Here is a 113,746-nt window from a genome sequence, read left to right on the forward strand (position 1 = left end):
ACGCGGGCGGCAGGATATGCGCGATGGTTTCGGCCAGATCGCCCACCGCGTGATATGACTCCTCGAACAGCCACTCGGGCAAGCCGGCGCGCTCGCGCGCGATGTCGGTCAGCAAACGCGTCGGCACCAGTTGACGCGGTTTGCCGCCCGCGAGGAAATACGACGCCCATGCCGCGTCTTCAGGCTCGGCCACCGAGAAATAACTGGTCAGCGCCGCGAGCTTGTCGTGCGTCGACGTGGTCGCATCGAGCGCGGTGTAGAGGGCCGCGAAGCGTTTCATCGGGTATCCGTCATGATTCGCTCGCCGCCGGCGCTTCGTCGTCGCCGGCCGCATCGGCTTCGACGGTATCGTCGCCGTATTGCGTGTCGAACGCACTCGCCTGCAGGCCCTGCTCGTTGAGCCAGCGCACCATCGGTTCGATCGAGCCATGCGTGACGATCACGCGCGAGGCACCGCTTTCGCGGATCGCCGTTTGCAAACCCGGCCAGTCCGCGTGATCGGACAGCACGAAGCCGCGATCGACGCCGCGCCGGCGCCGCGCGCCGCGCAGGCGCATCCAGCCCGACGCGAATGCATCGCTGTAATCGCCGAAGCGCTTGAGCCACGCGCTGTTCTGCGCGGACGGCGGCGCGACGATCAGCGCCTGTCTGAACACGGCCTTGTCTTTCGCGGCGATCTCGCTGACGAGATTGACCGGCGGCAGACGCACGCCCGCGTCGCGATACGCGCGATTGAGCGGCTCGAGCGCGCCGTGGCAGAAGATCGGCCCGATCGCGGCATCGACGCTCGCGAGCACGCGTTGCGCCTTGCCGAACGAATAGCAGAACAGCACCGACGCGCGCCCTTCGGATGCGTTGTGACGCCACCATGAATCGATCGAATCGAACACGCTTTGCGGCGTATCCCAGCGATAGATCGGCAGACCGAACGTCGATTCGGTGATGAAGGTATCGCAATGCACCGGTTCGAACGCGGCGCAGGTCGGATCGGCTTCGAGCTTGTAGTCGCCCGATGCGACCCATACGCGGCCCGCGTGTTCGATGCGCACCTGCGCCGAGCCGAGCACGTGCCCGGCCGGATGCAGCGACACGCGCGCCGCGCCAACCATGAGCGGCTCGCCGTAGTCGAGCGTGTGCAGTGCGATGCCGGGCAGCCGCGCCAGCAGCACGCTCGCGCCCGCGCGCGTCGCCAGATAGCGCTGATGACCGAAGCGCGCATGGTCGGAATGCGCATGCGTGATCACCGCGCGTTCCACCGGCCGCCATGGGTCGATGTAAAAATCGCCGGCCGGGCAATACAGTCCCTCGGGCCGCGCGACCACCAGATCATTGGCTTGCGGCGCGGTGTTGTTCTGACGGGGCGGCTGATCCATCGGCTGTCCTCGGGAATGGCGGGCGATCTTTCGAACGCGGCCAAGCAAACTGTATGCCGCGCCATTGATGGCCCCGTTTCTGCTTACGGTATATAAAGCACACACGCGTGTCGAGAGCGGCTGCCATCCGGCAGCCCCCCGCGCGCACCGCGAGGCCTCATGCCGATCCTGCTCGACCACCATGCGCTGTTTATCGCCAGGCATCCCGGGCGCTTCCTGCTGCAAACGCTGAAAGCGTTTCGCGCGAACCAGGGGCTCCTACTCGCGGGCGCGGTCGCATACTACGCGTTGCTGTCCATCGTGCCGCTGCTGATCCTGGTCGTCATCGTGCTGTCGCGCGTGGTGCCGCAGCAGCTGGTGCTCGACGCGCTGTCGCATCTGTTGCGCTGGCTCGTGCCCGGGCAATCGGCCGCGCTCGTGCGTGAGCTGTCGAACTTTTTGCAGCATCGCGCGGTGATCGGCTGGGTGCTGCTGCTGACGATGCTGTTCTTCAGCTCGCTTGCTTTCACCGTGCTCGAAAACGCGATGTCGCTGATCTTCGTGCACCGCGTCGTCGTGAAGCGGCGCCACTTCCTGGTCTCGGCGTTGCTGCCCTACTGCTACATCATGTTTCTCGGCGTTGGCCTGCTGATCGTCACGTTCGTATCGAGCGCGCTCGACGCGATCGGCGCCGAAGGTCTGCAACTGTTCGGCCTGCATGTGTCGTTGCAGGGCTTCACGCGAGTGCTGCTGTATCTGCTCGGGCTCGCCGGTGAAATCTTCGTGCTGACTTCGGTGTATCTGGTGATGCCGGTCGGACGTCCGTCGCTCAAACACGCGCTGATCGGGGGCGTGGTGGCCGGCGTGTTGTGGGAGGTCACGCGGCACGTGCTGGTCTGGTATTTCGCCACGCTGTCGCAGGTGAGCCTCGTCTATGGCTCGCTGACGATGGCGATCGTGATCCTGCTGAGCTTCGAATGGCTCGCCACGCTGCTGCTGTTCGGCGCGCAGGTGATATCGCAGTACGAGCGCTTCGGCACCGAACCGCTCGACGCGCCGCAGCCGAAGATCAAGACCGGCTAGGCAAGCCCGTCGCAAGGAACAGCCCTTGCTCGTTCGATACCGACCAAAGCCGCCCATTCCACGCGGCGGCATCGACTGGATATCGAGGGAGCGACGATCATGGCTGAAACCGTTGGCGATTTCATCATCGGGCGGCTGCATGCATGGGGCGTGCGGCGTATCTATGGCTATCCGGGCGACGGCATCAACGGCGTATTCGGCGCGTTGAATCGCGCGCAGAGCGAAGCGAAAAAGCGCCATAGAGGCACGGATCAGCCGGGCCCGATCGAATTCATCCAGGTCCGCCACGAAGAAATGGCCGCGTTCATGGCCGCCGCGCATGCCAAGTTCACCGGCGAACTCGGCGTGTGCATCGCCACCTCGGGGCCCGGCGCTTCGCATCTGCTGACGGGCCTCTACGACGCGCGCATGGATCACATGCCGGTGCTGGCGATCGCCGGTCAGCAGGCGCGCGCGGCGATCGGCGGACACTATCAGCAGGAGCTGGATCTGCCGGCGATGTTCAAGGACGTGGCCGGCTCGTTCGTCGGCTTTGCGACGATGCCCGCGCAGGTGCGTCATCTGGTCGATCGGGCGGTGCGTATCGCGCTTGCCGAGCGCGCAGTGACCGCGCTGATACTGCCGAACGATCTGCAGGACATTCCGTATGAACCGCCGGGGCGCAAGCACGGCACGCTGCATTCGGGCATCGGTTACGCGCGCCCGCGCGTGGTGCCGGGCGACCAGCAGTTGCGCCAGGCCGCCGACGTGTTGAACGCCGGCCGCAGGGTCGCGATCCTGGTCGGCGCGGGCGCGCTGCACGCGACCGACGAAGTGATCGCGGTCGCCGAGAAAGTCGGCGCCGGCGTCGCCAAAGCGCTGCTCGGCAAGGCGGCGCTGCCCGACGATCTGCCTTGGGTGACCGGCTCGATCGGCCTGCTCGGTACGAAGCCGAGCTACGACATGATGACCCATTGCGATACGTTGCTGATGATCGGCTCCGGCTTCCCGTACTCGGAGTTTCTGCCGAAGGAAGGCGACGCGCGCGGCGTGCAGATCGACATCAAGGCCGACATGCTGAGCCTGCGTTATCCGATGGAAGTGAACCTCGTCGGCGATAGCGTCGAGACGCTGCGCGCGCTGCTGCCGCTCATCGAGCAGAAGCAGGATCGGCTGTGGCGTGAGCGCATCGAAGGCTGGGTGGCCGACTGGTGGAAGACGCTGGAAAAACGCGCGCACGAACCCGCGAAGGATGGCTTGAATCCGCAACTGTCGGTATGGGAGCTGTCGAAGCGCATTCCGTCGAACGCGGTCGTCACCAGCGATTCGGGTTCGGTCGCGAACTGGTACGCGCGTGATCTGCAGGTGCAGCGCGGCATGATGTGCTCGCTGTCGGGCGGCCTCGCGTCGATGGGCGCGGCCGTGCCGTATGCGATCGCCGCGAAGTTCGCGTACCCCGAGCGGCCCGTGATCGCGCTGGTCGGCGATGGCGCGATGCAGATGAACAACATGGCCGAGCTGATCACGGTCGCGAAGTACTGGCAAGGCTGGAGCGATCCGCGCTGGATCTGCATGGTGCTCAACAATGGCGATCTGAACCAGGTCACGTGGGAGCAACGCGTGATGGAAGGCGATCCGAAGTTCGAGGTGTCGCAGGAGATTCCTTCCGTGCCGTATCACCGCTTTGCGGAACTGATCGGTTTGAAGGGCATCTATGTCGACAACCCCGAGCAGATGGCGACCGCCTGGGACGACGCGCTCGCGTCGAATCGTCCCGTCGTGATCGAGGTGAAGTCCGATCCGAACGTGCCGCCGCTGCCGCCGCACGTCACGCTCGCGCAGGCCAAAGCGTTTGCCGAGACCTTGCTGAAGGGCGATCCCGATCAGGGCAACGTGGTGGTCGAGACGGCCAGGCAGGTGCTCGGTGCGGTGCTGCCGGGGCATCACGACAAATGATGCGGTAGCGGCTCGACGATGTGTGCGCGCGCCAACGGTTCGACAGAGGACGTGACTGGTAAAATGACGCGCGCTTCGTGCACGCGCTCATTGGGCCTGCTTCAGCGCAGCCCATCACGCCGCCCCTTATCTCATGCTCACACACGTCCTCGCCGTTTTCCCTGCGGCCCATTCTGCGTCATTCGCGCAGGTCGCATCGTTCGCATCATCCGGCATGGACGCCCTCGCCCATGCTTGACGAAACCCGCATCGCACGCGCATTGGCCGCGCGCGGCATCACGCCCGATCCGAGCCAGCGTGAGGCAATCAGCGCACTCGTCGCGTTGCTCGGCGCGCAGCAGCGGGCACGGCGTGCATGGTCCACCGCCGCGTTCGGGCCGCAAGGCGTCTACTGTCATGGCTTGCCGGGGCGCGGCAAGAGCCTCGTCGTCGATACGCTGTTCGAGCTCGCGCCATGCCGCAAACGGCGCCTGCATTTCCACGAGTTCCTGCGCGAGATGAACCGCCGGCTCGTCCAGGCGCCGCGTGGCGACGACCGGCTCGGCGACGTATCGCGGCAATGGCTCGACGGTATGGAGCTGCTGTGCTTCGACGAATTCCATGTGCACGATATCGCCGACGCGTTCCTGATGGGCCGCTTTCTCGACACCGCGATCAACCTCGGCACGCGGATCGTGCTGACGTCGAACTACGCACCGGACGATCTGCTGCCCGACCCCGAGTTTCACGAGCGCTTTGCGCCGACCATCGCGCAGATCAAACGCGCCTTCACGGTGATCCATTTCGACGGCGCGCGCGATTACCGCTTCGGCGGCGAAGCGGCTGAGGTGCCGCGCTTTTTCGCGCCGCTCGATGCGTCGAGCGAGGCCGCGTTGCGCGAGATCTTCACGAGCCATGAAAGCAGCGCTGTGATCGAACCGGTCAAGCTGAGCGCGGCGGGCCGCCCGCTCGAAGCGCGCGCGGCCGGCAGCGCGCTGCTGTGGGCGGACTTCGAGCAGCTATGTGTCGCGAGCCGCTCGCACCTCGACTACCTCGATCTCGCCGAGCAATGGCAAGGCTTGATCGTCGATCGTCTGCATACGGAAGCATTGAGGCAGTCGCATACGCTGCAGCGCCTCGTGTGGCTGATCGACATCTTCTACGACCGCAAGCGCGCGCTCTTCATCGCGTCCGATCAGCCGATCGAGAGCGCGTTGATCGGCCTCGAAGGCGCGCATGATCTGTCGCGTACGCTGAGCCGGCTCGCCGAGATGCAATCGCGCGCATATCGGAGCGCGCTCGAGCGGGGCGGCGAGGACCACGCGCAAGACGGGATCGACGCCGAAGCTTGAAAGCCGGGCATCCACCCTGCGCACTTCTGCAATTCTTGCAAGGCAGCGGTAAAGCGTGCCAACGCCCTTGCGCATCGACGCACGCGCGACGCCGCCGCACGCGGCGCCGGATCGACAACGAAGCCGCCCGCTGACCCGGCCCGCCGCTTGCGCGGGAATGGGTTCTGCTACCGCCGAGCGCAGACCCCCATTGTTCAGCGGATTACCGCCGCTCGCGCCCATCCATGCTCAGAACCGCTTCCGTAGCCGCCACATTGTGCGCGGCCTGCCTCACGTCCGCCTGCGTGCATATCGGGCCCTCGCGTCTGAAGGCCGATCAGGTCGACTATGCGCGGGCGCTCGGCGACGCTAAGAAACGCGCGATCCTCGCCGCCGTGATCGGTCTGCGCTACGGCGATGCGCCCGCGTTCCTGACCGTCAGCAGCATCATCGCCGCCTACACGTTCGACACCACCGGCGGCGCGACGCTCAACGCCGGCTCGGGCACCATGCCGAACTACGCGCAGGCGACCGGCAGCGTGTCGTACTCGAACCGGCCGACCTTCACGTTCACGCCGACCACCGGTGAAGCGTTCGCGTCCGCCTATATCCGGCCGCTCGCGCCGGCGCTCGTGTTGCCGCTCGCCGAGGGCGGCGTGCCGATCGATCTGCTGTTGCGCATCACCGCGCAATCGATCGGCGGTCTGCGCAACGGCGATGTGCTCGGCGGCAACAACAGCGCGGGCGCGCCGGGCTTCTTCGAATTGCTGCAGGCGTTGCGTCGTCTGCAACTGGCGGGCGAACTGAACGTCGAGACGCGGCAACTCGATGTGAAGGCCGATCTCAAAGACGGCCAAAGCCCCGCACTGGCCGTGTTCCTGTCGATCGGCGCGACCAGCAGCGGCGAGTCGCCGAGCACGGCCGCCGATGTCGCGCGCGTGCGCAGGCTGCTGCATCTGTCTACGAAGACACGTAGCTATGAGGTCGTGTACGGCCCATCGTCGACTTCCGCGAAGGGCGAGCGCATTACGATGGTCACGCGCTCGGTGCTCGGCATCCTCAGCGATCTCGGCGCGCAGGTGCAGGTGCCGCAGGAGCGCATCAGCGACGGTTCGACGAAGCCGACCGTCGGGTTGGTCGGCGGTGAAACCAGGCCGACGATCATCGTGCACTCGGGCAAGGCCGCGCCGGCCGATGCTTATGTGTCGATCGCATATGGGCCTTCGGTGTATTGGGTCGAGCGCAATGACTTCGACTCGAAATACGCGTTTACGGTCGTGCAGAATCTGATGGCGCTCGCGGAGTCGGATACGAGCAGTAAGGCGCCGGTGGTGACGATTCCGGCGAATTGACGAGCGAATGTAAGACGCTCACCCGCCGCTCTTTCGCGGCAAAGGAGAAGCCATGGAAAAGATCCCAGTTACCACCGCCTTATTCATCGCAGGCTTTGGCCCGATCGTGACCGAGGCCCAGCCAAGCCGCGATCTCTATGGCCGGGCCTTCGGTATCCCCTTCAAGGAAGAGAACGGCGGCTATCTCCATACGGAGAGTCTGAACGGCGCAAACTCTTTCGCGTTGTGGCCGCTCTCTCACGCCTCTCAGTCTTGCTTCGGCACCGAATCGTGGCCTCCCGACGTACCCATCCCGCAAGCCTGGATCGAGTTCGATGTCGACGACGTCGAAGCGGCAACGGCAGAACTTGAATCGCAAGGGTATCGAATGCTGGTCAGAAACCGGAATGAGCCATGGGGCCAGACTGTCAGCCGCTTTATCGGGCCGGAAGGATTGCTGATCGGAATCACGTATACGCCCTGGATGCGGGACAAGAAATGATGACGGCCGCCGCGCAGATCAGGGACGAGCGCGCATCGAATTGCCCGGTTAATTCCTGAAATCGATATTCACCATTGTGAATAATGCGCATAACTATCAGGCTTCGCTTTCCTAAACTTGGAGTCTCGCGATCCTGACGGAAACGTACGTGAGCATCGTTTGCGTCGATATCGCAATCCATTAAAGGAGAAGCGCTTCATGAACAAGGCAACCAGCACATTGATCGCGGCCGTCGCCGCACTGATGCTGTCGGGCGGCGTATATGCGCAAAGCAACAACACGCTGGCGACTCCGTCCACGAAGTCGCCGGCCGCTCCAACGAGTGGCTACGGCACGCCTGGTGCCACCGGCTCGGACAGCGGCTCGGCATCGCCGAACTCAGGCCAGCCGATGAGCACGATGAGCACGGACAGCAGTTCCACGTCCCGCCAGCCCGCTTACGGGGTCAACAACTCACTGGCGACCCCATCCACGAAGTCGCCAGTCGGCCAATAAGCGCAAGCGTGGCTGGCAACCCCGCGCGGTAAATCGAACATCGCGTCTGCCCCGGCATGCGGTCGTTCGATCCGCGAATGCGTGCACTCGCCGCGCGCGACTTCGGTGGACGCTGACCTAGAATAAAAGCATGGTCGCGACCCAACGAGGAGGCTGCCATGACACTCACGCTAACGTCGCAAGCCTTCCGACAGAGCGGCGAGATTCCGGTGCAGCATACCTGCGAGGGCGCCAATGTATCCCCGCCGCTCACGTGGTCCGGCGTGCCCGCGAACGCAAAAAGCCTGGCGCTGATCGTCGACGACCCCGACGCGCCGGACCCCGCCGCGCCGAGAATGACCTGGGTGCATTGGGTGCTCTACAACATCCCGCCGACAGCAACCGGGTTAGCCGATGGCGCTGATGCACAGGCTTTGCCGGGCGGCACGCTCGAAGGCACCAATGACTTCAAGCGTGCCGCTTACGGCGGCCCGTGTCCGCCCGTGGGACGCCACCGCTATTTTCACAAGCTGTATGCGCTCGACACCGTACTGCCCGATTTGAAAAGCCCCAGCAAGGCCGCTCTCGAGAAGGCCATGCACGGGCACGTACTCACGCAGGCCGAACTGATCGGCACCTATCAGAAGCGATGAGCGCTGGCATCAGTGCGACGACACATAAGCCGTATCAGCGAATACAGCCGGGATCGCGAAGCTCTCGCGCATCCGCTTAGCCTCCGCTGCCGGCGTCAAGCCAAACAGACGCCTGAATTCCCTGCTGAACTGGGACGGGCTCGCGTAACCCACAGCGTGTCCCGCCGCCTCCGCGGTCAGGTCCTGGCGCACCATTAACAGGCGAGCCTGATGAAGTCGCGTCGACTTCACGTATTGCATTGGCGACACCTGTGTAATGGCCTTGAAGTGGCTGTGGAAACTCGGAATGCTCATACCCGCTTCGTCGGCCAGTCGCCTTACGTCGAGAGGCTGCGCATAGCTTGCATGAATCACGCGGAGTGAGCGGCCTATCTGGCCGAACTGTCCTCGCATCGCCAAGGCCTCGCGCAACGAGCTTCCCTGGGCCCCGGTGAGCACCCGAAAATACAGCTCACGCAGCAGCCCGGCACCCAACACAGCAGCTTCGAGTGGCCGATGCATCGCCTCGAGAAAGCGCAGCACGGACGCTTGCATCGCGTCATCCATCGGCGTCGACATCATGCTCCGAGGTGCTGGTGTGCGCTCAGCCACCCCTTCGCGGTCGATCCGCTCCGCAAGTTCGGCGGCCAAGGCGAAATCGAGGTGCAGATACAGCGCGAGCAGTGGTCGCTCCTCGGTTGCGTCGGTCTCCATGCTGAATGGCACTGGCACGGATACGGCCAGATAGTGATGCTCGTCGTACAGGTACAGCTGGTCGCCGAAATAGCCTCGCTTACGGCCCTGGCAGACGATCACGATACCCGGGTCGTACAGAACGGGCGTGCGCGATAGCGCCCGGTTCGACCGCAAGATGCGGACGCTCGGCAGCGCCGTCAGGTTGTAGCCCTCGTCGGGCGCCAACGCGCACAGCAGCGCAACCATGCGTTTCTTGCTGCGCGAGGATAGAGCTGGGTGCTGGGTCGAAGCGCGTAGCGTGCTCATAGTTTTGTGCAAGAAACTCAGCGGAATTCGGCTTATTTTGCCTCGTTTGTCAGATTAGTATGCATTCTCCAATCGACTTTCGGGAGAAGCTTCAATGGCATTCAGCAAAACTCTGCTCATCACTGGCGTCAGCAGCGGTTTTGGCCGCGCGCTCGCACAGGAAGCGCTGGCGACGGGTCACAAGGTCGTCGGTACGGTGAGAACTGCCCAGGCAAAGCGCGAATTCGAGTCCCTGTCCGCGAACGGCGCTTGGGGACGTGTGCTCGACGTGACCGACTTCGACGCGATCGACGGCGTGGTGGCGGAAATCGAGGCCAGCGTCGGACCCATCGATGTGCTGGTCAACAATGCCGGCTACGGTCACGAGGGCATCATGGAGGAATCGCCGCTCCCGGAGATGCGCCGACAGTTCGATGTGAATGTATTTGGTGCGGTCGCGATGATGAAGGCCGTCCTGCCATTCATGCGTGGGCGCCGCCGCGGTCACATTGTGAATAGCACATCGATGGGCGGCTACATCACGATGCCGGGAATCACCTATTACTGCGGCAGCAAGTTTGCGTTGGAGGGCATCTCGGAGGCGCTCGGCAAAGAGGTCAAGCCCTTCGGTATTGCCGTGACGGCGGTGGCGCCGGGCTCGTTTCGCACAGACTGGGCGGGCCGCTCGATGACCCGAACGCCCCGCTCGATTCCGGATTACGACGATATTTTCGATCCCATCCGCCGTGCCCGCGAGGAGAAAAGCGGCAAGCAATTGGGAGATCCAAGGAAAGCGGCGCGCGCAATGCTGGCCGCCATCGCAGCGGAACATCCGCCCGCGCATCTTTTGCTCGGTAGCGACGCACTCGGTCTCGTCCGAGACAAGTTGTCGGCGTTGAACGCGGAAATCGGTGCGTGGGAGGCTATCACCGTTTCGACGGATGGCTGATGAACGCCGTCTTGTTGACGCGGTCGGGCGGCCTCACTGTCAGGCGGCGTCGATTGGGTAGTCCCGCCCAAGCACCTCGACGAGAAAGGCAGCGACGTGCCACATACGCTTTTTCGCAACTGCGACCCCGAACACCCACTTCGCTTTCTGACAACTAGCGCACTGGAACCCGGCCAGTCATACGTCATCGAGCTTTGAAGATCAGTTGCGCTCCGGACGCTTCGGTGGCATTGTCACTCTCGACGCTGGCCGAAGTTGCCGCCGAAGCAGGCACGGTGACAACCATTGGAGGTAATTCGCGAACGCTTTGAATGTGTGCGATAGCGCACCAAATCGTCCCGACATTCGGGGGGAGCATTGCGAGGCACCCTCTACCCACCGACCGGCGCCGCCGGTTGTGGGCACTCGCGTGTTGTTGTGGCGTTAGGCTCCTCACATAGCCCTGTGCAGGTTGCTACGGAATCGAAATTCAAATGCTGAACATCGATCTCAGGTCACAACTGCAGACGTATCTGCGAAACCTTCGCAGACCCGTCGAATTGATCGTGTCGCCGGGCGGTAGTCGAACATCGCACGAAATGCTGGCGATGCTGAACGAAATTGCGTCGTTGACCGACCTGGTCACGGTCGTCGAGGAGCAGCACGGCGATGAGCGCAAGCCATCGTTTTCAATCAGGCAGGTGGGAGCAGATGCCTGCATTCAGTTTGCCGCCACCCCAACAGGGCCTGAATTTTCGTCCCTTGTCCTTGCAATACTCCAGGTTGGAGGGCATCCCGTCGTAGCCGACAGCACGACCATCGAACGGATTCGAACACTGGAACGTGACTACTATTTCGAAACCTATATTTCGTTGTCGTGCGGAAGCTGTGTGGATGTTGTGCAAGCGCTGAACATGATGGCGGTGATCAATCCACGGATTCACAACGTTACGATCGACGGCGGAATTTTTCAAAGTGAGCTGTCCGCGCGTGAAATTAGCGTCGTGCCGACGATCTACATGAACGGCGAGGTCTTCGGCGAGGGGCGCAGCAGCTTCGTGGAGCTCGGCGCAAGACTTCTCGACATAGAAATGAGCATGAGAGCGGCACTGCGTGCGGCGAGCAAGTCGTAGCACCTGCCTGCGGGCCGCGAACGACACCACGCGCCAGTCGCAATGCTCAGCGGGCCGCGACACTCTGCCATCTACTACTGTGCCATGTAAGGACGAAAATCGTTGTCGGGCGAGCTTCTCGAATCGCCCGGGGACGACATCATGGCCAAGAAGTTTCCGATTCATCCGCTGCACCCGGAACGCGTGTGCTGGGGCTGCGACCACTACTGCCCGGCCAGCGATATGCGCTGCGGCAACGGGCAGAGCCGCGCGCAGTATCCGGCGGAATTGCTCGGCGATGACTGGAGCTTCGAGGAGCGCCGACGCAAGCACCGCTACCGCGATCCCGTGGATGCAAGCGCCATGACGCGAAGCACGGGCCGACCATCGACGTTCTTCAGCGGGAAGTAAGTGCGGTGTGTTGCGGGATCGACGCCGACGACATGGGCGTTGGGTCCTACCCTGCCCTCACCTGCTTTCGATACGGCAGACCCCGAGACGCGGAACATCGACACGATGCCGGCTTCGCCGGCCACGTAAAGCAGATGCGCGCCCGGATCGTAAGCGAGCACGTCGGGGCCGCCGCCGACGTCGAAAGTCTGAGTGACGCGCCTCGTCAGCAGGTCGAGCACGATCAGCTTGTCATTGTCTTCACACGCGATGAACGCGAGATGCAATTGAGGGACGATGGCGAGGCCGTGGTTGCCTTTCGCACCAGGCAGATCGATCCGGCTGATAATCGTGTCGGTCGACGGATCTATTTCGACGAGTTGCCGCCGCGTTTGCACATTGACGAAGACATGGTGCGAGTCGGGGTCGTACTGTGTGTTGCCCGCTTCGCCACCCAACTGGATAGTGCTCTTTCGCTGGTTGGCGTGCGTATCGATCACGGTTACCGTGCCGCCCGTCTCATCCGACACATAAAGTTTCTGGGAATTGGGCTCATATGCAATGCCGTCGGGGTAGACGCCGCCCGGCACACGCGCCACCACATGCATGCTGGCCTCGTCGATCGCGACGACCTCGTTGGTGCCGGTCGCCGATGCATACACCCGCCCGAGTTCCGGCACGGCCAGTACCCCATGTACTGACGCAATGGCGGCGACGCGGGACACAACGCTCGACTTGAGCGTATCGAACACCACGACTTCACTGTCCCCAAGATGAGCGATGAACAGCAGGTGCCGGTCAGCGTCATGGCTTACGTAGTCCAGACGCGTGGCGCGGCCCGGCAACGGGACGTCGGCGATGTGATCGAGCGGCAGGCGGGCCTCCGACTGCGCGGCGCTCGCTGGTGAAATGACGTGTACCAGAATGCCTGCCGCCGCCGACACTACGAGCAGGATGACGTACAGCGATATGGCTGGTGGCCCGCAGGGACGCGTGCGCGTCATGGCGACCCTCCTTCCGGTTCGATGTGGCGAAACGCTGCGAGCAGCGAAAGATCGTAGGCGATCTTGAGCACGCCGCAAGCGACAAGCGGAGCGCCCAGCCATCCGAGGCCAAGCAACGTACCCGACAGCACAGGCGCGAGCGCCGCCGCAAGACTTCGCGGGACGGCGGTGAAACTCGCGGCGGCAGGACGTTCCATGGGCGTCACCACAGACATCACATAGGCGCTGCGGGTCGGCACGTCCATCTGTGACAGGGCACTTCTCGCGAGAAGCAGCGCCAGAGTCAGTGACAGCGACGGCGAGAACGCGGCCGCGATCAGGCAGACGCTGGATGGCATATGCGTGAACACCATCGTGTTCAGCAGACCAATCCTTCGCGAAAGCGGCGCTGCGACGAGTTGGGACCCAGCGCTCAACATGCCTGCCCAGAAGAAGAACTGGCCCACTGCGCCGGGCGAAAGCCCGAACCGCTGGATCAGCCACAGCGCGAGCAGCGAGTTGACGAGAAGACCGCCCGCGAACGCGTCGACACTGAACAGCAGTGCGAGGCGAATCACGATCCCGCGTGACGGTCCGAGCGGCGCACGCACAACACGCGCCTGCGGCACGCGTGCGGGCAAGCGCAGGTAGAGAAGCCAGATGGCAAACCCCGTCAGCGCATAGACCACGAACATGGCTCGCGTCGCGGACAGTGACGAGACGGCCAGACCCGTAGCGATCCTGTCCGGCAGTGCGGCAGCGAGCGCGCCCACCGCCGCCGACAATGCGCCGATCAGGCTATAGCGTGCAAAGAGCGAAGTACGCGCGTCGCCACTAGCGGATTCCGCGAGCCGTGCATGTTCCAGTGGAAGGAACAGGCTTACGTCGCCGGAACCCGGATTCAGGGTTCCGATAAAAGCGACGACCAGCAGCGGCCACAGCGAAGAAAGGCTGGCGAACGCGAGACCTGTAGCTGTCATCAGCGCCGCGGCAAACAGCAGCAACAAGCGCAGGGCGACGCGATTGCCCACAAAGCCGATCAGAACCGTGGCGAGAGCAGAACCGAATAGCGTTGTGGTGCTGATCAACCCGACAGTCAGTTGGCCGAATCCAAGCCGGAGAAGATAGACAGGCAGCAGCACCGCGACGAATCCATCGCAGATACCCCGCAAACCGCGAGCCGCAAGCAGTGTCAACGCGCCACCTTCCACGCCGCCCGGCAGAACCAGACTGGAGAGCCGGGAGTGAAGCGTCGCCGATGAGACGTTGCATCGCATGACAGTGCTATGCGCGCGTCGCTGCCTTTAGCCGCGAAGCCGCGTTCCCAGTTGGTGATGTTGAAAAGCTGGCTGACGTACTGGCCATCTGACCACGCTTACAGCCGGGCACGTGTGCGCTCGTCGCGCTATGGGCGCCTTCCCGTATCGCTGTCTTTTTCACTGGCCGCGAAATGCGTGTACATCGCGTCGAGCACCAGGCTCATCGCGGCGAGCAACCGGTCGTCGTCAGCCGTGCGCTCGCGCGAGCCGGCCATGATCGCTTCGAACCCGATGGCTCAGCCATGCGCTCGCCACACGGTCGACCCACATGCGTCGCTGGGTCGCCCAACTCCGTCCTTGATAGATATATGCCGTCCCGAAGGACAGCGCAGCCATCGGCTTTCAGCGCACGCCAGTAACGCATCCGCGCGGTGGCGTTCTCTGTCGGAAGAGTCAGCACCAGTAGCAACCAGGTTGAAAGCGTGCTCATGTAGATTACGTTACGTCGCAGTAACGATTTCTACAAGCAAGCTTTTGGCTGCCTGCTGCGAGTTTGATCCGTCACCCCAGCAATGGTCTGTAAACTGTCCCTTCTGCTGCGAACATGAGGTTGAAGTTGTGAAATCAGGATACGCCGCGATATTCACCGCCTTGGCCGCTGCGGCGCTGTTCGGCGCCGCGACACCGCTGGCCAAGGCGCTGCTCGGCTCGGTCAGCCCATTCATGCTCGCAGGCCTGTTTTATCTCGGTAGCGGCCTGGGGCTTGGCGTCGGCATCGCGTGGCGCGCATTCCGATCCCGCGGGCATCAGTCCGGCGCGCACCACCGCATCACCAAAGGTGAGCTACCCTGGCTGATCGGGGCAATAGCGATGGGCGGCGTCGCCGGGCCCGCATTGCTGATGCTGGGCCTGTCCACCACACCAGCGGCAACGAGTTCGTTGTTGCTCAACCTCGAGGGCGTGTTGACCGCAGTGATTGCCTGGGTGGTCTTCCGGGAAAATGTCGACATTCAGGTTTTTCTCGGGATGGTGGCGATCGTTGCGGGCGGCGTGCTTCTGTCGTGGCATCCGGGCCAGACAGGCGTGCCGGTAGGTGCGTTACTGATCGTCGGCGCGTGTCTGTGCTGGGCAATCGACAACAATCTGACGCGCAAGGTCTCGGCGAACGACGCGATGGTGATCGCGTGTCTCAAAGGGTTGGTGGCCGGTCCCGTGAATCTCGGCATCGCGCTCGCGGCTGGCGCTTCGCTTCCTTCAGCAGGAACCATGGCGGCGGCGATGCTGACCGGGCTCAGCGGTTACGGCATCAGCCTCGTCTTGTTCGTTATCGCGCTTCGGCATCTCGGTACGGCGCGTACAGGCGCGTACTTTTCTGTAGCGCCGCTTTTCGGTGTGATCCTTTCGCTGATCATATGGCCCGCCCTACCCAACCCGTCTTTCTGGATTGCCGCAGGCCTGATGGCGCTGGGTATCTGGCTGCATGTGCGCGAGCGGCATGAGCATGAGCACACTCATGAGTTTCTCGAACACTCGCACCGGCATCGTCATGACGAGCATCATCAGCACGAGCATGATTTTCCTTATGCCGGTGACGAGCCGCACACACATCCTCACGTGCATTTGCCTGTTACCCATTCGCACGCACATTTCCCCGATATTCATCATCGGCATCCGCACTAGTTGTGCGCACGGCTGAAGACCGGATATGGCTCCCACGCCAGGTATCGGCAACCGGACGTTCAAGGTCGGATTGAGGCGGATGCTGTGGGGCTTGCTACGGCCAGGTAGGGTCATTCACTCGTACCGCCGGTCGGACATTCGGACAGCGGCTCAGAATCTGCAAACGGTCACTCGTCGCGCGCCCGATGATCTGTTGCATCGAACCGTCGATGTTCGCCTGCCCGGCGACCGCGCGGCAATTGGTGCTGTTCGCCTGTATGGGTAAACCGTCATATGCTTGCGCGAACGCGGGGGCAGAAAGGCTGACGTAGACGAGTAATGCCCCAAAGCCAAGTATCTTGTCCATGATGGACTCTTGCATGTATCGCCGACGTTTCGACGCGCGAAGTCGTCGGCGTCGCCCGGCACAACGGCGTGCTTCACAAATTCAAACCGCCACGAAAAAACGCGCGGCCGAGGACGTGGTTGCCTCACGATTAAACGATGCAGCAAGCTGGGTTATTCCGGAACGAAAATCTGTCCGGCAGGGTCAGTTTATCCAGGTGATTCAATAGTTGAAGCCATCAAGCGAACTTCCGCACCCGCCCCGCTCGGAACATTCGACCCGGAAGGCCGACTACCGCCGATGGCACAAATCCGGCGGGACATCGATCGGGCCTGCGGTCTGTGAACATCCTTTTTTCTCGTTGGGCTAAGAGCTAATGCCCCCCGCCGTACGCGGGTCGCCGAGCACCGACAGGGCATCGTCGGTCGGAGTGCGGCGAACTCCGGTCGTCGCTGCAAATATGATGGCGACGGTGCGAGTTAACACGGAGATGAGTCTGTACGTACTTGCCTACAGCATGAAGCGCGTTATTAAGCTCCTTGTTCACAACGGCTGATTGAGACGTTGCAAGGTAACGCCGCCAATTTGACGGCGCTGCGGTTCCTGGGGTGCCAATTTATTCAATCGGTCCTCCGTTCCCGAGAATAGGAGCCTTGAAAGCGATGAACGCCGCCATGACGGAGCCCCTTAGTGTTTTGACACAGTCTTTTATGGACACCGCCCGGCTTGCCGTCCCGCGCTGACGCGCGAATGTCTGCTCGAGTCATAGCGGCGCCACCCACGCTGTGGCTTAGGACATCGTTGTATTGACGGTTCATGACAGATCTTAAGCGTTGAATGTGATTGAGAAGTCGCCTACAAATCGAACCGGAAAGCCAAAAATGCAGCTCGAACCCCGAAAAGGCTCATTCGCGCGTGCGCTATGTGCAGAGCGTTACAGACGGATCTAATTGAAGGTAGAGCGGCTGTATAGCGCAGACATCCTCACGCGATCGACATTAATTATTTCGCTCTTCACTCTCCCGCGCAGGCGGCGTAGCACGCTGTGATTGACCCGGTGCGACCAACATCGACGTCAAGCGAAACCGGCTTTACTTCTGGCTGACCCGTCATGCTGAACCACGCTGACGTTGCGGACGCGCAAATTGCGCAGCCAAAAGCAAGACGCTGGAAGAAACAGTGACCGCCGACTGCATCCGGATCGGGACCTTTCGCGTATATCCCAATGCAGAAGGGGAAGGTCGATGTCGGGTTGGCGATTCGTACCGTTGGTAGCCGCGCTTGTTCTGCTCTCAGGCGAGAGTTGGGCGAAACCGTATGTACCCGAAAACGACGGCGTGGTGCTCGAACACCTTCCAGAAAAAAACGATCCGGCGCTTGCGCAACTGAAACGCATGCGCGCGACGCTAATGATGGACCCGCGCAATCTCAACCTGGCAATTCCCGTCGCGCGTCGCGCTCTCGAAGCGGGGCGGAGGATGGGCGATCCGCGCTTCTTCGGCCAGGCGCAGGCGGCGCTGGCGCCGTGGTGGGGCGCGGACGATGTGCCGCCGACCGCGTTATTGCTGCGCGCGACGCTCAAGCAAAGCCAGCATGATTTCGAAGGCTCGCTTGCCGACCTGGATAGGTTGCTGGCCGCGCATCCAGCGCTCGCGCAGGCGCGACTGACGCGCGCCACCGTTCTCAGCGTGCGCGGGCGCTACGCGGACGCGCGGCACGATTGCGAGCAACTGAAGGGACTGGTTGCACCCATCGTCGTCATGGGGTGCGATGCGACACCGGCGAGCCTGACCGGCAATGCAGCGAGCGCATACGGGGCGCTCGTGCAGGTGCTTGCGCAAGGTGCCGGCAGTCTCGATCTGCGCGAGTGGGCGTTGACGCTCGCCGCAGAAATTGCCGCTCGCCGCGACGACTTCGATGCGGCCGAGCGACATTTCCACGACGCACTTGCGCTCGACCCGCATGACGCTTATCTGCAGGGGGCGTACGCCGATTTTCTGCTGGATCGCGGTCGTCCGCGAGAGTTGTTGCCACTTTTGCGTGACGCTACAAAAAACGACATGCTGCTGCTTCGTTTAGTGCTGGCCGAGCAACAGCTGCCGGAATTGCGCGAGTCATTCGCTGCGCACCGTGAGGATCTCTCGGCGCGCTTTGATGCTGCGCGTCGCCGCGGGGATAGCGTGCATCGCAGGGAGGAGGCACGCTTTCGTCTCACAGTGGAACATGATGCCAAAGCGGCACTCATTCTCGCGCGCGAAAACTGGTTGGTCCAACGCGAGCCGTCCGACCTGCGGATTCTGATCGAAGCCGCGCGCGCGGCCGGCGATGCTGATGCCCTAAAGAACGCATCCGATTGGGTCGCCGCAATGCATCTCGAAGATGCGGCGATTATCACGCTGCTGCAGGTACGGCAATGAAACGGGTCCTCCTCGCCTTGATGCTCGCGTTGCTGATAGCGCCCGCGTTTGCGCATAAGGCAAGCGACGCCTACCTCACGCTTGAGCGCAGCGGGCAAGCGCTGCGCGGTCAGTGGGATATCGCGCTACGCGATCTCGACAACGCGCTTGGGCTCGATGAGAACGGCGACGGGGACATCACGTGGGGAGAAGTACGTGCACGAAAGCGCGATATCGCGGCATATGCGCTTGCACACCTCAAGGTGTCCTCTGATGGCAAGCTTTGTGCGCTCGAACCGACCGGGCAACTGATCGACTCGCACACTGATGGCACCTACGCGGTGCTGACGTTCACAGGACAATGTCCGCGGGCGAGCCCAACACTTTCTATTGACTACCGGCTGTTCGAAGGCCTTGATCCGCTGCATCGGGGACTTCTCAACTTCGTCGAGAATGGCCAGAGCCGAAGCGTCGTATTCAGCGCTGATGCGCCGCACCGCATTGTCGGTACCGATACCGGCGGCCCGTTGACGCAGTTCGCGATATATCTGAACGAAGGCGTCTGGCACATCTGGACGGGATACGATCACATCCTGTTCCTGCTCTCGCTACTGCTGCCTGCGGTGCTGATTCGTGAGGGGCGTGCATGGCAGCCGGGCGCATCGTTTCGCCAGGCACTCGTCGATGTCACCAAGGTTGTGACCGCATTTACCGTGGCGCACTCGATCACACTCACGCTCGCGGCGCTATCGATCGTCGTGCTGCCTTCGCGGCTCGTTGAATCGGGCATCGCCCTGTCGGTAGCGCTGGCGGCGCTGAATAACCTGTTTCCGCACGTGACGAACGGACGCTGGATGGCGGCGTTCGGTTTCGGGCTGCTGCACGGATTGGGCTTTGCAGGCGCGTTGCACGACCTCGGCTTGCCGGCAGGTTCGCTTGCGTTGTCGCTCGCCGGATTCAATCTTGGCGTCGAAGCAGGACAACTCGCCATCGTATTCGCTTATCTGCCACTGGCGTTCTCGTTGCGGGCAACCCGGACATACCGGCGCGTGGTACTTGCCGGCGGCTCAGCGGTGACCGCGACCATCGCCATGATCTGGCTAGTCGAGCGCGCACTTAACGTCGCCATATTTGGCTCGTTGGCCGCCCCGTTATAACCTTGAAGGAGAACACCATGAGATCTGTTGCCCGCATCATGGCAGCCGTCGCGCTTTGCGCCGCGGCGCTTTGGAGCAGTGGAACACTCGCTGCCAGTCACCGCGAGGCCCCCCTGATTGCGAACGACCCGACCGCCGACAACACCGACTTTTACATGTTCCGGAGTTGGACGAACCCTAACAACGTCGTTTTCATTTTGAACGTGATTCCCATGCAGGACCCTGACGCCGGGCCGAACTATTTCAATTTCGGCGATGACGTGATTTATCGCATCAACGTCGACACCAATGGCAACGGCAGGGCCGACGACCTGGTCTATGAAATCCGCTTCAAGACCGAATTGCGCGGGGATCTCGCGAACCAACAGCTGCCGCTGTCATATGCCGCGCTACCGCCGATCACTGCGCTCGACGGCCCGGGCTCGGACGGTCTGATCCTGCGCCAGAGCTACACGGTGACGCAGGTGCGTCACGGCGAGCGCACCAATCTGGGTACCCAGACGATGTTCGCGGTCCCGTCTAACGTGGGACCGCTAACGATGCCCAACTACGAAGCCCTGGCCGCACAGGGTATCTACTTGCTGGCGAACGGCGGCAAGGTCTTTGCCGGCCAGCGCGGCGAGACGTTCTACATCGACCTGGGCGCAGTATTCGACACGGTGAATCTGCGCCGCACGCCACCCGTGTTGACACCGGCGGAGGATGCCAACGATCACGTGAATCCTTTTGGCAATGACACGTTCTCCGGCTTCAACATCAGCACTATTGCGATCGAAGTGCCAATCAGCACGGTGACGTCCAGACCCAATGCCGTAATCGGCGCGTACGTGTCCACATTGCGGAGGGAAGGCCGCGGAATGGGCGACGATGAGGACAGAGCCGGACGTTGGGTGCAGGTGTCCCGCATGGCCAATCCACTCGTCAACGAATTGATCATTGGGACCGACACGAAAGACAAATGGAACGCGACCGATCCGGCCAACGAAGCGCAATTCCTGGGTTTCTATCTGAACTCCAGGCTGGCGACTGCACTCAACCTGCGGTTCGGCTTGACGATTCCCACGACTAACCGGACCGATCTGGTCAACGTGCTTCTCAAGTATCCGTCCCAACCGCAGACTGGGACGTGCGGCGCACGCGATTGCTCGGAACTTCTGCGGCTAAATCTGGGTGTTTCCCCGACACCACCTGCGCAGCAGCGTCGCCTCGCCGTTCTTGCTGGGGACAACGCCGGCTGGCCCAATGGGCGGCGCCCGAATGACGACGTGACCGATATCGCACTGAGGGTCATTGCGGGCCGGCTGACAGGCGCGCCGACGGGCAATCTGTTGCTGGGTGATGGCGTGAACTTCAACATCGGTGCCGAAGGCAGCAACTTGACCGCGAACGGCATCTACACGATTTTCCCCTACCTGCCGACACCGCACCAAGGGAGAAATCGCCGCCACATCGACTGCGGTGAAGCGGGTGCCAATCCCTGCTGAATGGTGATTGAGGTCCGCCGCGATCCGGCATAAGGTGTTCGCGGCGGTCGACAATTGCACAAAACATCACCAATACTTAAGCAGAGAGACCTGGCAGGCACTGTGATCTGGAAGATCGTGCGCGCGGCGAGTTCGCGCGGGCCGACAATTGACCGCGGCCGGGCAAGTCCACACCGGCCGTTCCAACGAGCGCCCGAGGAAGACGCTGGACTACGAAACCCCGGCTGAACGATTCCATCGAACTATTGCATCGACCGGTTGAATCCGCCCTTGAAAGCTGCCGTCGACTCGCGGTAGACCCAACGGCTGTAGAGGGTCGGCTTCGGGCGGTCACCTCGGGCGGCGCTCGGCCACGAGCGGCCCTTCGGCGCTCACTTCTGAATTCGTAAAGTCAAAGGTCCGGCGCTGACCCGCCACTGACCGGGCGGGAAATCGGACCGGCCAATCATTCGCATCCTGATCGTGTGCGCTATCTATTCCGCTGTCGAGGCGTCTGCCGGATGATGGTGCATCATGCCTGGATCGTGCCCTGCCATCGCGTCGTGGCCATGATCGGACAACTGGGCGTCGAACCATTCGTGTAGCGCCATGACGAGGCGAGGCTCGTCCGCGTGATATACGATTTCGCCTCCATCAGGCAAGTCGTGATAGTGGATCGTCAGTTCACCCTGCTTCGCGGCACGTAGTACGGCTAGGCCCGGCATGTCGTTGCCGTGGATCTGCACCGGCGCATTGAAATCTCCCTCCGAAAACTGCCGGGCGATCATGGCCAGGTGTCCGCGGATCATGGCGGCCTGCTTCGGATCATGATGCTTCGTGACGACCTGCTGGGTTCCGCCGTTGGCCGTCTTCGTAAAGATGTGTGTGGTGGCCGCAAGGGAGAACGGCATTACCTCCGTGCCGTATTGCTCAACTTCCCTCTGGCGTGGCGTAACGTCGGCGATGGCGGCCGACGAAAGAACAGCTATCCCGAGAAGGACCGCGGTTGAGACCGCGACAACAGCCGCCGACGGGCGCGACATGGTTTGCTCCAATCGAAAGAGAGAACGCATAGTCTAGCGTTCACTGTCCGTTTCCGGTATTGGCGAACGTCCCTTCAGGGTCGACTACGGGCGTACGCCTCGGTAGTCGTTCACCTCTTCCGCAACTGGATATGTCGGCAATGACTCGCCCGAAATAACGGAAAACGACCAGACTGCCGCGCAGCAAATGGAAATAACTGGACTGGCAACGCGAGCGGCAAGCGTTCGCCGAAGTCAACGGGACTATACTCAGGCGGGGTCGCCGTCGGAAACGCGACGGATGCCATGCAGGCCACTGTTGCCGTGCCCCTGAGAGAGAGACCGCGAGATGTCGGCCGCCTCTCGCGACGCATCCAGCGCGCCGGCATCATCGCCGACATCCATAAGGTGGGCCGACAAGTTGTTGAGGGTCCTAACAAGATCAGGTGCAAAGCGGTCTGGGTTCTCGTGTGCGAGACGCCTACGGATCTCCACCGCCTCGCGAATCGCATCCAGCGCACCCGCGCCATCGCCCGTGTCTTTGAGGCGGTCCGACAGATTGTGGAGGCTCTTGGCAAGATTGGGCGCAAAGCGGCCCGGATTCTCCTTTGCGAGCGAGCGATAGATGTTGACCGCTTCGGCTATCGCGGCAAGTGCTCCCGCGTTATCGTTCGCATTGTGGAGACAGCTCGCCAGGTTGTGGAATGTGGCGGCGAGATCGCGAGCGAAACGGCCCGGGTCATCTTTTGCGAGAGGACTATAGATTCTTACCGCCTGACGGATCGCGTCGAGTGCCCCCGCCCCGTCGCCGGCATCGCCAAGGCGGAGTGACAGATTGTTGAGACTCATGGCGAGAGCGGATGCGAAGCGGCCCGGGTCCTCTGTTGCGAGAGGACTATAGATATTCACCGCCTCACGGATCGCGTCCAGTGCCCCCGCGCCGTCGCCGGCATCGCCAAGGCGGACCGACAGATTGTTGAGGCTCATGGCGAGATCGGCTGCAAAGCGGTCCCGGTCATCCTGTACTAGCCGTCGCCGGAGCTTCACCGCCTCGCGTATTGCAGCCAATGCGCCCGGGCCATCGCCCTCAGTATCAAGACAGTTCGAAAGGGTTTGGAGGCTCGCGGCAAGAGCAGGTACGAAGCGGCCGGGGTTCTCCCGTGCGAGACGCCGCCGGATCTCAACTGATTCGTGGATCGCCGCCAGCGCGCCCGCTCCGTTGCCAGCATCCGTGAGGTGGAGCGACAGGTTGTAAAGGCTGGTGGCGAGGTCGGGCGCGAAACGGTCTGGATTCTCCTGTGCGAGATGCCACTGAATCTCCGCCGCCCCCCGGACCGCGGCCAGCGCGCCCGCACCATCCTTGGCATTACCGAGAAGGAGCGACAGGTCGTTAAGGCTCCCGGCTAGATCGGGAGCGAAGCGGCCCGGGTTCTCCTGCACTAGACGCCGCCGGATCTCCACCGCCTCGCGGATCGCGACCAGTGCGCCGGCGCCATCACCGGCATCCGCCAAGCGGCGCGACACGTTGTGGAGGCTGCTGGCGAGATCGGGTGAAAAGCGGTCTGGGTTCTCCTCTGCGAGAAAACGATGGATGTTCACTACCTCGCGCATCGCGATCAGTGCGCCGGCACTGTCGCCGGCATCGTCGAGGCGGAGCGACAAGTCGTTAAGGCTCACGCTTAGATCAGCAGCGAAGTACCTCGGGTTCTCCTGGGCGAGACGCCGCCGTATCTCCACCGCCTCGCGGATCGCGACCAGCGCGCCTACGCCATCACTGGCTTTGGCCAGGAGGAGCGACAGGTTGTGGAGGCTGCCGGCGAGCTCGCGCGAAAAGCGGTCCGGGTTCTCTTCCGCGAGAAAACGATAGATTTTCACCGCCTCGCGGATCGCGGCCAGTGCGGCGGCGCCATCGCCGGCATCGCCGACGGAGCGTGAAAGGTTGTTGAGGCTCATGGCGAGATCGGCTGCGAAGCGGCCAGGGTTCTCTTGTGCGAGACGCCGCCGGATCGTCACCGCCTCGCGGATCGCGGCCAGCGCGCCTGCGCCATCGCCAGCATCGTGAAGGCGGACTGACAGATTGTTGAGATTCATGGCGAGATCGGGTTCGAAGCGGCCCGGGTTCTCCTGCACGAGACGCCGCCGGATTTCTACCGCTTTGCGGATCGCGGCCAGTGCGCCTGCGCCATCACCGGCATTGTGAAGGCGGAGCGACAGGTTGTTAAGGCTCATGGCGAGATCGGGTGCAAAGCGGCCCGGGTTCTCCCGCATGAGACGCTGCCGGATCTCTACCGCCTGACGGATCGCGGCCAATGCGCCCACGTCATCGCCGACGTTGCCCAGGAAGGCAGAAAGATTATTGAGACTCATGGCGAGATCGGGTGCGAACTGACTTTCGTTCTCCTGCGCGACAGACTGAAAGATATCTACTGCCTCGCGGGCTAAAGCTACCGCGCCCGCGCGATCGCCTGCATCACTGAGACGGACGGACAGGTTGTTGAGGCTCGCAGCAAGACCGGGGGCAAACTGGCGCTGGTCCATCTCTACGAGACGCCGCCGGATTTCTACCGCTTCGCGGATCGCGGCTAGCCCGGGCCCGCCATCGCCGGCGTCGCCGAGGCGATTTGACAGATCGTTGAGAATTTCTGCGCGTTCGGCAGCTGGAAGATCAGCCATACCAAGCAGCGTCTGGCCAACTGCGATACCAACCGGACTTAGCCGGAAGCCCACTGCGTTGGCCTCAAGAAAGCCCCGCCATGCTTTTGCACGTTCAGGTTTCCCCGTGGCCGCTTCAACAAGCGAGTCACGCAATATCCGTTCAGCAGGTCCATGCAGAGTAACCATGTCGTGCATACGCCTGCTCAAGAATTCGATGTGATCCGCTCCGGTTTCAGACAGTGTCGCCCATACCCAGTCAGCGCGACGGTCCTGAGCATCGATGAGCACCTGTCGCAGCAGTTCGGCTGCAACGATGTCAGGCGCTGGCGATGGAAATCGATTGTCTCTGCTCCAGCCCAGGAGACGCACCCCATCGACCACATACTGAGGAGCCGGCAGCCCGATCCCGAGCTCAGGTGCAGCCAGTCGCCGCATCGTTGAAGCGTCAAGGCCGTCACGCAAAGCCGCGAGCCCGACCAACCGGGAGGCGGCATGCTCTCCCCACCCTGTATTGCGTCCGACTCGATCTAGCTGGGTGCGCTCACGATCGATCAGAGCGGCGACGATGTCTGGCGCTGTCAGGTCGAGCGTCTCGTCAGGCGAGTCCACGAAGTGGACGGCCGCGGCCGTGATCAGCAGGGGTAGTGCATAAAGCTCCGGGCTTTGGGAGAGCCAATTGTCGATTGCAGCACCATCGAGCTGTGGCTTGCTGTAGCCACGATGCTGGGCGAGTCGAGAGGCGACACGCTTGAACAAAACCGTCGCTGAGACTGTGGGAAGCGCGCGGATTGCCACCTCATGCCCGTCACAGACGTGTGAAGCACGGGCATCGAGGACGTCTTGTCTCCACTCGTCGAAAGGGCTACGGCTTAACAACAGAATCCGAACCGGCGCGGACGGCTTTTGCCGGTCTTCCCGACCTGCTTCACGAAGCAGACTCCTCACCTGCTCGCGCCATGCTTCGGGATAATCCAATATGACCAATAGCCCCTTGTCAGAAACAGGAAGGGACGCGCCTTGCTCAAGCGCAGAAAAGCCGGCATACCAGCCCTCCGCTTTCAGTCGTTCGGCAAGTTCGGCGGCCAGGCGAGACTTGCCACTGCCTCCAGCACCCACAAGAAACCTGATGCGCAAAGGTTGTCCCGATCGAGCCCAACTGAGGAGTTCGTCGAGTTCGGGACCCCGGCCGATCAGGTCGTCCGCAAGCCTGCACCGCCAGGAGAGTAGATTGAAAACTTCAAAAGGGTCGCCCTGGTTCGGCAAGCCCGATGCCCAGTCCACAATAGGCGGTGGTGATGGCTGTCGGCCGTCGTACACCTGATAAACAAGACCGGAATTCGAGCCGACGAAGACGTTCCCAACGATCTTTTCGGAGGACACCGCATAGCTGCCCCAACGAAACAGGCGGGGGAATTTCATTTGCGAATATCGTGAACCAGTTGAGCCGCCGCGATCAATGCGCCCACGATTCCGATCACCCACGCAACGCGGTCACCGTGCGGGGCAGTCCGGCTTGGACCTTCTTTACCCGATGGCGCGGCCATTTCCGAATAGGTTTGCGTCAGGTGGCCTGATTGGTTCCCGACAACGATGTTTCCCTGGACCTTACTTGCCTTCAGGACGTTCGAGCGCCTCCGTCTTGCAAGTGCAACGACAAAGAAAATCGCTGCAAGGCCGTAGACAAGGAATCGTTCGATAGCCATTGCCCGCTCCAAACGTGCGTCTTGTCGAGAATAGTCGATGGCTGGGTGTAATGCCAGCGTCCGCCCAGAGTTTGCCTCGCCCTCGACAATGCGAGCGTCTCACTCCTTTGTTGTGGAAACGATGTTAGGAAGCGCGACAAAATCCGTCAATTATGTGACATCGATAGGCATCATCCAAACCATGGATATTCGTCAGGTCGACCTGAATCTGCTGAAAGTGTTCGATGCGTTGCTGAAAAAGCGGCATGTGACGCAGGCGGGCGTGAGCATCGGGCTCAGCCAGCCGGCAATGAGCTATGCGTTATCGAAGCTGCGTGAGCTGTTCGAGGACCCGCTGTTCGTGCGCACCGGCCGCGGCATGGAGCCGACGCCGCGCGCGCAGGCGCTCGGCGATCCGGTTGCGCGGCTGCTGGATCTCGTGCAGACCGAAATCCTGCCGATGCCCGAATTCCGTCCGGCCGCGTCGTCGCGCAGCTTCGTGCTGTGTATGTCGGACATCGGCGAAATGGTGTTCCTGCCACGCTTGCAGAACTTTCTCGACAAGACCGCGCCGCACGTGACCATCAAAACGATCGCGCTCAGCATGCCGGAGCTGGAGGAAGGTCTGGCGAGCGGCGACGTCGATCTCGCGATCGGCTACTTTCCGGGTTTGAACAGCGAATCGCTGAAGCGCAAAGCGCTGTACCGGCATTCGTATGTGTGTATTGCGCGCGAAGATCATCCGGAAATCGGCGACACGCTGTCGCTCGATCAGTACCGCGCGGCCGCGCACGTGATGGTGCATCCCGAAGGCCGCGAGCAGGACGTGCTCGCTCGCACGCACGAACGCCTCGGGATTCGCATCAACGTGCGCTTCAGCGTGCCGCGTTTTATCGGCGTACCGTTCGTCGTCGCCGGCTCGGACATGATTGCAGCGGTGCCTCAGGCGGTCGGGCGGCGCTTCGCGGAGTTCGTGAACGTCAAGCTGCTGCCTTTGCCCTTCCCCGCGCCCAACTACGACTTTTATCTGCACTGGCATCCGCGCTTTCATCACGAGCCGGCCAACCGCTGGATTCGCGACGCGATGAGCGAGCTCATCAAGGGGCCGATGCAGCACGAGCCGTTGCCAAATGCGAAACGGACGCGCTTGAACGCAGCGCCATAGTCAGGCTGTAGCAGCGCTACTCGCTCATGATGCGGAAGTGGCGTCGCTAGCGTGGATCAGCAGAATTGGCGTTCGCGTGATTTGCAAGACCCGCCCAGCGACGCTGCCGAGTATCCAGCGTGTGATGCCGCGCCTGCCATGCGTACCCATCACGATCAGTTGCGCCTCCCAGCCGCCCGCCTCGCGCACGATCGCATGAGCAACATCATCGTCGGTTCGGTTCGTCCTGACGAGCGCTGTCGAGACCCGCGCCGACACGCGCGCCAGAACCGGCTCGGCAGCGGCTATTGCCTCCTTGCCTTCGCCGACGAACGAGTCCTCGAGCGAATCGATCGGGATCCAATCGGAGAGCCGCACGGCGCGATCGATCACATAGACCGCTCGCAATTCAGTGTCGGACGTAGCGAACCGTATTCCATACTGCAACGCGGACATCGACAGAGAACTTCCATCGACCGCGAACAGGATGCGCTCGGGCAACTCGCTGTGCGTCGTGCTGTAGCTCTGCGGGACGACCAGCATCGGGCAGCGCAGACGTCTCGTCAGCCGTTCGGACACCGTACCCTCGGCCCAACGCTGCAACCCCTGGTGTTGACGCGCGCCTATCACCATCAGGTCGGCTCTCCATGTGTCGGCCGCACCGATCAGGGCATCCACGACGTCGTTACCGCGTTTCGCGAGGTCGATGACTTCCGAGTCGATGCGTGCATCACACGCGGCTAGCGTTTGCGTCGCCCGATCGAGCGCCTCGAGCGCATCGCGGAGCAATTCATCGCGCGCCAGATCCAGCATGTGGCCGACGCGCCGGCCCGTCGGAAAAAGCTTATGGGGATTCTCGGCCACGCTCACGAGGCGGACGTCGCATCCGGCGGGAAGAAGGTTTCGCGCGTAGTCGAGCGCCTGTCGGGATGCTTCCGATGAATCGACTGCGATCAGCACTCTGCGCGGCAGCGTCGAGATGGCGTCGCCTGAATGGGGGGAATTCATGGTTGGCTCCGTACTCGCAGGTTTGGCGGCGTGGTGACGAATGGCGTCGACTACGAGATCCTGGCCGGCCCCTCTGCGATGCCCCGCTCATCACAGAGGGCCGTCTACGATCAAGTCCGGGGTGCCTGCCGTTCCTCCGACGTCGTCATTTCCCCAGGGCGGCGCAACATCTTGTCGACCTCGCCCGCGTGCATCTCTTCGACGTGGATCATCTGACGGGCGAATTCCTCGAGTGCAACCGAGCGGTCTTCCACCAGCGCCAGCAGATCGCGATACAACTGCAACGCGACATTCTCGGCTTGCAACGACTCGCGGAGGATCGATGCGATATCGAAGGTATGCGAGTCGAGCAGAGGACCGATCGCCAGCGACGGATAGGCGCCCAGCGTGGTAATCCATTCGCCGGCCTGCTGTGCGTGCAACAACGATTCGTCCGCCTGAGCGCGCAACCACTCCCGGATCGGGATGCGTCCGAATCCGAAAACAAGCAACGAATAGTGCGTGTATCGGACGACGCCGGCCAACTCGGATTCGAGAATCCGGTTCAGCACCGCAACCACGTCCTCCTTATTGATCTCGGCCATTTGATATCTCCTTTCACTCAAACCGTCGCCGCACGCTCAAGCGCCCTTCCCCTTCTTCACCCGCTCGATCTGCTGCTTCGCCGCCTGATACACCGCTGCCGGCGTGAAACCGAACTTCTTCTTCAGATCCGCAATCGGCGCCGACGCGCCGAACGTATGCATGACGACCTGCGCGCCGAGCCGCCCCGTATACCGATCCCAACCGAGCGACGCAGCCTGCTCGACCGCGACGCGAGCTTCCACGTCCGCCGGCAGCACCGACTCCTGATACGCGCCGTCCTGGCGCTCGAAGATGTCCCACGACGGCATCGACACGACGCGCGCCGCGATGCCCTCGCTCTTCAGCTTCTCGTACACGTCGGCGCAGATCGACAGCTCGCTGCCGGTCGCCATCAGGATCACCTCGGGCTTCTTGCCATCGGGCGCATCGGCGAGCACATACGCGCCGCGCTTCGCGCCGCTCGCGGACGCATAGCGGCTGCGGTCGAGCGTCGGCAGCGGCTGGCGCGACACGACGATGCACGTCGGCCGATGCGGCTGCGTCAGCGCGACCCGCCAGGCCTCGGCCGCTTCGTTCGCGTCGCCGGGACGCAGCACCGTGAGGCCGGGCACGCCGCGCAACGATGCGAGCTGCTCGATCGGCTGATGCGTCGGACCGTCTTCGCCGACGCCAATCGAATCGTGCGTGAACACATAGATGGCCGGTACTTCCATGATCGCGGACAGGCGGATCGGCGGCTTCATGTAGTCGCTGAAGATCAGGAACGTCGAGCCGTACGCGCGCAAATTCGATAGCGCGAGCCCGTTGACCACCGCGCCCATCACATGTTCACGAATGCCGAAGTGCAGATTGCGGCCGCCATAGCTATCCGCCTGGAAGCTGCCGGCGCCTTCGAACTTCAGGTTGGTCTTCGTCGACGGCGACAGATCGGCCGCGCCGCCGATCATCCACGGCACGCGCGCGGCAATCGCATTGAGCACCTTGCCTGATGATTCGCGTGTCGCGATCCCCTTAGGATCAGCGTCGAAGCTCGGGATGTCGCTGTCCCAGCCCTGCGGCAATTCGTGCGCCTGCATCTGCGCGAATTCGCGCGCGAGCTCCGCGTACTGCTTTTTGTAGCTGTCGAACTTCGCCTGCCATTGTTCGCGCGCCGCCTTGCCGCGCGCGCCGATGCCTTGCGCGAAGCGTTCGTGCACGCCCTCGGGCACGTAGAAGAACTTGTCCTCGGGCCAGCCGTAGAACTTCTTGGCCAGCGCGACTTCGTCGACGCCGAGCGCTTCGCCGTGCGCGGACGCGGTGTCCTGCTTGTGCGGCGCGCCCCAGCCGATGATGCTGTGGACCACGATCAGCGTCGGCCGGTCGGTCACCCTCTTCGCTTCGACCAGCGCCTTTTCGAACGCGGCGGTGTCGTTCGCATCGCCGACGTTCAGCGTGTGCCAGTTGTAGCCGTGAAAGCGGCTTGCCACATCGTCGCTGTACGCGAGGTCGGTATGGCCTTCGATCGTCACGCGGTTGCTGTCGTAAATCCAGATCAGGTTCGACAGCTTCAGATGCCCCGCGAGCGAGGCCGCCTCGTGCGAGATGCCTTCCATCATGTCGCCGTCGCCGCACATCGCGTACACGCGGTAATCGAACAGCGGCGCGTCCGCGCGGTTGAAGTGGTTCTCATGCCAGCGCGCGGCCATCGCCATGCCGACGCTATTGCCGAGCCCCTGGCCAAGCGGTCCCGTGGTGGTCTCGACGCCGGTCGTCATCCGGTACTCGGGGTGGCCCGGCGTATTGCTGTCGATCTGGCGGAAATGCTGGATGTCGTCGAGCGACACGGCCGGCGCGCCGGTCGGCTTGCCGTGTTCGTCGACGGCTTTCACGTTGGCCAGATGCAGCAGCGAATACAGCAGCATCGATGCATGCCCGACCGACAGCACGAAGCGGTCGCGATTCGGCCACAGCGGCTCGTCAGGGTCGTAACGCAGATGGTGTTGCCACAGGTGATAGGCGATCGGCGCGAGCGCCATCGGCGTGCCGGGGTGGCCGGAATTGGCCTTCTGCACGGCGTCCATCGACAGCGTGCGGATCGTGTTGATGCACAGCTGATCGAGGGAGGGATCGTTTTGCATGGGACGCTCCTTGTTCGGCATTTCGGGAGACGGCCGACGCACACCGCTGAGCGCGCGGACGGATCGGCGCATCGTGTCGTCATGGAAACGCGCGCGTCCGGGCGTATGCACGAGGACACGAAGCGGGACGCAAAGCCGCACGTGGAACCGCACACGTGCCGACGTTACTGCCGAAAGCGCGCGGGAAAATCGCGGCGAAGCCCACAGATGATGCGCCTAACCGCGCAACTCTGCACGCCACCCCGCAGCAGACCGGCTGCTTCGCGAACGACGAAGTTCACGCCGCCTGCAGCCAAAGCTCGACCACCGGACCATGCTTGCCGTCGATCGGATCGAGCGGCGGAAACGGCAGCGCCAGCATCTCGGTGAGTTCCTGCGGCGTCAGCGCTTCGCGGCGAATGTCCCACTGCTGCCCCAACGGATAGCCCGCCACCACCTGAAAATGCGGCTCGAACGATTGCAGACAATGGCCGGTGCCGGCCGGCAGCAGCAGCACGTCGCCCGTGTGCAGCCTCACCACCCGTCCGCCGGGTCCGCCGACGATCACTTCGGCGCTCGCGTCGGTCACGCCGAGCACCTCGTGCGCCGTCGCGTGAAAGTGATGGAAGTCGAAGATGCTGTTGCGCCACTGCGCGGGCCATGCATTGCGCTCGAACAGGATTTCGAACGCGGCGGGCAGATTGCCGCTGCCGGGCGACAGCGCGCGCCGGTACAGCACGACCGGCAGCTTGCTGTTGTTCGGCACCCAGCCGTGCGGTTCCAGCATGAAAGCTTCGTATTCGGTCTGCGCGGCGTCGAAGCCGTGCTTTGACTCGTTGAACATGATTGCTCCTGGCTTGTGATGCGGTTGCCGCGAACCGGCGCTCCAGCACCGGCTAGCCTCCGCCGATGCCCTGCAGCACCTTGCCCGTGCCGCCGCACACGGTGCAGCGAGCACCGTCTACCGTGCCGGTGCCGTGGCAGGCGCGGCAAATGTCTTCGCCCGCGCCTGGTGTGTTGGGCGGCGCTTCGTCGCCGGGGTTCATCGATTCGGTTGAGTTGTCCGGTTGCATGCGCTTTCTCCGGTTGAAGGTTGACGGACTGGATGCACGGGCTGGCTCACAACGCGACGCGTCATTGCTCGCCCGGCTGCTTGCGATGCGATTCGCGCCCGCCGCCCCCTGGCGGTTCGGCGTGCTCGCCGGTGCCGAGCGGCACTTCGGCGCCGTGCCGCGGGCTCTCGCTCGAACGTGGCGGATTGGTCGCTTTATCCACGCCGGTCTGCACGACCGGTTCGATGCCGAGCGGGCTCGGCTCGACGTAGTGCGTGCCACTCGGCCTGTTGCGGGCTCTGACTTCGTCGGATATCGCGGGTGCGGCGCGCTCATCCGGCCTCGGGGACTGCTCGCCGCCTGGGGTGGCGGCCTGCTGCTGGGTGTCGGCGTTGGTCGACTGGGGATCTGGCATCACGCCCTCCTCGTGTGTTCGGCCGTCGATTCGCGTCGTGACGCGGCATGTCGAACGGCCACCTGGTTCATGCAGCAACATTCGAGCCTTGCCGATGAAGTCAAGCGCAGCGCGACAGGCACGGCCATTGCGATCTCGATGGCAGTAGCGCCACACGTTCGCTTTGTAAAAAGGAGAACCCTATGAGCATCACGACTATTCGCGTATCCGGCACCGAGGTGCAGGTCGAGCGCACGCTGTACACGTTCGCGCAAAAGAGCGACGCCGATGCGTTCCAGAACTGCCTCGTCGAGGGTTCGGTCGACACCTGCTATCGCGATCACCCGCCGCTGGCGACGCGCCCCATCGAGCCCGACGAACATCCGGACGATCCCGCGCGTGGCAGCACGATTTCGCCGTCGCTCGGCGGTATGCCTTGATCGCGTCCGCACGTGTCGCGGAACAGGCACCGCACCTGCCGCGCGCGCTCAGCCTTCGGGTGCGGCGCGATCGGCCGCGACGATCTCGCGGCCATACGCAATCGCGGCGCGGCGAGCTTCGTCGGCGGTCGCATAGGGGCCGATCTGCGGTGCGCCGTCGAACGGAAACAGAATCCGCCTGTCCGCTTTCCTCACGACCTTCAGTCCACCTATGTATCGGCCGTCGCCTGTTCCGTGATAGCTGGCGAAAATCTCGAAGTCGTCGTCAGCAACGTCGGCCTTGTGTCGCGCCATATGGGTTCCTCTTTCTGTGCTTTGCGTGGGTGATGTCCAATGCGAGCCGGGCGCGCGCGGGCATCGCGATGCGGCGTGTGCGGGTTTTCAGCAAGTCGCGTTCCACGCAACGACATCCGTCGTCATGCGGCACGAGCATTGCGCGTCTGAACGAAGACTTTGTGGAGACCCTGATGGATTTACCTGACACGAGCCGGCAAACGCCCCGTGCAATCGGCACATTCGGCCTGGACGCACTCACCCTGGCGCGGATTTCGACGCAGACGCTGCCGCTGCCGCTGCATCTGCATGTGCCGACGCCGCCCGAGGTCGACCCCGAGATCCCGCCCAAGACGCCGCCGCCGAACATCGACCCCGATCCGATCCCGGACGATCCGCTCGACGACCCCAACGGACCACCGGAAGGCGACCCGCCCGCGGCGCCGCCGCCGTTGCACGCATGGCGCCGGCGGTTGCCGTGCATCGCGGATTGAGCCCATGTCGGGACGGCCAATATGGGAAGATCGACAGTTATCCTCATTGCCATGAGCGCGCCCGACCTTATCGAACACGAAGACGGCAACAAGGACGACGACCTCGGTCTTTATCGGCGCGCGACGCGTCGCTACGGGGTAGTCGCCCGCATCGTCGCGATCGGAGTCAGGAATTCCGACACGCCGGTCAGGATGATCTGCACGCCGATGCACAGCAGCAGGAACGCCGACACCCGCAATGCGACCTTGGTGCCCTCCACGCCGAGATAGCGCGCCAACACCGTCGCGCGGCTATAGATCAGATATACGCAGACGGCCACCGCGAACGTGATCGCGACCGAAGCGATGCTCGACATCACGAACGCCGACAGCTTGTGCGTCCGATTCGCGGACAGCGCGATCGCGGTCGCGATCGAGCCGGGCCCGGTGGTCAGCGGCACGGTGAGCGGAAAGAACGCACGGGCCTTCGCGGTCTCGGCATCGACGCGCTTGACGTCCGTCTGCTCGGCCGGCGTGTCAGGCGCATTGAGCATCTGCCAGCCGCCGACGGCGAGCGCGAGCCCCCCGCCGATGCGCAACGCCTCCATCGAAATACCGAAGAAATGCAGGATCGGCGTGCCGATGAAGAACGCCACCAGCAGCACGCAGGCGGCGTTGATCGCGACCTTGCGGGCAAGCGCGTCGCGCTCGTCGAGCGTCAACGATGCGGTCCGATCCAAAAACACGAACGCGCCGCCGAACGGATTGATGATGCTGATCATGCCGATGAAGCCGAACATAATGTCCGAGATCAGACTTTCGACCATGTGCGTGTCCGTGTGTCTGCGTGTGCCTGCATGTGCTCGCGGGGGGTCGCGCCTGGGCGCGGTGCCGGTCATGAATCCGGCGCGCATCGCGCGGACCGGAAAATGCTGGAATGCTCGCAGATCATATCGCGGCGCGCCAGTCGCCCAGTAAAAAAGCCGCGCGATACATGGCGCGTCACGTCGCGTCCCGCTTTGCACCGCAGCAATCCGTGCGGGAAAGATGCAATTGCAACGGTCGAAATCCTCGCATTTATTTTGACCTGCTTTACGGGAGCGAAGTATCCGGCATACAGTCATCAGCGAAGCCGGAATTTCAACGACACATAACTACCCGTTCGAGGAGTTGCCCGCATGCTTCTTCGTGTACTTGCCGCGTTGCCGTTCATCGGCATTCTGGTCGGCATTACGTTTGTCAATCGGGTCGAGCCCATCGTGCTCGGCATGCCGTTCGTGCTGGCCTGGATCGTCATGTGGGTGGTGTTGAGCGCGATCATCATGGCGATCGTCTACAACCTCGATCCGTCCAACCGGCGCGTCGCCGCCAATGGCGAGGAGGTTCGCCCATGAGCGCACTCGTCATCATCGCTGCCGTTACGCTGTTCGCGCTGTTCCTCGGCGTGCGCGCGAGGCGCGGCCACGACATGAGCCTCGAGCAATGGAGCGTGGGCGGCCGCAGCTTCGGCACCGCGTTCGTGTTCCTGCTGATGGCCGGCGAAATCTATACGACCTTCACGTTCCTCGGCGGCAGCGGCTTTGCGTACGGCAAGGGCGCACCGGTCTACTACATCCTCGCGTACGGCACGCTCGCGTACATCCTGTCGTACTGGATGCTGCCACCGATCTGGCGCTACGCGAAAGCGCACCGCCTCGTCTCGCAGCCGCACTTCTTCACGCGCAAATACGAAAGCCCGGCGCTCGGCACGCTGGTCGCGCTGGTCGGCGTGGCCGCGCTGATTCCGTATCTGGTGCTGCAATTGAAGGGCCTCGGCATCATCGTCGCGACCGCGTCGTATGGCGTGATCTCGTCGACGGCGGCGATCTGGATCGGCGCGATCGTCGTGACCTCCTACGTGATCGTATCTGGTGTGCGCGGCTCCGCATGGAACTCGGTGGTCAAGGACCTGCTGATCCTCGCGATCGTGCTGTTCCTCGGCATCTATCTGCCGCTGCACTACTACGGCGGCTTCGCCGCGATGTTCCGCACCATCGACGCCGCCCGTCCAGGCTTCCTGACCTTCCCGGCGCACGGTTCGAGCGCAGTATGGTTCCAGTCGACCGTGCTGCTGACCGCGCTCGGCTTCTTCATGTGGCCGCATACGTTCGGTTCGATCTTCACGGCGAAGGACGAGCGCATCTTCCGCCGCAATGCTGCGATCCTGCCGCTCTATCAGCTGATCCTGCTGTTCGTGTTCTTCGTCGGCTTCGCGGCGACGCTGCGCGTGCCGGGTCTGAAAGGGGCCGACATCGACCTGTCGCTGTTCCGCCTGTCGCTGCAGACGTTCGATCCGTGGTTCGTCGGTGTGATCGGCGCGGCCGGTATCCTGACCGCGCTGGTGCCGGGCTCGATGATCCTGACCTCGGCCTCGACGCTGCTCGCCAACGACGTCTACCGCGGCATGGTGAACCGCAACGCGTCGGATGCGTCGGTCGCGATGATCGCACGCGTCCTCGTGCCTATCGTGGCGCTGGTCGCGGTCTTCTTCACGCTGAACGGCGGCGAAACCATCGTCGCGCTGCTGCTGATGGGCTACAGCTTCGTCACGCAACTGTTCCCGGCCGTGATCTGCAGCCTGTTCCCGCGCAACCGCGCGACGAGGCAAGGCGCGTTCTGCGGGATCGTCGCGGGCGTCGCGGTGGTCACGCTGACCACGACGCTGCACTGGAGCGTCGGTCAACTGATGCCGTTCCTGCCCGAGGCGCTGAAGGACGTCAACATCGGCTTCCTCGCGCTCGCGGTGAACGTGATCGTGTTCGTGATTGTCAGCGCGGTGACGCAGCCGAGCGCGGCCGAGCAGGAGAAGCACGCGTCGGCGCATTGAAAGACAGCTAGCGCCTGATGCATCTGAAGGGGCTGTTCGCTTCGGCGACAGCCCCTTATTCTTCCGGTTCACGGTTCGACCGCTCATCCCTCGACCCACGGAGCCCGACATGTCCTACGTTCTCTACTACTCGCCCGGCGCGGCCAGCATGCCCGTGCACTGGATGCTGCTCGAAATGGGCGTGCCGTTCGAAGCGCGCCTCGTCGATATCGACGCGGGCCAGCAGCACGATCCCGAGTATCTGCGTTTGAATCCGGCCGGACGCGTGCCGACGCTGGTCGTCGATGGCGTGCCCCGGCATGAATCGGCCGCGCTGCTGATGCTGCTCGCCGAGCGCCACGCCGACGCCGGGCTCGCGCCCGCGCCGGGGTCGGCCGCGCGCGGCGAATGGTTCGAATGGATGCTCTACCTCGCGAACACGCTGCTGCCCGCAATGCGCGACTGGTTCTACGCCGGTAGCGACGGCGACCCGGCCGGCGCCGACGCGGTGCGCGCGCTCGCGCAACGCCGCATCGAAGCGGCGTGCGAGCGGCTCGACGCGCATTTCGCCGGCGGCCACGCGTACCTCGCGGGCGAGCAGCTCAGCACCGCCGATCTGCTCGCGCTCGTGCTGATGCGCTGGACCCGCAACATGCCGCACCCGGCGACGGTGGGCTGGCCGCATCTCGCGGGCTATATCCGCAGGCTGCGCGCACGGCCGGCGTTCATCGAACTCAATGAGCGCGAGAAGCTGACGGAGTGGCGCAACGAGGCTCAGTGACGCTCGACAGGTTCACATCGTCGCTTCCCTGCCCGTCTGCGCCGCGAACGCGAAGCCGTTCTTGCCGTCGCGCTTGACCTGATACATCGCGGCATCGGCGGCGGCGATCAGACGGCGGTGATCGTCGACGTCGTCGGGATAGCTCGCGATGCCCACGCTCGCGCGCACGCGGCCGATTCCCATCTGCTCGTCGGTCTCGACCACGCAGGCCATCAGCCGGCGCGCGATCTCGGCGAGCTCGTCATCGCCGGCGAAGGTGCGCACCAGCACCGCGAACTCGTCGCCGCCGATGCGCGCGACCAGATCGCCTTTGCGCACCGACGCGCGAAACCGCTCGGACACCGCGGCGAGGAATTCGTCGCCGGTGCGATGCCCGAACGAATCGTTGACCTGCTTGAAGCCGTCGAGGTCGATATACAGCACGGCGAGGCGCGGCTCGACGGCCGCGGTCCGCGCGTTTCTGGCGGCGGCGTCGAGCGCGCCGAGCAGCTTGCGGCGGTTCGACAGGCCGGTCAGCGAATCGTGCAGCGACGCCAGTTCGAACTCGTGCGACTGCCCCGCGAGCTGGCGGTTGCGCTTCGCGTACATGCCGAGCGCCGTGATCAGCATGCAGAACAGCAGCGCGGCGAGCGCGATCAGCGTGCGCGCGACGTGCGTGACGCGCAGCCGCACGTCGGCGCTCGCCGCGTCGCGTTGCGCGCGCCAGTAGGCCGAGACGCTGCCGAGCACCGCCGCGACGGCTTCGGGCGTCGCCTGGGTCGGTGACATCGACGGAATCGGCGGCGCCGGCGACGGACTCGCGTTGACGAGCGCCGCGAGCGACGCGAAACGCCGCGCGAGTTCCGCGCGCGCCGCATCATAGGCCGGCACGAACGACGCGTCGTGGCTCGCCGGTGTGTTGGCCATGTGCTGCCACGCGGCCAACTGTTCGCGCGCGCTGTCGACGCGCCCGGCGGCTTCGAGCACGAGGCCCGCGTACTCCTGCTTCAGCTGATCGGAAAACACCGTGCGGATCTGCATCGCCACATACAGCAGGCCGAACAGCAGACACAACAGCGCGGCCACGGCGACGCTCGCGGGCCCTGGCCGGAAGCGCCACACTGGCCCGCGCGCGCGTGCGGCGCCGCGCAGCCCCGCTTGCCCCGCTGACCCGGCGACCCCGTGCTCAGGGATGGGAGTAGGGATCTTGCTGTCGGCCGTTGTCATGTTGACGATAGCTCACGCGTCGAAAGAACTGTCCGATCCGCGCAAACAGACCGCCGTTGTGCTGCGACGACGCGCGCCGCTCCTGCTGCGCGACGCGCGTTTCTTTCGCATGTTGACCGCCCGCGGGCTTCGCGGTCGAATTCGCGACGTGCCGCATGGAGCGCGGCGGGGGCGTCGGAACAATCGGGGCGGTGGGTGGGTGGTCCGACAGACCCGCCGACAGATCCGCCGAGGCATCGACCGGGGTATCGGCCAGCGCGGCGGTGAGATTCGACTCGGGCGTACTCGGGTGGACCTGCCCGGACCACACGGCCGGGTTGGTGTCCTCGAAGCCGCCGTTCGAGCCGGCCGTTGCGAGCGCGACGTCTGACGTGGTGGGCTGGGTGGCTGACTGCGCGAAGGCGGGCGTGGCGGCCTCCTGCGGCGCGTGCGCGACGGCCACCGTCGGCACCGCGGGCGCCGATGAACCGAGCGCCTGGCGTGCGCCCGCAATGGCATCCGCGTAGGTCTGCTGATCCTGGTTGAACCAGACGCCGTAGGCGACGGTGCCCATCACGCCAAAGGTCAGCGCGCCGGCCGCCGCGAGGCATAGCGCGAGGCGGCCGAAGCGCGGCGGCGGGACGCCCGATTCGTCCGTGCCGTCGGGTTCGAAGGAGGAACGACCGTCCGTTGTGGAATGACGCAAGTCGGTATCGTCGGGATCGGTAGCCATCGCAATACGCTCCGGGTATGCCACTTTCTGCTGACCAGCTGGCGCACCGACGAGCCGCCACGTAAGCCGCGCTCGCGGGCTGCCGCCGCACGCAATGCTCAATGAATGTAATCCTGTCGCGAACGGCCGACAACACAGCAGCGTTGCGTTTCCGCGTCGCTTCCAGGGTGCTTCGAACGACGCCGTCGGATACCGCGTGAGTTGGCAAAAAAGTGCGCAAAGCTGGTAAAAACTCCAACTCCGCTAATCGCTCGACAGCCAGCCGCGCGCCTGCCGTCACCGCGACGCCCAATGCGACGCGGGTTCCGCGAAACGCGCCATCGCGGTGGCCGTCTCGCATGCAACAACCGCGCCTGAACGCGCACCCACGCGCGACCCCGACAGCGCCGTTTGAAACCCTCGTGGGACTGAGCGCCGCGCGCCCTTAAGCAGCATCTCGCGAACCTGATAGCGTGCGAATTCCCGAAACCGTTCGCGCCCGGTGGTAAGGTCACCTGCGCGCATGTCGCGAACGCGCGCCGTGCCTGACGCGGCCCGGCCTGACGCGGCCCGGCCCCACCTCATCGGTCAGCATGAGAATCATGTCGAACAGGTATCAGCACCAACCCCTCACGCCGCTGCGCCGCGCGCTCGCGCGCTTTTCTCTTTCGGAAACCGCCAGGTACACGAAGCTGACGCTCGGCCTGTGGATCGGTTTCGGCATCCCGTACCTGCTCGGTTTTCCCGACGCGGCCGTGCCGCTCGCCGGTTCGACGATGCTGACGCTGGCGCTCGGTAGCTCGATTTCGGCGGCGCGAAGCTACTTCTATAAGCGGGTGTTTTCCAACGTGGTGGCGATGCCGATCGGCACGCTGCTGATCTGGCTGACCGCACCGCACCTGTGGATGGGCGCGGCACTGCTGCCGCTCGTGATCTTCAGCATCGTCGCGCTGCGGCCGTCGCTGTTCCAGATGACCAGCATCACGGTGCCGATCACGCTCGTGCTCTATACGGGCGAACATCTCCCTCTGCTCGAACAGCGTCTGATCGGCGTGGTACTCGGCATGTTCCTCGGCTTCGTGATCCAGCAGATCGCATTTCCGCCCGATCACGGCTACTGGGCGAACACGCTCGTCAACGACGGCAACGAACAGGCCACCGCTGTCGTCGCGCAACTAGCCGCGGCTCAGCTCGACAAAGCGCAGATCAAGCCGGCGGCCTCGAAGCTGCGCACGCTGAGCACGAACCTGAAGCAGGCCCACTTGCTGCTGAAGACCGACCTCGAGCAGGCGTGGGTGTCGCCGCATCTGAAGCGCAACGCGGCAAGGCTACCGCTGTTCGCGTGCTATCAGGAGACTTTCGATTCGCTGGTCAATTTTCTGGAAACGATGGACACGTTTCACGATCAGTTCGCCGCGCTCGATGCCGCGTGGCGCGAAATGTTTCTCGTGCGGCTCGCCCGGCTCGTCAGCGCTCACCGGCAACTGGCCGAGGCGGCGGACCTGCGCGTCGAGCGTCCGCCGCTCGACGCCCCGCCTCTGCATATCGAGGACCTGCGTCAACTGACCGAGGACCTGCCCGCGTCGAACGTGTTTACGAGCGTGTACCTCGGACATCTGACCGGCTACGGGATTCTGCTGTGCCGGTTGAGCGAGCTGCATACCGCGTGAGCGGCGCGGGTTGCCCGGTTCGCCTCGCCGCTCATGGCACCGCCCATGGCACCGCTCATTGCACGGTAATGGTCGCCCTCATGTTCGGATGAATGCCGCAGAAGATCTTGTACACGCCCGGTTTATCGAATTTGAATTGATAGGTGTCGTTCTGATCGAGCGCGGCCGAGCGGAACAGCCCCGCGTCGTTGACCACGGTGTGCGGCTCGCCGTCGAGATTTTTCCATGTGACCGTCGTGCCCGCCTTGATGGTCAAATCCGTCGGCGTGAAATTAAAGTTTTTCATGAACATCGCGTTAGGCGTCGCCGCGACGGTCTGCTGCTGCGCCGGCTTCATCGGCATCTGCATCGGCATGGTGGTTTGCGCGAAGCCGAGCCCCGCCGACACCGCCAGAATCGCGGCACTGCCGAGCGCAACTGCGAGTACTCGGCCCATCAGGTTGGTTGGCATCATTGATCTCCTCGAGCGTAAAAGTAGCGCGTGCGGTCAGGCGAGCGTCGTGTCGTCGAGCGTCGCCTTCAGCGGATGACGCGCGATGCTGACGCTCGTCACGCCGAGCATCTTCGGCAACTGGTCGCTCGCGACCTTCAGCGGCCCCGGGCCTTCGCCCTGGCCGGCGGTCGGTTGCGGATAGGCGGTCGAGCGCGCGGTATGGAACGTCACGTTGCCTTCGACCTTCGTCACGATCTGGTGAATGTGACCGTTCAGCACCGTCACCGAACCGAAGCGCTTCAGATAGTCCATCGCCTGTCCCGCGTCACCCGTGCCCCAGCCCCACGGCTCGTAGATCGTCCACATCGGCATGTGCGCGAACACGACGACCGGGGTGCTCGACGTGCGGCCTTTCAGATCGTTTTCGAGCCATTCGAGCTGCTCGCTGCCGAGACCGCCGAGGCCATTCGGCTTGAAATGCATCACGTTGACGAGGCCGACGAAATGCACGCCCTGATGATCGAAGCTGTAATAGCCGCGGTTATCCGACGCCTTGCCGAAACGGTTGAAGTACTCGGTGCCGGGGCCGTCGGTGACGTCATGCTCGCCGGGGACCGTGTGCAGCTCGGTGATCTTCAATCCCGACATCAGCTGCGCGGCCAGATCGAATTCCGCGGGCTTCGACAGATGCGTGATGTCGCCGGTGTGAATCGCGAGCGGCGGCCGCGACGGCATCGCGTTGACGTAATCGATCGTCTGTTTCAGCGTGCCCGCGACGTCGGGATTCGCTTCCTTGTTGAAGCCGATATGCGTGTCGCTGATCTGCAGGAAAAGCGGCGTGCCCGCCACTGGCGTCGCGGTGTTCGCGTCGGCCGCGAGCGCGAGTTCGACCGGCGTCAGCACGCCGCCCGACAGCATGAACACGGTGCCCAGGCCACCGAACGCAAGACACTTCAGCGCGCCGCGACGCGCCGGATCGAATGAATGTTGTGACGACATGATGACCTCACGATAGGGATTCGCCGAACCGAACCCGGTTCGTGAGGCATGACTGTCGTGTGGCGGGTTTTATTCCCGGATCGTGCGGCGTTTGCGGGACGCGGCGCGTGTATGCAAATGGAAAGCAGTCAGTAAACGCAGTGACGGATGGCGCAGTGGATTGCGCATCACGTCAGCCGCCGACCGCCGCGATGATCCGCGCGCGCATCGCGGCGTCGGGCAGCGCTCCCGATCCAGCGCGCACGTTGTCCGCCATGTATTGCGGCCGGCCGGTGCCGGGAATCACGACCGTCACCGCCGGCTGCGCGAGCACGAATTTCAACAGAATCTGCGCCCAGCTCGTGCAGCCGATTTCGGCAGCCCATGCGGGCAGCGGCGTTTTCATCACGCGCGCGAGCAAACCACCGCCACCGAACGGCTGATTGATCACGACGCCGATGCCGAGATCGGCCGTGAGCGGCAGGATGCGTTGCTCGGCCGCGCGATCGTCGGCGGCGTAGTTGATCTGCACGAAGTCGGGCTTCTCGCTGCGCATCACCGCCGCGACCTCGTCGAACGCGCTCGACGTGTAATGTGTGATGCCGAGATAGCGAATCCGGCCGCGCGCTTTCCAGTCGCGCAACGTCGCGAGCTGCGTGCGCCAGTCGAGCAGATTGTGAATCTGCATCAGATCGACATGCGGCTGCTGAAAACGCCGCAGCGATTCCTCCATCTGCGCGATGCCGGCTGCGCGTCCCTCGGTCCAGACCTTGGTGGCGACGAAGGCCTTGCGATGCGCGTCGAGCTGGGTGAGCAGCGCGCCCGCGACCGCTTCCGACGAACCGTACATCGGCGAAGAATCGATCACCGAGCCGCCCGCTTCGAACAGGATGCCCAGCACGTCGGCGAGTTGGGCGCGCGCGGCGGCATCGTCGCCGACGTCGAAGGTACGCCACGTGCCGCAGCCGATCACGGGCAGCGCTTCGCCGGTGGACGGGATCGCGCGGCGGTTCATGCGGGGTAAGGAGGTACCAGATTGCCCGGGTGGTTTAGTCTGCGCGGACGCGACGCGCGACCACGCGAGTGTTGCCGGTAATCCGAGCGCCGCGCGCAGAAAGCGGCGGCGGTGATCGTGGTTCGACGCAAGTGCCATAGCGGGTAGGTGCCCTCGTGCGTGGAAGTTCGACTGTCATCGCAGCGGCTAAAGCACACCCCGCCGCGCGAATTCGACCGCCAGGCCATCCGCGTCGACGAACCGGTAGCCCTGCAACCCAGCCGCGAGCGCGCCGTCCACGTTGGCCTCGCTGTCGTCGATGAACAGCGTCTCCGTTGGGGCCGCGCCGAGCCGTTCGACGCAGCGCAGATAGGTTTGCGCGGCGGGCTTGGCCGCGCCGAACACGGCCGACGAATACACGTGCGGCCCGAACAGCCGCGCCACGGGCGGATTCAGATAAGCGATGTGGTCGGTCAGCAGGCGGCAGTTGTTGGTCAGTATCGCGATGCGGCAACGCTGCGCCGCGCGCGACGCCAGCGCGAGCGCCGCTTCGTTTGGCATGATCGACGCGAGCCGCGCGTCGAGCCATTCGGCGCGGCTCACCGGATAACCGAGCAGCGCGCCGAGCTCGCGCAGATATTCGTCGTCGCTGATTTCGCCGCCGTCGGCGCGCGCCTCGAGTCCCGAGCCCCAGATCGCATGACGCACGGTCTCTTCCGTGCAGCCCGCGATCGCCGCGAGACGCTCGACACGCGCGGCGCGGTCGTAGTGCGACAGCACACCTTCCAGGTCGAACAGAAGCAGCGTGACGGGTGCGCTCATGCCGTGGGTCTCCCGGGTTGAAGTTTGCGCCATGCGCCATGCGCTTTTTGCGCGCTACGCTGCGGCCTAACGCGTTTTCTGCCGCAACGGCCTGAAGAACTTGCGAATCTCGGCCGCCAGCAACTCGGGCTTTTCCATCGCCGCGAAGTGCCCGCCGGCCGGCATTTCGCTCCACTGCACGACGTTGAAGGTTCGTTCGAGCCAGCTGCGCGGCGGATGATTGATCTCTTTCGGAAACAGCGCGAAGCCGACTGGCGTGTCGATGCGCTCGCCGTCGGTGAAACGCATCGGCTGCAGGCGGTTTTCCCAATACATCTGCATCGCCGGGCCGATGCACTGCGTGAACCAGTACAGCGAGATATTGGTCAGCAGCTCGTCGATCGAGAACACGCTTTCGACGTCGCCGCCGCAATCGCTCCACGCGCGAAACTTCTCGCCGATCCATGCGGCGAGTCCCACCGGCGAATCGTTCAGCGACGCGGCGACGGTCAGCGGTTTGGTGCCGTGCTGATGCGCGTAGCCGCCTTCGAGTGCGGCCCAGTCGTTCTTCTCGCGCAGATAGTCCCGCTCGGCCGGGGTCAGCTCCCGCTGCGCCGCGCCGATCGCCGGCTCGTAGGAACTCGGCAGGAAGTTCAGGTGGATGCCGTCGACCACCCGCGGATGATGCGCGGCCAACGCGATCGACACGCCCGCGCCAAGATCGCCGCCCTGCGCGCCGAAGCGCTCGTAGCCGAGCCCGCGCATCAGCGACACCCACAGGTCCGCGACCTGGAACGCGGACATGCCGGCTTGCGCGGGCGCAGGCGAAAACGCGAAGCCCGGCAGCGACGGCGTGACGACGTCGAAGGCGTCGGCGGGATCGGCGCCGAACGCGGCCGGGTCGCACAACTGATCGAGAAGCGCGTGAAACTCGAAGAACGAACCGGGCCAGCCGTGCGTGATCACGAGCGGATAAGCCTGGAATCCCGGCGTGACACTCGCGGCGCGCCGATGCGCGAAATGCACGGTCTGGCCGTTCACGTCGGCGAGAAATTGCGGCAGCTGGTTCAACTTGCGTTCGGCCGCGCGCCAGTCGAACTGCCCAGCCCAATAGGTCGCGAGTTCGCGCAGCCAGGCCGGGTCGGCGCCCTGCTGCCACGCGGGCGCGGGCGTCGCGGGTGCCCAGCGGGTCGCACGGATGCGGCGGCGCAAATCGTCGATGTCCTGATCGGCGATCGCAATCTCAAACGGGTCGATCTGCATGGCGGGTCGTCCTGGGTCGGTTAGCGGCTCAACGTCATCGTACGCGCGTCGAATGAAAGCCGGATAATGGGCGTCCCTTCCCTACGATCCATTGAACGACCCATAGGAGATTGAATCGATGTCCGCTTACGAATCCAAGGTGCCGCGAGTGCTGCTGACGAACGACGACGGTATCGACGCGCCCGGCCTCGCCGTGCTCGAAGCGGTTGCCGCCGAGCTCGCGCACGAAGTCTGGGTGGTCGCGCCCGAGCACGACCAGAGCGGTACGTCGCATTCGATCAGCCTGCATTCGCCGCTGCGCGCGAGCCGCCAGGGCGAACGCCGTTTCGGCGTGACCGGCACGCCCGGCGATTGCGTCGTGATGGGCGTGCGTCATCTGATGCGCGACGCGCCACCGACGCTGGTGCTGTCTGGCGTCAATCGCGGCGGCAATCTCGGCATCGAAACGATGTTCTCGGGCACGGTCGGCGCGGCGATGACGGGGCTGCTGCTCGGACTGCCGTCGTTCGCGCTGAGCCAGGTATTCACCGATCGCGAGCGCGTGCGCTGGGACACCGCGCGCACGCTCGCGCCCGGCGTGATCCGTCAGTTGCTCGCGATCGAGCATGCGGCGCCGACTTGCCTGAACATCAACTTCCCGGACGTCGATGCCGCCGATGCCGGTCCGCTGACGCCGACGCGCCAGGGCGTCGGGCTCGTCAGGGACATCGAGGTGCTGCCGGAAGTCGATCCGCGCGGCATCGCGTATCACTGGCTGCGCTTCGATCGTGGCCCGCGCGAGAACGATGCCGACAGCGAAACGGCGACGGTCGCGGCGGGCCGCGTATCGGTCACGCCACTCGCGTTCGATCGCACCGACGAGACCACCTTCGCGCGGCTCGCCGCGTCGTTGATCTAAAGGTTGATGGGACGCGGCGTGGCGCCCTGCTTCAGTGCGCTCCAGGTCCCGACGGTGCGGGTCTGCCGAACGCGGGCATCGTGCCGTTCTCTCTCGCGCGCACGAGTTCGGCCTCTACCTCGGCGCGGGTTTTGGGGCCGCTGTTGGCAACCGCTTGAGTCGCGGCCTCGCTGCTCTGCCCCGCGCGCGGCATCGACCACGCCGATTCGACGCCTTGCGTTGCATGTGGCGGCGACGGCCGCGCCTCTGGCATCACGCCAGCTGCTTTCTTGCCGGAGCGCTCGGCAGTAGAACTTTTCCGGTAGCTGCTGCCCCGTGCATGAGTACCCGCTGTCGTCACAGCGCTTTGCGCTGAATGCGGTTTCGTCGTGGTGCCCGATGCAATCCGGCTATGGTGTGCGCGCACTGTCTTTGCCGCGGGCGGCGCCTGGGTCCGGTTCGAAGTGACCGCGGGCTGTGGCGGCAGATTCGTCGGCTGCGGCTGCGGTTGCACCTGCGGTTGCAGCTTGTTCGACTCCCGCGCGTACTGTAGCGCCGCGATGGCCAGTGCGTCGCCTGCCTGCGCTCCGATGGACGCGGCCGGCTGAGACTGCAGCGCAGTCACGTCGTCGCGCAGCGCATGGTGCCGGGCTGCCGGCGCGCCCGTCGCGCCGCCCCCCCTTTCGCCATCGGCGACGAGGCTCACGTCCCGGCCGGACGACCAGTCGTTGTCCAACTGCGACACGTAGGCCCCAATCGTCACCGCGCCGAAGACGAGGCCCGTCAACACGATCATTCTCGGTTCGCTGTACAAAGCACGCTCCCCATTCCGACAGATCGACGACCCATTAGTCAAAGTGTCGGCGATCCGAAGGACAGTGTTTTCCTTTTAGACCCAACAACTGACGAATCGGCGGATCTCGTCGTGGATGTGTCCGAAACCGACGGGGATTCTTCTGTGCAAACGGGCCCTTTAATCGGAGTCCCAAGCAAGTTTTCCTGCGCCTTTCGCGACCCTGTTTCAGCGGGACGCGAAGCCGGCTCAAACGAGCGGCCCTTCCTCGGGTTTGCCGCGCATCGCGACGGCAACCGAACTGCCGACGATCAACGCGATACCGTCGCGAGCGCGCTGAGCAGCGCCATGATCGCGAGCGCATCGAACGACCCGCGCACGTCCAGTTGGCGCGCTCTCGCGCTTATGCCTCGCGCCCCGCTTTTGCAAATGAGGGAATCCACTGATACTGGTCAGACGAACTGATAATTCATGGCAATTTCTGCGCTGTTACGGCGACGCTTCAAGCGCATTCGCGGTATGCAAATTTAATAATAATTATGACCATCGACCAGGCGGGCATCAGGCGAATCGGTGCCGCGCTCGGTGTTCAGATCGAAGTCGATCAGCGGCGCGATCGACGTCTTCACCGGCGCCGCGCTGAAGGTCGAATCGCATCGGCCGGCGTCAACGCGACCAACTACGGCGTGCGCTGGACTGGCGCGCTAAAGGCGGCGCAGGACGGCGAATACACGTTCACGATCAACAGCGACAACGTCGCGCGTCTGTGGATCAACGGCGTGAAGGTGATCGACAAAACGAGCACGACGCAAGGCAGCGCTTCGGGCAAGGTCCATTTCGCCGCGAACCAGAGCGCGTCGATCAAGGTCGAGTACGTGCACGGCAGCGGAGCGGCGAGCATGCATCTGTTGTGGTCGAACCCGGCTGCGAAGAGCCCTGATGTGTTGAAGGTCGTGCCGTCGGATTCGCTGGTGACGTCGAGCTGACAGGGATGGTTGTGCCGCGCGGCGCGGTGGGATCGACGCCGCGCCACAGCGCCGGCCAACCCTCAAAAAACAACGCGGCGCACCGGAAAATCCGTTGCGCCGCGTTCTTTTTAGGCAAGGCTTTCAGCAAGCTCGGGCTGTTGATTTCTCAAAGCAAAAACCCGTTTTAAATGCCACGTCAACCCGCATAAATTTCCGGATTATCTGTAAGCGACACAAAGTTACCGGTATTCCCATCGAGCGCGAGCATTTCGCCGCTTTCGATATTGAAGATCCAGCCATGCAGCCGCAGCGTCTTGTTCACGAGTCCGACCGCCACCGACGGATGCGTGCGGATATTGGCCAGCTGCGCGATCACGTTGTCCTTGACCAGCGCCGCGAGACGCTCCGCATCCGAGCAATAGTGACGCGACGCGTTGATCGCTTTCGCCGCATCCGCGTGACGCAGCCAGCTCGCGACCGCCGGCATGTGCTCCAGATTCGTGCAGGACGAGATCGCCGTCATCGCGCCGCAGTTCGAATGGCCGCAGATCACGATGTCGGTCACGCCGAGCACGGCGATCGCATATTCGACGGTTGCCGACACCCCGCCTGGCTCCGGGCCGTACGACGGCACGATGTTGCCCGCGTTGCGGATCACGAACAGCGACCCCGGCTCGGTCTGCGTCAGCAGTTCCGGCACCACGCGGCTGTCCGAACAGGTCACGAAGAGCGTGCTGGGATTCTGCGCGGTCGATAAACGCTTGAAGAGCGCGCTTTGCTGTGGAAAGACCTCGCGTTGAAAGCGGATCAGACCTTCGATGATTTCCTGCACGATTTTCTCCAGAGAATCGAAGAGACGGATTTAAAGTTTGCCGCGACTATACCGCAGCCTTTCACTCGTCGCGCGAATCACCGTGCTAATCGTCGGACGCTCCAGCGGCGAATTGCCTGCGAAATAATGGTGTGCCTGGACGCGCCATAAAAAAAGACCCGGCTGCCGGCAGCCGGGTCCAACTCTCTCGCTCACACGCATGAAGCAATGTGTGCGTCGATACTGTAGCCGCGCCGGCGCTGCGGATATAGTCGCCACGGTGGAAGAGTCCTTTCCACCGCGGCGCGAATCAGTTGACCCGATACGCGCAAGCGGGCCGCTCAATCGAAGTCGCGCGTTTCGAGTTCCACGGACCGTCCCCCGTTGCGTTCGAGCACCCGCCGCGTAGCATTTTCAATGCGGGCGCGGTTCGCCTCGAACGTTCCCACCAGATCGTGAGCCGACGGGGCGCCGTTGCCGAGGCTGCCGTTGCCGAAATGGTCATTGAGCGCGTCGAGCGACACGCTGCACCATACGTCCTTCCCGTCCACATTGGCCTCGTAGGCGACGCGCGCAGCAGCCACCACTTCCCGCCGTCCGGTGAATTCGATCCTCATGATTGTCCTCCGTGTGTCAAAGGGAAATCCGAATACGCAACGCTCATGCCCAAACCGGCCGACTGGCCGCGCCGATGCGCCGCAGTAAGGCCTCCTCCGGGCCGTCGACGCACTCAACATACCGATACTACGCCCTTCATGTCCCGCAATACTCAATCTTCACGCCCGCGCGCCGGCAGCGTCGCCGCGAAGAAATCACGTACCTGTGCCGCGGTTCGCGCATGAATCGCGGCGCGATCGACGCCCGGCCCGTCCTTGCAGATCGGCGCCAGACGCTCCATCAGCTCGGGCTCGCACACATCCATGAAGGTGTAGTGCGAGGCGCCCGGCACCATCGTCACCGTCGCTTGCGGCATGAAGCCCGCAATGCGGTGAATATTGGTGTTGACGGGCGCCGTCGTGTCCGCCTCGCCCGCGAGCAGCGCGACCGGAATCGTCACTTCCTTGAACGACGAACTGTTGAACGCCTCGCCGAGCGCGGGCGCGATCGCGAACGCCGCCTTGACGCGCGGATCACGATACGAGTCGCCCGAACGCGCGCGCGATGCATTCGTTTCGGCCGATAGCCCGTCGACCGTCAACGCCGGCGCGTCCGGCGCGTGCGCGAGACTCGCGGCTTCGGGCGGCGAGCAGATCGCATCGGCTTCGGGCGACGTGCAAAAACGCTCGAACGCCGCGCGATCGGTACGTGCGCCCGCGACTTCGAGCACCGTGTAGCCGCCGAGCGAAAAGCCGAGCGCGCCGATCCGCGTCGTGTCGATGCGCGGACCGAATCGCGGGTCCGCGAGCACGCCGTCGAGCACTTCGCTCAAGTCGGTCGCGCGCTCCCACCAGAGGATGAAGCCGTCGCGCGTGCGCGGCTCCAGCGCGTTGTTGCCCGGATGATTGACGCCCGCGACGATATAGCCCTGCGCGGCCAGCGATGCCGCGAGCCAGTCGAGACTGTCCGCGCTGCCGCCGGTGCCATGCGACAGCAGCAGCAACGGGTATTTCGGCTGCGCGGTGGACAGCGGCGCATCGTCGGCGGCGGCGTGGCCGACGAACATCGGATGGCCGGGCGCGCCGATATCGTGGGGCGTCTCGGCTTGCGTCGCATCGGCCGGATACCAGATGCGCGTGATCAGTGCCTGCGTTTGCGCGCCGCGCCAGTTGCGGGACACGTCGGGATGAAACACGCGGCTCGTCTCGCCGACATGCCAGTCGGCGGATGCGGTTCGCGCGTCGGCATGCGCCGGCGACGCAGCCCACATCGCGCCGCCCAGCGCCCCCGACAATGCCACGCTCAACGACACCACCACCGCGCTCGACAGCGCGGCACAGCTTCGACGCATCATGGTTAGTCCTCGCGAATGGGGATCAGCAGATCGGTAATGCAGGGGTCCAGCGCGCCGCGACGGGGCGCGCTTCGATACAGTTCGAGCCCCGGCCGCTGATCGCGCCGGTAGCCGCTGCGAGGCAGCCAGCCGCTGTACAGCGCCCTGAAAGTCGGCGAGATCAGCGCATAAGGACCGACCAGGCGGTGCACCGCGTACAGCCCGCCTTCGAGCCGCAGCGGCTCGATGCCCGGTGGCGGCCCCGCAACACGCGAGCGTTGCGCGGCATCGTCGAGCCGCCGCATCGCATCGCTGAACGCCGCCGGCGACCCCGCGACGACTCCCGCGTGGTAGCAAAGCCCGCCAGCCATCGACGGATCGCGCGCGCAGATGCCGACGCGCTGTTGCAACACCGGATTCTCGTCGCAGCGCAACGTCGTCATCAGCGTGTGGAAGGTCTGGCCGATCGTCACGACCGGGCCGTCATGGCGAAGGCATAGCACGTCGAGCGGCGCGATTTCGATGACTTCGACGGATGGTAATGCGGGCGTGCTTTGGTTTTTAGCGTATGCGTCGCGGCGGCCGTCAACGCCTATGCCATCGCCTTCGCCATGCTGCGCGATGCGCGCATGCGCCGTTCGCCGCGTCCGCGCCAAAGCCGCCGGATTCGCCACCAGATGCCGCTGCCGGGTCCTGAACTCGCTCGGCGATACACCGGCGAAATCGCGAAACGCACGCGCGAACGCCTGGGGGCTGTCGTAGCCAGCGTCGTGCGCGACCGCCGTGACCTGCGCGGCGTCGGTCAGCCGCTGCGCCGCCTCGGCGAGCCGCAGACGCTTGACGGTATCGACGACGCTCTCGCCCATCAACGCGCGATAAATCCGGTGGAAGTGGTATGGCGACATATGCGCGACGGCCGCGAGGCTGTCGAGCGTGTGTCGCGCGCCGGGCTCGACCAGGATGGCCTCGACCACGCGAGCGATCCGTCGACGGTAATCACGTTCGGTGCTGGGCTTCATCATGGCGCCACGATAGCGGTCTGCGCGCCGCGTGGCGGTGCAGAACTTGCGGATTTTCGCGCTTTCGCGTTTTGCCAGGAAACGGGCGGCCACGCTCGCGCGCTGCGTCACATTATGATCGACAACGCACGCCGCTTTCCGACACCCAAAAGGCTGTCACGGCTCAGTCAATTGCCGTTGCCATACAGCGTCGAATCGGCGAAACCTTCGGCGGCCAGCACCTGCCCGACCAGAATCAGCGCGGTGCGCTCGATCGCGCTGCCCTGCACTTTCGCGACGATATCGTCGAGCGTGCCGGTGATCTTTTCCTCGTCGGGCCAGCTCGCACGATAAATCACCGCGATCGGACACGCGCCGCCGTAATGCGGCCGCAATTCATCGACGATGCGCGCGAGATGCCGCACGCCGAGGTGAATCGCCAGCGTCGCGCGATGCCGCGCGAGATCGGCCAACTGCTCGCCTGCGGGCATCGACGTTTTGCTCGCGTAGCGCGTGAGGATCAGCGTTTGCGACACGCCGGGCAGCGTCAGCTCGCAACCGAGCGCCGCCGCGCATGCGGCCGTCGCGGTCACGCCCGGCACGATTTCGTAAGGAATGTCCAACTCGCGCAAGCGGCGGATCTGCTCGCCGATCGCACCGTACAGCGACGGATCGCCCGAATGCACGCGCGCGACATGCTGGCCCTTCGCGTGTGCCGCCGCGAGCAGCGCGACGATCTGGTCGAGATCGAGTTCCGCGGTGTTGATCACCTGTTCGGCGCTATGACCTTCGAGCACCGCCGTCGGCACTAGCGACCCCGCATACAGGATCACCGGACAACTGCGCACGAGACGCTGCCCTTTCACCGTGATCAGTTCCGGGTCGCCCGGACCGGCGCCGATAAAAAACACTGTCATTCAGTACTCCAGTTATTTGCTCACTGATGCGAAGCCGAAGCCGAATCCACCTGCGCGGGCAACGCATCGAGAAGATCGGCAACGCCGCCAAACTCGCGATCGACGTCGGGCAACACCGGCCGTCGCAGCATGATCACCGGCAAGCCGCGTTCGCGCGCAACGTCGAGCTTGGCCTCGGTCGCGCCGCCGCCGCTGTTCTTGCTGACGACGACGTCGAACGCCTGCAGCGCGAACAGCGCGCGTTCACCGTCGAGCGTGAACGGTCCGCGCGCGGCGACGATGCGCGAGCGCGCGGTGTCCGGATGCGAATCGAGCACGCGCACGGTCCAGAATTGATACGGCGGAATCTCGTCGAGATGCGCGAGCGGTCCGCGTCCGAGCGTGAAAAGCGGCCGTCTGAAAGGCGCGAGCGCGTCGATCAGTTCGTTCCAGTCATCGACCATGCGCCAGTCGTCGCCGGCTTGCGGCTGCCACGCCGGACGCCGCAGCGCCCAGCACGGCACCTTCGCGACGCGACACGCCTCTACGGCATTCGCGCTGATCCGCGCCGCGTACGGATGCGTCGCGTCGATCACGAGGCCGATCGCTTCGCTTGCGAGGTAACGCGCCAGCCCCTCACTGCCGCCGAAGCCGCCGACGCGCACCGCGCACTTCAGGTCGTCGGGCACCTTGCCGAGCCCCGCGAGACTGTACACATGCGCGCGACCGAGTTGGCGCGCAATCTTCAGCGCATCGCCGGTGCCGCCGAGCAGCAGGATGCGGGTCATCGGGCGACTCCGACGAAGTTGCCCTGCCGGTCGATCGCGAAAATTTCCACGCTGACCTGCGGCGGCACGATACCGCGTGCAACGGCCAACGCGTGCTGACAGACGATGTCGCCGAGCGGCACCTGTTGCGCGTGCGCGAGCGCGAGCGCCTGCTGGCTCGTGTTGGCCGCGCGCATCGCCGCTTGCAGCTCGGCGTCGGCGCCATGCTCGGCGGCCCAGCCGGCGAGTTGTTCGAGATCGATGCTGGAGTTGCGGCTATGCAGGTCGAGATGGCCGGCCGCGAGCTTGCTGAGCTTGCCGAAGCCGCCGCAAATGCTCAGACGCTCGACCGGCGCGCGCTTCACATGCTTGAGCACCGCGCCGACGAAATCGCCCATTTCGATCAGCGCGATATCGGGCAGGCCGTAGTGCGCGCGCATCGCGTCCTCGCTCGCGTTGCCGGTGCAGGCGGCCACATGCATGTAGCCGTTCGCGCGCGCAACGTCGATGCCCTGATGAATCGACGCGATATACGCGGAACACGAAAACGGCCGCACGATGCCGGTCGTGCCGAGTATCGACAGTCCGCCGACGATGCCGAGCCGCGGGTTCATCGTTTTGAGCGCGAGCGCTTCGCCGTTTTCCACGCCGATCGTCACTTCGAAGCCGCCGTGATACGCGTGGCGCGCGGCGAGTTCGTCGAGGTGCTGCGTGATCATCTGGCGCGGGACCGGATTGATCGCCGGTTCGCCGACCGCCAGCGTGAGCCCCGCGCGCGTGACCGTGCCGACGCCCGGCCCCGCGCGAAAAATCACACCGGGCTCGGGCACGAGGCGCACGCGCGCGAACAAGAGCGCGCCATGCGTCACGTCGGGATCGTCACCGGCATCCTTGATCGTGCCGGCTTCGGCGATCCGCTCGCCGTCCAGCTCCGCGAGATGGCAGAACGTGAGCCGCATCGGCACATGCTGGCCCTTCGGCAACACGATCTCGGCGACCTCGCTGACCTCCCCCGCCAGCAGCAGACGCGCGGCCGCCAGCGACGTTGCGGTCGCGCAGCTGCCGGTCGTATAGCCGCTGCGCAGCGGCGCCGGCTGTTCGGGGGTTTCGTCGCGCATCACGAATCGGCTGACGGTTTGGCGGGTTTGGTCACGTCGAGCAGCGTGATCGGCAACGCCTGGCGCCATGTATCGAAGCCGCCCAGCGGTTGCGCGTGCGCGAGCGCGATGCGTGTCAGCGTGCCGCCATGCTGCTCGCGCCACGCGGCGAGCACCGCCTCGCCTTGCAGGGTGACCGCGTTCGCGACGAGCCGGCCGCCATCGCGCAATTGCGCCCAGCAGGTGTCGAGCACGTCCGGCACCGTCACCCCACCGCCGATGAACACCGCATGCGGCGCGGGCAGCCCGCGCAACGCGTCCGGCGCGCGGCCGGCCACGAGTTGCAGACCGGGCACGCCCAGAGCATCGCGATTCTGTTCGATGAAGCGCCGCCGCGCGTCATTCGCTTCGATCGCGATCGCACGACAGGAGGGATGCGCGCGCATCCATTCGATACCGATCGAACCGCTGCCCGCGCCGACGTCCCACAGCAACTCACCGGGCGCGGGCGCGAGGCGCGCGAGCGTGATGGCGCGCACGTCGCGCTTGGTCAACTGGCCGTCGTGGATAAAGGCGTCGTCGGGCAGGCCGCAGGTCAGCGGCAGACGCGGCGCTTGCGCCGCCGCGCGGCAGTCGAGCGCGATCAGATTGAGCGCGGCCATCTCGCCGCCCGGCCATTGATCGGCGCGGCCATCGACGCGCCGTTCGCGTTCGCCGCCCAGATGTTCGAGTACCGTCATGTGAGTCGCACCGAAGCCGCGCGCATCGAGCGAGGCCGCCAGCGCCGCAGGCGTGCGCCCGTCCGCGCTCAGCACGAACAGACGCGCGCTGTCATGCAGATGCACATTCAGCGCGGCAAGCGGCCGGCCCACCAGCGACACGGTCGCGACATCCTGCAACGGCCAGCCGAGCCGCGCGGCCGCGAGCGACAGCGACGACGGCGCGGGCAGCACGCGCAATTCGCCGGCCGGCAACTGCCGCGCGAGCGTCGCGCCGACGCCGAACAGCATCGGGTCGCCGCTCGCAAGCACGCACACCGCATGCGGACGCTCGGCGAGCAACGGCGCGAGATCGAACGGACGCGGCCACGCGGCACGGCGCGCGGCGAGCCGCGCGGGCAGCATCGCCAGATGGCGCTCGCCGCCGTACACGACCGACGCGCCCAGCAACGCACGCCGCGCGGGCCGCCCCAAACCGGCGAAGCCGTCGTCGCCAATGCCCACTACGGTCAGCCATGCCGGCATGCATCCATCCTCATCAGTTGCGTCGATTCTTGAGCGATTGCACCGCGCCGCGTCATGCATGCGGCTGCGCGCAGGCTCGGACCGCGGGTTGCGAAAGTCCGCATGATACCGCCGCCATGTGGCCCGCGGGTCCGCGGCACGGCGCCGTGCGTCGGGATCGGCGGCATCGCGCGATGGCCGGCGAACAGGCGCTGCGGCCATTGCGTAAAGATATAATGGCCGCTTTCATTGCCCACGGTCAGCCCGAAGCGCTTTTCGGCCGCATGGTTCACGCCGGCCCTCATCGGGCAGCATGCAGCGAGGCCGCCACCATGCCGTCGCGCGACGCTAAACCCGGTGCCCCATTGAATCGAGCTTCGCCTCCCACCGTTTCGTCCCACGCGGTCGCGCCACCGCGGTCCTCGGCATGTCCGGGGTTGCTGCGCATCGTCCCCGCTCGCGACGGCGGCATCTGCCGCATCAAACTGCCCGGCGGCGTGCTGAGTGCGGCGCAGGTACACGCGATCGCCGATGCAAGCACGCTCTATGCGAACGGTGTCGCCGAGTTGACCAATCGCGCGAATCTGCAACTGCGCGGCGTGCGTAGCGGACACGAAGCTGCGTTGAGCGCGGCGCTGATTGGCGCGGGACTTGGACCGGCCGCCGCGAACGACCCTCACGCCACCGCCCCCACCGCACTCAGCTACGCCGACGACGTCCGCAACTTGATGATCAGCCCCGCCGCCGGCCGCGATCCGCACGCGCTGTTCGACACGACGCCGCTGTGCGCGGAGCTGCTCACGCTGCTGGAAAGCGATGCGCGTTTCGCCGCGTTGTCGCCGAAGTTCGCGCTGCTGCTCGACGGCGGCGAACGACTCGCGCGAGTCGATCATCCGCATGACGTGTGGTTCGCGGCGTCGGCTGAGGAACAAGGCGTGCGCTTCGTGTTCGGCCTCGCGGGGTGCCCCGGCTCGACAGGCACTAACGCGAACGCCGGCGGCCATCCCGATGCCGACGGCACGGGCGCCCTCGCGGCCGTCCCGCCGTCGCGCGTGCCCGCGCTCGTGCGCGCATTGCTGCACACGTTCCTCGACCTTGCCGCCGCCGACGCGCCCCGCATGCGCGACCTGCTCGCCACGCACTCCGCCGATGCGGTGCTGCGACACGCGCAACGTTACGTCGATTTCCCGCTCGCGCGCGACGCATCGCTGCGCCGCTGGCAACGCCACATTCCCGCCGACGCATCGCTGCGGCTTGGCGCGCACGCACAGCGCGGTGACGGCATGTGGCACGTCGGCGGCCAGCCGCCGCTCGGCCGGATCGACGCGGCCGCGCTGCACGGCCTTGCCGCGCTCGCGCAACAACACGGCAACGGCGTGCTGCACGCAACGCCGTGGCAAAGCGTGCTGCTGCCCGACATCGCGACGAACGCCGTGCCCGCCGTGCTCGCGAAGCTGAGCGCACTCGGCCTCGCCTGCGATCCCGCGCAGGCCATCACGCATGTGATCGCCTGTGCCGGTTCGGCCGGCTGCGCGAAGGGCCTCGCCGACACCAAGACCGACGCGCTGCAACTCGCCGAACGCTTACCCGCAGGCGTCGACGTGCATTTGACCGGCTGCCCGCGCTCGTGCGCGGCCGCGCATCGCGCGCCGTACACACTGCTCGCCGCCGCGCCCGGCCGCTACGACCTTTATCGACGCGACGACCGCCCCGGTTTCGGCCAATGCGTCGCGCCCCAACTGACGATCGACGAGGCCGCCGCGCTGCTCGCGCGCCTCGCCCGGAGTACTCCCCATGCTTGATTACATTCGCGACGGTCAGGAGATCTATCGCCAATCGTTCGCGACGATCCGCGCGGAGGCCGACCTCGCCCGCATCCCCGCCGACCTCGAAAAACTCGCGGTGCGCGTGATCCACGCGTGCGGCATGGTCGACGTGATCGACGACCTCGCGTTCTCCGAAGGCGCCGGCAGCGCGGGCCGCCGCGCGCTCGCGCAAGGCGCGCCGATCCTGTGCGACGCGGGCATGGTCGCGCAAGGCATCACGCGCGCGCGGCTGGCCGCGAACAACGAAGTAATTTGCACGCTGACGCACCCGGACGTGCCCGCGATGGCGCGCGAGATCGGCAACACGCGCTCGGCCGCCGCGCTCGAATTGTGGCGCCCGCTTCTGGCGGGCAGCGTCGTCGTGATCGGCAATGCGCCGACCGCGCTGTTTCATCTGCTCGACATGCTCGATGCCGGCGCGCCGAAGCCCGCGCTGATTCTCGGCTTTCCGGTCGGCTTCGTCGGCGCGGCGGAATCGAAAGCGGCACTCGCGCAAAACAGCCGCGGCGTCCCCTATGTGGTGGTGCACGGACGACGCGGCGGCAGCGCGATGGCCGCCGCCGCGGTCAACGCGCTTGCGACGGAGGTCGAATAAATGACGAGCCAGCTAACGAGCCGCGGACGGCTATACGGCATCGGTGTCGGTCCCGGCGACCCGGAGTTGCTGACGTTGAAAGCGCTGCGGCTGCTGAAAGCGGCGCCCGTGGTTGCATATTTCGTCGCGAAGGGCAAGAAGGGCAACGCGTTCGGCATCATCGAGGCGCATCTGCACGACGCGCAGCAGCATCTGCCGCTCGTCTATCCGGTCACGACCGAAGCGCTCGAACCGCCGCTGTCGTACGAGGCGATCATCGCGGACTTCTACGACACCGCCGCCGCAGTCGTCGCCGGCCATCTCGACGCGGGCCGCGACGTCGCCGTGGTCTGCGAAGGCGATCCGTTTTTCTACGGCTCGTACATGTATCTGCACGACCGGCTCGCGGCGCGCTACGACAGTGAGGTGGTGCCCGGCGTGTGCTCGATGCTCGGCGGCGCGGCGGTGCTCGGCGCGCCGCTCGTGTATCGCAACCAGAGCTTGTCGGTGCTGTCGGGGGTGTTGCCCGAAGACGAATTGCGCCGCCGTCTGGCCGATGCCGACGCGGCGGTCATCATGAAACTCGGCCGCAATTTCGACAAGGTGCGGCGCGTGCTCGACGAACTTGGACTCGCGCAGCGCGCGCTGTACGTCGAACGCGCGACGATGCGCAATCAGCGCATCGTGCCGCTCGCCGAAGTCGATCCGATTGCATCGCCGTATTTCTCGCTGCTGGTTGTGCCGGGGCAGAAATGGCAAGGATGAACGCGCCCGCGATCGTGATTCTCGGCACGGGCGCGCTCGCGACGGCGCGGCGGATTCAGGCGCTGTATGTCGAGCGTGGCGCGCATGCCGCGGTCGGCGTTGCCACGGCATGTCAGGTCCACGCGCTGCAAGGCCGCGTCGAGGCCGACGTGCCGTACAGCGAACTCGGCGCGCATCTGCGCGAGCTGTATGCGCGCGGCACGCCGATCGTCGCGTTGTGCGCGGCCGGCATCGTGATTCGCTGCCTCGCGCCGCTGCTGTCGAACAAAGGCGCCGAGCCGCCGGTGCTCGCGGTTGCCGAGGACGGCAGCGCGGTCGTGCCGCTGCTCGGCGGCCTCGCGGGCGTCAACCTGATGGCGCGCGACATCGCCGCCGCGTTGGCGGTGCAGCCCGCGATCACGACGAGCGGCGAGCTGCGCTTCGGCACCTGCGTGCTCAATCCACCCGATGGCTATGCGCTCGCCGATCTCGGCCAGGGCAAGCGCTTCGTGTCGGATCTGCTCGCGGGCGAAAGCACGCGCATCGAAGGCGACGCGCCGTGGCTCGACGACGCGCAACTGCCGCGCTCGGACTCGGCGCGTCTCGCGATTCGCGTGACGCCGCGCGCGTGGGATGGGCGCGAAGACGAGCTCGTGATTCATCCGCGCAGCGTGGTGGCGGCTGTCGTCAGCGACGATGCCGACTGCGCCGATGCGATCGTTGCACGCGTGCGCGCGGCACTGAGCGCGCACGGTCTCGCGATGCTTTCGCTCGCGGCCTTGCTCGCGCCGTCGCCGAGCATGGTCGACCCGGCGCTCACGCAAGCGGCACGGCTTCTCGAGGTGCCGCTACGTTTCGCCGATGCCAGCGCCGAACCGGGCGAAACGAGTGCCGCACGCTTGCTGCATACCGCGCTACGTATCCCCCACGAAACACTGCACGACGACGCATACCCGAACGTCGCGCTCGCCCTCTCCTCACTCGCCATCGACCCGGCGACGCTCGGCCGCCCGCGCGGCCGTCTGACCGTGATCGGCCTCGGCCCCGGTTGTGCCGAACTGATGGTCCCGGCCGCGCGCACCGCGTTGAACGAAGCGACCGACATCCTGGGCTACGACACCTACGTGAAAATGGCCGGCCCGCTGCGCGCCGATCAGCGTGTGCACGGCACCGACAATCGCGAGGAATTGCAGCGCGCGCGGCACGCGTTCGAGCTCGCGAGCGAAGGCCGCTCGGTCGTGATGGTGTCCTCGGGCGACCCCGGCGTGTTCGCGATGGCGGCCGCCGTGCTCGAAGCGCTCGAAGCTTCGCGCAACGACGCATGGGCCGCCGTCGAACTATCGATCGTGCCGGGCGTGTCGGCCGCGCTCGCGACCGCCGCGCAGGCCGGCGCCCCGCTCGGCCACGACTTCTGCATGCTGTCGCTGTCGGACAACCTGAAGCCGTGGACGATCATCGAAACCCGCCTGCGCCATGCGGCGCAAGCCGATCTGGTGATGGCCTTCTACAACCCGATTTCGCGCGCGCGTCCGTGGCAGCTCGACAAGGCGCTCGATATCGTGCGGGAATATCGCGCGCCATCGACCCAGGTGGTGCTCGGGCGCGACATCGGCCGGCCCGGTGGCACGCTGCGCACGCTGACGCTCGGCGAGCTGCGCTCGGCCGACGTGGATATGCGCACGATGGTGATCGTCGGGTCGTCGCTGACGAGAAAATTCTCTTGCGGCGACAACGGCGCGCAGTGGGTGTACACGCCGCGGTGGTACGAGTAAGCGGGCCGTACCGGGTGGTGCCAGCCCGCTCCGCTCATGCCATCTTCAGATCCTGCACCGCCCGCTGCCTGACGCCCAGGTCGTCCCACAACTCCGGATGACACGTGAACACCAGAATCTGATGCCGCGTCGCCGCGTCGATCAATACGCGTTTGAGTGCGTCGCGGCGCGCGGCATCGGTGTGGACCGCGGCATCGTCGAGCATCAGCAGAGTCGGCCGGCCTGAGGCCTGCAACAGGTCCGCGTACGCGAGTCGCGTCAGGATGCCGAGCTGTTCGCGCGTACCGAAGCTCAGCGCGTCGAGCAGTTCCGCGCGGCCGTCGCGATCGAGCATCGCCGGGATCAGATCGTCGCCGAGCGCGAGGCTCGACTGCGGAAAAATCCGCTTCAGGTAATGACCGAGCCGCTCGGTCAACGGCGCGCGCAGTTGCGCGAGCGCGGCGTCGCGTTCGTCGACCAGCACTTCGTCGAGCAGACTCAGCGCGCTCGCGCGCAGGCTCAGTTCGTCCTTGCGGCGCGTGGCCTGCTCGACTTGCGCTTCGAGCACGGCAAGCCGTTCGCCGAGGCCCGATGCGCCCATCGTTTCGAGCTGGCTACGCAGCTCCGCGATCCGCAGTTGACGCTCGTGCTGCTCGTTGCGCGCGAGTTCCGCCGATGCGCGATAGCGCTTTGCCTCCGCCACAGGGTCGTCCAGACGCGCCGCATCGAGTTCGCGCTCGCGCTCGCCGCGCTGGTTCTTCAGCACATCGACCTTCACGCGCTGTTCGACGATATGCGCCTGCCACTGCGCGCGGTTGCGTCTGAACGCTTCGTCATTCAGCTGCGCTTCTTTGCGCTGCAGCTGCGCCGTCAGCGAATCGGCCTTCGCGACGCCGGTGGATTGCGCGGCCGCCGCCTGCTCGAGCACCTTGCGCGCGGCCTCCAACGCGTCGCGCGCGATGTTGGCATTGCGGCGCGCGTCGTCGAGCGGCGGCGCCGCCGACACGTCGGGCAGACCGGCAAGGCGCTCGCTCGATGCCTGCAAGCGCGCAGCCGTCGATGCCAGCGCCGCGCGCAACGCATCGATGCCTTGCGGCGCATGGACCGCGAGTATCCCGGTCTGACTCTTCTGTTGCGCGACCAGCGTTTTCCATTGCTCGTGACGCGCCTGCGCATCGCCCACCGACGCGACGCCGAGCGTCAGCAGCAACTGCGCGTGTTTCGCCTCGAGCGACGCCAGTTCCGACAATCGCGCGGACAGATCGGACACGCCCGGAATCACGCGCAATTCGCCGAGCTCGCCGAGGCCGATGCGTTTTTCTTCGTCGACACGCAGCACGCCTGTGCCGCTGATCGTCTCAGCGCCGACGCGTAACTCGCCGTTCAAGCTGTACTCGATGCGCGTCATCGCCGCTTCGGTCCGCGCGCGCAGCACGGTCAGTTCGCCGTCGAGCGTGACGAGGCGCTTGAACCGCGCGTCGTCGAGTTCGAGCGCCGCCGCGTCGCGCGCGGCCTGCAGCACCGCCGCGTTCGCCTTGTCCGCCTCACCGATCGACGCTTCGAGCCGCTGGCTCTCCGCCCGATAGAAATCGACCTGGCTGCGCAGATCGGCGGCGGTCACGGCCGCGTTCGCGAGTTCGAGCGCGCGGTTCGCCTCGGTGGCTGCCTGCTCGAATTGCGCCACGCGGCTTTGCGCCTGCGCATGCGCGGTTTGCGCAGCCGCGACTTCGGCGCGCGCCGCGTCGAGCTGCTCGCGTTCGCGCGCGATGGCCGCCTCCAGTTCGAGCGCACCCTGCTCCTGCTGCACTGACAACGCGAGTTCCGCCTCGCCGATCTTCAGCGACTGCGCGAGCCCTTCGAGACCGCGTTCGAGTTGTTCGACCGCCGCGGCACGTTGCTGCGCGAGCGCGGCCTTCTGCTCGTGAAGCTCCCACGGACGCCGGCGCTCGGCGTCGTCGAATGCCTGCTGTTGCGAGGCGAGGCGCGCGATGTTGTCGTCGAACTGCTGGCGCTGCTGTCGCAGCTCGTCGCGGCTCGCGATCAGCGTGGCGAGCTTCTGCTCCGCCTCGGCGAGCGGCCCGGTCGATTTCTGCGTGCGCGCGGTCAGCAGTTGCCGCAGCTCGCGCTGCACGGCCGCGATCAGCGCGTCCTCGCCGCCCGCTTCGCGGCCGCCCGAAAGTTGCGTGAGCGCGTCGCGCAGATACTGCGCCGCGTGCCCGGTCGAATCGCGCATCTCCTGCGTGCCGCCTTGCTGCACCCACAACAGACCCGGCACGCCGGCGTTCTCGGCTTTCATCGGACCGCGCGCCGCGCGCGAGAAGCCGAGCAGCGCGGCGAGCTTGTCTTCGGCTTCGTCCTCGCTGTACACGGCCTGGCCGATCCTCAGCTCGCAGCGCTGACGCGACACGAACTGCTTCGACAGACGGCACGCGACACCATCGAGTTCGAAGCTGACCTCGACCGACGGCTGCCCGTTCGCGAGCCCCCACGGCAACAGGTCCTTCAGATGCGAGGCCTTGTAGCGTTCGAGGAACACCGTGCGCACCGCCTCGGCAATCGTGCTTTTGCCGGCCTCGTTCGGGCCGACGAACAGGTTGAGACCGGGCTGCAGATCGTCGATCACGAGCTGGCCGCCGAACTGCCTGAATTCCTGAATCGCGATACGTTGCAGCTTCATGCGCAGGCTCCTTCACGCGGCGCTTCAGGTTGCCGATCGCGCGCCTGCGCCGGTGGTGCGGCATGGGAATCGCGGTGCCACTGTTCGCGCTGAAAGCGCGCCAGCAGCAGCAACGCTTCGGCCGCGCGCCGCGCCTGTTGCGGATCGGCCTGCGCGTCTTCCTGCAAGCCGCGCAGCCGCGCCACCACCTTCGCGAGATAGCCGCTTTGCGCGCCGAGTTCGGCGAGATCGTCGGCGGTGGGCAGCACGTGCAGGCTGCTCAGATCGGCACGCAACGCTCGCACCCGGGCGCGGGCCTCTTCGACCGCGACATGCAGCGCCTCGGCATCGGCGAGCGCCGCCGTGCCACCGACCTCGATGCGCAGCACGTCATTCGCGCCGAGTTCGGCGAGGCGGGCTTTCAGAGCGTCGATATCGGTCGGCACCGAAATCGTCTCGTCCCAGCGACGCCACCGGTATTGCCCGACTCGCACCGCGTCGACTTGCGGCATCGCGCCCGGCTCGCTAATCGTGACGTTGAGCACGAAGCCCGGTTCGTTCGCGCGGAAGCGGTCCTGTTCGTGTGTGCCCGCGTACCACGTGCGTTCGTCGACACGCAGATGGCCGTGCCAGTCGCCGAGCGCCAGATAGTCGAGCCGCGCGCTCACGGCGCGCGTCGGCGCGATCGGGTTCGACGAATCGATGCCCTCCTGCAGAATGCCGCCGACGCTGCCATGCGCGAGCCCCACGCGGTGATAGCCGGGCGGCGTCTCGGTGGAATCGAAGAATGCGGTGGTGTCGTCGTAGGTGATGCGCTGCGTGAGCGGCGCGCACAGCAGCGCGCAACGGCACGCGTCGAGCAGCACGACTCCGGTTTCGAGCACGACGCGCACGTTCGGCGGCACGCAATTGAGCCGCTGCGCGCGGGTCCACACGCTTTCGACCAACGCCGCGTCGTGATTGCCCGGCAGCATGATCCACGTTCCGGAAAACGCTTGCAGCGCGGCGAACAAACGCCGGATCACGGTATCCGTCACGGTCTGCAGATCGAACACGTCGCCCGCGACGAGCACCGCGTCGACGTTGCGCGCGGCCGCTTCTTCGGCGATGCGGCGCACCGTGTCGAAGCGCGCTTGAGCGAGATGCGCGGCCTCGTCCGCTTCGAACTGACCGAACTGCGTGCCGATCTGCCAATCCGCGGTGTGCAGAAACCTGATCACTGTGCCTCCATTGCGATTGCGTTGCGTCGTCTTGCGTGCGGCACGACGACGAGCCCAACCGCGAATGTTACCTTGCCGAAGCCCCGGCGCGTATTGCGCGCGCGCATCCAGGCTGGACGCGTGCGCGGGCCGTACCGCATCATTGCAACCGAACCGGCTGCCGCGCCACCTTTCAGCCGCCCGCCGCCCGACACGATCAACCGCGCCCGATGGACAAGACCACCGAACTGAAGAAGGCCAAGCGCACGCCTTTACTGCTGCTGCTTGCGGCCGCCTGCGTTTTCGTCGTCACCGCGTTCCTGCCGCGCGGCCTGTGGGTCGACGGCATCAAGGCCGTCGCCGAGGCCGCGATGGTCGGCGCGCTCGCCGACTGGTTCGCGGTCGCGGCGCTGTTTCGCCGCGTGCCGATTCCGGTCGTGTCCGCGCATACCGCGATCATCCCGCGCAACAAGCACAAGATTGCCGACAACCTCGCGCACTTCGTGCAGGACAAGTTTCTCGACGTGCCGTCGCTGGTCGGTCTGATCCGCCGGCACGATCCGGCGCAGACCATCACCGCGTGGCTCAGCGAATCGGCCAACACCGAGCGCCTCGGCGACTACGTGGTGCGCCTCACCGGCGGCATCCTCGAGGTGGCCGACGACGCGCGCATCCAGAACTTCATCAAGGACGGCTTGCGCGACGTGCTCGCGAAGGTCGATCTGTCGCAATCGCTCGGCGCGATCCTCGACACGCTGACGCGCGACGGCCGTCATCAGGAACTGCTCGACACCGCGATCGATCAGGTGATCGCAGTGCTGCGCGAAGCGCCGGCGCGCGAGTTCATTGCCGCGCGCATCGTCGATTGGGTGAAAAGCGAGTATCCGACGATGGAGAAGTTTCTGCCGTCGGCGTGGATCGGCGACAAGGGCGCCGAAGCGATCGCGAGCGCCGCGAACCGTATGCTCGAACAGATCGCCGAGAACCCCACGCACGAGCTGCGCGACAGGTTCGACCGGGTGGTGCAGAAGCTGATCGTGCGGCTGAAGACCGATCCGGTTTTTCTGCAACAGGGCGAAGCGCTAAAGCGCTATCTGGTCGAAGGCGAGGCTTTCAGCAGCTACGTGAAGGACATGTGGGGCGAACTGCGCGCGTGGCTCAAGCGCGATCTGCAAAGCACCGACTCGACACTGCATGCGCGTGTCGCCGCAATGGGCGCGTGGGTCGGCCGCGAACTCGCGCGCGACCCAGCGCTGCGGCAATCGCTGAACGATCACCTCGAAGAAGCCGCGCGCGCGATGGCGCCGGACTTTGCGCAGTTCCTGACGCGCCATATCAGCGATACCGTGAAGAACTGGGACGCGCATGAGATGTCACGGCAGGTCGAGATGAATATCGGCAAAGATCTGCAGTACATCCGCATCAATGGGACGATCGTCGGCGGATTTATCGGCTTGCTGCTGTATGTGAGTTCGCAGTTGCTGGAGATGTTGCGGGTGCATGTAGGCTGACGATTCGAGCTCATCGAGCGACCCGCCGCGCAGCCGCGCCTGAGCCCTGCTCCCCCCAAACCGCCTACAATTCGGGCATATGTCTTGCGGACGACCAGTGCTCCGCTCGGTCGTCAACGCGTCCCAACCGGAATTGTGTTTACATGAAAATATCGCTACCGCCGCCGCATGGGCGCCCCAATCGCGTTTATCCGCCGGGCACGCCGGGCCTACATGGCCTCGTGTCGCTAATCACCGGCGTGGTGGTCGTGTGCGCGCTGTACTTCGGGCGGGAGGTGCTGATTCCGATCACGTTGTCGGTGCTGCTGAGCTTCCTGCTCGCGCCGCTCGTGCAGATGCTGCGGCGTCTGCACATGGGCCAGTTGCCGTCCATCTTCATCGCGGTGCTGTTCGCTCTCGCGTCGCTGCTCGCGATAGGCGCGCTGATCGGCGCGCAGCTCGTGCAGCTCGCGAACGCCCTGCCGCAGTACCAGGAAGCGATCGAGCAGAAGATCGAAACCGTGCAGGAAAAGACCGTGGGCCGCGCCGATTCGCTGATGAGCAGCGCTGCCAGCGCGCTGCAGCGCATGGCGCCGTCGCGTCCCGCGCCGCCGCGCCCGACCGGCCGCGCCGCGCGCAACGCGCCGCAGGTGCCGCAACAGGTCGAGGTGCACGAGCCCGCGCCGACGCCGGTGCAGCTCGCGCAGCGCGCGCTGACGCCGGCCATCGCGCCGATCGAGACGACCTTCATCGTGCTCGTCGTGACGATCTTCATCCTGCTGCAACGTGAGGATTTGCGCGACCGTTTGATCAGCCTGTTCGGCTCGCGCGACCTGCACCGCACGACTACCGCGATCAACGACGCCGCCGGGCGCCTGTCACGCTATTTCGTCGCGCAGCTCGGCGTGAATCTGAGCGCGGGCGGCATCATCGCGATCGGGCTCGCGATCATCGGCGTACCGGGCGCGCTGCTGTTCGGCGTGATCGCCGCTTTGCTGCGCTTCGTGCCGTACATCGGCATCTGGATCGCCGCGATCCTCGCGGTATTTCTCGCGGCCGCGATCCAGCCGCAATGGACGATGGCGGTCCTCACGCTGATCCTGTTCATCGTCGTCGACGTGGTCGCCGGGCAGATCGCCGAGCCGCTGCTGTACGGTCATCGCTCGGGCCTGTCGCCGCTCGCGGTGGTGGTCGCGGCGATTTTCTGGAGCTGGCTGTGGGGGCCGATCGGCCTCGTGCTGTCGACGCCGCTCACGCTGTGCGTCGTCACGCTCGGGCGCTACGCGGACCGCTTGAACTTCCTGACCGTGCTGCTCGGCGATCAGCCCGCGCTGACGCCCGCGCAGAACTTCTATCAGCGCCTGCTCGCCGACGATCCGCACGAGGCGATCGTGCAGGCCGAACGGCTGCTGCGCGAGATGTCGCTGATCGACTACTACGACAAGGTCGCGCTCGAAGGCCTGCGGCTCGCGCGCAACGACGCGCAGCGCGGCGTGCTGATGCCCGGGCAGTTGCAGCGGATCAACGACGCGCTCGCCGATATCGTCGAGAACCTCGAAATCGCCGACGGGCTGCGCGATACGCTGTCGCCTGCCGAATCGGCTGACGCGGGTAACGCGCTGCTCGCGGGGGCGCCGGAGCTGGCGTCGCCGGGCGCGGGTGCTTCGGAGCGCTACGGCAGCGATCCGCTGTCGCGCTCGCCACAGGCGGACGAAGCGGGCAAGGCGGCGGTGTTGTGCGTGCCCGGCCGCGGCGCATTCGACGAAGTGACGACGGCCATCGCTGTGCAACTGCTGAACCGCCAGGGTTTCGCGCCGCTAATGGCGACGCACTCCGGCTACCGCAGCGCGCGCGCCGATGAGCCGAGCTTCAAGGACACTTCGATCATCTGCATCGTGTCGCTCGACGCGCCCGAGTCGCCGCCGTATCTGCGCAATATGCTGCGGCGCACGCGCGAATGGCGGCCTCGCGCGACGCTGGTGGTCGGCGTCGGCGACGCGCCGGACGACAGCGCCGAACTCGATGCGGGCGGCGAGCTGCATGCGTCGCCGACATTCCGCGCGATGATCCAGGCTTGTCACGCGGCGACGAGCGGGCAGCCCATGCGGCAGCAATCGCAGGCGGCCAGCGCGGGCTGAGGCCGCTGGCCTGAAGCAGGCCAGGTCGAAAAACCAGGATTTTTGCTTCAAGCATCCATCTGCGGCTGTGGCTAGCGCGCACCGCCCCGCTCAGGGCTTATGTTAAGCCTCGCTCGAATCCCATTCTCATGGTCCGTCGAGGCTTCCTTCCCGACCACCAAGCTGCAATGTCTCGTTGGCATCGATCGCTTTGATCAGACTCGCGACGACTCGTCGGCTTTCTCCGAGGTCGCGCATCTTGACGTCGAGCTTTTCGACCTCGCGCCGCAACGCAGCGCGTGCCTCGGCACACGGATGGAAAACGGGCTTGGCGCCTAGCACGCAGGGCAGCAACAACCGGATACTGCTGATCTTCAGTCCCGCCGCGCTGAGCACGCGGATACGGTGTGCCGCGTCTATCTCCTCCGGACCGTAATCGCGGTAGCCCGATTCGGTTCGCATTGGTTTGAGCAAACCTTCGTGTTCGTAATAGCGCAGCATCCGTTCACTCACGCCGATGCGGCGAGCCAGTTCGCCAATACGCATGACATCTCCCATACGAAACGCTTGACCTTGACACCGCTGTCAAAGTTTAGCCTGATCTGGCCGGCCGGATTGCCCGCCGCTACATTCGCCAAGGGACTTGCTCATGACATCCACCGATGACACGTTTGACGGAACGTTTCCGTTTTCACCGCGCTTCAGCGACGCTGCCGGCTTTCGAATGCATTACGTCGATGAAGGCCGCACCGATGGCGAGGTTGTCTTGTGTCTGCACGGGGAACCGACATGGAGCTATCTGTTTCGCGACCTGATCGTGGCGCTGTCAGGCAGCTACCGTGTGATAGCGCCCGATCACATGGGATTCGGCAAGAGCGAGACCCCGGAACATCGGACGTACTGGCTGCAGGATCATATCGACAATCTCGAACAGTTCGTGCTGGCCCTGGATTTGAACGACATCACGCTCGTCATGCACGACTTTGGCGGCCCGGTCGGCATGGGACTCGCCGCGCGGCATCCGAGCCGCATTCGCCGAATCGTCAGCACGAATGGCCCGACTCCGTTTGGTCAGCACACGTTACTCGATAGATGGAACGCGAATACCGCGGTCGCGCCGTGGTTCCAGTGGATCGTTCGCGCCGAATCGCAAGGGCGCCTTGAATCCGTGCTGGGCGAACTCGGCTTCAATATCCTGAGTACGTTGAAGCTCAACGGCTTCGAAAACCATACGCGCATCAACGATACGTGGCTGCGCGCCTACGGTTCGCGTTTCGTCGTGCCCGCCGACAGCGCCGGCGCAATTGGCTGGGCCAAAGGCTTCGCGATCGGGGCGCATCGTTTCGAGGTGCCCGACGCTGCTGCGCTCGACGCGATCCGGTCGAAACCGGCGCTCGCCATTTGGGGCGATGCCGACCGTACGCTGGCCGCGGAACACTTGCTGCCGCTGTTCAGCGAACTATTTCCTCTGGCGCCGATTCACCGGCTCGCGGGAGTCGGCCACTACAGCTTCGAAGACGCACCGCAGGAAATCGCAGGGCTGATCGTCGAATTCCTGAAGGCCCACTGACGCAAGCCTGGACGGGGTCAGCTCGCGTCGCGGCGTCGTACCCAAAATGCGGACAGCCGCGCACGCACGCTGCCGCATACTGCGCCGATAACGCAAGCAAACCGGAGACACGCATGACCCGTCCGTTCAAACCCTATCCGTTCGCGCCGCGCCGTTATCCGGCCGCGCTGCCGCCGCTCGTCGACGGACGCGATCCACAAATGCGCGCCGTCGCAATCGTCGGCGGCGGTCCGGTCGGCATGACGCTCGCGATTGCGCTCGCGCGCCAGGGGGTGCGCTCGGTGCTGATCGAGGCCGACGACAGCGTCTGCACCGGCAGCCGCGCGATCTGCATCTCGCGACGCAGCCTCGAAATCTTCAAACGGCTCGGCGTCGTCGAGGGGTTTCTGCAAAAGGGGCTGGCGTGGACCGGCGGGCGCAGCTTCTATCGCGACACCGAGGTGTTCCGCTTCGCGATGCATCAGGACGACGAGCAGTCGCTGCCGCCGATGATCAATATCGCGCAGTATCAGATCGAGCAACTGCTGCTCGACGAGATCGAACGGCACGCCGATCTGATCGACGTGCGTTGGCAAACGCGTGTGACGGGCCTCGCGCAACGGCCGCAAGGCGGCGCGACCTTGACGCTGCGCAGCGCCGAATCTGCCGATTCGCAACGCGCGAACTGGCAGATGGACGCCGCGTGGGTCGTCGCCTGCGACGGCGGACGCAGCACGATCCGCGACCTGCTCGGGCTCAAGCTTACCGGCACGACCTACGAAGGCCGCTACGTGATCGTCGATATCGAACTCGACAGCACGCGCGCGACAGAACGGCTCGCTTATTTCGATCCGCCGTCGAATCCGGGCTCCACGGTGCTGGTGCACAAGCAGCCCGACAACGTGTGGCGTATCGACTATCAATTGCGCGACGACGAAGACCCCGACGCCGCCGTGCTGCCCGAGAACGTGATGCCGCGCGTGCAAAACCTGCTCGACTCGATGGGCGAAACCGGCGCGTGGTCGCCGATCTGGATCACGATCTACAAGGCCAATGCGCTGACGCTCGAACGCTATCGGCACGGCAACGTGCTGTTCGCGGGCGACGCCGCGCATCTGGTGCCGATCTTCGGCGTGCGCGGCGCGAACTCCGGCATCGACGACGCCGACAATCTCGGCTGGAAGCTCGGCTGCGTGATCAACGGGAGCGCGTCGCCAGCGCTGCTCGATAGCTATAGCGACGAACGTGTGTACGCGGCGCGCGAGAATCTGAGCTACGGCATGAAAAGCACCGAATTCATGGCACCGCCGACCTTCGCGTTCGATCTGCTGCGCACGGCCGTGCTCGGACTCGCCGAGCGTCATGCGGCGGTGCGGCCGCTGATCAATCCGCGCCAAACGCATGCGATCGCGTATCGGCAATCGCCGCTGAACTTCGTGGGCGACAAGGCCGATGCATTCGATCGCGGCCCCGCGCCGGGCACCGTGCTGCCCGAGTGCAGGCTGCTGAAACAATCGCAAGATGGCGCACGGCTCGGCATTCACCTAACCGACCTGCTCGGACCGTGCTTCACGGCGCTGCGCTTCGATCCAGACCAGGCGAACGACGGTGAGTCGTGGCAGCAACTGCAAAGCATGCTAGCCAGCCAGGACATTCCGTTCAACCTGATCGATATCGTCACGGCCGAAGCGCATTCGGCAATCAGCCCTCGAGCGATCGATCCAACCGGCCGCCTGCACGACATGCTCGACGCACAGCCCGGCACCGTCTATCTGATCCGCCCCGACGGCCACGTGCTGGCGCGCTGGCGCAACGGCAGCGCGGCCGCCGTGCGGCACGCGCTCGATGCCACGCTGACGCAGCAGAACTAAAGCGCAAGGACCCTCGACACCATGACCGATTCCGATCTCGACCTCGTCTATACGACGCTGTGCAACACGCTGACCCACGAAGGCGAAGCGCAGGCGTCGCTGTATCTGGCGCGCCTCGCGCTGTTGTGTCTGACCGAACTCGACGACCCGCGGCGCGCGTTGTCGTTGATCGAAGCGGCGAAGCTGCCGGTTGCCGCCGCGGCCTAGCGCAGACAAAAAAACCGCCTCCCTGGAGGCGGTAACGAGCCGACTATTTTTCCGCGAGCCGATGACCGCCGGCATCCGGCTCGACGCGATAGCGCTGGCGAATCTCCTTCAAATGATCGAGATCGCCGGGGTGCTTGCCGTCGGGAAAATCAACTTCGGCGATGCTGTGGCCAGCGCTCGCCTTGAGCATCCCGCGCTTTGGGCCGCTGCTAGCCAGCACGGCGATCGCTTTGATATTGCCTTGCTGATCGTATTCGATATGTACCTTCATGGAGGACTCCTCGTCATGTTCGATGGAATTGAGCGGATGCACAGCGGCCAGGTTCAAATTGCGTCGGTCCATGCAATGAAGAGTCCGTAGGAAGCATAGTCGGTTGCGCTCTTGTTGTGCACTTCCAGCAGCACCACGCGATTGCCTTCGGCGTCGCAATCGTTGGAAAGGTTGCGGACTTCGACGTTCTTGTCCCACGGCGGTCCCGACAGGGGGATCGCTGCCGCCCACAGGATTTCGCCGTAGTTCATCGGACCCACCCACCAGAACGTGGAGTCGCCCGCATTCAGATCGACTCCGCTGCCGACCAGTTGGCCATTTACATTGATACCCATCGCTGTCTCCCAGTTGCAGACGGCCACAGCGACGCGTAATTGCCCGTGTGCCCGTGGCGGTGGTTACACCGCTGACTAAAGAACGGCGACGTTCGATGCGTTTTGAAGGCAGCCCGTTATTCTGCGAATGCCCACAAAAAAGCCGCGCGATCGACGCGCGGCATTTCTTCCTTCTTCGAAGCGAAGGCGTTACGACAACAACCTCACTGCTTCGGATACAAGCCCAACGTACTGGCATGCAGCCGCGCGAGCCCGAGCAACGCATCCGTATAAGGCGTGGGCACGCGCGTCAGCTGCCCGAGTTCGCGCACCGCGCCGACCAGCGCATCGAGTTCGACCGCCTTGCCGGCCTGCACGTCCTGCAGCATCGACGTCTTCATCGCGCCGAGCTTCAGCGTGACCGCGTGACGGTCATCGGGCGCCTGGTCGATCGGGATGCCGAAGCGAGCGCCGATTTCCTTCGCCTCCAGCATGATGTGCGTGACGAAGCCGCGCACGAGTTCGTCGCCGAGAATCCGGTCCGTCGTTGCGCCGGTGATCGCGCTGACCGGGTTCATCGTCATGTTGCCCCATAGCTTGAACCAGACGTCGCGCTGGATCTGCGCGGAGGCCGTCGCATGGAAGCCCGCCGCCTGCAGCAGCGCGGCGAGCAACTCGACACGCTCGCTCGCCTTACCCGACGCCTCGCCGACGATCAGCCCATTGCCCTGGTGATGCCGGATCACGCCGGGTGCGTCGATCAGGCAACTGGCATGCACGACGCAGCCGATAGTCTGCGCGGCCGGGATCGCGGCGGCGATCGCGCCGTCGGGATCGATCGTCTTCAGGCGCTGACCGGCGAGCTCGCCGCCGAGGCCGTCGCAGAACCACCACGGCACGCCGTTCATCGCCGTCAGCACGATCGTTTCCGGGCCGAGCAGCGGTTTGATATGCGCGGCCACCGCCGCCATCGCCGGGCCCTTCACCGCGATCACGACGAGCTCCTGCACGCCGAGATCGGCCGGCTTGTCGCTCGCCTTCACCTGCTCCGCGTAGATCACACCGCCTTCGATCAGCCGCAGACCGTGCTGGCGCACCGCGTCGAGTGTCGCGCCGCGCGCGACCACGCTGACCTGATGCCCGGCCTGCGCGAGCTTCACTCCCATCCAGCCGCCGATCGAGCCGGCGCCGTAGATCGCTACTTTCATCGCCTGAATCCTTGCCTGTTGCTGTGTTTATCGCAGCGTTGATTGTCGCGCTCTTTTATGCGTGGCTTCAATCATTGCCGGTAGCTCGCATCGATCCGGTCGACCCGCCGCACCAGCGCATCGAACACGTCCTGCCCGGCGCCGTGGCGCGGGTCGAACTGCAACGCGTCGCGCGAGCAGCGAATCGCGACCTCCTCGGGCACCGGCCGCGCGCGGCCCATCGAAAACGTCGCCATCTGGATTTCGCACGCACGATTCAGCGTCCACAGAATCGCGAAGGTCTGCGGCAACGTCCGTCCCCACGATAGCAGACCGTGGTTGCGCAGGATCACCGCCTGTTTGTCGCCGATATGCGCGAGCAGCCGCGGGCCCTCCTCCGCATGAATCGTAATGCCTTCGAAGTCGTGATACGCGATCCGGTCGTGCAACTGCGCGCTATAGAAGTCGGTCTGCTGCAGGCCGTCTTCGAGACAGGCCACCGCGACGCCCGCCGTCGTATGCGTGTGCATCACGCAGTGCGCGTCGGGCAAGCCTTCGTGAATCGCCGCATGCACGACGAAGCCGGCCGGATTCACCGGATACGGCGAGCCGTCGAGGACCCGCCCCTGCGCATCGATCTTCACCAGATTGCTCGCGGTGACTTCGCTGTAGTGCAGCCCGAACGGGTTGATCAGGAAGTGGCGCTCGGCGCCGCTGACGGTTTCGGGCACGCGCAGCGTGATGTGGTTGTAGATCATCTCGGTCCAGCCGAGCAGATCGAAAATCCGGTAGCACGCGGCAAGCTGCACGCGCGCCTGCCATTCGTCCGGATGCATCGCGGCCGATCTGGCCGGGCTTGTCGGCTGCGCTTCGAGGGTCGTGGCCATCGTCAGTGTCTCCATGATTGTGGTTGTGACGGCGCGGCCATGCGCACCGCCACCCTATTCACGCGTGCCGCAACAGCGGCTGGACCGCCGGACGGCTTCAGTCGCCCGACACCACCGCCGCGATCGACGACGCGACATAGTCCGCGTTGCGCGCGTTCAGCCCGGCGACGCACATGCGGCCCGAGCGCAGCACGTACACCGCGTATTCGTTGCGCAGACGCTCGACCTGGCTTTCGGACAGGCCGGTGTATGTGAACATGCCGCGCTGAGCGACATAGCGCGCGCGCATCACTTCATCGACGCGTCCGTCGAGCCCCGCGTGGATCACGTTGCGCATCGCGAGGATGCGCTCGCGCATCGCGCCGAGCTCGGCTTCCCACGACGCACGCAGCGTCGCATCGGCGAGCACGTTGGCGACGAGACGCGCGCCGTGCGTCGGCGGATTGCTGTAGTTCGCCCGCACCGCCGACATCAACTGACCCGCGACGCGTGCCGCTTCGTCGGCGCTCTTGCAGACCACGCTCAGCGCGCCGACACGCTCGCCATACAGCGAGAAATTTTTCGAGAACGAGTTCGCGACGATCAGCGGCACGTTCGCGTCGGCGAGCAGGCGCACCGGTGCGGCGTCTTCTTCGAGGCCCGCGCCGAAACCCTGGTAGGCCATGTCGACGAACGCGATCAGCTTGCGGCGCTGCAAAACCGGCGCCAGTTCCGCCCATTGCGCGGGGCTCAGATCGACGCCGGTCGGGTTATGGCAGCACGCGTGCAGCAGCACCACGCTCTTTTCCGGCAATGTGTCGATCGCGGCGAGCATCTCGGCGAAACGCAGGCCGCCCGTTTGCGGGTCGTAGTACGGATAGGTGTTGACCGTCAGGCCCGCCCCTTCGAATATCACGCGATGGTTTTCCCAGCTCGGGTCGCTGATCCACACCTGCGAGCCGGGGAAATAGCGCTTCAGGAAATCGGCGCCGACCTTCAGCGCGCCCGAGCCGCCGAGCGTTTGCAGCGTCGCGATCCGGCCTTCGGCGCGCGCCGCGCTATTGGCGCCGAACACCAGCGCCTGCGCGGTGTCGCGATAGAGCGGCAGACCCGCCATCGGCAGATACGAGCGTGGGCCGATCGCGTCCAGCAGCGCGGTTTCGGCGCGACGCACCGCGTCGATCACCGGCAGCTTGCCGGCGTCGTCGAAGTAGATGCCGATGCTGAGGTTGACCTTGTTCGGCCGGGGGTCCAGCTGAAAGTCTTCGTTCAGGCTCAGAATCGGGTCGCCCGGATAGGCGGGAATATGGTCGAACATGACGGGTCCTTGAATACGGCCTGTGCAGGCCTGTTGTAGCGGTCGTCCGCGCGCCGCGTGACGACGGGGCAAACCTTAAGTCTAAGCGGGTTCGCCGGGCTAAGTCGACCCGCACGAGTGTCGGTCGCCGCCGGGCCGCGCACAATCAATCGATTTTTCACGATTCGTAAGTTTTTCTTTAGAATCGATCGTATGCCTCTTACCCGCGTCACGATCCGCCAATTCGAAGCGTTCCTCGCCATCGTCGATCTGCACAGCATCGGCGCGGCGGCAGAGCGGCTCGGGCTGACTTCGTCGGCGGTCAGCCAACTGCTTGCCGAGCTCGAAACGGAGCTCGGCTTCCGGCTGTTCGATCGCACCACGCGGCGTGTCGCGCTGTCCAGCGCGGGGCAGGACTTTCTGGCGTCGGCCGAATCGGTGCTGCGCCACGTGCGCGCGGCCGCCCAATCCGCCGACGACATCCGCAACCGCGCGGCCGGCATCGTGCGGGTCGGCGCGCCGCTCGTGATCGCATCGACGGCGCTGCCCGCGGCGATCGCCGCGTACGCGCGCGGCAAGCCGAAGGTGGTCGTGCGGGTCTGCGATACCGTGGTCGAGCAACTGGTGGAGCGCGTGGAGAGCGGCGATATCGATCTCGCGATCGGTCCGGACCGGCAAAGCGGGCCGCGCGTGCGCTCCGAGGCCGCGTTCGCGAGTCCGTGGGTCATGTGGTGCGCGGCCGCGCATCCGCTCGCCGCTCGCCGCCGCGTGCAGTGGCAGCATCTGCGCGACGTGCCGATCGTCGCGACCGGCCGCGACCACGAGCGCGCGGTCGATCAGATGCGCGCCAATCTGCCGGTCGAGGCACGCATCATTCCAGTCGATGTCGTCGATAACGTGACCACCGCGTTCGGCCTCGCCGCGCAAGGGCTGGCGGTCACGCTCGCGCCGGCCTATGTGGCGCCGCTCGCGCGCACGTTCGGGCTCGTGATGAAGCGCATCGTCGATCCGGAAACGATTCGCGAGGTGTGCGTGTATCGCTCGACCGAACGGGCGCTGTCGCCATCGGCCGATGGTTTCGCGGATTTCGTGGTGCCGTGGTTGAAACGCTGGGATCGGGAGACGCAGGCCAACGCTCGGGGTAAGCGGAGTTGAAGCGGGCTTGAAGCGGGTCTGAAGCGCCAGGCGACTCGCGCTTCGGCGCATCGTGCATCTAGGGCTGCATACACAGCGCGAACAACTGCCGCTGATTCGAAATCCCGAGCCGCGCATACGCGCGCTTCTGATACGTGACGACGCTCGCCGGCTTCACACCCATCTGCCCGGCGATCTCGGCGGCGCTTGCGCCTTCGAGCGTGCCACGCAACGCGTCGAGTTCGCGCGGCGTCAGCGCCGGACATGCGCGCCGCACGCGCGCGAGCATCGCCGCGCCGGTGCCCTGCTGATGCTGCCCGTTCAGCGCGTAGTGACCCTTTGCCGCATGCGCGAACAGCGGCGCGACGCTTTCGATCCGCTCCAGATCGCCCGGCGAGAACACGCCGTACGCGCGGTCGCGATACAGGTTGATCGACAGCCACACGCTATCCGCGGGCTGCACCAGCAACGACAGCCGGTCCGATACGTTCGGCTGCGCGTAGCAGACCGCGCGATACGCTTCATTCTCGATTTCGTCGCCGCGCTGCTGATGCAGCACCAGCGCATCGCGTGAAGCGCTGCGCCGCTTGTCGTCGGTCTGGCCGATGATCGCGCGATTGCCGTCCAGCGCATAAAAATGCGCGGCGTAGCGTTCGGCGACGTCGCGCAGAAAATGCCCGCCGCGATGATCTGCTGCCGACACCGTACGCGGCCGCGCATCGAACTCGTACGCGAAGATCGTGCACTGCGAAACGGGCAGCGACAATGATTCGCCCACCGTCTGCAGAATGCTCGCGGCGAGCGCGTCGGCATCCGGGTGCGAAATCGCCATGACGAGGTCGGTGGCGAGCGCGGTGCTGATCTGACCGCTGCGCTGCGGTGATGCGAGGCGCCAGGAACGCATGATGGGATTCGTGCTTGCGCCGCGTGGATTGGGTTGCGGCAAGCGTAGCACAGCGGGCGCGCGGCGCAGGTCCGCCGCGGTGAGCGACTCGTCAGCGACGCGTTATCGCCGGGTAAACGACCCCCGCTGCAACGCCACCACCCTCGGCAATTCGATCGTAAACGTCGTGCCGGCCTCGTCGCTGGATACGACGCTGACGTCGCCGCCATGCATCCGCGCGATCTCCTGGACGATATGCAGACCAAGCCCGAGCCCTTCGCGCGAGCGCGCGCCGTTGCCGTTCGACCCGAACGCCTTGAACAGATACGGATACACCTCGGCCGGAATCGTGCCGCGATTGGACACCTTCAGCCGCACGCAATCCTCGGCGTCGCCATCGACCTCCACGCCGATATCACCCTCCGGCGCGCCATGATGCAGCGCATTGCTGACGAGATTCGACACCGCCTGCCACACGAGATCGGTATCCCACGCGCCGGCCGTATTGCCGGTGCAGGTGAACACGATCTGCTTGCCGCTCTTCTGCGACGCGAATTCATCAATGACCGAGCGGCACAGTGTGGCGAGGTCGATCGAGCGTGGCTGCAACGGCAGACGTCCGCCTTGCAGGCGTGCGAGGTTCAGCAGCTGATCGACCATCCGCGCCATCCTCAGCGAACTGTTCTTCACGCGCGCGGCAACGGTCGCGGCCTGCTCGTCGGCGGCCGCGCGCATCAGGTATTCGGCCGACGCGAGCACCGCGCTGAGCGGCGTGCGCAGATCGTGACTGAGCACCGCCATCAGCATTTCGTTCGCTTCGAGCATCTGGCGCGTCGTCACCAGTTGCGCGGCGAGCTGGCGCTTCTGCTGCTCCAGCTGCACGAACACGTCGACCTTCGACTGCAGGATGCGCGGATCGAACGGCTTGTACAGGAAATCGACCGCGCCCGCCTCGTAGCCGCGGAACGTGCGCGACGCGTCCTGCGCGGTCGCGGTCAGGAAGATGATCGGAACGTGCGAGGTGCGCGGGCTGCCGCGCATCAGCGCAGCCAGCTCGAAGCCGTTCATGCCGGGCATATTGACGTCGAGAATCGCCAGCGCGACTTCGTGCTTGAGCAGCAGATCGAGCGCGGCGGTACCGGAGTCGGCGACCAGCACAGCGAGGTCGGGCCGCGCGAGCAATGCTTCGAGCGCGGTGATGTTGTGGGCGATGTCGTCGACGATCAGGATGTTCACAGGTGAGTTCGTCATGGCACCGGATCAGAGGGAAGTCGGCAGCGCGGCAAGGCGCCTGGCCAGGGTTTCGGGAGTGTAGATCGCGTCGGCCGCGCCACGCGCGATGGCCGCGCGCGGCATTTCCGCCGAACCGGCGCTGGCGGGGTCCTGCACCCATGCGGTGCCGCCGAGCGTGCGCACGCGTTCTAGGCCGAGCGCGCCATCGTCGTTGGCGCCGGACAGCAGGATCGCGAGCAGCCGCTCGCCGTACACCGCGGCGGCCGATTCGAACAGCACGTCGATCGATGGCCGCGAGAAGCGCACCGCCGCATCGGTCGATAGCGCGACCGTGCGGTCCACTTCGACGAGCATGTGGTAACCGGGCGGCGCGACGTGCACGCGGCCCGGCAGGATCAGCTCGCCCGCATCGGGTTCGAGCACCGGCAGCGCGCAGCGATGCGCGAGCGCCGGCACCAGATAGCTCGGCGAATCGGGCGGCAGATGCATGACGACCATCATGGCCGCCGCGAAGCGCATGGGCAACGCGGCGAGCAGCACGTTGAGCACCTCGATTCCGCCCGCCGACCCGCCGATCACGACCAGCTCGTAACCGCGCGGCGCGTGCGTGCGCGCGGCGCCGCCGGCATCGGCGGTCTGGGTCATCGCAGGTTCGACGTTCAAGGATGGCATCGCGACCTCGCTAACGCTTCTGATAAATGCGCTCGGCCGCGCGGAACTCGTCGAACGCCGGGTAGTGACGCGAAAACCGCAGGCTTTCCTTGCTGCCCAGGCCGAGAAAGCCGCGCCGCACCAGCGCGTTCTCGAACAGCCCCAACGCGCGATCCTGCAAGCCGCGGTCGAAATAGATCAGCACGTTGCGGCACGACACCAGATGCGCTTCGAGGAACACTTCGTCGGTGGACAGGCTGTGATCGGCGAACACCACGCGCTCTTTCAGCGAGCCGGCAAAGCGCGCGCCGCCATACGCTGCATGATAGTAGTCCGACAGCGAACGCGTGCCGCCCGCCGCCAGATAGTTCTGCGTGAAGCCCTGGATGCGTTCGAGCGCATAGATGCCAGCCGCCGCGCGCGCGAGCGCGTCGGGGTTGATGTCGGTCGCATAGAACAGCGTGCGCTCGGTGAGGCCCTCCTCGTCGAACAGGATCTTCAGCGACCACAGCTCCTCGCCGGTGCTGCATCCCGCGACCCACACCTTGATCGACGGATAGGTCCGCAGGCGCGGCAGCACGTGTTCGCGCAGCGCGAGGAAATACGACGGATCGCGAAACATGTCGCTGACCTGCACGGTCAGGTAGCGGAACAGCCGCGAAAACTCGTTGCCGTCGCGCATGATGCGGTCCTGCAATTGCGACAGCGTCTCCACGTTGAATTCATCGAGCGCCTGCGTGAGGCGGCGGCGCAGCGACGACATCGCGTAGTGGCGAAAGTCGTGCTGATACTTCAGATAGATCGCCTCGAGCAGCAGCCGCAGCTCGATGTCGAAATCGCTGAGACGCTGCGGTACGTCGGATGCGGACGGTTTCATCGCGTTTCTCGCTTGCGTGCTTGCGCTCGCGCTCTCAGCGCTGCCGCAGCCACACGCGGCACAGCGCGACGAGCTTGTCGACGTCGATCGGTTTCGACACGTAGTCGTCGGCGCCCGCTTCGAGGCAGCGCGTGCGATCGTTCGCCATCGCCTTCGCGGTCAGCGCGATGATCGGCAGATGCGCGAAGCGCGGATTGCGGCGAATCTCGCCCATCGCGGTCAGGCCGTCCATCTCGGGCATCATCACGTCCATCAGCACCAGATGCACTTCCGGTCCGCTCTCCAGTTCGTCGAGCGCCTCGCGGCCGTTGCGCGCGATCAACAGCTTCGCGCCGAGCGGTTCGAGCACGTGCGACAGCGCGAAGATGTTGCGCACATCGTCTTCGGCGAGCAGGATCGTGCGGCCCTCGAACGCATTGTCGCGTTGGCGCACGGTGCGCAGCATGCGCTGCTGCTCCGGCGCGAGCGACGACTCGACGCTGTGCAGGAACAGCGTGACTTCGTCGAGCAGACGCTCCGGCGATTTCGCGCCCTTGATGATGATCGACTTCGAATAGCGGCGCAGCCGGTGCTCCTCTTCGTCGGACAGCATGCGGCCCGTGTAGACGATCACCGGCAGCGATGCATGCGCGGTGTTGGCGGCGAGACGTTCGAGCAGATCGTAGCCGGTGCCGTCGGGCAGCGCGAGATCGGTGACGACGCAGTCGAACGCCACCGTCGACAGTTGCTCGAACGCCTCGGCGAGCGTCGCGACCGCGACGATCTCGGTGTTCTCGCTTTGCAGCAGCGCGCGGATGCTTGCACGCATCGGCGCGTCGTCCTCGATCACCAGCACGCGCTTCAGGCGCTGTTGCAGCCGCGCTTCGAGGCGGCGGATCGCGGCCTCCATCGTCGAGCGCGCGGTCGGCTTCAGCGTGTAGCCGATCGCGCCAAGGTGCAGCGCCTTGTCGGCGTGATCGGTAGCCGACACGATATGAATCGGAATGTGGCGCGTCAGCGGATCGTTCTTCAGCCATTCGAGCACCGTGAGGCCCGAGCGGTCCGGCAAACCGACATCGAGCAGCACCGCGGCCGGCCGCATGTCTCGCACCAGCGCGAGGCCGCTGGCGGCGTCGCTCGCGTGCACGAAGTCGAAGTCGAGTTCGTGCACGAGATCGCGCAGAATCGCGGCGAACGGCGGATCGTCTTCGACCGCGACGATCAGACGGCCTGCGCGGGTGCGGTTGTCGCGATCGTCGGCAATCGGCGCGGCGGCGGGCTCGACGGTGCAGGGCTGCAAAGCGTCGCGCGAAGCGACGGGCGACGCCCGGTTTGCCAGACCATTCGCCGGCGAGATCACCGCGGCGGGCGCGGCGTCGTGCGGCGTGTGCAGCAACGGCGCTTCCGCCATCGCCTGCGCGTCCATGCCGGTGCCCGCGTTGATCGCGCTGTCCGCAGCCTCGCCCGCATCGAGCGGCAGCCACAGCGAAAATACGCTGCCCTTGCCGACTTCGCTCGCGACCGTAATGCGCCCGCCCAGCAGCCGCGAAAACTCGCGCGAAATCGACAACCCGAGACCGCTGCCGCCATATTGACGGCTCGTCGAACCATCGGCCTGCTGGAATGCTTCGAAGATCATGTCGAGCTTATCGGCCGGAATGCCAATGCCGGAATCGCGCACGTCGAAGCGCAGCACGTTGTCCTCGACCTTGGCGACCTCGAGCGTGACCTCGCCGCGCTCGGTGAACTTCACCGCGTTCGACAGCAGGTTGCGCAGAATCTGCGTGAGCCGCTGACCGTCGGTGACGAACGTATCCGGCGTACCCGGCAACTTGTCGAAAGCGACCCGCAAGTGCTTGGTCGCCGCGATCGGCCGGAACATTTCGTCGAGCGATTGCAGCGTCGCCTCGATCGACACCGTTTCGGGTTCGACCGTCAACTGCCCCGCCTCGACCTTCGACAGGTCGAGAATGTCGTTGATCAGCACGAGCAGATCGCTGTTCGACGCGTGGATCGTCTCCGCGTAGCGCACCTGCTCGTCGGTCAGATTGCCGCTGCGATTCTGCTGCAGCAGCTTCGCGAGAATCAGCGAGCTGTTCAGCGGCGTGCGCAATTCGTGCGACATATTCGCGAGGAATTCGGACTTGTAGCGGCTCGACTGTTCGAGGCGCTCCGCGTTGGCCGCCAGATCGTTCTGCGCGCGCAGCAGATCAGATTTCTGCCGCTCCAGCCGCTGCGCGTATTCCTCGAGCTGCACGTTGGTCTGTTCGAGCTCGGCCTGCTGTGCTTCGAGGCGCCGTTGCGATTCCATCAGCGCGCGGCCGCGTTCCTCGAGACCTTCGTTGGAGACCCGCAACTCCTCCTGCTGGACCTGCAACTCCTCGTTGAGCTGCTGCGTCTCGGCGAGCGCATCCTGCAGGCGCTCGCGATACAGCGCCGCTTCGAGAAAATCGCCCATGCTGTGGCGGACCAGCTCCATGAACTCTTCGTCGCGCGGCCTCACCTCGCGCAGGAAGCCCATTTCGATGACGCCGTTGACCTGGCCGTCGTTGTCGATCGGCAGGATCAGCAGATTGCGCGGCGCGGCGCTGCCCGTCGCCGACGTGACCCGCACATAATCGGCGGGCACGTCGCGCAGCACCAGCGTGCGGTGCGAGCGCGCGGCCTGGCCGACCAACGTTTCGCCCTCCTCGAAACTCAGAGCGGCGGTCTGTTCGCTGTCGCGGCTGTATCCATACGCGGCGATGCGGCGCAGCGTGCCGCTTTGCCGGTCGCGCACGTACAGCGCGGCGACGACCGCATCGAGATATTGGGCGAGAAACTCGAGCATCGCGCGGCCGACGAGCGGCGCACTCGTCTGGCCGACGACCTTGTCCGCTAACAGGCGCTGGCCCGAGCGCAACCAGACCTGCTGCTCGAGCAGCGTGGTCTGCTCGGCCTGCTGACGCAGCACGTCGTCGTAGGTCTGTGACAGGTCCAGCAGTTCGCGACGACCCCGCCATGCGAGCAGGCCGCTGACGCCGAGGCTGAACAGCAGGAACAGGCCGACCAGCGTCGCCGTCACATTGCGCGTGGCTTCGGCGCGCTGCTGGCGCAGGCGCAATTGGACATCGAGAAAATCGCCGAATTCGCGGCGTATTTCGTCGAATTCCACCTTGCCGCGCCCCGCTGCGATCGCGCTCTCATAGTCCAGGTTGCGGCGGCGCGCGTCGATGATCTCCTCGGCGAAGCGGGTCCAACGCTGCTGCAGCGCCTCGATCTGCTTGAGCCGCGCGATTTGCAGCGGGTTGTCGGCGACCTGCTTCTGCAAGGTTTCGAGCTGCGCCTTGAATTTCGGGCCGCCGTTTTCATACGGCGTGAGGAAACTCTCGTCACCGGTGATCAGGAAGCCCCGCATCGACGATTCGCGATCGACCGCGAGCCGCAGCATTTCGTTGGCGTCGCCGATCACGCGCTCGGAGTGCTCGGCCCAACTCATTGTCGACACGAGATAAGCGATCAGGCCGACGAACAGCGCCATCGTGACGAGGCCGACGCCCAAAGGCAGCGCGATATTGCGGCGAAGGATGCGGCGGAAACGGCGTGGATCGACGGCCTGCGATGCGGTCATTTTTTCTGTAAGTGGCATGGCGAATCGGGTCGACGCGGAATATTTTGCGGGGTCTGCGCACGGTGTTGAGTACCGCGAAGCGACCGCCGTCATCATACAAGGACGACACTCATCCTGTAACGGAAGGCGGCTGGTTGAGCTTGCTGGCAGGGCGGCACGCTCGCGCGATCGGCCGCGTTCGGCGCGCGATGCAATACAGGAACCTGGCCGGCTCGCACCGGCCAGGTTCCTGCATCGAACACACATCATCGACACGCCGCATTGCGGCTACGCTCAGCGCCGTTTAGCGGCTAACGCGGCAGCGCACCCTGCCCGGCCCGCTCAGGCCGGCACCGATTCCGCCTGCGCCGCGCGCGACCACACGCGATGCTGCCCCGCGGCATCGAGGAACGCCTTCAACACATCGGCCGACTGCGAGTCCTCGCCAGTCGCGACGCCGTCCGACTGCGCCGGCAACTGCGCGGCCGTGAGCAGATCGCGCCCCGCGCCGAGCGCCGCGATCGCCTTCAGATGCTTGAACGCTTCGAGCACGAAGTGCCTCGCATCGCCCGATTGCGACAGCGCCTTCGCCCCCTTCTCGCCGCCGACGACGATCACCGCGTCGAACATCACTGACGGCAGCCCGGCGATCGTCGCGTCGGGTGCGAGGCCATCGATCCCGGCGAGCGTCGGCGCGATCAGCATCGGCGTCGCGCCTTCGCCCTTGAGCGCCTGCCGCAGCTGTTTGATCGCCGCGGCATCGGAACCGGGCGCGGCGAGCAGCGCGATCTTGCGGGTCTTGATGCCGGGCTTTACGCGATTGAGCAAACTCAGCGCCGGCGATGCCTTCGGCCCAACCAGCCTGGCCGTGCCCTGCTTCGGCGCCGGCAGACCGAGTCCTTCGGCCACTTTCGCGGCGAGACCGGCGTCGAAGTTCGCGAGAATCTCGTTGACCTGGCGCGCGCGAATCTCGGGCTTCGTCACCTTACCCAGTTCGAACTGATAGGCGGCCGCGATATGGTCTTTTTCAGGCTGCGACATGCTGTTGTAGAACAGCGCGGCCTGCGAGAAATGATCGGCGAACGAGTCGCTGCGCACGCGAATCTTCGTGCTCTCGACGCGTTCCTGATAGCTGTCGAAGCCGCCATCTTCGGCGGCCGGATCGGTTTCCTTCGGCCAGCCGTCGTTCAGCGAGTTCGGCTCGTACGACGCCTGGCCGACGTGAATCGCCTGTCGATGCATCGCATCGCGCTGATTGTTGACGGACGGACAGACCGGCCGGTTGATCGGAATCTCGTGAAAGTTCGGGCCGCCGAGACGGCTGATCTGCGTGTCCGTGTACGAGAACAAGCGCCCTTGCAGCAGCGGGTCGTTGGTGAAATCGATGCCCGGCACGATATGCCCCGGATGGAACGCGGCCTGTTCGGTCTCAGCGAAGAAGTTGTCCGGATTGCGATTGAGCGTCATCTTGCCGATGATCTTCACCGGAACCAGCTCTTCAGGAATCAGCTTGGTCGGATCGAGCAGATCGAAATCGAACTTGTGCTCGTCCGCTTCCTCGACGATCTGCACGCCCAGTTCGTACTCGGGATAGTCGCCGCGTTCGATCGCTTCCCATAAGTCGCGCCGGTGAAAGTCCGGGTCCTTGCCCGCGAGCTTCTGCGCTTCGTCCCACAGCAGCGAATACGAGCCGAGCACCGGACGCCAGTGGAACTTGACGAAGCGCGCCTTGCCCGCTGCATTGACGAAGCGGAACGTGTGGACACCAAAGCCTTCCATCGTCCGTAAGCTGCGCGGGATCGCGCGATCCGACATCGTCCACAGCACCATGTGCGCCGATTCGGGCACGAGCGAAACGAAGTCCCAGAACGTGTCGTGCGCGGACCCGCCGGTCGGCATTTCGTTCGGAGCTTCCGGTTTCACCGCATGCACGAAATCGGGAAACTTGATCGCGTCCTGGATGAAGAACACCGGCATGTTGTTGCCGACCAGATCGAAATTGCCTTCCTGCGTGTAGAACTTCGTCGCGAAGCCGCGCACGTCGCGCACCGTGTCGGCCGAGCCGCGCGGACCTTGCACCGTCGAGAAACGCACATAGACCGGCGTCTCGGTGGCCGGGTCCTGCAGAAACGCGGCCTTGGTGTACTCGCGCATCGATTCGTAGACCTTGAAGACGCCATGCGCGGCCGAGCCGCGCGCGTGCACGATCCGTTCGGGAATGCGCTCGTGATCGAAATGCGTGATCTTCTCACGCATGATGAAATCTTCGAGCAGCGACGGGCCGCGTGGCCCCGCGCGCAACGTGTTCTGGTTGTCGGCGATCTTGACGCCCTGGTTGGTTCTCAGCGCCTCGCCTTGCGGCTTCACGCGATCGCGTTCGAGATCGTTCGATTTCGCGTCGTTCGACTGCGCCGCCCCGTTTGCGTGGGCCGCGGGCTTCGGGGTATTCGCTTTACCTGCCATGGGAATCGACTCCTTGTGTTCGGGCGCGCGGCGACGAAGGCGTCGCGGCGCGCGATTACGGAGTCAGCAAGGGCTATACCTACGAAGTCGCGGCGCAAGGGCTGCGCGGCGGCGCTACGTCAGAACCGGTAGTTGATCGACACGTCGGCGACACCGGTCGCGCGGCTGCGCGTGATCGGACTGTTGCCCGCGCTGCCGACGAGCTGCTCGAACGCGCCGTCGGCAGTCGCGAACCAGTGCTTGCTGAACAGCCAGATCGCGCTGACACCGAAACCCACCGACTTGAAGCCCGCGCTCGCGTGATACTGCGGATACTGCGAGTGAGCGGCCTGCTCCTGATTGACGCCGAACCAGCTGTTCATGTACTTGGAGTCCGCGAGCACCACGTTCGGCCCGGCGAACCAGAAGAACTGTTTGGTACTGCCGGGCATCGGCATATAGGCGCCGAGGTCGCCGATCCAGCCGTTCGATCCGCCGAAATAGCGGCGGATATCGGCGCGCAGCACGAGCGGAAAATCCTTCGACACGACGTACTCGCCCGAGAGCTTCAGACCGACCGCCGGGTTGATGTTGCCGAGCCCGTTGAGTTCCTGCGGATCGTCCTGGGCGCGTCGGCCGAGATCGTAGACCGCGGCGAGACTCATGCGCCAGTTCTCGCCCTGCGCGAAGTTCACGCCGAAGCCTTCGCCGCTCGACAGAAAGAACAGATCCTTGTAACGCACGTCGATGCTCGGACCGGCCACCAGGTGATAGCGGTCCGATCCCTCGAAGCGCGGCTGGAACGACGTGGCGACGCCGAAGCGCAATTGCCAGTCGGGAATGTTCGGCTGCCACATCTTCTGCAGCGGAATGCCTACCGAGTATTGCCATTCGCCGAGCGGCGACGGCGTCTGCGCGAAGACCACACCCGGCACGCTGGCCATCGCACTCAAGGTCGCGGCGACGAAGGAGCTCGCCGCGATGCCGGTTTGTTTGTGGCGGGGCGAGGCGCCCCGCTTCTTTCTACGGCTGTTCACCACCGGAAGCCTCCGATCCGCTCGTCGCGATGAGGTTAGGTTTTCGCCCGGGGTCCAGCGCGGACCCAAAAAGCACGGACGACCGCCGCACTGCTACTTGCGGCGTGTAATTTTTCCAATCGATGTCGCGGGCGGCGCAATGCGCACGAGGCGCGCCGAGCCCGCGTGACCCACGCGGTCATGTGGCCACTGCGCATGATGCTTGCGCGCCGCGGTGGCGCGGACAACGGCCCACGGAGCATGGCTTCGCAAGATATGCGCCAAGTCTGTGGAAGATTGATGACGAGCGCGACGCAACCGTTCGGCCGGGTCATTGCCCTACTTCGACGAGCACCGGCTTGTCGCGATACAGGCTGGGGAACAGGCGCTTCAGGTTGGCGATTTTCGGCATGTCATTGAACACGATATAGGCCGAATCGGGATGCAAGGTCAGATAGTTCTGGTGATACGACTCGGCCGGATAGAAGCCCCTGTACGGCTCCGTCTTCGTGACGATCGGCGCGGGGAACACGTGCGACTTGTCGAGTTGCGCGATGTAGCTTTGCGCGACGCGCCGTTGCGCGTCGTTCAGCGGAAAGATCGCCGAGCGGTACTGCGTGCCGCTGTCGGGCCCCTGACGATTCAGCTCGGTCGGGTCCTGAACCACCGAGAAATACACCTGCAGCAACTGGCCGTAGGTGACCTTGCCGGGATCGAAGGTGACCTGCACCGATTCGGCGTGCCCCGTGTCGCCGCCGCTGACGGTCTCGTACTGCGCGGTGTCGCGTGAGCCGCCCGAGTAGCCGGACACCGCCCGCGTGACACCGCGCACATGCTGGAATACGCCCTGGACGCCCCAGAAGCAGCCACCCGCGAGCACCGCGGTTTCCTCGTGCGCGGTGCTGGCCGGGAGCGGTTCGTCGAGCGCGGGCGGTGCAATGACGACGGCGTTCTCCGCCGGGAACGCGACGCGCTGCGCAAGCGGCGACGCGAAGGCGGCGGCGCCTAGCAGCAACGACAGTGCGGCCGCACGTGAGCGTTTCGAGTTGCCACCGAGCGATGTAAGGGATTGCGGTCTGTTGCCAGTCATGATGGTCGCTCCGAAAAAGTGCCGACGCGCGCCCCCGCTGTGCCACCGTGCAGCCAGGCCGCACGCGGGTGCGCCGAAGCTTGGTCGCGCGGGCGCGGCGTTTATGACAGCATGCGCGTTTTTGCGGCCGGCTGCGCGGCCGGGTGGCCGAGCGCCTTACAGCGGAAATTTCGTGGTCGACAGAATTTCCTTCAGCACCATGAACGAGCGGATCTGCCGCACGCCCGGCAGATACAGCAACTGCTCGGCATGCAGGCGATTGAAGCTGTCGCTGTCGCGCGTACGGATCACCATGAAATAGTCGAACTCGCCGGTCACCACGTGGCACTCCATGCAGCCGGCCACCTTCTGCGCGGCCTTTTCGAATTCGGCGAACGACTCGGGCGTCGAGCGATCGAGCACCACGCCGATGATCACCAGCATGCCCGCGCCCGCCGCCTTCGGCTCGAGCAGCGCGACCACGCCGCGAATCAGCCCCGATTCCTTCAAGCGTTCGACGCGCCGCAAACACGCCGGCGCGCTCAGCTTCACTTTCGCGGCGAGCGTCACGTTCGAAATGGACGCGTCGGTTTGCAGCTGCCGCAGGATCGCGCGGTCGATGCGATCGAGCGCGTGGTGGGGATCGGATGGTTTCGATCCAGTGCGAACTTTTGTTGCTCTAATGGCCATGTATACGAAGTTTTATGAGGAAAAAAACATTTGCTTATTTTTAAAAATAAGTCTGCGCGATTTTTTTCGCAAGCTCATTTCTGATGGTTTTTTCTAACATGAACCCACGGAAATCACCCACCACGGAGCCGCGATGAACCTGCAACGTTTCCCCCGCTACTCGCTCACCTTCGGGCCGACGCCGATCCAGCCGCTCAACCGTCTGAGCGAGCATCTCGGCGGCAAGGTCAAGCTTTATGCCAAGCGCGAGGACTGCAACAGCGGCCTCGCGTTCGGCGGCAACAAGACCCGCAAGCTCGAATATCTGATCCCCGACGCGCTCGCGCAGGGCTGCGACACGCTCGTGTCGATCGGCGGCATCCAGTCGAACCAGACGCGCCAGGTCGCGGCGGTTGCCGCGCATCTGGGCCTGAAATGCGTGCTGGTGCAGGAGAACTGGGTCAATTACTCGGATGCGGTGTACGACCGCGTCGGCAACATCCAGATGTCGCGCATGATGGGCGCCGACGTGCGGCTCGTGCCGGACGGCTTCGACATCGGCTTTCGCAAGAGCTGGGAGGACGCGCTCGACAGCGTGCGCGCGGCCGGCGGCAAGCCGTACGCGATTCCGGCCGGCTGCTCGGATCATCCGCTGGGCGGGCTCGGCTTCGTCGGCTTCGCAGAAGAGGTGCGCCAGCAGGAAGCCGAACTGGGCTTCAAATTCGACTACATCGTCGTGTGCTCGGTGACGGGCAGCACCCAGGCGGGCATGGTCGTCGGTTTCGCCGCCGACGGCCGCGCCGATCGGGTGATCGGCATCGACGCCTCGGCGAAACCGGCGCAGACGCGCGAGCAGATCACGCGCATCGCGAAGCGGACCGCCGAGAGCGTCGAGCTGGGCCGCGACATCACCGCCAAGGACATCGTGCTCGACGAGCGCTACGGCGGCCCGGAATACGGTCTGCCGAACGACGGCACGCTCGAGGCGATCCGTTTGTGCGCGCGGCTCGAAGGCATGCTGACCGATCCGGTGTACGAGGGAAAGTCGATGCACGGCATGATCGACAAGGTCCGTAACGGCGAATTTCCGGCCGGCTCGCGCGTGCTGTATGCGCACCTGGGCGGCGTGCCGGCGTTGAGCGCGTACAGCTTCATCTTCCGCGACGGTTGATGGGGTTTAGAAGATTTAGCCGAAGGGCGTCCGCGGTTCGGCCGCGAGCTTTTTCCTCAAATGCTTGCGCAGAAACTCGACGAATGCCCGGATCGTGACCGAGCTTTGCCGATGCTGCGGATAGACGGCATAGACGCCCGTCGCCGACGGCAGGAACGCTTCGAGCACGGGCACGAGCTGTCCGCCGGCGAGCGCATCGGCGAGGATGAAATCGGGCAGCCGGACGATGCCCAGTCCCGCGACGGCCGAATCGCGAATCAGCTCGCCGTTATTGGCCCGCAACGGCCCGCGCACCTCGACGCTCCTGACCGCGCCGTCGACCCGAAACTCCCAGCTCACCGCGCCGCCGTGGCCGTACAGCAGGCAATCGTGATTCACGAGATCGGCCGGCACGGCCGGGCTGCCACGCCGCCGCAGATAACCGGGGCTGCAGCACGCGATCATCCTCACATCGATCAGCTTTTGCGCGATCAGCGACGAATCCGCCAGCGTGCCGATACGGATCGCCATGTCGAAGCCCTCGCCGACCACATCGACGGCGCGATCGCTCAGTTCCATATCGAAGCGCACGTCGCGATGCTCGCGCAGAAACGCCGCGACGAGCGGCGACAGATGCGTCATGCCGAACGACATCGGCGCGCTCACGCGTAGCAGCCCGCGCGGCCCGGCACGGCGCAACGACATCGCCTGCTCGGCGTCCTCGACCTCGCCGAGGATGCGCCTCGCCCGCTCGTAGAACTCCTGGCCCAGATCGGTCACCGCCAGCTTGCGCGTATTGCGAATCAGCAGTTGCACGCCGAGCGCTTCCTCGAGCGCCATCACACGGCGGCTCACGAACTGTTTCGACAGCGACAGCCGGTTTGCCGCGGCGGTGAAATTGTGGGCGTCGACAGTCGCGACGAAGATTCGCATGTCATCGAGTTGCATCGTATTGTCCACTCCGTCGCGACAGTGTTTCCGGTTTGACCATGATTATAACGATCCGGATTGACCTACACTGTCATTCATCGATCGCAGCCAAACATCTGGCCTGGATCACACGACAAAACTCAAGGAGAAAACAGCATGCTCGAAATCAGACAAGCCAACCAACGTGGCCGCGCGGAACACGGCTGGCTCAGCTCGCGCCATACGTTTTCGTTCGCGCACTATCATGATCCGAAGCAGAACGGCTTCTCCGACCTGCTCGTGATCAACGACGACCGTGTGGCGCCGGCGCAAGGCTTCGGCAAGCATCCGCATCGCGACATGGAGATCTTTTCGTACGTGCTCGAAGGCGCGCTCGAACACAAGGACACGATGGGCACGGGCTCGGTGATCGTGCCGGGCGACATCCAGTTGATGAGCGCGGGCACCGGCGTGGCGCACAGCGAATACAACCATTCGAAGAACGAGCCGGTGCATTTCCTGCAAATCTGGATCGCGCCGTCGCAGCAAGGCACGAAGCCGCGCTATCAGCAACAGCACTTCGGCGCGGCCGACAAGCGCGGCGTGCTGCGGCTGGTGCTGTCGCCGGACGGTGCGGACGGTTCGCTGCAATTGCAACAGGACGCACGTGTGTATGCGGGTCTTTTCAACGGCGACGAAACCGCGCGGCTCGAACTCGCGAAGGACCGTTATGCGTATGTCCATGTGGCGCGCGGCAGCGTCACGGTGAATGGCGTCGAGCTTGGCGAGGGCGACGGGGCACGGGTGCGTGGCGAAGAAGCGCTGACGTTCACGCAGGGCCGCGACGCGGAAGTGCTCGTGTTCGACCTGCGCAACATCGAGACCTCGGCACTGTGGGCATAAGCGCTCCGCTTGCGCCGGGCCATTAACTTAAGCTTGAACATGGCTCGCTGGACGACGATGTCCGGCGAGCTTCAACCCTCTACCCTAACGGGAAAAATCATGCGCTACTCGCTGTTTGAAAACCAGAAAGACGTCGTGGTTCTCGTCGCTCGAATCCTGCTGATGGTGCTGTTCGTAATGTTCGGATGGTCGAAGCTGACCGGCTTTTCCGGCACCGTCGCTTATATGACGTCGACCGGCGCGCCCGTGCCGGAGTTGTCCGCCGTTATCGCGGTGGTGATGGAACTGGTCGTGGGCGTCGCGCTGCTGGTGGGTTTCTTCACGCGACCGCTGGCGCTGCTGCTTGCGCTGTATACGCTCGGCACTGCGATCATCGGCCACCACTACTGGAATATGACCGGCGCGATGCAATACGACAACATGATTCATTTCTACAAGAACATCGGCATCATCGGCGGCTTGCTGTTGTTGTGCGTGACCGGCCCCGGCAAGTATTCGTTCGACCGGCGTTGATATCGAATTCCGCGCTCTAACGAAAAAGGCCCGTATGCAGCGGGTCTTTTTTCGTGCGCAAGCTGAAACGGCGACCAGCGGGCCGCCGTTTGCGTCTCTCATCTGCCGGATCAAACTGCTGCTTCGGCTTCCGCTTCGCTGACCGCCGCGACTTCTTCGCTGTGGCGGATCAGGTGATCGAACGCGGACAGCGATGCCTTCGCGCCTTCGCCCACCGCGATCACGATTTGCTTGAACGGCACCGTGGTCACGTCGCCGGCGGCGAACACGCCCGGCACCGACGTCGCGCCGCTCGCATCGACGACGATCTCGCCATGCTTCGACAGTTCGACCGTGCCCTTCAGCCATTCGGTGTTCGGCACGAGACCGATCTGTACGAACACGCCTTCGAGTTCGACCTTCTTCACTTCGCCCGAAGCGAGGTTCTTATAGACCAGTCCGTTGACCTTCTTGCCGTCGCCGGTGATTTCCGTGGTCTGCGCCTGCGTGACGATCGTCACGTTCGACAGGCTGCGCAGCTTGCGTTGCAGCACTTCGTCGGCGCGCAGCGTCGCACCGAATTCGAGCAGCGTTACTTCGCGCACGATACCCGCGAGGTCGATCGCCGCTTCGACGCCCGAGTTGCCGCCGCCGATCACCGCGACGCGCTTGCCCTTGAACAGCGGGCCATCGCAGTGCGGGCAGTAGGCGACGCCGTGATTGCGGTACTCGCGCTCGCCCGGCACGTTGATTTCGCGCCAGCGTGCACCGGTCGCGAGGATGATCGTCTTCGCCTTGAGCACCGCGCCGTTTGCCAGACGCACTTCGTTGATGCGCCCCGGAATCAGCGCTTCGGCGCGCTGCACGTCCATGATGTCGACGTCATAGGCCTTCACGTGCTGTTCGAGCGCGGTCGCGAACTTCGGTCCTTCGGTTTCGGTCACCGACACGAAGTTTTCGATCGCCAGCGTATCGAGCACCTGGCCGCCGAAACGCTCGGCCACGACGCCAGTTGCGATGCCCTTGCGCGCCGAATAGATCGCCGCCGCAGCGCCCGCTGGGCCGCCGCCGACGATCAGCGTATCGAACACCGGCTTCTTTTCCAGTTCCTTCGCGGCGCGCGCACCGGCGTTGGTGTCGAGCTTCGCGAGGATTTCCTTCACGCCGCTGCGGCCCTGGCCGAAGGTCTCGCCGTTCAGGAACATCGTCGGTACCGCCATGATCTGGCGCGCTTCGACTTCGTTCTGGAACAGCGCGCCGTCAATCGCGACGTGACGGATGCGCGGATTGATCAACGCCATCACGTTCAGCGCCTGCACGACTTCCGGGCAGTTCTGGCACGACAGCGAGAAATACGTTTCGAATTGATAGTCGCCGTCGAGGCTGCGGATCTGTGCGATCACCGCATCGTCGAGTTTGACCGGATGGCCGCCGACCTGCAGCAGTGCGAGGACGAGCGACGTGAATTCATGACCCATCGGAATGCCGGCGAAACGAATGCCCGCTTCCTTGCCCGCTTCGCCGATCGAAAACGACGGCTTGCGCTCGTCGTCACCGCGACGCTCGATCACCGAAACGCGCTCCGACAGAGTCGCGATGTCGTTCAGCAGGGCCAGCAGTTCCTGCGATTTCGCGCTGTCGTCAAGCGATGCGACGAGCTCGATAGGCCTGCTAACTTTTTCGAGGTACGACTTCAGTTGAGTCTTGAGATTGGCGTCAAGCATGGCGTTGCGATTCCGTGACGAGGGGTGTTGGTGTCCCGGCGCCGCGCACATCCGGAAAGGACATGCTGGGCCCGGGGAACGCGCGAAACGCCGTAGCAGGCGATTCGCGCGGTGATGCGCCGGGGTGCCCCCGGCAGATGCAGACTGCGAGTGCAGCGTGAGCTGCGCGGACCTTAGATCTTGCCGATCAGGTCGAGCGACGGGGTCAGCGTTTCTGCGCCCGGCGTCCACTTGGCGGGGCACACTTGACCCGGGTGAGCCGCGATGTATTGCGCAGCCTGAACCTTGCGCAGCAGTTCGCCAGCGTCACGGCCGATGCCGTTGTCGTGAATTTCGCACAGCTTGATCTCGCCTTCCGGGTTGATCACGAACGTGCCGCGCAGCGCGAGGCCTTCTTCTTCGATCAGCACGTCGAAGTTGCGCGAGATAGCGAGCGTCGGGTCAGCCAGCATCGGGTACTTGATCTTCTGGATCGTGTCCGACGTGTCGTGCCATGCCTTGTGCGTGAAGTGCGTATCGGTCGACACGCTGTAGATCTCAACGCCAATCTTCTTGAACTCTTCGTAACGATCGGCCAGGTCGCCCAGTTCGGTCGGGCACACGAAGGTGAAGTCCGCCGGGTAGAACACGAAAACCGACCACTTGCCCTTCAGGTCTTCTTCAGTGACGGTCTTGAAATCGCCGTTGTGGTAAGCCTGTGCTTTGAACGGTTTGACTTGACTGTTGATGATCGGCATTTGCTGAATCCTCTTTGGAGGGTGGTTGGAAAGTAGAGTCAGTATGTCAGACTACACTTAATAGGTAAAGTGGATTGTGTTAATGAGTTCGATAGTCCCGCCCTATTAGATTTGTCGGTCGAGACTATCGGGTCGAATGGCGCGGCGTTTCAGCCCTTCAGAAGCCGCCACAGCGTGGTTCGGCCGATGCCGAGCGCGCGGCTGGCGGCGGCACGATTGCCGCCGGATTGTTTGAGGGCGCGCAGCGCATCCTCGCGGCTGGGGCTGGCGCGGGGCGCCGTGCTGCCAGGCCTTGCGTCCTGAGACGCTTCCGTGATTCGCTCGTCCCCGGCCGGCCTGATCCGGCCGAACTCGGGAAACACCGCCAACCACTCTGGCAAGGCGTCGGCGGTCGAGTTCCCGGACATCTCGCTGGTCCCGTCGCCGATATAAATCGCCGCGCGCGCCAGCAGATTTTCCAGTTCGCGAACGTTGCCGGGCCACGCGTAGTTCGCGAAAAGCGGATCGAGAAACGCGAGCACCCGCTCGAGCGCCGCCGCCGACAAGCCGTACTGCAGCGCGCTGCGCTCCAGCAGATGCCGCGCCAGCGGCGCGATGTCGGCGCGGCGTTCGCGCAGCGGCGGCAATTTTATCTGAAGCAGATTTAATCTGAAATACAGATCCGCGCGAAACGCGCCCTGCTCGACTAGCGCATGAAGATCGCGGTGCGTCGCGGCGATCACTCGCACGTCGACCGGCGTCGCGCGGCCCGCGCCGAGCTTCATCACCTCGCGTTCCTGCAGCACTCGTAATAACCGGCTTTGCAGCGCGGCCGGCATTTCGCCGATTTCATCGAGAAAGATGGTACCTGTGTGCGCGATTTCAAATAGCCCCGGCTTGCCGCCGCGTCGCGCGCCCGTGAACGCCCCTTCCTCGTGCCCGAACAGCTCGCTTTCGATCAGCCCCTCGGGCAGCGCCGCGCAGTTGAACGCGACGAACGGATTGCCGCGCCGCCGACTCGCGTTATGGATGCCCTGCGCGACCAGTTCCTTGCCCGTGCCGCTTTCGCCGCTCAGCAGCACGGTCGCGTCGTGCGCGGCGCCGGCGCGCGCGAGCCGGCGCACGCGCTCGAGCGCCACCGACGCGCCGATCAGATCGTCGAGCCGATGCCGCGCGACCAGATGCCTTGGCCGCTGGCTGGTGCGCAGCGAGCGATCTATCCGTTGCGCAACGAGCGCGTCCTGCGCGGTCACGACGAACCCGGCCCGCGCGCCCTGCTCGATGATCGGCACACAGCTGACGATCAGCGCGCGCCCGCCGATCTGCTCGATGCGTTCGTCGACCGGCTGGTCGGCGACGCGCGTCTCACGCAACAGCGGCGCGAGCGCGCGTCCGACCCGCGCGGGGGTATCCTCGTCGTCCTGCGGGGCCGCCTGTGCGGAGCCTGAACCGAGCAGGTCGAGCATCGCGGGGTTGACGGCTTCGAGCTGGCCGGCTTCGTCGAACGCGGCGACGCCGTCCCGCAGATGCGCAACGATCGTATTGAGGCGCACCCGCTTCGATTCCTTCTGGCGGCTCACGCGCGCCAGTTCGACCGAGCGCTCGAACGCTTCCTCGACCGCGGCGAGCGAGTACAGGAACACGCTTTCCATGCCGGCCTGCTGGGCCAGATCGCAGGCCATGCCCGCGCCGACCACCACGCGGCAGCCCTGCGCGGCGAGTTCATCGACCGCGAGCCGCACTTCGTCGATCGACCGATACGCGCGCTGCCGCAGATCGACGTTCAGCAGCGGGCTCAGGTCGGCCAGCTCATGCGCGATCGCTTCATGCAGCACCAGCCCGATGCGCGCTTGCGGCCACGTGGCGGTGGCGCGCGTGATTGCGCTCAACACGTCGAAGCCGTTCACCTTGACCATCACGACCGGCACGCTGAGATTCTCTTGCAGATACGCGCCGTTCGAGCCGGCGGACAGCACGACATCGACGGAACCTGCGTCCACGTACGCCTGCAGCGCGGCGACGGCCGCGCCGTAACCCTCCCGCACCGTGAAGAATTTCGCGCGGCCCGCATAGCGCGGCGATACCGCCTCGCAAAGCGATTGCAGTCGGCTGATACTGACGAGTGCGACGCCGGGGCGGCCGACATCGACGGCGGGGCTCGGGTTCGCGACGAATGGGGTGAACGTGGACACTGCGGCTCTCCTTGATTGAAACGTTCCGCGAAACGTTTCATGAAACGTTCCACCGATTGTGCCACGAACGCCCAGGCCGAGCCCACCGCGCGCAAACCGTTGTTCCATCGGCACAACGCGTGGAATGCGCGGCAATGGCACGTTTCCTGCAGAATGTCGCCCGCGTTCCACTACCGATTTCCCTTCTAGAGACCCGCATCATGACCACCACTTCCGCCACCCGCCGCGCCGCCTTCCGCGCCCAGGTCAACCAGCGTCAGGGCCTGCTCGTGCCCGGCGCGTTCAATGCGATGAGCGCGCGCGTGATCGAGGACGCCGGCTTCGAGGCGGTCTACATCACCGGCGCGGGCGTCACCAATATGTCGCTCGGTCTGCCCGATCTCGGCTTCATCGGCCTCGCCGAAGTCGCCGAGCACACCGCGCGCATCCGCGACGCGGTCGCGCTGCCGCTGATCGTCGATGCCGACACCGGCTTCGGCAACGCATTGAACGTGCGCCAGACCGTGCGCGTGCTCGAGCGCAGCGGCGCCGATGTGATCCAGTTCGAAGACCAGGTAATGCCGAAGAAATGCGGCCACTTTTCGGGCAAGGAAGTCGTCGCGACGAGCGAGATGGTCGGCAAGATCCGCGCGGCCGTCGACGCGCGCGAGGACGCGAACCTGCAGATCATGGCGCGTACCGACGCGGCGGCGGTCCACGGCATCGAGGACGCGATCGAGCGCGGTCATCGCTTCATCGAGGCCGGCGCCGACATCCTGTTCATCGAGGCGACCGAATCGCTCGCCGACATCGAGCGTCTGCCGGGGCTGTTCGACGTGCCGCAGCTCATCAACATCGTGATCGGCGGCAAGACGCCGGTGCAGTCGCGCGACGCGCTCGCGAAGCTCGGTTACGGCATCGTGCTGTACGCGAACGCGGCGCTGCAGGGCGCGGTGCTCGGCATGCAGCGCGCGCTCGGCACGCTGCAAAGCAACGGCCGCCTCGACGAGGACGCGACGATCGTCGCGCCGTTCAGCGAGCGCCAGCGGCTCGTCAACAAGCCGCTGTATGACCGGCTGGACAAGGAATACGCGGCCAAGGACTGACGCAACGGCGGCGGCGCGGCGGCGCGCTGCACGCCTGCGTGAAAAGGGACCCTTTCTTGCGTTAGGATTTAGGGCTGGCAATCAGGCAAGCTGATGTCACCGCCAGCCCGAAGCACAAAAACGCACACGACAGGTAATCTCAAGCACCATGAAGTCAAACCCTTCGCGCGCCGCGCGCCGGCCCGTCAATGGTCTTTGCGCGCCTAGCAGCGCGCCGCGGGAGCTCGCGCGATGAGCAGCAGCGGCACCCGCACCGCGCATGTCGGCTGGCTGCCGTACATCGTCGCGGCCACCTTCTTCATGGAGTACCTCGACACCACGGTGATCGCCACCGCGCTGCCGCAGATGGCGCGTTCGTTCGGCGTCGGTCCGAACAGCCTGAGCCTCGGCATGACCGCCTACATGCTCGCGCTCGCGATCTTCATCCCGGCGAGCGGCTGGGTCGCCGACCGCTGCGGCGCGCGCACGGTGTTCGTCAGCGCGATCGGCGTGTTCACGGTCGCGTCGGTGCTGTGCGGGATGTCGCAGAACGTGCCCGAGTTCACGGCCGCGCGGCTGCTGCAAGGCATCGGCGGCGCGATGATGGTGCCGGTCGGCCGTCTGATCGTGGTCCGCAGCACCGAGAAAGCCCGCATGATGCAGGCGATCTCGACGATCACCTGGCCGGCCATCGCGGCGCCGGTGGTCGGCCCGCCGATCGGCGGCTTCATCACGACTTACGCGTCGTGGCGCTGGATCTTCCTGCTGAACGTGCCGTTCGGTCTCGCGGCGATCGCCGTCGCGCTCGCCATCGTGCCGAACCTGCGCGGCACCGAACGCAAGCCGCTCGACGTCGTCGGCCTGCTGCTGAGCGGCGTCGCGCTGACCGCGATCCTGTACGGCGCGGAGCTCGCGAGCCAGCCGGCCACCAATGCGTGGCTCGCGATCGCGGTCGTGGCGGGCGGTCTGCTGGTCGGCGCGATCGCGTTCCTGCACGCGAAGCGTCATCCGCATCCGCTCGTCGACGTGTCGACGCTGAAGGTGCCGACGTTCTCGGTGACCGTCGTTACCGGTTCATTCACGCGCATCGGCATCGGCGCGGTGCCCTATCTGATGCCGCTGCTGTTCCAGGTCGGCTTCGGGCTGTCGGCGTTCCGTTCGGGGCTGCTGCTGCTCGCGAGCGCGGTCGGCAACCTCGGCATGAAGGCGCTGACCACGCGCATCCTGCAGCGCTACGGCTTCCGGATGGTGGCGATAGTCGACGTGGTCGTGGCAGGCATTTTCATCACCTTGTGCGGACTGCTGACGCCGGACGTACCGCTCGTGTTCGTGCTGATCGTGGTGTTCGTGTACGGCGTCACGCGCTCGATGCAGTTCTCGACGCTGGCGACGCTCGCCTACGCCGATATCCAGCAGACGCAGATGAGTGCGGCGAGCACGCTGTGGAGCGCGGCCATGCAAATGACGATCGGTCTGGGCATCGCGTTCGGCGCGGTGTCGCTGCGCGTGGCGGCGCTATTCAATGGCGAGACGACCGGCCACGTGTTCACGCTCGACGATTTCCGCCTCGCGTTCCTGTTCGCCGGCGTGCTGACGCTGCTGTCGGTGATCGGCTATATGGGGCTCGCGCGCAATGCCGGACAGAGCATTGGCGGGGGTTCGCGCGGTGGCGAGACTGCCGCGAAGGGCTAAGACACACGCCGCCGCTACGCGAACCAGGAGACACCCCGTGCAAGAAAGCGAACTGACGATTTCCAGCCGCATCGACGATCTCGACCTCGACATGGTCTACGCGTTCCTGTCGCAGCAAACGCCTTGGGCCAAGGGCATGCCGCGCGCGACCTTCGAGCGGGCCGTCGCCGGTTCGCTGTGCTTTGGCGGTTTTGTCGACGGCAAGCAGATCGCGTTCGCGCGTCTGATCACCGACGAGGCGACCTTCGCTTACCTGTGCGACGTGTTCGTGCTGCCGGCGGATCGCGGCCAGGGGTATGCGTCGGCGCTGATGAAACATATCTTTGCGAGCCCGTCGCTCGCCCGTCTGCGCAGAGTCGTGCTGGTCACGACCGACGCGCATCACGTCTATGCGCAGCACGGGTTCACGTCGCTCGCGAACCCCGAGCGGTATATGGAGCTGCATCGGCCGGATGTTTATAAAGCGGCCGAATAGGCGCCGCCTCAGCCGTACGCGCGCTCGCGCATCCACTTCGTCATGATCCATTTGTCGCCGGCCAGCACCGGCGCGCCACCGTGCAGCGTCGACGGGTCGAGCTGGCGTTCACCGTTCATGTAGCGGAAATACACCGCGCCGCCCGCCCGCGCCGCGACCGACAGGCCCGCTGAGGGAAACACCGTCTCTCCGCCGTCCGCGACGTCGTTCAGATAGATGATCAGTGTCGCGACGCGTTGGCCGCACTGCGCGGTATGGACCGCGCTGCCCGGCTGATCGGGCGCGAAGAAGTCGAAATGCGGGCTGTACTCGCCGCGCGTGTCGTAATGAAGCACCTGCAGGCCTTCGCCGTTTTCGAGCGGCCAGTTCGTCAGGCTCGCGATGCGTCGTTCGATTCGCGCGATCAACCGGTCCTCGCCGCGCCGATACCAGACGCCTTCGCTGGTCCGGCTGCGGATCACGTCTTCGTGGCCGGTGAGTGGATTGACCGTCGTCGAGCGCTTCAACCGATGCCGCGAGCGTTCGATCAGCTCGGCGCATTCCACGGCCGACAGCACGTCGGCGAACACGACCAGCTGCGGGCGCTCACAGCGCAGCAGCACGCGTACGTCGCGGTCAGCGGCGCGGATCAGGTTGCCGCGCGCGAGCGGCGCAGCGTCGTATCGATAAGGATTGGTGGCGGGATCGGCCACGGTGGCGGGCGCTGGGGGGCCGCACGCGCGCCGGTCGAACGCATGGTGGACCGCCACACGGGCTTCGCCGTCGGCAAAGCCGGCCTGCACCATCGCGTCGATCATCGAGCCCGGCGTGCAGCCGCGCGCGACATTGCTGCTCAGCCATTCTTGCCAGGCGGCATCGACGACTCGCATAGCGTTTCCTGTACGGCGGCCCGGCAAGGCGTGCGGGCACGCGCGTGCTTCGATGATAGCAAGCGCGATGCGCGCGCCGCCGCCCGCACGCGCCTAGCCGCGCTCGCGATTCAACTGCCCGCGATAGTGCAGCAGCCCCCGGCGCGCCTGCTGCCTGAGCATCCGCTGCACGAACGGCGACCAGCCGAACAGCGTGCCGCGCACGCCCATCGCCTGGCGCATCCACAGCCACAGATCGAAGCGGTCGCGATGTTCGACGATGAGCCCGTCGCGGAACACGAAACGCGCTTCGATCCGGTTCACGACGTCGCGCCCGGTCTGGACGAAACGGTAGCGCGCCACCCACTGTGCGCGGCCGGTACGGTCGTCCGCCTGGATGTCGCTGAAGCTCAGCGTGAAGTCCTGCGCATGCTTGACGAGCATGCGCCACATGTCGCGCACTTCGTCGCCGACCAGCTCGCCGAAGGCGGGGTCGCTGAAGACGGCGTCGTCGGCATAACAGGCGACCATGGTCTCGGCGTCGCGTTGCTGGAAGGCAGTGTAGAAGCGTTCGATCAGCTCGGTGTTGGGATGGCTCATTGATGTCGTGTGGTGTATTGCGGGAGCGCATCACGTGTCATGCACGCGCAGAGTCGCACGCTCCGGAAAAACAGCCCGCGCGCGGCAGGCGGCGCGCATGGCGCACACGATATAGGAAAACGGTGTGAATGGGGGGCCGGCGCGAGCCGACGACGGCTTTACCCTTCCGATACCGCCGCCTTGAAACGCGCCACCTCCGCCCGCCCGGCGAGCCCCCACACCACCGCCGCCACCGACGCCGCGACGAGCGCCGCCACTCGCAGCGCCGCCGCAATCGTGGCCCTTCACGAGCGGATCAGTTTCACCAGTTCGGCGATCTGCTTCGCGCAGCTTCGCCGCGCCTCTTCCTCGACGTCCCGATACAGCCGGATGATGGTTTCGCCGACCGGCGTCAGCGTGCAGCCGCCGCCGCTCTGACCGCCCTGCTCCGATTGCGTGGCCGGCGACTTCAGCGAGCGATTCAGCTCGTCGATCAACAGCCACGCGCGCCGGTATGACATGTCGAGACTGCGCGCCGCCGCCGAGATCGATCCATATTCGCGCACCGCTTCGAGCAGATCGACCTTGCCTGGCCCGAGTGCAACCGCATCGCCGTTGCGGATGCGCATTCTGAAGCGCACCTCGGGACGCGCCCTGGTGGACTTCGTCGCCGGAGCGGCTCGGCTTTTAGCGGGTTTTGCGGTGTCGGCCATGCGCGCAAGCATACACGAACGGTTTCGCGCCGACCCCTCAGTGGCGCGCTTCAAGGCTGCCGTGGAAAGCAGTACCCGTAGTCTTCGCAGCCCGGGCAACCCGGCGCGGGTCCCGGTTGCAGACCCAACGAGATCGCGCATTGCGCGGCGAGGAATTTCTTCCAGCGCAGGTTGTCGACGTTGCGCTCGACCAGCGTCGGGAAGTAGCGCGTGAGCATCCACGTCACTTCATCGCGGCCCGCGAGGCCAAGGTCGCGCCATAGATGATCCGGACGCAAACACGCATGGGCGATGATCGTCGCGAGACAATGCGCGTCGTCGGGATGGACCGTGCTGCCCGCGCTCGCGACGAGCAGCGCGTGCAGTGCATGGACGAAGCTCGCCTGTTCGCTGGGGACCACCGGAAGCGGCAATGCCGGAATGCGCGCACGGACGAAGTGCCTCGCTAGCAGCGCGCGCCATGCATGCGCTTGCAGGCCGAGCAACGCGAGTTCGTTGCGAGCGTCGCGCGCGGCGATCAGTTTGGCGAACAGACGCGTATCGGCGTCCTCGGGTTCGCTGGCCCCGCGTAGCCACCCACGCATGCAGTCGGCCATCAACGGATCGTCAGGCATGGCTGGATCAAACTTCCTCCGCATAGGCGCGGCCTCGAATCTCGGCCAGCGACGTATCAACCAGCAAGCGGCCCGTATCGAACACCGTCTCGAGCACTTCGTCCCACTCGCCCGCCACCGTGCGCTCGTCCCACACGATCGGCAACCTGACCGTCCGGTACTCGCCGCTGCTGCGATGGCGCAGCAACGTGAGCCGGCCTTTCTTCGAGCGCTTGCCGTGATCCGTGACCGGGTCCTTCGACACATCGTGCCACGTGTCGCCGAGCCGGATCGCGGAGCACTTCATCGCGAAGCGCTGCGTATCGCGGTTGATCTTCTGCAACAGCGCGCCGCCCATGCCGAACACGATGTTGTCGGCGGCGAAGCCGGCCTCGTCCATCGCGGCAAGAATAGCGGGGATCGAATCCGGGTTCACCTCGTCACCCTGGATCACACGTACGTGGTCGAGCACGCGCCGCCCCTTGCTGTTCGTCTGCGAGCCGAACGACGCCTCCAGCGAGCGCAGCGTGTACAGCACGATCGTGCAAGGATCGCCGGAATCCGGGCGAATCACCAGCGTGCCGCCGGAATCGAGCACGGCCTGCTTCAACTCGCCGCCCCATGCGTTCAGCGCGGCGAACAGGTCGTAAGAGTCGGACACCACCGAAACGATCGCGCCCGGCTTGCCGAAGCGGGCGATCATGTTGCGATACGCGTCGACTTCGCGCTCGCGGCCCCACGCCGTGATCGTGCTGTGCTCGGCCGCCGGCACCGAGAACGCGGCCATGCTGTCGTGGTAGTAGTGATTCGCCGCAACCACGCCGAGCACCGTATCCGAGCCCATGAAGCTGACGAGGTGCGCCGCGCCGCCGATCGCGGCCGACTCCGCGCTCGACACGCCGCGCGCACCGAAATCGTGCAGTTTGAACGGCAACTGCGAGAGATCGTCGCTGCTTTTCAGCAGAGCTGCGCGGATCGTCTGGCGCAGATGCCAGCTTTGTGTCGCGACCGTGATCGGATACCACACGCGCATCAGCATCGTCTCCAGATACGACGCGAGCCAGAACACGTGGGGATCGTCGCATTCGACAGTGACGAGCACGTTGTGCGTCGGCACGACCGAGCCCTCGGGCACCGCGCGAATCCGCACCGGCAGATGGCCGCCATATTGCTGCACGACGTAGCGCCAGCCCGCTTCGTTGAACGGCTCGCCGTGCGCGCTGAAGAACGCGCGCGCCTGGTCGATCATCGCGCCGGTGACCGGCCGGCATAGGTATTCCTTCAGCAGCATTTGCAAGCCGAAGAACAGCGTGCGCTCGTAACGTCCGCCGCGCGATTCGATATACGAGAACATTGCCGTCGCGTCGGGCGGATATTGTAGAAAGTGCGATGCCTTGTACGAATCCGTATTCAGAATCGGATTGGACAGGATCGACGCGAGGTCGCTGAAACCCTGCGCGTTTTGCATGGACGGTGCTGCGCTCACGTGATTTTCTCGCTCGAGTGACCGGACGGCGCGAGCCGCTCTACCTCTTCAGAATAGGCTGGGAGATGACCCTGTATCTCACCTTACTACGGTATGCGCGATAGCGCTCGTCGTCGGCCTAGACCCCTGGCTTCAATTGCGGCGGCAGATTCGGCCACGTCGCGAGCAGCCGGCCGAGCATGCTTCTGCGGCGCTCCGCACCCGCCGGCCACAGCATGTTCGCGAGCAGGCCGATGCCTTGCGCGAGCCCGCTGTCGCGCGCGCACGCGACCAGCGGCACGCCGAGGCTCAGCGCCTCGTCGACGTGCCGATCGTCGCGCGGCAGTTGATGCGCGACCCTTGCGCCGAGCGTGCGTTCGAGCATCGGCAGATTGATCTGCGCGTCCTTGTCGTACTGATTGACGACGACCCGCACCTTGCTGGCCGGATGCCCCAGCTCGCGAAAGATATCGAGCATGCGGCGCGCGCCATGCAGGTACAGCGGGTTCTGCCGCACCACCATGCAGATCGCGTCGCTATGCGCGAGCGCGCGGATCGTCAACGGATTCAGGCTCGGGCCGACGTCGATCAGCACCGCGTCGTAGCGCTGGCGCACCAGCGTCAGAATCCGCTCGAGTTGGCCGGGCAGCAGTTCGGCGGCCTTCAGCGGATCGCCGGCGCCGGCGAGCAGATCGAGGTTCGGGCGCACGTGCATCGCGCATGCGTCGAACAGCGCCGCGTCGAGTTGCTCATTGCGCGAGCACAGATCGGCGAGCGTCATCGGCGGCGGGCGATTCGCCATCAGCAGGCTCGCGTCGGCGAATTGCTGGCTCAGGTCGATCAGCAGCACGCGCCGCTCACGCCGCGCCGCGAGCGCGCACGCGAGGTTGACCGCGATCAGCGTGGTGCCGCTGCCGCCCTTGCTCGACGCGAGGGTGACCACGCGCGCGCAGCGCCGCTGGGGCGCGCGACGCCGCGCTTCGATCTGCGCGAGCGCATCGGCGACGGCGTGAGCGTCGAGCGGCCACGACAGCACCTGCCGCACGCCCGCGCGCAGCGCCGCGCCGATCAGCGCGCTGGACGGCGCCGGCGTCACCAGCATGCAATGGAGCATCGGCGCGCAGGCGAGCGCTTCCTCGACGCAGTCGAGTCCGCGGACGTTCAGACGGGCGTCGTCGACGATCAGCAGGTCGGCTGTGCGGAGCATGCGCGCGTGGATCGGCAGTTGCCGGGCCGAACCGTACGCGGTGTGCAGCCGATAACGCACGCCGCTCTGTTCGAGCCGCACGACGATGCGCTGCGCGTTTTCAATGCTCGCGGCAATCAGGAAGATGTCGATCATGGCAGCTCTGCGGCGCGTGGCGCGTCATGCGCGGGTTTTTATTCAAGTCGTCTGTTCACGATTGACGACGCAGGTTTCGGCGCGAACTCCTTACCGCGGCGCTCCTCCGTGAAAACCATGAGCCGGCAAACGGTGCTATCGAATTCCTGTACGGCCGTCGCGAGCCGGTATCGAGCAGCAGGCGTCAAACGTCGTCTTCATCGTCGTCACGCCGATGCGCCGCGCTGCGTTCGGCGCGCACCGGCATCTCGTACAGCCTGTCGCGCAGCATGCCGCGACGGATCTCGGCCTGCGCGCGGCGCTCGAGCGCCTCGGCGACGACAAGCGTCAGCAGATTGACCGACGAGCCCGCCGCTTGCGCGAAAAAGCGCGCGCGCGACGCCGCGACATAGCGCCGGTCAATGCGCCCCGTTCCCTCCGAAGCGGCCGGCCTGCGAATCAGTAGTGGTTTCATGACAGCCCCCGATGTCGATCGGATTTGCGCCAGGTTACGCCGCTTCGCTGCAGCGCCCCGGCCGTCGGGTCAGGATGCCGTGCCCGTGCCAACCCACGGACACGGCCCCTGGTTCACCTCGTACATTCGTCTCTCTGTGGAGACGATGGCCTCTCTCCCCGCTTCATCGCGCCGGCCGGTCCCGATCCGGCGCTGCCCCTTCCCTTTGCGGCGCGTCGCTCGCGAACGTCGCCAGCGCGTTGCCTGTCGTTATCGCCATCCTTTTCGCGTCGTCAGGACAAAAAAGTCGAAAAGGAAAAACGGCGAAGTCGATGCCTTTTTTCGTCCGGTTTTGAATGGCCGTCATACCGGTCCGCCACTCAACCGTTTTTCTCACGTATTTAATAAGGCCCCGCCGCGCTTCCGCAGACACTTGATGGCTTCCCCGACCATGCCTGCGAGTGAGCTTTTTACCGCCAGTCTTTTTTAATCCGGTTTTTCCCCGTACCGTCGACCTGGCTGCAAAACATTTTTCTGTGCAGACCTTATTGCAACGCTTATGCCAACCCGCTTAACAATCGGTAAGGCGCCCGTCAAAGCTTCACGCTGCCGTGAAATCGGCTTGCTTTCGACGCGGCGCGAGCCTGCCCGATTTTTGGCGCAGCGCGCATTGATTCGTTTGTGACACGCCAATTCGCCGCGCGTTGGCGGCAAAGCGCGCTCCCCGCTGCCTCTCGCCAGCCTCCAGGCTGGCCGCAAGGCCGGCTACACGCGGCTTCGCCGTTCCTCGAGGTTGGAAAAGCGTCCCGCCCGGCACCGCAAAGCGCAGTCGACTCGTGCTGTCCAATCTGTCGCAACTGTGAAACACGACTGCTTACGCTTCGTCAGTTTTAGTCACGCCTTAATACCAGGGCAATTGCTAAGCAATGTGCGATTCCTCGCATAACCGACCTTGACCGTTTATTTATTAGTGATCCATGTTAATCCGAAAGCCAACACGCATTCCTGATCCATGATTCTTTTATCTGGCGCTTTCAGGCGCTTTCGCTTATCGTTAGGCCATGCGCCAATCAGAGCGCTTGTATCAGGTCAACGAGGCAAGCCACGGTTCAAGTGGTTTTCACGATTCGGGGATAAAGTCGCCGGGCAGTTTCAGCAATGAACGACAAGGTCACCGCCATTGCATGAATCGGTCCGCCATGCAGCGCGTTCCGGTTCGCGCCGCGCTTGAAGTGTCCCTTGTTCGTGTTCGCTGCTGCCGTGAATGCGTCGCAGCCGGAGTGCAGTAACTGGCCGCCTGAATCTCACAACGCCGCACAGCAGTCCTGAGGATCGAACGGGGGGAATCATGACTACGACTTGCACGCTGGCCGACACGGAACGCACCGTTCTGTACGTGGCGAACGCGCCCGACCAGAAACTCGCCGAGTTTCTGGCCGCGTCGGGATGGCAAGCCGTGCACGCAAAAAGCACGGCCGTGGCCGAACGCATGATCGAACGCGGCAACATCAAGGTTGGTCTCGTTCAGTTGCCCGAAGATTGCACGTCTCAGCAGCTATCCGCGTTCGCGCTGTGCATGCGCCGCGTCGAGACCAACTGGGTCGCGCAGATCGTGCCGGGCCAGGCCGACAACGAACTGGTCAGCCGTTTCATCCTCGATTACTGCTTCGACTTCGTCACGCAGCCGTGGCTCAACGAGCGGCTCGTGTTCGCGCTCGGCCATGCTCATGGGCTGTCGAACCTGCGTCAGCCGCGCGTCGCTCCGGAGCCGTCGGTCGGCCGTCACGGCATGGTCGGTCAATGCGAGCCGATGCAGCAGCTCTACCGGCGCATCGACAAATGCGGCGTGACCGACGCACCCGTGTTCATCGCAGGCGAATCGGGCACCGGCAAGGAACTGACCGCTCGTGCTATTCATGATCGCTCGCCGCGCGCGGGCCGCACGTTCGTCGCGATCAATTGCGCGGCGATTCCGCCGAGCCTGTTGCAGGCCGAACTGTTCGGCCACGAGCGCGGCGCATTTACCGGTGCGCTGCAACGCAAGATCGGCCGCATCGAGAGTGCGCATGAAGGCACGCTGTTTCTCGACGAAATCGGCGACATGCCGCACGAATGTCAGGCGGTGCTGCTGCGCTTCCTGCAGGAAGGCACGATCGAGCGGCTTGGCGGCAACGGGCCGATCAGCGTCGACGTGCGGGTGATCTCGGCCACCCACGTCGACCTGGAGCGCGCCGTCGAGGACGGCCGTTTCCGCTCAGACCTCTATCACCGGCTGTGCGTGCTGCGACTCGTCGAGCCGCCGCTGCGCGAGCGCGGCGGCGACATCAAGCTGCTCGCCAATTACGCGCTCAGCATGTACAAGCAGGACGGCGCGCGCAAGCTGCGCGGGCTGTCGAGCGACGCGATCGTCGCCATGTCGAACTATCCGTGGCCCGGCAACGTGCGCGAGCTGATCAACTGCGTGCGCCGCGCGGTCGTGATGAGCGAGGGCCGCTTCATCACGGCGAGCGACCTGGGCCTGCCCGAGGCCGACAATGGCCCGGCGGTCACGCTCGCGGAAATCCGCAGCAAGGCCGAAAAGGATGCGATCGAGAATGCGCTGCTGCGACACGGCTACAAGCTGTCCGATGCGGCCGCCGAACTCGGCATTTCGCGCGCGACGCTGTACCGGCTGATGCACGCGAACCGGCTGCATCAGGAGCCACCCGGACGCGGCGCGAGCAGCGGTCCCGATGCCGGCGACGAAGCCGAGCGCCAGACCTCGTCGTTGGCATGAGCGCGGATTCAAGCGTTTTTTGCAGTGAACGCTTAGCAGCGCATGGTGACAGCAATTGATCGATGAAGACTCACAAGCGCTCTTCTTGCAGCTAGCGTAGTCATACGGCGCGTCCCCGCGTCACCGCCAGCATTGCCACCCGGCAAGCGGCCTCCTACCCCTTGCGAGGCCTCGCCCACGGGGCCTTCCGGGCAGGCTTTCTGCCCACTTCGCCAGGCCTGCCGGCCATCATCGGCTATGCTATCGGCTCAACGCCCCATCCGGCGAGCGCCGCCCTCGCGGCCCTTTCGCCCGTCCGGCGGGCCTCCGCCGCAGGAACTTCAGCGCCCGAACCCGTGTCCGTCCGGGGTCGCCGCGCTGAAACAGCCCTGCGTTCCGGCACAATCGTCCGCCCTGGCTTCGTCTCGCTCTACACCCCCATGCAAAAATTTCTCCGTATCTGTTTTTTCATTTTTCTGGTCGCCGGCGCGGCGCCCGTGTTCGCCGCCGCGCCTGAGCCCGCCCATTCCACGCCCGCTTCCGCCGCCGTCACGCTGACACCTCAGCAGGCTCGCGACGCGCTCTCCGTCCTGAACGACCCCAAACGCCGCGCGCAGGTCGCCGATACGCTGCAGGCGATCGCCGCGGCCGGCGCGTTGAGCGCGCCGCCCGCTTCCGCGCTGGCGGCCGCGTCGGCACCGGCCGCCGCCAGCGGAGCAGCCTCGCTCGTGCCGGCCGCGTTCAAAAGCAATGGCCTCGCATCGCAGATCGCGCGTCAGGGCGCGCATTACGCCGGCTATCTCGCGACTTCGCTGCGCGGCTCGGTCGCCGCGCTGCTCGATGTCGCTTCGGTGCGCGCGTGGTGGAACTGGCAGTTCGCCAACCCGCACGCGCGCGTGGTGCTGCTCAAGGTGCTGTCGTCGCTGCTCGCCGCGCTGATTCCCGCACTGTTGCTCGAATGGCTGACGCGCCGGCTGCTGCGGCGGGTCTACCGGGCGATCGCCGCGCGCCGCGAAGCCGCACAGCAGGATGACAACGGCGCCGCGCCGGCCGGTCATACGCCGACGAACACGCCGCCGCTGCCCGCTCGGTCGTCGGTGCCGCCGGTGCTCGAGGCAGAGGCGCAAGCCGTCGCCACTGGCCCCGCCGCGCCGTACGCGACGCCGTCCGAGAAAGGCCGCGCGATCGAAGCCGAAGGCAAGCGCAACGCGACGCACCACTGGACGCTGCTGCAACGTCTGCCGCGCTCGTTGCTTATCACGCTGGTCAGGCTGATTCCGCTTGCCGTGTTCGTCGCCGCGGCAAGCGCGGTGATTTCGATCATCACCGACAACGGCACGCCGCAGGACCGCGCCCTCGATTCGCTGATCGACGTCTATGTGGTGTGCCGCTGCGTCGTGATCGTCGGCGCGTTCTTCCTGCAGCCGAGCGCGCCGCGTCTGCGGCTGCTGCGCATGGGCGATGCGTGGGCCGCGTTCATCCTCGGCTGGATCGTGCGAATCGTCGGCGTGGTCGGCGCCGGCGTCGCGCTAGCCGAAGTCGCGCAGGCGCTCGGGATGAACGACGCCGCGCATCTCGCGCTGCTGAAAGTGGTCGCGCTGGTCGGTCACGTGATGATCTCGATCCTCGTGCTGCGCTGTGCGAAGCCGGTTGCTAACCGGATTCGCATTCGCTTTTCCGCGCACGAGTCGTTGCAGATGTTCGGCAACGCGCTCGCGGACGCGTGGGCCTGGGTTGCCGTGGTCATCGTGATGGGCCTGTGGTTCGTGTGGGCCTTCGACGTACAGAACGGCTATCACGCGCTCGTGAATATCGGCGGCATGACGCTCGCGATTCTGATCGGCGCGCGGCTCGTGTCGATCGTGATCTTCGGTGCGCTCGCGCGCATCTTCCACGTGCAGGACGAAGCGTCGCGCTCGCTCGTGCATCAGCACGCGTATCGATACTATCCGGCGCTCCGGCGCGTGATCGGCTGGGTCATCGGCATTGTCACCGCGTTCGTGCTGTTGCAGGCGTGGGGCGTCGATGTCGTCGATCTGTTCCGCAGCGGCACGATCGGCCACCGCCTCGCCTCGGCGCTCGCGACGATCGCGGTCGCAGCGATCATCGCGCTGGTGGTGTGGGAGGTGGTCAACGTGTCGGCCGAGCGCCGCCTCGACGACTGGACGAGCAGCGGCGATCTGGTGCGCGCCGCGCGGCTGCGCACGCTGATGCCGATGCTGCGCAGCGCGCTGTTCTGCGTGATCGCGCTCGTCGTCGTGCTGACGGGACTAAGCGAACTCGGCGTGAACATCGGGCCGCTGCTCGCGGGCGCGAGCATCTTCGGCGTCGCCCTCGGCTTCGGCTCACAGAAGCTGGTGCAGGATTTCATCACCGGCATCTTCCTGCTGATGGAAAACGCGATGCAGGTCGGCGACTGGGTTACGCTCGCGGGCGTGTCGGGCACCGTCGAATATCTGTCGATTCGCACCGTGCGCCTACGCGGCAGCGACGGCTCGCTGTTTACGGTGCCGTTCAGTTCGGTGTCGACCGTGAACAACACGAATCGCGGCATCGGCAACGCGGCGGTGCGCGTGAATATCGTGTTCGGCCAGGACGTCGAGCGCGCGATCGACACGCTGAAGGAAATCGGCGCATCGCTGCGCGCGGATGACAAGTTCAAGGACGGCATCCTGGCGGACTTCTCGTTCTGGGGCGTCGATGCGGTCGACGGTTCGGCGATCACGCTGGCCGGCCAGATGCAATGCCGCGATACGTCGCGCTGGGGCGTCCAACGCGAGTTCAACCGGCGCATCCTCGAGCGCTTCAGCGAGCTCGGCATCGAGATCGCGAATCCGCAGCGTCATCTGCTCACGTGGGACCCGGCGAGCAAGGCCAAGGTCGATGCGGGCGTGCCGCGCATCCACCACGTTGGACAGCCTGATGGCGGCGAGCACACTCCGCACAAGGGCGACGCGCCGCTCGACGATCAGATCCCCGTCGATCCGAGCCCGGCCGGTGGCCCCGGTACGCCCGCCAATCCGGGCTCGACCTCGCCGCACGCGTGACGTGACACGCCGCGCGTCGCACGCGTAAAGGTTCGCTAGCGCCGCGCAGCGCTAGCGAACCTGCCACCAGCGCGGCAACAGGCGCCGCACTTCCGGCCTGCGAAAGCGGTCGTCGATCAGATGCACGACGCCGCGATCCTGTTCGGTGCGAATCACGCGCCCCGCCGCCTGCACGACTTTCTGCAATCCCGGGTACAGGTACATATAGTCGTAGCCATTGCCGAAGCGCGCATCGAGCGCACGGCGCATCTGCTCGTTGACGTCGTTGACCTGCGGCAGACCGAGCGTCGCAACGAACGCGCCGATCAGTTGCTGTCCGGTCAGATCCACTCCCTCCGAAAACGCGCCGCCGAGCACCGCGAAGCCGATCCCCTGATTCATCGTCCTGAAGCGCGCGAGAAACGCATCACGCGCGGCTTCGTCCATGCCGGGCTCCTGCGTCCACACCGGCAAGCCGGGATGCCGCTCGCGCAGCAGCGCGACCACGCGTTGCAGATAATCGAAACTGCTCAGGAACCCGAGATAATTGCCGGGCTGCGTGTCGTACTGCTTCGCAATCAGTTCGACGATCGGCGCGAGCGAGCGCTCGCGATCACGCCAGCGCGTCGATACATGAGCCGCTACGTGCACCTGCAACTGCTCCGCGCGAAACGGTCCTTCGACATCGAGCCATTGCGTGTCGTCTGCGAGCCCAAGCGTGTCGCGATAGAAATGCTGCGGATTCAGCGTGCCGGAGAACATCACCGTGGTACGCGCGGCCGCATAGCGTGGCGCGAGAAACGGCGCGGGGATCACGTTGCGCACGCATAGCGTCGCACTGGTCTTGTCGCGCGGCGCGTAACGGTCGGCGCTCAATGTCACGTCGAACATCGAGTGCTCGCCGAACTGCTCGGCGAGCGCGACGAAGTGCATCGCATCGAAGAAAAAGCGCAGCGCGTGTTCGTCGATCGACAACGGCGCGTCGGCGAGCTGATCGGTCACTGCGCCAATCAGATTCTGCGCGGCGGATAGCAACTTTCCGGGGATCTCCGCGTACACCTGGTAGCTGGCCGTC

The 113,746-nt window shown here is 65.0% G+C and carries 105 protein-coding genes and 1 pseudogene (2 of these 106 cut by a window edge); 42 read left to right on the top strand and 64 right to left on the bottom strand.

What is annotated here, in order from left to right:
- Positions 1-280 carry the 5' end (the start) of an ATP-dependent DNA ligase gene (locus tag AB3X96_RS12035; protein ID WP_368589897.1) on the bottom strand. The gene continues 1,400 nt to the left of window position 1, outside the view, so 280 of the gene's 1,680 nt are visible here — the first part of the coding sequence; its start codon is at positions 278-280; the stop codon falls past the left edge of the window.
- 10 nt (positions 281-290) lie between these two features.
- Positions 291-1,373 (bottom strand): ligase-associated DNA damage response exonuclease, encoded by a 1,083-nt coding sequence (locus AB3X96_RS12040; protein WP_368589898.1) that lies wholly within the window; start codon positions 1,371-1,373, stop codon positions 291-293.
- A gap of 159 nt (positions 1,374-1,532) precedes the next feature.
- Between AB3X96_RS12040 and AB3X96_RS12045 the strand changes: the two genes are divergently transcribed.
- The 7 genes from AB3X96_RS12045 to AB3X96_RS12075 all read left to right on the top strand — a co-directional run bounded on the left by AB3X96_RS12045 (position 1,533) and on the right by AB3X96_RS12075 (position 8,640).
- The gene (locus AB3X96_RS12045) at positions 1,533-2,435 is read left to right on the top strand and encodes a YihY/virulence factor BrkB family protein (protein WP_368589899.1); all 903 of its coding nucleotides are present in this window, start codon (positions 1,533-1,535) and stop codon (positions 2,433-2,435) included.
- A gap of 99 nt (positions 2,436-2,534) precedes the next feature.
- Positions 2,535-4,370: a thiamine pyrophosphate-requiring protein gene (locus AB3X96_RS12050; RefSeq protein ID WP_368589900.1), complete on the top strand. Its 1,836-nt coding sequence runs from the start codon at positions 2,535-2,537 to the stop codon at positions 4,368-4,370.
- A 230-nt stretch (positions 4,371-4,600) separates the two neighbouring features.
- Positions 4,601-5,701, top strand: a complete 1,101-nt coding sequence (gene zapE, locus AB3X96_RS12055; protein ID WP_368589901.1) for a cell division protein ZapE — start codon at positions 4,601-4,603, stop codon at positions 5,699-5,701.
- Between the two features lie 224 nt (positions 5,702-5,925).
- Complete coding sequence (locus tag AB3X96_RS12060) at positions 5,926-7,032, top strand: hypothetical protein (RefSeq protein ID WP_368589902.1); 1,107 nt, start codon at positions 5,926-5,928, stop codon at positions 7,030-7,032.
- A 52-nt stretch (positions 7,033-7,084) separates the two neighbouring features.
- Entirely contained in the window at positions 7,085-7,513 is a 429-nt protein-coding gene (locus AB3X96_RS12065; RefSeq protein WP_368589903.1) for a VOC family protein, read from the top strand.
- 198 nt (positions 7,514-7,711) lie between these two features.
- A complete protein-coding gene (locus tag AB3X96_RS12070) occupies positions 7,712-8,008 on the top strand; it encodes a hypothetical protein (protein WP_368589904.1) in 297 nt (98 codons plus the stop codon).
- 158 nt (positions 8,009-8,166) lie between these two features.
- Positions 8,167-8,640: a YbhB/YbcL family Raf kinase inhibitor-like protein gene (locus tag AB3X96_RS12075; RefSeq protein ID WP_368589905.1), complete on the top strand. Its 474-nt coding sequence runs from the start codon at positions 8,167-8,169 to the stop codon at positions 8,638-8,640.
- A gap of 9 nt (positions 8,641-8,649) precedes the next feature.
- On the opposite strand, the gene AB3X96_RS12080 is transcribed toward AB3X96_RS12075, so the two are convergent.
- The gene (locus AB3X96_RS12080) at positions 8,650-9,621 is read right to left on the bottom strand and encodes an AraC family transcriptional regulator N-terminal domain-containing protein (RefSeq protein WP_368589906.1); all 972 of its coding nucleotides are present in this window, start codon (positions 9,619-9,621) and stop codon (positions 8,650-8,652) included.
- A gap of 94 nt (positions 9,622-9,715) precedes the next feature.
- Between AB3X96_RS12080 and AB3X96_RS12085 the strand changes: the two genes are divergently transcribed.
- The 3 genes from AB3X96_RS12085 to AB3X96_RS12095 all read left to right on the top strand — a co-directional run bounded on the left by AB3X96_RS12085 (position 9,716) and on the right by AB3X96_RS12095 (position 12,051).
- The gene (locus AB3X96_RS12085) at positions 9,716-10,549 is read left to right on the top strand and encodes an oxidoreductase (RefSeq protein WP_368589907.1); all 834 of its coding nucleotides are present in this window, start codon (positions 9,716-9,718) and stop codon (positions 10,547-10,549) included.
- Positions 10,550-11,022: 473 nt separating this feature from the next.
- Positions 11,023-11,661 (top strand): alkyl hydroperoxide reductase, encoded by a 639-nt coding sequence (locus tag AB3X96_RS12090; RefSeq protein ID WP_176105965.1) that lies wholly within the window; start codon positions 11,023-11,025, stop codon positions 11,659-11,661.
- Between the two features lie 141 nt (positions 11,662-11,802).
- Positions 11,803-12,051: a DUF3079 domain-containing protein gene (locus AB3X96_RS12095; RefSeq protein ID WP_368590146.1), complete on the top strand. Its 249-nt coding sequence runs from the start codon at positions 11,803-11,805 to the stop codon at positions 12,049-12,051.
- Here the strand turns inward: AB3X96_RS12095 and AB3X96_RS12100 are convergent.
- From AB3X96_RS12100 to AB3X96_RS12110, 3 genes are all read right to left on the bottom strand, one after another.
- Complete coding sequence (locus AB3X96_RS12100; RefSeq protein ID WP_368589908.1) at positions 11,976-13,034, bottom strand: hypothetical protein; 1,059 nt, start codon at positions 13,032-13,034, stop codon at positions 11,976-11,978. The genes AB3X96_RS12095 and AB3X96_RS12100 overlap by 76 nt on opposite strands.
- Positions 13,031-14,290, bottom strand: a complete 1,260-nt coding sequence (locus tag AB3X96_RS12105) for an MFS transporter (RefSeq protein ID WP_368589909.1) — start codon at positions 14,288-14,290, stop codon at positions 13,031-13,033. Before AB3X96_RS12105 ends, AB3X96_RS12100 begins: the two co-directional genes overlap by 4 nt.
- Positions 14,291-14,418: 128 nt before the next feature.
- Entirely contained in the window at positions 14,419-14,547 is a 129-nt protein-coding gene (locus tag AB3X96_RS12110) for a hypothetical protein (RefSeq protein WP_368590159.1), read from the bottom strand.
- A gap of 343 nt (positions 14,548-14,890) precedes the next feature.
- On the opposite strand from AB3X96_RS12110, the gene AB3X96_RS12115 reads away from it, so the two are divergent.
- Entirely contained in the window at positions 14,891-15,952 is a 1,062-nt protein-coding gene (locus tag AB3X96_RS12115) for a DMT family transporter (protein WP_368589910.1), read from the top strand.
- A 94-nt stretch (positions 15,953-16,046) separates the two neighbouring features.
- Here AB3X96_RS12115 and AB3X96_RS12120 read toward each other — a convergent pair whose 3' ends face one another.
- Positions 16,047-16,298: a hypothetical protein gene (locus tag AB3X96_RS12120; protein WP_368589911.1), complete on the bottom strand. Its 252-nt coding sequence runs from the start codon at positions 16,296-16,298 to the stop codon at positions 16,047-16,049.
- A 1,541-nt stretch (positions 16,299-17,839) separates the two neighbouring features.
- Between AB3X96_RS12120 and AB3X96_RS12125 the strand changes: the two genes are divergently transcribed.
- From AB3X96_RS12125 to AB3X96_RS12135, 3 genes are read left to right on the top strand one after another with little or no spacing between them, the layout of a single operon-like run.
- Positions 17,840-18,694 carry a hypothetical protein gene (locus AB3X96_RS12125; RefSeq protein WP_368589912.1) on the top strand — a complete coding sequence of 285 codons (855 nt, stop codon included), beginning with the start codon at positions 17,840-17,842 and terminating at the stop codon, positions 18,692-18,694.
- Positions 18,691-19,830, top strand: a complete 1,140-nt coding sequence (locus AB3X96_RS12130) for a HupE/UreJ family protein (RefSeq protein WP_368589913.1) — start codon at positions 18,691-18,693, stop codon at positions 19,828-19,830. Before AB3X96_RS12125 ends, AB3X96_RS12130 begins: the two co-directional genes overlap by 4 nt.
- Positions 19,831-19,847: 17 nt before the next feature.
- Positions 19,848-21,314 (top strand): DUF4331 domain-containing protein, encoded by a 1,467-nt coding sequence (locus AB3X96_RS12135; protein WP_368589914.1) that lies wholly within the window; start codon positions 19,848-19,850, stop codon positions 21,312-21,314.
- Positions 21,315-21,787: 473 nt separating this feature from the next.
- Here the strand turns inward: AB3X96_RS12135 and AB3X96_RS12140 are convergent, their stop codons facing one another.
- From AB3X96_RS12140 to AB3X96_RS12150, 3 genes are all read right to left on the bottom strand, one after another.
- Positions 21,788-22,336 (bottom strand): aspartate carbamoyltransferase, encoded by a 549-nt coding sequence (locus tag AB3X96_RS12140; RefSeq protein WP_368589915.1) that lies wholly within the window; start codon positions 22,334-22,336, stop codon positions 21,788-21,790.
- Positions 22,337-22,585: 249 nt separating this feature from the next.
- On the bottom strand, positions 22,586-26,389 hold the full coding sequence (locus AB3X96_RS12145) for a tetratricopeptide repeat protein (protein ID WP_368589916.1): 3,804 nt from the start codon (positions 26,387-26,389) through the stop codon (positions 22,586-22,588).
- The gene (locus AB3X96_RS12150) at positions 26,386-26,673 is read right to left on the bottom strand and encodes a hypothetical protein (protein ID WP_368589917.1); all 288 of its coding nucleotides are present in this window, start codon (positions 26,671-26,673) and stop codon (positions 26,386-26,388) included. The genes AB3X96_RS12145 and AB3X96_RS12150 overlap by 4 nt, the downstream gene beginning before the upstream one ends.
- A gap of 181 nt (positions 26,674-26,854) precedes the next feature.
- Between AB3X96_RS12150 and AB3X96_RS12155 the strand changes: the two genes are divergently transcribed.
- Positions 26,855-27,817 (top strand): LysR family transcriptional regulator, encoded by a 963-nt coding sequence (locus AB3X96_RS12155; RefSeq protein WP_368589918.1) that lies wholly within the window; start codon positions 26,855-26,857, stop codon positions 27,815-27,817.
- Positions 27,818-27,841: 24 nt separating this feature from the next.
- On the opposite strand, the gene AB3X96_RS12160 is transcribed toward AB3X96_RS12155, so the two are convergent.
- The 6 genes from AB3X96_RS12160 to AB3X96_RS12185 all read right to left on the bottom strand — a co-directional run bounded on the left by AB3X96_RS12160 (position 27,842) and on the right by AB3X96_RS12185 (position 32,952).
- A complete protein-coding gene (locus tag AB3X96_RS12160) occupies positions 27,842-28,804 on the bottom strand; it encodes a universal stress protein (protein WP_368589919.1) in 963 nt (320 codons plus the stop codon).
- A gap of 110 nt (positions 28,805-28,914) precedes the next feature.
- Positions 28,915-29,388 (bottom strand): bacterioferritin, encoded by a 474-nt coding sequence (locus AB3X96_RS12165; RefSeq protein ID WP_368589920.1) that lies wholly within the window; start codon positions 29,386-29,388, stop codon positions 28,915-28,917.
- A 36-nt stretch (positions 29,389-29,424) separates the two neighbouring features.
- Positions 29,425-31,506, bottom strand: a complete 2,082-nt coding sequence (gene tkt / locus AB3X96_RS12170) for a transketolase (protein WP_368589921.1) — start codon at positions 31,504-31,506, stop codon at positions 29,425-29,427.
- Positions 31,507-31,783: 277 nt separating this feature from the next.
- A complete protein-coding gene (locus AB3X96_RS12175; protein WP_176105983.1) occupies positions 31,784-32,329 on the bottom strand; it encodes a cupin in 546 nt (181 codons plus the stop codon).
- 52 nt (positions 32,330-32,381) lie between these two features.
- The gene (locus AB3X96_RS12180; protein WP_176105984.1) at positions 32,382-32,558 is read right to left on the bottom strand and encodes a hypothetical protein; all 177 of its coding nucleotides are present in this window, start codon (positions 32,556-32,558) and stop codon (positions 32,382-32,384) included.
- Between the two features lie 61 nt (positions 32,559-32,619).
- Complete coding sequence (locus AB3X96_RS12185; protein ID WP_368589922.1) at positions 32,620-32,952, bottom strand: hypothetical protein; 333 nt, start codon at positions 32,950-32,952, stop codon at positions 32,620-32,622.
- A gap of 182 nt (positions 32,953-33,134) precedes the next feature.
- Here AB3X96_RS12185 and AB3X96_RS12190 point away from each other — a divergent pair, with 182 nt between their 5' ends.
- Positions 33,135-33,371: a hypothetical protein gene (locus AB3X96_RS12190; protein ID WP_176105986.1), complete on the top strand. Its 237-nt coding sequence runs from the start codon at positions 33,135-33,137 to the stop codon at positions 33,369-33,371.
- 48 nt (positions 33,372-33,419) lie between these two features.
- Here AB3X96_RS12190 and AB3X96_RS12195 read toward each other — a convergent pair whose 3' ends face one another.
- Positions 33,420-33,665, bottom strand: a complete 246-nt coding sequence (locus AB3X96_RS12195) for a DUF6723 family protein (protein WP_013091739.1) — start codon at positions 33,663-33,665, stop codon at positions 33,420-33,422.
- A 161-nt stretch (positions 33,666-33,826) separates the two neighbouring features.
- On the opposite strand from AB3X96_RS12195, the gene AB3X96_RS12200 reads away from it, so the two are divergent.
- On the top strand, positions 33,827-34,138 hold the full coding sequence (locus tag AB3X96_RS12200) for a hypothetical protein (protein ID WP_368589923.1): 312 nt from the start codon (positions 33,827-33,829) through the stop codon (positions 34,136-34,138).
- A 131-nt stretch (positions 34,139-34,269) separates the two neighbouring features.
- Here the strand turns inward: AB3X96_RS12200 and AB3X96_RS12205 are convergent, their stop codons facing one another.
- On the bottom strand, positions 34,270-34,944 hold the full coding sequence (locus tag AB3X96_RS12205; protein ID WP_176105989.1) for a MarC family protein: 675 nt from the start codon (positions 34,942-34,944) through the stop codon (positions 34,270-34,272).
- A 351-nt stretch (positions 34,945-35,295) separates the two neighbouring features.
- On the opposite strand from AB3X96_RS12205, the gene AB3X96_RS12210 reads away from it, so the two are divergent.
- The 3 genes from AB3X96_RS12210 (at position 35,296) to AB3X96_RS12220 (ending at position 37,743) form a co-directional block, all read left to right on the top strand.
- The gene (locus AB3X96_RS12210) at positions 35,296-35,511 is read left to right on the top strand and encodes a DUF3311 domain-containing protein (RefSeq protein ID WP_368589924.1); all 216 of its coding nucleotides are present in this window, start codon (positions 35,296-35,298) and stop codon (positions 35,509-35,511) included.
- Positions 35,508-36,983 carry a sodium:solute symporter gene (locus tag AB3X96_RS12215; RefSeq protein ID WP_368589925.1) on the top strand — a complete coding sequence of 492 codons (1,476 nt, stop codon included), beginning with the start codon at positions 35,508-35,510 and terminating at the stop codon, positions 36,981-36,983. The genes AB3X96_RS12210 and AB3X96_RS12215 overlap by 4 nt, the downstream gene beginning before the upstream one ends.
- A gap of 109 nt (positions 36,984-37,092) precedes the next feature.
- Positions 37,093-37,743, top strand: a complete 651-nt coding sequence (locus tag AB3X96_RS12220; RefSeq protein ID WP_368589926.1) for a glutathione S-transferase family protein — start codon at positions 37,093-37,095, stop codon at positions 37,741-37,743.
- 12 nt (positions 37,744-37,755) lie between these two features.
- On the opposite strand, the gene AB3X96_RS12225 is transcribed toward AB3X96_RS12220, so the two are convergent.
- Both AB3X96_RS12225 and AB3X96_RS12230 read right to left on the bottom strand, forming a co-directional pair.
- Positions 37,756-38,949 (bottom strand): diguanylate cyclase, encoded by a 1,194-nt coding sequence (locus tag AB3X96_RS12225; RefSeq protein WP_368589927.1) that lies wholly within the window; start codon positions 38,947-38,949, stop codon positions 37,756-37,758.
- Positions 38,909-39,661 (bottom strand): hypothetical protein, encoded by a 753-nt coding sequence (locus tag AB3X96_RS12230; RefSeq protein WP_368589928.1) that lies wholly within the window; start codon positions 39,659-39,661, stop codon positions 38,909-38,911. The genes AB3X96_RS12225 and AB3X96_RS12230 overlap by 41 nt, the downstream gene beginning before the upstream one ends.
- A 581-nt stretch (positions 39,662-40,242) precedes the next feature.
- Between AB3X96_RS12230 and AB3X96_RS12235 the strand changes: the two genes are divergently transcribed.
- Entirely contained in the window at positions 40,243-41,310 is a 1,068-nt protein-coding gene (locus tag AB3X96_RS12235) for an aromatic acid exporter family protein (RefSeq protein WP_368589929.1), read from the top strand.
- A 55-nt stretch (positions 41,311-41,365) separates the two neighbouring features.
- Here AB3X96_RS12235 and AB3X96_RS12240 read toward each other — a convergent pair whose 3' ends face one another.
- The 5 genes from AB3X96_RS12240 to AB3X96_RS12260 all read right to left on the bottom strand — a co-directional run bounded on the left by AB3X96_RS12240 (position 41,366) and on the right by AB3X96_RS12260 (position 45,779).
- Positions 41,366-41,653 carry a cupredoxin domain-containing protein gene (locus AB3X96_RS12240; RefSeq protein ID WP_368590147.1) on the bottom strand — a complete coding sequence of 96 codons (288 nt, stop codon included), beginning with the start codon at positions 41,651-41,653 and terminating at the stop codon, positions 41,366-41,368.
- 144 nt (positions 41,654-41,797) lie between these two features.
- The gene (locus AB3X96_RS12245) at positions 41,798-42,742 is read right to left on the bottom strand and encodes a metallophosphoesterase (RefSeq protein WP_368589930.1); all 945 of its coding nucleotides are present in this window, start codon (positions 42,740-42,742) and stop codon (positions 41,798-41,800) included.
- 172 nt (positions 42,743-42,914) lie between these two features.
- A complete protein-coding gene (locus tag AB3X96_RS12250) occupies positions 42,915-43,874 on the bottom strand; it encodes an aldo/keto reductase (protein WP_368589931.1) in 960 nt (319 codons plus the stop codon).
- Positions 43,875-43,922: 48 nt separating this feature from the next.
- Positions 43,923-44,537 carry an HAD family hydrolase gene (locus AB3X96_RS12255; protein ID WP_368589932.1) on the bottom strand — a complete coding sequence of 205 codons (615 nt, stop codon included), beginning with the start codon at positions 44,535-44,537 and terminating at the stop codon, positions 43,923-43,925.
- A 66-nt stretch (positions 44,538-44,603) separates the two neighbouring features.
- Entirely contained in the window at positions 44,604-45,779 is a 1,176-nt protein-coding gene (locus AB3X96_RS12260) for an epoxide hydrolase family protein (protein WP_368589933.1), read from the bottom strand.
- Between the two features lie 118 nt (positions 45,780-45,897).
- Between AB3X96_RS12260 and surE the strand changes: the two genes are divergently transcribed.
- Complete coding sequence (gene surE / locus AB3X96_RS12265) at positions 45,898-46,677, top strand: 5'/3'-nucleotidase SurE (RefSeq protein WP_368589934.1); 780 nt, start codon at positions 45,898-45,900, stop codon at positions 46,675-46,677.
- A gap of 31 nt (positions 46,678-46,708) precedes the next feature.
- Here the strand turns inward: surE and AB3X96_RS12270 are convergent, their stop codons facing one another.
- Complete coding sequence (locus AB3X96_RS12270) at positions 46,709-47,452, bottom strand: DUF4148 domain-containing protein (RefSeq protein ID WP_368589935.1); 744 nt, start codon at positions 47,450-47,452, stop codon at positions 46,709-46,711.
- Between the two features lie 536 nt (positions 47,453-47,988).
- Here AB3X96_RS12270 and AB3X96_RS12275 point away from each other — a divergent pair.
- Positions 47,989-48,435: a PA14 domain-containing protein gene (locus tag AB3X96_RS12275; RefSeq protein ID WP_368589936.1), complete on the top strand. Its 447-nt coding sequence runs from the start codon at positions 47,989-47,991 to the stop codon at positions 48,433-48,435.
- Between the two features lie 5 nt (positions 48,436-48,440).
- A complete protein-coding gene (locus AB3X96_RS12280) occupies positions 48,441-48,605 on the top strand; it encodes a hypothetical protein (protein WP_368589937.1) in 165 nt (54 codons plus the stop codon).
- Between the two features lie 8 nt (positions 48,606-48,613).
- Here the strand turns inward: AB3X96_RS12280 and AB3X96_RS12285 are convergent, their stop codons facing one another.
- From AB3X96_RS12285 to cbiE, 8 genes are all read right to left on the bottom strand, one after another.
- Positions 48,614-49,249, bottom strand: coding sequence for a carbonic anhydrase (locus AB3X96_RS12285; RefSeq protein ID WP_368589938.1), 636 nt, complete (start codon positions 49,247-49,249; stop codon positions 48,614-48,616).
- A 320-nt stretch (positions 49,250-49,569) separates the two neighbouring features.
- Positions 49,570-49,845 (bottom strand): DUF1488 domain-containing protein, encoded by a 276-nt coding sequence (locus AB3X96_RS12290; protein WP_013091756.1) that lies wholly within the window; start codon positions 49,843-49,845, stop codon positions 49,570-49,572.
- A gap of 152 nt (positions 49,846-49,997) precedes the next feature.
- Positions 49,998-51,179, bottom strand: coding sequence for an alpha/beta hydrolase family protein (locus AB3X96_RS12295; RefSeq protein ID WP_368589939.1), 1,182 nt, complete (start codon positions 51,177-51,179; stop codon positions 49,998-50,000).
- Positions 51,180-51,181: 2 nt separating this feature from the next.
- Positions 51,182-52,177 (bottom strand): GyrI-like domain-containing protein, encoded by a 996-nt coding sequence (locus AB3X96_RS12300; RefSeq protein ID WP_368590148.1) that lies wholly within the window; start codon positions 52,175-52,177, stop codon positions 51,182-51,184.
- Between the two features lie 167 nt (positions 52,178-52,344).
- On the bottom strand, positions 52,345-53,073 hold the full coding sequence (gene cobM, locus AB3X96_RS12305) for a precorrin-4 C(11)-methyltransferase (protein WP_368589940.1): 729 nt from the start codon (positions 53,071-53,073) through the stop codon (positions 52,345-52,347).
- Between the two features lie 20 nt (positions 53,074-53,093).
- The gene (locus AB3X96_RS12310) at positions 53,094-53,840 is read right to left on the bottom strand and encodes a cobalt-precorrin-6A reductase (protein WP_368589941.1); all 747 of its coding nucleotides are present in this window, start codon (positions 53,838-53,840) and stop codon (positions 53,094-53,096) included.
- Positions 53,837-54,937 carry a cobalt-precorrin-5B (C(1))-methyltransferase gene (locus AB3X96_RS12315; protein WP_368589942.1) on the bottom strand — a complete coding sequence of 367 codons (1,101 nt, stop codon included), beginning with the start codon at positions 54,935-54,937 and terminating at the stop codon, positions 53,837-53,839. Before AB3X96_RS12315 ends, AB3X96_RS12310 begins: the two co-directional genes overlap by 4 nt.
- Complete coding sequence (gene cbiE, locus AB3X96_RS12320) at positions 54,937-56,160, bottom strand: precorrin-6y C5,15-methyltransferase (decarboxylating) subunit CbiE (RefSeq protein ID WP_368589943.1); 1,224 nt, start codon at positions 56,158-56,160, stop codon at positions 54,937-54,939. Before cbiE ends, AB3X96_RS12315 begins: the two co-directional genes overlap by 1 nt.
- Positions 56,161-56,471: 311 nt before the next feature.
- On the opposite strand from cbiE, the gene cobG reads away from it, so the two are divergent.
- Genes cobG through cobJ form a run of 4 tightly spaced genes read left to right on the top strand, consistent with a single transcriptional unit; the run spans position 56,472 to position 61,055 of the window.
- Entirely contained in the window at positions 56,472-57,941 is a 1,470-nt protein-coding gene (cobG, locus tag AB3X96_RS12325) for a precorrin-3B synthase (protein WP_368589944.1), read from the top strand.
- Positions 57,934-58,560, top strand: coding sequence for a precorrin-8X methylmutase (locus AB3X96_RS12330; protein ID WP_368589945.1), 627 nt, complete (start codon positions 57,934-57,936; stop codon positions 58,558-58,560). The genes cobG and AB3X96_RS12330 overlap by 8 nt, the downstream gene beginning before the upstream one ends.
- On the top strand, positions 58,561-59,304 hold the full coding sequence (locus AB3X96_RS12335) for a precorrin-2 C(20)-methyltransferase (RefSeq protein WP_368589946.1): 744 nt from the start codon (positions 58,561-58,563) through the stop codon (positions 59,302-59,304).
- Positions 59,301-61,055 (top strand): precorrin-3B C(17)-methyltransferase, encoded by a 1,755-nt coding sequence (cobJ, locus tag AB3X96_RS12340; protein ID WP_368590149.1) that lies wholly within the window; start codon positions 59,301-59,303, stop codon positions 61,053-61,055. The genes AB3X96_RS12335 and cobJ overlap by 4 nt, the downstream gene beginning before the upstream one ends.
- A 34-nt stretch (positions 61,056-61,089) precedes the next feature.
- Here cobJ and AB3X96_RS12345 read toward each other — a convergent pair whose 3' ends face one another.
- Together AB3X96_RS12345 and AB3X96_RS12350 are read right to left on the bottom strand one after the other, a co-directional pair.
- On the bottom strand, positions 61,090-63,711 hold the full coding sequence (locus AB3X96_RS12345; RefSeq protein WP_368589947.1) for an AAA family ATPase: 2,622 nt from the start codon (positions 63,709-63,711) through the stop codon (positions 61,090-61,092).
- The gene (locus AB3X96_RS12350; RefSeq protein WP_368589948.1) at positions 63,708-64,910 is read right to left on the bottom strand and encodes an exonuclease SbcCD subunit D; all 1,203 of its coding nucleotides are present in this window, start codon (positions 64,908-64,910) and stop codon (positions 63,708-63,710) included. The genes AB3X96_RS12345 and AB3X96_RS12350 overlap by 4 nt, the downstream gene beginning before the upstream one ends.
- 209 nt (positions 64,911-65,119) lie before the next feature.
- Between AB3X96_RS12350 and AB3X96_RS12355 the strand changes: the two genes are divergently transcribed.
- Together AB3X96_RS12355 and AB3X96_RS12360 are read left to right on the top strand one after the other, a co-directional pair.
- Positions 65,120-66,400 (top strand): DUF445 domain-containing protein, encoded by a 1,281-nt coding sequence (locus AB3X96_RS12355; protein WP_368589949.1) that lies wholly within the window; start codon positions 65,120-65,122, stop codon positions 66,398-66,400.
- A gap of 143 nt (positions 66,401-66,543) precedes the next feature.
- A complete protein-coding gene (locus tag AB3X96_RS12360) occupies positions 66,544-68,517 on the top strand; it encodes an AI-2E family transporter (protein WP_368589950.1) in 1,974 nt (657 codons plus the stop codon).
- Positions 68,518-68,643: 126 nt separating this feature from the next.
- On the opposite strand, the gene AB3X96_RS12365 is transcribed toward AB3X96_RS12360, so the two are convergent.
- Positions 68,644-69,042 carry a MerR family transcriptional regulator gene (locus AB3X96_RS12365; RefSeq protein ID WP_368589951.1) on the bottom strand — a complete coding sequence of 133 codons (399 nt, stop codon included), beginning with the start codon at positions 69,040-69,042 and terminating at the stop codon, positions 68,644-68,646.
- Between the two features lie 103 nt (positions 69,043-69,145).
- On the opposite strand from AB3X96_RS12365, the gene AB3X96_RS12370 reads away from it, so the two are divergent.
- The 3 genes from AB3X96_RS12370 to AB3X96_RS12380 all read left to right on the top strand — a co-directional run bounded on the left by AB3X96_RS12370 (position 69,146) and on the right by AB3X96_RS12380 (position 72,123).
- Positions 69,146-70,066: an alpha/beta fold hydrolase gene (locus tag AB3X96_RS12370; RefSeq protein ID WP_368589952.1), complete on the top strand. Its 921-nt coding sequence runs from the start codon at positions 69,146-69,148 to the stop codon at positions 70,064-70,066.
- Between the two features lie 113 nt (positions 70,067-70,179).
- The gene (locus AB3X96_RS12375) at positions 70,180-71,916 is read left to right on the top strand and encodes an FAD-dependent oxidoreductase (RefSeq protein ID WP_368589953.1); all 1,737 of its coding nucleotides are present in this window, start codon (positions 70,180-70,182) and stop codon (positions 71,914-71,916) included.
- A 21-nt stretch (positions 71,917-71,937) separates the two neighbouring features.
- A complete protein-coding gene (locus AB3X96_RS12380) occupies positions 71,938-72,123 on the top strand; it encodes a hypothetical protein (protein ID WP_368589954.1) in 186 nt (61 codons plus the stop codon).
- Between the two features lie 43 nt (positions 72,124-72,166).
- On the opposite strand, the gene AB3X96_RS12385 is transcribed toward AB3X96_RS12380, so the two are convergent.
- From AB3X96_RS12385 to AB3X96_RS12405, 5 genes are all read right to left on the bottom strand, one after another.
- The gene (locus AB3X96_RS12385; protein WP_368589955.1) at positions 72,167-72,466 is read right to left on the bottom strand and encodes a hypothetical protein; all 300 of its coding nucleotides are present in this window, start codon (positions 72,464-72,466) and stop codon (positions 72,167-72,169) included.
- On the bottom strand, positions 72,448-72,729 hold the full coding sequence (locus AB3X96_RS12390; RefSeq protein WP_368589956.1) for a hypothetical protein: 282 nt from the start codon (positions 72,727-72,729) through the stop codon (positions 72,448-72,450). The genes AB3X96_RS12385 and AB3X96_RS12390 overlap by 19 nt, the downstream gene beginning before the upstream one ends.
- A gap of 203 nt (positions 72,730-72,932) precedes the next feature.
- Entirely contained in the window at positions 72,933-73,916 is a 984-nt protein-coding gene (locus tag AB3X96_RS12395) for a 2-dehydropantoate 2-reductase (RefSeq protein WP_368589957.1), read from the bottom strand.
- 71 nt (positions 73,917-73,987) lie between these two features.
- Complete coding sequence (locus AB3X96_RS12400; protein WP_368589958.1) at positions 73,988-74,782, bottom strand: class II aldolase/adducin family protein; 795 nt, start codon at positions 74,780-74,782, stop codon at positions 73,988-73,990.
- A gap of 97 nt (positions 74,783-74,879) precedes the next feature.
- Positions 74,880-76,079 carry an amino acid aminotransferase gene (locus AB3X96_RS12405; RefSeq protein WP_368589959.1) on the bottom strand — a complete coding sequence of 400 codons (1,200 nt, stop codon included), beginning with the start codon at positions 76,077-76,079 and terminating at the stop codon, positions 74,880-74,882.
- A gap of 192 nt (positions 76,080-76,271) precedes the next feature.
- Here AB3X96_RS12405 and AB3X96_RS12410 point away from each other — a divergent pair, with 192 nt between their 5' ends.
- The gene (locus AB3X96_RS12410) at positions 76,272-77,213 is read left to right on the top strand and encodes a LysR family transcriptional regulator (protein WP_368589960.1); all 942 of its coding nucleotides are present in this window, start codon (positions 76,272-76,274) and stop codon (positions 77,211-77,213) included.
- Between the two features lie 58 nt (positions 77,214-77,271).
- Here AB3X96_RS12410 and AB3X96_RS12415 read toward each other — a convergent pair whose 3' ends face one another.
- From AB3X96_RS12415 to AB3X96_RS12455, 9 genes and pseudogenes are all read right to left on the bottom strand, one after another.
- Positions 77,272-78,096: a helix-turn-helix transcriptional regulator gene (locus AB3X96_RS12415; RefSeq protein ID WP_368589961.1), complete on the bottom strand. Its 825-nt coding sequence runs from the start codon at positions 78,094-78,096 to the stop codon at positions 77,272-77,274.
- Between the two features lie 102 nt (positions 78,097-78,198).
- Entirely contained in the window at positions 78,199-79,326 is a 1,128-nt protein-coding gene (locus AB3X96_RS12420) for a response regulator (protein ID WP_368589962.1), read from the bottom strand.
- A 9-nt stretch (positions 79,327-79,335) separates the two neighbouring features.
- On the bottom strand, positions 79,336-79,953 hold the full coding sequence (locus AB3X96_RS12425) for a chemotaxis protein CheB (protein ID WP_368590150.1): 618 nt from the start codon (positions 79,951-79,953) through the stop codon (positions 79,336-79,338).
- 37 nt (positions 79,954-79,990) lie between these two features.
- Positions 79,991-80,836: a protein-glutamate O-methyltransferase CheR gene (locus AB3X96_RS12430; RefSeq protein ID WP_368589963.1), complete on the bottom strand. Its 846-nt coding sequence runs from the start codon at positions 80,834-80,836 to the stop codon at positions 79,991-79,993.
- A 34-nt stretch (positions 80,837-80,870) separates the two neighbouring features.
- On the bottom strand, positions 80,871-84,425 hold the full coding sequence (locus AB3X96_RS12435; RefSeq protein ID WP_368590151.1) for a response regulator: 3,555 nt from the start codon (positions 84,423-84,425) through the stop codon (positions 80,871-80,873).
- Positions 84,426-84,746: 321 nt separating this feature from the next.
- Positions 84,747-86,879, bottom strand: a pseudogene (katE, locus tag AB3X96_RS12440) (catalase HPII); the annotation flags it as partial.
- 107 nt (positions 86,880-86,986) lie between these two features.
- A complete protein-coding gene (locus tag AB3X96_RS12445) occupies positions 86,987-87,886 on the bottom strand; it encodes a MipA/OmpV family protein (RefSeq protein ID WP_368589964.1) in 900 nt (299 codons plus the stop codon).
- 307 nt (positions 87,887-88,193) lie between these two features.
- Positions 88,194-88,952 carry a peptide-methionine (S)-S-oxide reductase MsrA gene (gene msrA, locus AB3X96_RS12450; RefSeq protein ID WP_368589965.1) on the bottom strand — a complete coding sequence of 253 codons (759 nt, stop codon included), beginning with the start codon at positions 88,950-88,952 and terminating at the stop codon, positions 88,194-88,196.
- Between the two features lie 156 nt (positions 88,953-89,108).
- A complete protein-coding gene (locus tag AB3X96_RS12455; protein WP_368589966.1) occupies positions 89,109-89,621 on the bottom strand; it encodes an Lrp/AsnC family transcriptional regulator in 513 nt (170 codons plus the stop codon).
- A 133-nt stretch (positions 89,622-89,754) separates the two neighbouring features.
- Between AB3X96_RS12455 and AB3X96_RS12460 the strand changes: the two genes are divergently transcribed.
- Entirely contained in the window at positions 89,755-90,771 is a 1,017-nt protein-coding gene (locus tag AB3X96_RS12460) for a 1-aminocyclopropane-1-carboxylate deaminase (RefSeq protein ID WP_152852719.1), read from the top strand.
- A 15-nt stretch (positions 90,772-90,786) separates the two neighbouring features.
- Here AB3X96_RS12460 and AB3X96_RS12465 read toward each other — a convergent pair whose 3' ends face one another.
- A complete protein-coding gene (locus tag AB3X96_RS12465; protein WP_368589967.1) occupies positions 90,787-91,698 on the bottom strand; it encodes a LysR family transcriptional regulator in 912 nt (303 codons plus the stop codon).
- 138 nt (positions 91,699-91,836) lie between these two features.
- Here AB3X96_RS12465 and AB3X96_RS12470 point away from each other — a divergent pair, with 138 nt between their 5' ends.
- Both AB3X96_RS12470 and AB3X96_RS12475 read left to right on the top strand, forming a co-directional pair.
- On the top strand, positions 91,837-92,562 hold the full coding sequence (locus AB3X96_RS12470) for a pirin family protein (protein ID WP_368589968.1): 726 nt from the start codon (positions 91,837-91,839) through the stop codon (positions 92,560-92,562).
- A gap of 99 nt (positions 92,563-92,661) precedes the next feature.
- A complete protein-coding gene (locus AB3X96_RS12475) occupies positions 92,662-93,075 on the top strand; it encodes a DoxX family protein (RefSeq protein ID WP_368589969.1) in 414 nt (137 codons plus the stop codon).
- A 110-nt stretch (positions 93,076-93,185) separates the two neighbouring features.
- Here AB3X96_RS12475 and ahpF read toward each other — a convergent pair whose 3' ends face one another.
- From ahpF to prpR, 3 genes are all read right to left on the bottom strand, one after another.
- Positions 93,186-94,778 (bottom strand): alkyl hydroperoxide reductase subunit F, encoded by a 1,593-nt coding sequence (gene ahpF, locus AB3X96_RS12480; protein WP_368589970.1) that lies wholly within the window; start codon positions 94,776-94,778, stop codon positions 93,186-93,188.
- Positions 94,779-94,951: 173 nt separating this feature from the next.
- Complete coding sequence (ahpC, locus tag AB3X96_RS12485) at positions 94,952-95,515, bottom strand: alkyl hydroperoxide reductase subunit C (RefSeq protein WP_176106032.1); 564 nt, start codon at positions 95,513-95,515, stop codon at positions 94,952-94,954.
- Positions 95,516-95,664: 149 nt separating this feature from the next.
- On the bottom strand, positions 95,665-97,686 hold the full coding sequence (prpR, locus tag AB3X96_RS12490; protein WP_368589971.1) for a propionate catabolism operon regulatory protein PrpR: 2,022 nt from the start codon (positions 97,684-97,686) through the stop codon (positions 95,665-95,667).
- Between the two features lie 200 nt (positions 97,687-97,886).
- Between prpR and AB3X96_RS12495 the strand changes: the two genes are divergently transcribed.
- From AB3X96_RS12495 to AB3X96_RS12505, 3 genes are all read left to right on the top strand, one after another.
- Complete coding sequence (locus AB3X96_RS12495) at positions 97,887-98,771, top strand: oxaloacetate decarboxylase (RefSeq protein WP_368589972.1); 885 nt, start codon at positions 97,887-97,889, stop codon at positions 98,769-98,771.
- Between the two features lie 231 nt (positions 98,772-99,002).
- Positions 99,003-100,442 (top strand): MFS transporter, encoded by a 1,440-nt coding sequence (locus tag AB3X96_RS12500; RefSeq protein WP_368589973.1) that lies wholly within the window; start codon positions 99,003-99,005, stop codon positions 100,440-100,442.
- Between the two features lie 37 nt (positions 100,443-100,479).
- Entirely contained in the window at positions 100,480-100,917 is a 438-nt protein-coding gene (locus AB3X96_RS12505) for a GNAT family N-acetyltransferase (protein ID WP_368589974.1), read from the top strand.
- An 8-nt stretch (positions 100,918-100,925) separates the two neighbouring features.
- On the opposite strand, the gene AB3X96_RS12510 is transcribed toward AB3X96_RS12505, so the two are convergent.
- The 8 genes from AB3X96_RS12510 to AB3X96_RS12545 form a co-directional block, all read right to left on the bottom strand.
- Positions 100,926-101,786 (bottom strand): 2OG-Fe(II) oxygenase, encoded by an 861-nt coding sequence (locus AB3X96_RS12510; RefSeq protein WP_368589975.1) that lies wholly within the window; start codon positions 101,784-101,786, stop codon positions 100,926-100,928.
- Positions 101,787-101,879: 93 nt separating this feature from the next.
- A complete protein-coding gene (locus AB3X96_RS12515; protein WP_368589976.1) occupies positions 101,880-102,365 on the bottom strand; it encodes a nuclear transport factor 2 family protein in 486 nt (161 codons plus the stop codon).
- A 284-nt stretch (positions 102,366-102,649) separates the two neighbouring features.
- Positions 102,650-103,069, bottom strand: coding sequence for a winged helix-turn-helix domain-containing protein (locus AB3X96_RS12520; RefSeq protein ID WP_254905988.1), 420 nt, complete (start codon positions 103,067-103,069; stop codon positions 102,650-102,652).
- 38 nt (positions 103,070-103,107) lie between these two features.
- Positions 103,108-103,671, bottom strand: coding sequence for a nitrogen fixation protein NifQ (locus tag AB3X96_RS12525; RefSeq protein WP_368589977.1), 564 nt, complete (start codon positions 103,669-103,671; stop codon positions 103,108-103,110).
- A 7-nt stretch (positions 103,672-103,678) separates the two neighbouring features.
- Complete coding sequence (locus AB3X96_RS12530) at positions 103,679-105,118, bottom strand: nicotinate phosphoribosyltransferase (RefSeq protein WP_368589978.1); 1,440 nt, start codon at positions 105,116-105,118, stop codon at positions 103,679-103,681.
- Positions 105,119-105,254: 136 nt separating this feature from the next.
- Positions 105,255-106,457: a CpaE family protein gene (locus tag AB3X96_RS12535; protein ID WP_368589979.1), complete on the bottom strand. Its 1,203-nt coding sequence runs from the start codon at positions 106,455-106,457 to the stop codon at positions 105,255-105,257.
- Positions 106,458-106,641: 184 nt separating this feature from the next.
- Complete coding sequence (locus AB3X96_RS12540; RefSeq protein WP_368589980.1) at positions 106,642-106,911, bottom strand: hypothetical protein; 270 nt, start codon at positions 106,909-106,911, stop codon at positions 106,642-106,644.
- A gap of 163 nt (positions 106,912-107,074) precedes the next feature.
- Positions 107,075-107,257: a hypothetical protein gene (locus AB3X96_RS12545; RefSeq protein ID WP_368589981.1), complete on the bottom strand. Its 183-nt coding sequence runs from the start codon at positions 107,255-107,257 to the stop codon at positions 107,075-107,077.
- A 981-nt stretch (positions 107,258-108,238) separates the two neighbouring features.
- On the opposite strand from AB3X96_RS12545, the gene AB3X96_RS12550 reads away from it, so the two are divergent.
- Together AB3X96_RS12550 and AB3X96_RS12555 are read left to right on the top strand one after the other, a co-directional pair.
- Positions 108,239-109,666 carry a sigma 54-interacting transcriptional regulator gene (locus AB3X96_RS12550; protein ID WP_368589982.1) on the top strand — a complete coding sequence of 476 codons (1,428 nt, stop codon included), beginning with the start codon at positions 108,239-108,241 and terminating at the stop codon, positions 109,664-109,666.
- 419 nt (positions 109,667-110,085) lie between these two features.
- Entirely contained in the window at positions 110,086-112,692 is a 2,607-nt protein-coding gene (locus AB3X96_RS12555; RefSeq protein WP_368589983.1) for a mechanosensitive ion channel domain-containing protein, read from the top strand.
- 51 nt (positions 112,693-112,743) lie between these two features.
- Here AB3X96_RS12555 and AB3X96_RS12560 read toward each other — a convergent pair whose 3' ends face one another.
- A protein-coding gene (locus tag AB3X96_RS12560; RefSeq protein ID WP_368589984.1) for an ATP-dependent DNA helicase crosses the window boundary here: on the bottom strand, positions 112,744-113,746 show its final stretch. It continues 1,259 nt past the right edge of the window; 1,003 of the gene's 2,262 nt are visible here — the last part of the coding sequence; the start codon falls outside the window, past its right edge; its stop codon occupies positions 112,744-112,746.

The sequence above is a fragment of the Paraburkholderia sp. BR13439 genome, assembly GCF_040948805.1.
GTDB classification, from domain to species: Bacteria; Pseudomonadota; Gammaproteobacteria; order Burkholderiales; family Burkholderiaceae; genus Paraburkholderia; species Paraburkholderia youngii.

Coding starts and splice junctions, on each gene's coding strand:
- AB3X96_RS12520 (WP_254905988.1), bottom strand. CDS start 103,069: ATGCTTGCGCGCATGGCCGACACCGCAAAACCCGCTAAAAGCCGAGCC.
- AB3X96_RS12455 (WP_368589966.1), bottom strand. CDS start 89,621: ATGGCCATTAGAGCAACAAAAGTTCGCACTGGATCGAAACCATCCGAT.
- AB3X96_RS12525 (WP_368589977.1), bottom strand. CDS start 103,671: ATGCCTGACGATCCGTTGATGGCCGACTGCATGCGTGGGTGGCTACGC.
- AB3X96_RS12355 (WP_368589949.1), top strand. CDS start 65,120: ATGGACAAGACCACCGAACTGAAGAAGGCCAAGCGCACGCCTTTACTG.
- AB3X96_RS12085 (WP_368589907.1), top strand. CDS start 9,716: ATGGCATTCAGCAAAACTCTGCTCATCACTGGCGTCAGCAGCGGTTTT.
- AB3X96_RS12360 (WP_368589950.1), top strand. CDS start 66,544: ATGAAAATATCGCTACCGCCGCCGCATGGGCGCCCCAATCGCGTTTAT.
- ahpF (WP_368589970.1), bottom strand. CDS start 94,778: ATGCTTGACGCCAATCTCAAGACTCAACTGAAGTCGTACCTCGAAAAA.
- AB3X96_RS12120 (WP_368589911.1), bottom strand. CDS start 16,298: ATGGACAAGATACTTGGCTTTGGGGCATTACTCGTCTACGTCAGCCTT.
- AB3X96_RS12140 (WP_368589915.1), bottom strand. CDS start 22,336: ATGTCGCGCCCGTCGGCGGCTGTTGTCGCGGTCTCAACCGCGGTCCTT.
- AB3X96_RS12390 (WP_368589956.1), bottom strand. CDS start 72,729: ATGGGTATCAATGTAAATGGCCAACTGGTCGGCAGCGGAGTCGATCTG.
- AB3X96_RS12215 (WP_368589925.1), top strand. CDS start 35,508: ATGAGCGCACTCGTCATCATCGCTGCCGTTACGCTGTTCGCGCTGTTC.
- AB3X96_RS12290 (WP_013091756.1), bottom strand. CDS start 49,845: ATGAGGATCGAATTCACCGGACGGCGGGAAGTGGTGGCTGCTGCGCGC.
- AB3X96_RS12475 (WP_368589969.1), top strand. CDS start 92,662: ATGCGCTACTCGCTGTTTGAAAACCAGAAAGACGTCGTGGTTCTCGTC.
- AB3X96_RS12460 (WP_152852719.1), top strand. CDS start 89,755: ATGAACCTGCAACGTTTCCCCCGCTACTCGCTCACCTTCGGGCCGACG.
- AB3X96_RS12185 (WP_368589922.1), bottom strand. CDS start 32,952: ATGCCAGATCCCCAGTCGACCAACGCCGACACCCAGCAGCAGGCCGCC.
- AB3X96_RS12190 (WP_176105986.1), top strand. CDS start 33,135: ATGAGCATCACGACTATTCGCGTATCCGGCACCGAGGTGCAGGTCGAG.
- zapE (WP_368589901.1), top strand. CDS start 4,601: ATGCTTGACGAAACCCGCATCGCACGCGCATTGGCCGCGCGCGGCATC.
- surE (WP_368589934.1), top strand. CDS start 45,898: ATGTCCGCTTACGAATCCAAGGTGCCGCGAGTGCTGCTGACGAACGAC.
- AB3X96_RS12195 (WP_013091739.1), bottom strand. CDS start 33,665: ATGGCGCGACACAAGGCCGACGTTGCTGACGACGACTTCGAGATTTTC.
- AB3X96_RS12300 (WP_368590148.1), bottom strand. CDS start 52,177: ATGAAGCCCAGCACCGAACGTGATTACCGTCGACGGATCGCTCGCGTG.
- AB3X96_RS12410 (WP_368589960.1), top strand. CDS start 76,272: ATGCCTCTTACCCGCGTCACGATCCGCCAATTCGAAGCGTTCCTCGCC.
- AB3X96_RS12310 (WP_368589941.1), bottom strand. CDS start 53,840: ATGACCCGCATCCTGCTGCTCGGCGGCACCGGCGATGCGCTGAAGATT.
- ahpC (WP_176106032.1), bottom strand. CDS start 95,515: ATGCCGATCATCAACAGTCAAGTCAAACCGTTCAAAGCACAGGCTTAC.
- AB3X96_RS12045 (WP_368589899.1), top strand. CDS start 1,533: ATGCCGATCCTGCTCGACCACCATGCGCTGTTTATCGCCAGGCATCCC.
- AB3X96_RS12095 (WP_368590146.1), top strand. CDS start 11,803: ATGGCCAAGAAGTTTCCGATTCATCCGCTGCACCCGGAACGCGTGTGC.
- AB3X96_RS12365 (WP_368589951.1), bottom strand. CDS start 69,042: ATGCGTATTGGCGAACTGGCTCGCCGCATCGGCGTGAGTGAACGGATG.
- msrA (WP_368589965.1), bottom strand. CDS start 88,952: ATGACTGGCAACAGACCGCAATCCCTTACATCGCTCGGTGGCAACTCG.
- AB3X96_RS12295 (WP_368589939.1), bottom strand. CDS start 51,179: ATGATGCGTCGAAGCTGTGCCGCGCTGTCGAGCGCGGTGGTGGTGTCG.
- AB3X96_RS12280 (WP_368589937.1), top strand. CDS start 48,441: ATGGTTGTGCCGCGCGGCGCGGTGGGATCGACGCCGCGCCACAGCGCC.
- AB3X96_RS12105 (WP_368589909.1), bottom strand. CDS start 14,290: ATGCGATGCAACGTCTCATCGGCGACGCTTCACTCCCGGCTCTCCAGT.
- AB3X96_RS12255 (WP_368589932.1), bottom strand. CDS start 44,537: ATGAGCGCACCCGTCACGCTGCTTCTGTTCGACCTGGAAGGTGTGCTG.
- AB3X96_RS12515 (WP_368589976.1), bottom strand. CDS start 102,365: ATGAGCCATCCCAACACCGAGCTGATCGAACGCTTCTACACTGCCTTC.
- AB3X96_RS12395 (WP_368589957.1), bottom strand. CDS start 73,916: ATGAAAGTAGCGATCTACGGCGCCGGCTCGATCGGCGGCTGGATGGGA.
- AB3X96_RS12230 (WP_368589928.1), bottom strand. CDS start 39,661: ATGGCTACCGATCCCGACGATACCGACTTGCGTCATTCCACAACGGAC.
- AB3X96_RS12530 (WP_368589978.1), bottom strand. CDS start 105,118: ATGCAAAACGCGCAGGGTTTCAGCGACCTCGCGTCGATCCTGTCCAAT.
- AB3X96_RS12510 (WP_368589975.1), bottom strand. CDS start 101,786: ATGCGAGTCGTCGATGCCGCCTGGCAAGAATGGCTGAGCAGCAATGTC.
- AB3X96_RS12400 (WP_368589958.1), bottom strand. CDS start 74,782: ATGGCCACGACCCTCGAAGCGCAGCCGACAAGCCCGGCCAGATCGGCC.
- AB3X96_RS12155 (WP_368589918.1), top strand. CDS start 26,855: ATGGATATTCGTCAGGTCGACCTGAATCTGCTGAAAGTGTTCGATGCG.
- AB3X96_RS12380 (WP_368589954.1), top strand. CDS start 71,938: ATGACCGATTCCGATCTCGACCTCGTCTATACGACGCTGTGCAACACG.
- AB3X96_RS12415 (WP_368589961.1), bottom strand. CDS start 78,096: ATGCGTTCCTGGCGCCTCGCATCACCGCAGCGCAGCGGTCAGATCAGC.
- tkt (WP_368589921.1), bottom strand. CDS start 31,506: ATGCAAAACGATCCCTCCCTCGATCAGCTGTGCATCAACACGATCCGC.
- AB3X96_RS12435 (WP_368590151.1), bottom strand. CDS start 84,425: ATGACCGCATCGCAGGCCGTCGATCCACGCCGTTTCCGCCGCATCCTT.
- AB3X96_RS12220 (WP_368589926.1), top strand. CDS start 37,093: ATGTCCTACGTTCTCTACTACTCGCCCGGCGCGGCCAGCATGCCCGTG.
- AB3X96_RS12405 (WP_368589959.1), bottom strand. CDS start 76,079: ATGTTCGACCATATTCCCGCCTATCCGGGCGACCCGATTCTGAGCCTG.
- AB3X96_RS12135 (WP_368589914.1), top strand. CDS start 19,848: ATGAGATCTGTTGCCCGCATCATGGCAGCCGTCGCGCTTTGCGCCGCG.
- AB3X96_RS12250 (WP_368589931.1), bottom strand. CDS start 43,874: ATGGCACTTGCGTCGAACCACGATCACCGCCGCCGCTTTCTGCGCGCG.
- AB3X96_RS12540 (WP_368589980.1), bottom strand. CDS start 106,911: ATGAAACCACTACTGATTCGCAGGCCGGCCGCTTCGGAGGGAACGGGG.
- AB3X96_RS12550 (WP_368589982.1), top strand. CDS start 108,239: ATGACTACGACTTGCACGCTGGCCGACACGGAACGCACCGTTCTGTAC.
- AB3X96_RS12385 (WP_368589955.1), bottom strand. CDS start 72,466: ATGGACCGACGCAATTTGAACCTGGCCGCTGTGCATCCGCTCAATTCC.
- AB3X96_RS12470 (WP_368589968.1), top strand. CDS start 91,837: ATGCTCGAAATCAGACAAGCCAACCAACGTGGCCGCGCGGAACACGGC.
- AB3X96_RS12100 (WP_368589908.1), bottom strand. CDS start 13,034: ATGACGCGCACGCGTCCCTGCGGGCCACCAGCCATATCGCTGTACGTC.
- AB3X96_RS12175 (WP_176105983.1), bottom strand. CDS start 32,329: ATGTTCAACGAGTCAAAGCACGGCTTCGACGCCGCGCAGACCGAATAC.
- cobG (WP_368589944.1), top strand. CDS start 56,472: ATGCCGTCGCGCGACGCTAAACCCGGTGCCCCATTGAATCGAGCTTCG.
- AB3X96_RS12425 (WP_368590150.1), bottom strand. CDS start 79,953: ATGACCCAGACCGCCGATGCCGGCGGCGCCGCGCGCACGCACGCGCCG.
- AB3X96_RS12235 (WP_368589929.1), top strand. CDS start 40,243: ATGTCGAACAGGTATCAGCACCAACCCCTCACGCCGCTGCGCCGCGCG.
- AB3X96_RS12225 (WP_368589927.1), bottom strand. CDS start 38,949: ATGACAACGGCCGACAGCAAGATCCCTACTCCCATCCCTGAGCACGGG.
- cbiE (WP_368589943.1), bottom strand. CDS start 56,160: ATGCCGGCATGGCTGACCGTAGTGGGCATTGGCGACGACGGCTTCGCC.
- AB3X96_RS12145 (WP_368589916.1), bottom strand. CDS start 26,389: ATGAAATTCCCCCGCCTGTTTCGTTGGGGCAGCTATGCGGTGTCCTCC.
- AB3X96_RS12260 (WP_368589933.1), bottom strand. CDS start 45,779: ATGCAGATCGACCCGTTTGAGATTGCGATCGCCGATCAGGACATCGAC.
- AB3X96_RS12345 (WP_368589947.1), bottom strand. CDS start 63,711: ATGAAGCTGCAACGTATCGCGATTCAGGAATTCAGGCAGTTCGGCGGC.
- AB3X96_RS12275 (WP_368589936.1), top strand. CDS start 47,989: ATGACCATCGACCAGGCGGGCATCAGGCGAATCGGTGCCGCGCTCGGT.
- AB3X96_RS12165 (WP_368589920.1), bottom strand. CDS start 29,388: ATGGCCGAGATCAATAAGGAGGACGTGGTTGCGGTGCTGAACCGGATT.
- AB3X96_RS12060 (WP_368589902.1), top strand. CDS start 5,926: ATGCTCAGAACCGCTTCCGTAGCCGCCACATTGTGCGCGGCCTGCCTC.
- AB3X96_RS12040 (WP_368589898.1), bottom strand. CDS start 1,373: ATGGATCAGCCGCCCCGTCAGAACAACACCGCGCCGCAAGCCAATGAT.
- AB3X96_RS12090 (WP_176105965.1), top strand. CDS start 11,023: ATGCTGAACATCGATCTCAGGTCACAACTGCAGACGTATCTGCGAAAC.
- AB3X96_RS12050 (WP_368589900.1), top strand. CDS start 2,535: ATGGCTGAAACCGTTGGCGATTTCATCATCGGGCGGCTGCATGCATGG.
- AB3X96_RS12335 (WP_368589946.1), top strand. CDS start 58,561: ATGACGAGCCAGCTAACGAGCCGCGGACGGCTATACGGCATCGGTGTC.
- AB3X96_RS12110 (WP_368590159.1), bottom strand. CDS start 14,547: ATGGCCGGCTCGCGCGAGCGCACGGCTGACGACGACCGGTTGCTCGCC.
- AB3X96_RS12500 (WP_368589973.1), top strand. CDS start 99,003: ATGAGCAGCAGCGGCACCCGCACCGCGCATGTCGGCTGGCTGCCGTAC.
- AB3X96_RS12430 (WP_368589963.1), bottom strand. CDS start 80,836: ATGAAACCGTCCGCATCCGACGTACCGCAGCGTCTCAGCGATTTCGAC.
- AB3X96_RS12160 (WP_368589919.1), bottom strand. CDS start 28,804: ATGAATTCCCCCCATTCAGGCGACGCCATCTCGACGCTGCCGCGCAGA.
- AB3X96_RS12080 (WP_368589906.1), bottom strand. CDS start 9,621: ATGAGCACGCTACGCGCTTCGACCCAGCACCCAGCTCTATCCTCGCGC.
- AB3X96_RS12130 (WP_368589913.1), top strand. CDS start 18,691: ATGAAACGGGTCCTCCTCGCCTTGATGCTCGCGTTGCTGATAGCGCCC.
- AB3X96_RS12545 (WP_368589981.1), bottom strand. CDS start 107,257: ATGACGGCCATTCAAAACCGGACGAAAAAAGGCATCGACTTCGCCGTT.
- cobJ (WP_368590149.1), top strand. CDS start 59,301: ATGAACGCGCCCGCGATCGTGATTCTCGGCACGGGCGCGCTCGCGACG.
- AB3X96_RS12495 (WP_368589972.1), top strand. CDS start 97,887: ATGACCACCACTTCCGCCACCCGCCGCGCCGCCTTCCGCGCCCAGGTC.
- AB3X96_RS12205 (WP_176105989.1), bottom strand. CDS start 34,944: ATGGTCGAAAGTCTGATCTCGGACATTATGTTCGGCTTCATCGGCATG.
- AB3X96_RS12370 (WP_368589952.1), top strand. CDS start 69,146: ATGACATCCACCGATGACACGTTTGACGGAACGTTTCCGTTTTCACCG.
- AB3X96_RS12240 (WP_368590147.1), bottom strand. CDS start 41,653: ATGCCGATGAAGCCGGCGCAGCAGCAGACCGTCGCGGCGACGCCTAAC.
- AB3X96_RS12420 (WP_368589962.1), bottom strand. CDS start 79,326: ATGACGAACTCACCTGTGAACATCCTGATCGTCGACGACATCGCCCAC.
- AB3X96_RS12375 (WP_368589953.1), top strand. CDS start 70,180: ATGACCCGTCCGTTCAAACCCTATCCGTTCGCGCCGCGCCGTTATCCG.
- AB3X96_RS12210 (WP_368589924.1), top strand. CDS start 35,296: ATGCTTCTTCGTGTACTTGCCGCGTTGCCGTTCATCGGCATTCTGGTC.
- AB3X96_RS12535 (WP_368589979.1), bottom strand. CDS start 106,457: ATGATCGACATCTTCCTGATTGCCGCGAGCATTGAAAACGCGCAGCGC.
- cobM (WP_368589940.1), bottom strand. CDS start 53,073: ATGACAGTGTTTTTTATCGGCGCCGGTCCGGGCGACCCGGAACTGATC.
- AB3X96_RS12270 (WP_368589935.1), bottom strand. CDS start 47,452: ATGATCGTGTTGACGGGCCTCGTCTTCGGCGCGGTGACGATTGGGGCC.
- AB3X96_RS12075 (WP_368589905.1), top strand. CDS start 8,167: ATGACACTCACGCTAACGTCGCAAGCCTTCCGACAGAGCGGCGAGATT.
- AB3X96_RS12180 (WP_176105984.1), bottom strand. CDS start 32,558: ATGCAACCGGACAACTCAACCGAATCGATGAACCCCGGCGACGAAGCG.
- AB3X96_RS12065 (WP_368589903.1), top strand. CDS start 7,085: ATGGAAAAGATCCCAGTTACCACCGCCTTATTCATCGCAGGCTTTGGC.
- AB3X96_RS12330 (WP_368589945.1), top strand. CDS start 57,934: ATGCTTGATTACATTCGCGACGGTCAGGAGATCTATCGCCAATCGTTC.
- AB3X96_RS12315 (WP_368589942.1), bottom strand. CDS start 54,937: ATGCGCGACGAAACCCCCGAACAGCCGGCGCCGCTGCGCAGCGGCTAT.
- AB3X96_RS12070 (WP_368589904.1), top strand. CDS start 7,712: ATGAACAAGGCAACCAGCACATTGATCGCGGCCGTCGCCGCACTGATG.
- AB3X96_RS12245 (WP_368589930.1), bottom strand. CDS start 42,742: ATGTCGTCACAACATTCATTCGATCCGGCGCGTCGCGGCGCGCTGAAG.
- AB3X96_RS12555 (WP_368589983.1), top strand. CDS start 110,086: ATGCAAAAATTTCTCCGTATCTGTTTTTTCATTTTTCTGGTCGCCGGC.
- AB3X96_RS12465 (WP_368589967.1), bottom strand. CDS start 91,698: ATGCAACTCGATGACATGCGAATCTTCGTCGCGACTGTCGACGCCCAC.
- AB3X96_RS12150 (WP_368589917.1), bottom strand. CDS start 26,673: ATGGCTATCGAACGATTCCTTGTCTACGGCCTTGCAGCGATTTTCTTT.